The sequence below is a fragment of the Xanthomarina sp. F2636L genome (assembly GCF_026410195.1).
Lineage (GTDB): Bacteria > Bacteroidota > Bacteroidia > Flavobacteriales > Flavobacteriaceae > Xanthomarina.
Genome location: NZ_JAPMLM010000061.1, coordinates 115,344 through 209,399, shown reverse-complemented (window position 1 = coordinate 209,399; position 94,056 = coordinate 115,344). Strand labels below are relative to the sequence as shown.

The following is a 94,056-nucleotide window of genomic DNA, read 5'->3' as shown; positions in this document are numbered from 1 at the left end:
GCTCCAGCTGCTCCGGCTGATATAACAGTAGAATGTATCGATGATGTACCTGCTCCTATAGATTTAACAGCAACAGATAACTGTGCTGGTGATGTAGTTGCAACTCCTGTAGATTCAACTGATAGTTCTGATCCTTGTAACGTAGTCGTTACGCGTACTTGGACATTTACTGATAGCTGTAACAACTCTAGTTCGGTATCGCAAACTATTACAGTGAGAGATGAAGCTGCTCCTATAGTAACAAACGATCTATCTGATATAACTGTAAATTGTGATGTTATTCCAGATGTACCAACATTAGTATTTGATGATTGTTCAAGCGATGTTACTATAACTGATTTTAACGAAGACAATTCTTTTGATGGAACAAATAATGATTATGAAATTATTTGGACTTGGGAGTTTACAGATTCTTGTGGTAACATTGGTACTGCTTCTCAAATTGTTTATGTAACGATGACTGATACTGTTACATTAGAAAGTGATAGCAGATGTTCTGATGATGGTCTTATCGATTTATTCGATTATTACTATGGAGCAGATATGTCAGGTACTTGGATTGTAGTCTCAGGAAGTACAGTATTAGATGGCAGCTACTTTGATCCTTCAGATGTAGAACTAGGTGACTATATATTTAGCTATTCTGTTGCAGATAATGGTTGTTTAAGTACAACAGAGGTTACATTAAACATTAATGATGATTGTATTGTATTACCATGTGGTAGTGAAAATGTCAATATATCTAAAGCTGTAACACCAAACGGTGACCAGTGGAATGAATATTTTGAAGTTACAGGAATTGAAGATTGTGGATTTGTAATTGATGTTAAGATATTTAACCGTTGGGGAGCTATGATTTACGAATCTGGTAACTATCAAAACGATTGGAATGGTACAGCTTCTAAAGCATCAATTGGTGGTGCAGATAAAGTCCCTAATGGAACTTACTATTATATTCTAACATTAAAAAATAGTGGATTGAAACCTTTTACAGGATATATCTACTTAGGAACCAAATAAATACTATAACCTATGAAACTTATTAAACATTACATAGTTGCGTTGGCTCTATTGAGTTGTACGGTTGGAATTGCTCAACAATTACCACAGTTTACTCAATATATGTATAATACCATCTCAATAAACCCTGCTTATGCAGGAAGCCGAGAGACTTTAAGTGTAGTTGCCCTACACAGAAGTCAATGGGTTGGCTTTGATGGAGGTCCTATTACACAAACGCTTTCGGTTAATTCACCATTAAGAAATGAAAAAATTGGTATAGGATTATCTTTTATTAACGATAAATTAGGTGATGAACGCTTTTCTTATCTATATGGAGATTTTTCTTATACTATTCAGACTGGTGAAAAAACAAAACTAGCCTTTGGTATTAAAGGTGGGTTTACTAGTTATAGTTTAGACAGAAACGCCATTGATCCAGATGGGCAAGACCCAAATATTTATGGTGTTGAAGATAGATGGAGTCCAAATATTGGTGCTGGTGTTTATTGGCATTCACAAATGTGGTATTTGGGTCTTTCTGCTCCAAGAATTCTAAATACGGATTACACCAAAGGTGGAAACAATCAAGACATTGCTGCACTAGAACGTGTGAGCTACTATTTTACTGGAGGTTATGTTTTTACACTTAGCGAAAATACCAAGTTAAAACCAGCCTTTTTAGTTAAAGCTACTAATGGAGCTCCTATATCTTACGATGTCACGGCGAACTTTTTATTTTATGAAAAATTCTGGCTTGGAGCTGGATATAGAATTAACGAGAACACATCTGCTCTTGGCGGTTTAGCTGATTTTCAGGTTTCAAGACAATTTAGAATAGGATATGCTTACGAATACCCTCTTTCTGAACTCAATGATTATACAGGTGGAACACATGAAATTTTAATCATGTTCGAATTATTTAAACCGAAACGAATTAAATCCCCTAGATACTTCTAAAATATAACAGCATGAAAACAAAAGTCTTATACACAATTATAATTGCATTAAGTAGTACTTTTCTTTTTTCACAAGAAAAGGTGGCTGATAAATTTTTTGACAATTATGCTTATTTAAAAGCTGCTGAATTATATCAAGAAGCAGTAAATAATGGCGTTGATAGCGAGCATGTGCTTACTAGATTAGGAGATTGTTATTATTATAACTCAGACTCCAAACAGGCTGCCATTTGGTATGGTAAAGCTTTAGAAAAGTATTCTAAAGTGAGCCCAGAGTACATATACAAATACATACAAACACAACGTAGTATAAAAAATTACCAAGAAGCCGATAAATGGTTAGAAACGTTTAAAGAAAAACAAAATAATGACAGTCGTTCTAGAAAAGCAAAAGATCATAATTTAAATTTTTATGATAAACTTTCTTCAACTGAAGGGACTTATGTAAAAGTAAATAATCTTCCAATCAATTCTAATTATTCAGATTATGGTGCCTTTATTAATGGTAACACCATTTATTTTGCTTCATCTAGAGACACAAAAAATGATATCTACAAATGGAATAACGAGCCATTTTTAGACCTTTATCAAGGAACTATTTCTACTACAGATGGTAAAAAAGAAGTAACAGATATAAAAAAATTATCTTTTGAAGGTGTACGCAGAGACAACTTACACTCAGCAGATGCTGTGTTAACCAATGATGGTAACACCATGTATTTCTCAAGAATGAATGTTGGCAAAAGAAATAGAGCACGAACAGATAAAGAAGGTACGGTTCAATTAAAAATTTATAAAGCAACTTTAGTAGATAGTACGTGGTCTAATATTGTTGAACTGCCTATTAATAGCGACAATTTTTCCACCTACCACCCTGCTCTAAGTCCAGATAATAAAACTTTATATTTTACATCAGATCGCGATGGTGGTCTTGGACAAACAGATTTATATAGAGTAGAATTAAAAGGAAATGATAGCTATGGAGAGGTTTATAACCTTGGACCAAAAATTAATACAGAAGGTCGTGAAGGTTTTCCTTTTGTAGCAAAAGATAGTACTTTATATTTCTCTTCAGATGGCTTTTTAAATCTTGGACTATTAGATATTTATAAATCTGATATTATTAAAGATGAAAATGCTGAAGCTGTCAATTTAGGAGCACCTTACAATAGTGGTTACGACGATTTTGCTTTCTATATAGATTCTGAAACTAAAGAAGGATATTTCTCTTCTAACAGATTAGATGGAAAAGGAAGCGACGATATTTACGAATTTACCGTTTTTGATTGCAAGCAAGAAGTAAAAGGTATAGCAAGAAACAGTAAAACACTAGAACCATTACCATTAACAACGGTTCAACTTATCGATGAATCTGGTAAAATTGTTGGTGAAATCACTACAAATGAAATGGGTGAATATACCTACGATGTAGACTGTAATAAACAATACAAAATACTTGGTAGCAAACCAGATTATAAAGATGCTTTAGTTGCTTTAGAAACTACTGAAGAACATGAAAAAGTACATGAAGCCGATTTATTCTTAATACCACTTATTAACGATAACGAAATTGTAATCAACCCTATATTCTTCAATTTTGACAAATGGGATATTAGACCAGATGCAGCTTACGAGCTTGAAAACATTGTTTCTGTTATGAGAGAACATCCAAATATGATTATTAAAATTGAATCTCATACAGACAGTCGTGGATCAGATAGTTATAACATGAAACTTTCAGATAGAAGAGCAAAATCTACTAGAGATTATTTATTCTCCAGAAACATTGCTCAGGATAGAATTGAAAGTGCTATTGGATACGGAGAAACTAGATTGGTTAACGATTGTTCTAATGGAGTTAAATGTACAGAAGCTCAACACCAAGAAAATAGACGTTCAAAATTTATTATTCTATCAGATAATGAGCAATAATATACTTCTTTAAGCTATTTAATGCTTACAAAAAGTAAAGATTATAGTGTAATAAGATTTAGTATTTTTAATATTTATAGCTTACATATTAAACCTTCCTAACAATAGTCTTATTACCTTAAAGCCACTCACCTAGAGTGGCTTTTAAATTTCACAACCTTTAGTAATAGGAAAAAGTAATTTAGTTTTCAGAAAAGACAGTAAAGAAATCTAAAACTATGTTTTCGACTATATTATAATATGGTAAAAAAACATGCTAATTAAATCGGTTTAGAGCTAATTTAAGATGCAATCGTAGTTAGAAACTGAACATATTGGCTTATTTAAATAAACCGAAAGGAAATCTCTTAAATAAGATAAAGAATAAAATTCTTTTTAGTTGTTCAAACCAAATTATAAAAAAACCACTCTTCTATTTTAAATAGAAAAGTGGTTTTAAATTGCTATTAATCAGTTGTAGATTATAACTTAAAATAAATATAGCTTACATATTAATTTTAATTTTTCCTAAAAATTATTTTTTCACAAAGATATTTGTATAATACCATTTGCCATTGCTATTTTTCTCAGCTGAAATATCAAAGTTTGTAAAATCTCCTTCAATATTTTCTTTATGGCCAGGGCTATTTAACCATGCGTTTACAACAGACTCTGCCGATGTAAACCCGTAAGCAACATTCTCTGACACTTTATTGGCTCCAACATGATTTACCAAATAGGTTTTACGTTGGTAAAAATTATCATGAGATACGTTATCTTTTTCTATCATATAGTCAGTATGACTATAAGCTTGAGATTTAATAACCTCCATATTATCAAGCGGATTTAATCCAATGCTTAATCTGTAGTCATTAATCAATTCTACAATTTCAATTTCAATAACTTTAGTTTCAGGAACTACAAGGTTAGAATTTACATTGTTTGCTGTTTCATCTAGGTTATCCGTTGAGCAGGAAAATGACAGCAAGGCAAATAATACCATTACTGGTAGTAAAGTAGGCTTTTTCATTGTTAGGTAATTTAGATTTGGTACTGCTAATTTAAAATCCTAATTAGAAAAAACTGTTAAAGAGATGTTAAAATCGATAAACTACATGTATTTAATCGGTTTTATTTTCATTTAATCGATGAAATGCATTTTGATATAGCAAAAACATGTATTTCATCGTTAAAATTATGGAGATAAACGGTTTTTGGACCAATCGTAATCAGAAGTTAAAGAATAACGGATTCTGTCATGCAGTCTATTAGGTCTTCCCTGCCAAAATTCAATCTCCACAGGCTCTACTATAAACCCTCCCCAAAAAGATGGTCTTGGAATCTCTTTCCCTTCATACTTTTTTTCTAGAGCAACTAATTTTTGTTCTAATGCGTCCCTACTCTCTAAAATGTCACTTTGGTTTGAAACAATGGCACCTAATTGACTACCTCGAGGTCTGGATTCAAAATAACCATCACTTAAATTTTCAGCAATTTTTTTTGCTTTTCCTTTAATAATGATTTGTCTTTCTGCTCCATGCCAGAAAAACGATAAACATACATTTGGATTGTTTTTTATAGCTTTTCCTTTTTCACTATTATAATTGGTGTAAAAAATAAACCCTTCGTAAGTAAACTTTTTAAGTAGTACCACTCTGTTTTTTGGAAATCCATCTTGACCATAGGTAGATATTGTCATGGCATTTGTTTCTATTTCGGGAAAAAACTTATCCACTTCAAAAAACCATTTTTGAAATAATTCCATAGGATTTTCTGGAGCGTTTTCTAATAACAGTTCATTTTTCTCGTACGACTTCCTGTAATTACCTAAATCTGTATTCATTATAATATTATTTAGCTTTTAAAGTGAATTTACTTTTGTAAATAAACTATTTCTTATAAATTTAAGAAATTTTTCCCCCTAATGACATTTGAAAATAGTAAATATTTTAACCTACTTCCTAGCTCAAAAATAGAGTTTTCTTTTGGTACCTTCTTCTTTTTAGATAGAATAATTATCTCTGAATTACATGAAGGCATCCATTTTGATTGGGAAAAAATTGAACTTGTTATCTCTGCTATAGCTGAACATTATGGCGATGATTTTAAAGTTGCTTTTCTTTCTAATAAAGTGAATTCTTATTCTATAGAACCTCAATTATGGATTAATTTTTATCAAGAATATAATTTTATAGTTGCTAGTGCTCTTGTTACTTATAATGAGTTTGGTTTTAAAAACGCAACGCTTGAAAAACATTTTTCTAAAAATAGCGTGAAACGTTGTAAATCCTTAAGCGAGGGTATGGAGTGGATTTTAAACCTAGAAGAGTTTGTTTAAAATATAAACTTTTTACCATCTTGTGCTAATTCTACATTCTTAAAAACAGTTTGAGCCTCAATTTTAAAGTCGTTTAAATTATCGTAGCGAGTAGAAAAATGACCTAGGACTAACGTACCAACTTCGGCTTGTTTAGCAATACTTGCCGCTTGTTTAGCTGTACTGTGTTTAGTTGGTTTGGTTAACTTTTCATGTTTGTCTAGAAAGGTTGATTCATGATACAATACCGTTGTTCCTTTAATAACATCTATTACACTTTCATTATAGGCTGTATCGCTACAAAAGGCATAGCTTTTAGGTTTTACTGGATCTTTAGTAACTGTATCATTTTTAATTAATTCCCCTTTCTCATTAACAACATCAAAGCCTTGTTTCAGTTTATTAAAATAAGCCATATCAATATCTACATTTAAAGCAGCATTTATATCTAGTTTTCTTAAACCTGGTTTTTCTTTAAATAGAAATCCATTGGTATAAATTCTATGGTCTAAAGGAATGGTATGGACTTCCACTGTATCATCTTCAAAAATTAATTCAGATTCTTTAGAAGTCAGTTCATGAAAAATAAGCAAATAATTAGTCCAGGAGCTAGCTAATTTCATTTGAAGTGTAATAAGTTCCTTTAATCCTTTTGGAGCATAAATATGTAGTTCGGTTTCACGTGTTAATAATCTAAAAGTAGAAATTAATCCTATCAGTCCAAAATAATGATCCCCATGTAAATGCGAAATAAAAATATGCTTAATTCGGTTAAACTTCACTTTATTTCTACGCAATTCCACTTGAGTTCCTTCTCCACAATCTATTAAAAATATGTGATTATTTATTTCTAATACTTGAGAAGTTGGATTGGTATTAACACGAGGAGTTGCGCTATGGCAACCTAATATAGTGAGCTTCATTTTTGATATATGTTGTAGTTATTTATTATTTAGTTGTCGAAATAACAGCCGAACACTAAACAATTAAATCCCTAAATCGCGTTCCATTTCTTCCATTTCAATAATATCATGAGCTTCTTGAATGGTTGGTACTACAACAATTTCGTCTGGCATGTCATCCAAATTAACTTTATCTGATACAACAACAAAAGAATGTTTAGATTTTCTATGAGTGTTAGAAAGCTGTAAAAATTCAATAATTTCCTGTAAAGAAATAGGCTTTAAACTAGTTAACGAAACAATGATATTATCATTTTCATATCGTTTGTAAACCACATTTATTTTTTTTACCAATTCGATAACAGATGCTTTTTCCTGAGTAATAATTGTAATATTACCTTCTTTATCTATAATCATACGTTAATAGTTTTATTGTTTAATTTTTGAAGCTAATAAATAAATTACAGCCATCCTAACAGCTACGCCATTTTGAACTTGATCTAAAATTATGGCTTGTTTAGAATCGGCCACATCACTAGTTATTTCTACTCCTCGGTTTATAGGACCTGGATGCATGATGGTAATTTTCTTATCTAAAGAATCCAATAAGGTTTTATTAACACCAAATTGCTGTGTATATTCTCTGGTGGATGGAAAATAACTAATTTCCATACGTTCGTTTTGAACACGAAGCATATTTGCTACATCGCACCAATTCAATGCTTTACGTAAATTGGTTTCAACTTTTACTCCTAATTTATCTATGTGTTTTGGTAACAAGGTTTTAGGTCCACAAACCATAACGTTTGCGCCTTGAAGTTTAAGTGCATAAATGTTTGAAAGTGCTACACGACTATGTAAAATGTCTCCAACAATTACTACGTTCTTTCCTGAAACCTCTCCTAGGCGTTCTCTAATGGAATAAGAATCCAATAAAGCTTGCGTAGGATGCTCGTGAGCGCCATCTCCAGCATTTATAATACTAGCACTAACATGTTGCGACAAAAAAACACTAGCTCCAGGATTTGGATGACGCATAACAACCATATCCACTTTCATGGAAAGAATATTGTTTACGGTATCTATTAAAGTTTCTCCCTTTTTTACTGAAGATTGCGATGCAGAAAAATTAATAACATCTGCTGAAAGTCTTTTCTCAGCAAGTTCGAAAGAGAGTTTGGTTCTAGTAGAGTTTTCAAAAAATAAGTTGGCAATGGTAATATCTCTAAGTGAAGGCACTTTTTTAATAGGTCTGTTAATCACTTCTTTAAAATGATCGGCAGTTTCAAAAATAAGTTCGATATCTTTTTTATTAAGATATTTTATTCCTAATAAGTGGTTGACACTTAGTTCACTCATTTTTTATTCTTTGTTTAAGGTTTACAGTTTAAAAAGTGGTTTTAAACAAATACTATTAAACAGAAAACCATTATTATTCATTTATATTTCCAATTAAATAAACAGCATCTTCTCCGTCATTTTCTATCCAGTTTACCTGTACTCTTTCGTTATTTATAGCATCTACCTGTCTGCCTCTATAGTTTGGTTGAATGGGCAAATGCCTACTAAAACGTCTATCTATTAAAGTTAGAAGCTCTATTTCCTTAGGTCTTCCAAAAGATTGAATGGCAGTTAAGGCAGAACGAATACTTCTTCCAGTATATAATACGTCGTCTATAAAAACAATGTTTTTATCTTCAACTAAAAAATTAATTTCTGTAGTATTGGCTTCTAGGGTTTTTTCACCTCTTCGAAAATCGTCTCTAAAAAAAGTAATATCTAACAGTCCTAAATGTACATTTTTTATGTTGTAATCTTCTTTTAGCATTTTTGTTAGTCGTTCTGCTAGAAACTTACCTCTTGGCTGAATCCCGATTAACACCGTATTTGCAAAGTCTTTATGTTTTTCAATTAGTTGACAAGCCAATCTATGAAGAATGATGTTTACCTCTGTTGCATTAAGTAACACTTTTTGACTCATATATTCCCAACCTTATTGGTAAACAAAGGTAATGCAAATTATTAGAAATTGAAACACAAAAGAGCATTCAAACCCTATTCTCGATATTTATATGGAATTCTGCTATTATAGGAATGACAGCAGGGAATAAAAAAAGCCTTCAAAATAAATTGAAGGCTTTAGCTTTAATATTATGAATGAGAGAATTAACTCTTCCCGTCCATTTTATCTTTAAGAGCTTGTAAAGCGTCGTTAGCATCACCTAAAGTTGGTTTTGCTTCTGCAGCTTGAGATTCTTGCTTCTTAACAGCAGCTTTTACGTTTGCAGCTTCTTCTGCTCTAAAAATAGCAGTATGTGAAGCAACTACACGTTTAAACTCCTTATTAAATTCAATAATTTTGAATTCTGCAGAATCTCCTTTTTTAAGTTTCTTTCCATCTTCTTTTTCAAGGTGACGAGAAGGAACAAAAGCAACGATATCTTCGTTAAACTCAATAGTTGCACCTTTATCTACAACCTCAGCAATTTCTGCTGTATGAACTGTATTTAAAGCAAACTCAGTTTCGTATTTATCCCAAGGATTATCTGTAGTTTGTTTGTGACCTAAACTTAATTTACGTCCTTCTACATCTAATTCTAGAACTACTACATCTAATGTATCACCTACGTTACAGAACTCACTTGGATGCTTAATTTTCTTAGTCCAAGATAAGTCAGAGATATAAATTAATCCGTCAATACCTTCTTCTAATTCAACAAATACACCAAAGTTTGTAAAGTTACGTACAATCCCTGAATGATTAGAACCTACTGGATATTTAGAAGTAATGTCTGTCCATGGATCTTGAGTTAATTGCTTAATTCCAAGAGACATTTTTCTATCTTCTCTATCTAAAGTTAAGATTTGAGCTTCAATTTCATCTCCTACAGTTACGAAATCTTGTGCAGAACGTAAATGAGTAGACCAAGACATTTCTGATACGTGAATTAAACCTTCAACACCATCAGCAACTTCAATAAAAGCACCATAATCAGCAATGACTACAACTTTTCCTTTTACTCTGTCTCCAACTTTAACTTCTTCTCCTAAAGCATCCCAAGGATGTTTAGATAATTGTTTTAAACCTAATTGGATTCTTGATTTATCTTCATCAAAATCAAGGATAACTACGTTTAATTTTTGGTCTAATTCTACAATTTCGTTTGGATGATTAATTCTAGACCAAGAAAGATCTGTAATATGAACTAAACCATCAACGCCACCTAGATCGATAAAGACTCCGTAAGAAGTAATGTTTTTAACAACACCTTCTAATACTTGTCCTTTTTCTAATTGACCAATAATTTCTTTCTTTTGTTCTTCGATATCAGCTTCGATAAGCGCTTTATGAGAAACAACAACGTTTTTAAATTCATGGTTAATTTTAACCACTTTAAATTCCATTGTTTTGTTAACATACTGATCGTAATCTCTAATTGGTTTTACGTCAATCTGAGAACCTGGTAAGAAGGCTTCGATTCCGAAAACATCTACAATCATACCACCTTTCGTTCTACATTTAACGAAACCATTAACGATTTCACCATTATCATGTGCAGCGTTAACACGATCCCAAGCTTTAATTACACGAGCTTTTCTGTGAGATAAGATTAATTGTCCTGTTGCGTCTTCACGAACATCGATTAATACTTCTACTTTGTCTCCTTCTTTTAAGTTTGGATTGTAACGAAATTCGTTTAAAGAAATAACACCTTCAGATTTTGCGTTGATGTCAATAATAGCATCACGATCTGTAAGATGAATAACTGTTCCTTCAACAACTTCATCATCTAAAGTGTCTACGAAATTTTCAGCTACTAATTTTTCAAATTCTTTTAATTGAGAATCTTCAACCTCATCAATTCCTTCTTCGTAATTGTGCCAGTTAAAATCTTTTAAGAATTTTTCAGGATTTGCTTGAGCTTCAGATACTACTGGAGCTTCTACTGTTTGAGTTTCAGTTGTTTCAACTGCTTTTGCTTCAGTTGCTTCAACCTCTGCTTTTTTTGCTTTTTCAGCCATTTAATGTAAGTTAATAATGTTTTTACAAGGTTTTCATTTATTTGAAATTGTAAAAACACTATGTTTTGTATTCTGTAATGTTTCAGAAAATTTAAGCAAATAACACACAGAAGTGTTAATTTAAATTTGTTTTGTTCCCTTCTAATTTCTGACTCTTCGCTAAAAGGAGTGCAAAATTAATGATTTAAGATAAAATATCCTAATGTATTTTTCTAAAAATTAAAGGATTAGTTGTTTTCTTTCAGCTTAGTTTCAACAAGTTGAAGAATTTTGTTGAATTGTTCATCTAAAGACAAGTTAGAATTGTCTATTTCTATAGCATCATCAGCCTTCTTTAAAGGAGAATCTTTTCTGTTTGAATCTATAAAATCGCGCTCTTGAACATTGTGTAAGACGTCTTTAAAAGAAACATCCTCTCCTTTTGAGAGTAATTCCTGATATCGTCTGTTGGCTCTAGTTTCTGCAGAGGCTGTCATAAAAATTTTTAATTCAGCATCAGGAAAAACTACTGTTCCAATATCCCTACCATCCATAACTATGCCTTTGTTTTTACCTAGTTCATGTTGCTGCTTAACTAGCTGTTTTCTAACTTCAGACACTTTAGCTACCTGACTAACAAAACTGGATACTTCTAGAGTTCTAATGTCTTTTTCAACATTAATTCCGTTCAAATACACTTCAGAAAAACCTAATTCCGGATTAAATTTAAAACTTATAGCAATGGAACTAAGCTTAGATGTTAAAGCTTGGGTGTGAAAATGTGATTCGTCAATAAAGTTATTTTGCATAGCAAACCAAGTAACAGCACGATACATGGCACCGGAATCCACATAAATATATCCTAAATGTTTGGCTAATTGTTTAGCGACTGTACTTTTTCCTGTTGAGGAAAATCCGTCGATGGCTATGGTAATTTTATTCATTTATATAACTTAAAGAACCTTTATTTTTAGGCACTTATAAACTTTAGCGCACTTTAAGTGCATATTATCTTAAATCCAATTGTAGTCCAAAAAAGTTAGCATTTGCAGCACTTGTATATCTGGCATGTGTAAAGCTAAAACGCAGTTTATTTAGTTTTAAACCAAAACCTGCTGAGATTCCTGAAAAATTCCTCTGATCTACTATTTTTAGTTCCTGACCTCTTCTAAAGTTATAACCTAAACGAATATTAAAAGCTCCTTCTGGAAAAATTTCAGCTCCAATAATGGTATGATTTAAGACGTTATTAAAAAAACCAACCTCTTCTTGAGTTTGATTTCCTTCTAAGTCGGTTTCTGCTCTTGCAGGATTTGCTACAGAAATAGGCCACTTTTGTAAATTCTCAAAAGTTAAATGCCAACGAATAGGTACATGTTCTAAAGTTTGCGACATCCCAAAAGCAATTTCCAAAGGCAAAGGCTCGTTTAAACCTGCATAAGTAGTTATCTGTATTCCAGCATTTCTAACAACTAATGTGGCTTGAAATTCTAAATCTTCATTTATATAAATAAGTCCAGCGTCTAAAGCGGCTCCAAAAGAATTATATTGTTCTAGCTTAGATGTTATTAGCTTGACATTTCCTCCAACATAAAAATTAGAATAACCTAATTGTGTTGCATAACCAAAAGAAAGTGCTGCTTCATTTCCAGTAAACGATCCAGTAGAATTTCCATTTTCGTCATAACCATCAAAACTTCCGTAATTAATGTAATTTACTCCCATGTGGAAGGTTTGTGTTCTTCTGTCCCAAGTATAAGCATAAGCAGCTGTTCCATAACTAATACCTCCTAAATAACTAGTGTAATTTAAAGCGATTTGATTATCCATTTCCGGATTAATGGTAGCTGGATTGGTAAGACCTTGTGTCACATCGTAATCGACATTTGTAAACACCTTTCCTCCTAAGGCAGCTTGTCTAGGTGATGCTACTAAATTAAGAAATTGATACGTCGTTTCGCCACCAACTTGTGCAAAAGCAAAAGTGCTGAGAAGCATTAATAAAACTAGCGTAAATCTCTTAATCATAAAAGTGCAAAGTAAACAAATCTATCTTAAAACGGTTGCAAGTATAATTTATTTTTAAATGATAAAAAAAACCTCGAATATAATTTCGAGGTTTTGTTTCATTTTAAGGCTAACTGACTTAAAGTTTCTTCGCATTTACTACTTTCTGATTGGTAATGGCAATTTTTATTACATCGCTCATATCAGAAACATAATGGAAAGTCAAGCCTTTTAAATATTCGGGTTTAATTTCCTCTATATCTCTTCTATTGTCTTCACAAAGCAGAATTTCTTTAATTTTAGCACGTTTAGCAGCTAAGATTTTTTCTTTAATTCCACCTACAGGAAGCACTTTTCCTCTTAAGGTAATTTCACCAGTCATAGCAAGGCTTTTCTTTACTTTACGTTGGGTAAATAAAGACACCAAAGAAGTTAACATAGTAACTCCTGCACTTGGTCCATCTTTAGGTGTTGCACCTTCAGGCACGTGAATATGCACATTGTATTTTTCAAAAACATCTGGGTCTAAATCCAAATCTGTAGCATTGGCTTTAATATATTCCATAGCAATGGTTGCAGATTCCTTCATAACCGTTCCTAGATTTCCAGTAATGGTTAAGGTTCCTTTCCCTTTGGATAAAATAGATTCTATAAATAAAATATCTCCTCCTACTCTGGTCCAAGCTAATCCAGTAACAACTCCAGCTACATTATTATTTTCGTATTTATCGCGTTCCATTTTTGGACCTCCTAATACATCTATAATATCTTGATTAGAAATTTTAATATTATACTCTTCTTCCATCGCAATATTTTTAGCAGCATAACGCACCATTTTTGCTATTTGCTTCTCTAAACCACGCACTCCAGACTCTCTAGTATAACCTTCAACAATTTTTTCCAATTGTGGTTTGGCTATTTTTAAATGCTCGTCTTTTAAACCGTGTTCAGTTAATTGCTTTGGAAGTAAATGACGCTTAGCAATCTCTACTTTCTCTTCAATGGTATAACCCGTAACATTAATTATTTCCATTCTATCCAACAAAGCCGGTTGAATGGTGGATAAACTGTTACAGGTAGCAATAAACATGACTTTAGACAGGTCGTAACCCATTTCTAAGAAATTATCATGAAATTCGCTATTTTGCTCTGGATCTAAAACCTCCAACATAGCTGAAGATGGATCTCCTTGATGTGAATTTGATAATTTATCTATTTCATCTAAAACAAAAACCGGATTAGAGGTTCCTGCTTTTTTAAGATTTTGAATAATTCGCCCTGGCATTGCACCAATATAGGTTTTTCTATGACCCCTAATTTCGGCTTCATCTCTCAAACCTCCTAAGGACATACGTATATATTCTCTTCCTAAAGCTTCTGCTACCGATTTTCCTAAAGACGTTTTACCAACTCCCGGTGGTCCGTAAAGACAAATAATTGGAGATTTCATGTCGTTACGTAATTTAACAACTGCCAAATGCTCAATAATTCTTTTTTTAACATCGTCTAAACCATAATGATCACGATCTAAAATGCGCTTGGCACGTTTTAAGTCGAATTTATCCTTACTAAATTCATTCCATGGTAAATCTAGAAATAAATCTAAATAATTACGTTGAATGGAATATTCTGCAACCTGAGGATTCATACGTTGCATTTTCGCAATTTCTTTATTGAAATGCTCTGCAACTTTATCATCCCATTTTTTAGATTTAGCGCGAACCTTCATTTCATCCAATTCCTCATCATGACTTACTCCACCCAATTCTTCTTGAATGGTTTTCATTTGCTGATGAAGGAAATACTCACGTTGTTGCTGGTTCATATCGCTTTGAACCTTTAGCTGAATATCATTTTTTAGTTCCAGTTTTTGAAACTCGACATTCATATATTTTAAAGTCGCTAAAGCGCGTTCCTTCAAATCGTTTATCTCTAATAAAGACTGCTTTTCTTTAACTGAAAGATTCATATTAGAAGACACAAAATTTATTAAAAACGAATTGCTTTCAATATTTTTTATGGCAAAAGAAGCTTCACTTGGAATGTTTGGACTGTCTTTAATAATTTGAAGCGCTAAGTCTTTAATAGACTCGATAATAGCATCAAACTCCTTGTTATTTTTTGTTGGTCTTGCTTCTGGAACTTCACGAATGGTAGCATTCATATAAGGTTTTTCTGTAATTACTTCAGCTACTTTAAACCTTTTCTTACCTTGAATAATAACCGTTGTATTACCATCTGGCATTTTTAAAACACGTAATATTCTTGCAACCGTTCCAGTTTCGTGAATGTCTTGTGCTGACGGATCTTCAACTTCTTCGTCCTTTTGCGCTACAACTCCAATGACCTTACTTCCTTTATTAGCATCGTCTATCAATTTGATAGACTTGTCTCTTCCTGCTGTAATAGGAATAACCACACCTGGAAATAAAACCGTATTCCTTAAAGATAAAATGGGTAAGGTCTCAGGTAATTTTTCGTTTGATATCTTTTCTTCGTCTTCAGGTGTCATTAAAGGAATTAATTCTGAATTTTCATCAAATTCCTGAAATGACAAACTGTCAAGACTAAACAAATCTCTTTTCTTCATATTTATAATTAAGTCATTCTGTCATTAATATGCTTAAAAACAAAATGTATTCTTATTTTTTATTTTTACACTTTATGTTAAAATTCTGATTACTAATAAACTAGTCAGCAAAAAGAATATAAACCTCTTTTAAAAGTCCAATTAATATGCCATACTTCATAATTAGAACTAAAAGTTTTAACCTCTTTATTTAATATACAAAACCTAAGAGTTTTAAAAAAATTTAAAATATTTTTATACAAACTGTAACAGTTTCATATTAGCCACCTCTTTATACTAACAAACCATTTTATTTGTCACTAACCCATCAAAATATAGAGCAGCTCATCGCGCTTTGCAAATCTGGCAACCAACTTGCGCAGTTGGAAATTTACAATAGATATTATAAAGCCATGTTTAATGTAGCTTATAGAATTGTAAAAAATCGTTTTGAAGCTGAAGATGTAATGCAGGAAGCTTTCCTCCTAGCCTTTACAAAACTTGAGAGTCTTCAAGATGATGCCACTTTTGGAGCCTGGTTAAAACGAATTGTAATTAATAATAGTCTGCATCATTATAAAAAGAATAATAAATACGAAAATACCGCTTTTGATGATGTAAAATATAAAATTGAAAGCGAAGATCAGGGGGCTTCAAACGATTACGAGTTTACTAAATTGAAAGCAAAACAAGTGCTTGAAACTTTAAACAGTTTAAAGGAAAGTTATAGGGTTAGTCTCACCTTGCACTTAATTGAGGGATATGATTATGAGGAAATAGGAAGCATTTTAAACATGAGCTATGCCAATTGTAGAACCACAATCTCCAGAGCAAAAGAGAGCTTAAGAAAAAAATTAGAACCCTTTACATCTAATTAAAACAATAATTATGAACACAGACAACATAGACAAACTGTTTGGTAATTTAAAAGACAGTTTTGATATTGAAGAACCAAATTCTGGACACAACAAGCGCTTTTTAGATAAATTAAACAGTCAATCTAATCCAGTAGTAACTTCAAAAGTTTCAAAACAAGTACAACTTTGGAAACCCTTGGTTGGAATTGCAGCAACGCTACTTTTGGTAATGACTTTGGTGCTTGTTAAAAAACCTCAAAATGAAGTTAGAGATTTAGCTAATGTATCTCCAGAGATGGAAAAAACACAAAGTTTCTTTACGAGTACCATTTCAGTAGAGTTAAAAAAACTTGAAAGCGAATCCAATCCAGAAACAAAAATAATTATTAATGATGCGTTGATTCAAATTAAAAAACTGGAAGTTAGTTATGAAAATCTAAAAGTAGATTTAACAAAAAGCGGTGACGATAATCGTGTGATTTTTGCCATGATAAAAAACTTTCAAAACCGAATAGACATTTTACAAAACACCCTAAAACATATAGAAAACATTAAGCAACTTAATAATATAAGCAATGAAAATAATTCAAACATATAGATTTATCGCACTCTTTTTACTGATTCCTATCATCAGTTTAGCAGGAACTGATCCTAAAGCTGATACTAACAAAAAAGAGAAACATACAGAAGAAAAGGTTATCAGGAAATCTTTTAATGTCGCTTCCAATGCCACTTTAAAAATTGACAATAGCTATGGAAACTTAGATATTGTTTCTTGGAATGAAAATAGAATTGAAATTGTAGTAACTATTACTACAAAAGGAAATGACAAAGAAAAAGTGCAGCGAAAATTAGATGATATTTCTGTAGATTTTAGTGCTACAAACAGTTTAGTTTCTGCAAAAACCATTTTTAATAAAACTAAATCAAACTCTTGGTGGAGTTGGAATGGCAGCAGCAATGTAAACATGAGTATTAACTATGTTGTAAAAATTCCCATTACAAACTCCATAGATTTAAGTAACGATTACGGAAGCATTAATGTTGGAAAGCTTGAAGGTCGTGCCATTATAAGTTGCGATTATGGAAAAATAACGACCAAAGAACTTATGGCAGACAATAACAAAATTAGTTTTGATTATACCTCAAATTGCTATTTTGAATACATTAAAAGTGGAGAAATAAATGCAGATTATAGTGGGTTTACTATAGCCAAAGCAAAAAACATCAACCTAAATGCAGACTATACCTCGTCTATTATAGAAACTGTTGAAAACATTGATTATGTATGCGATTATGGATCTGTAAAAATAAATAGAGCCAATAATATTAATGGTAATGGCGATTATTTAACCGTTGTTATTGGAGATGTTTATAAAAATGTGAGTCTAGAAGCTGATTATGGTTCTATAAAAATTGAAAACATGACTGCAAATGCAGGGAATGTCAACATAGAATCAGATTATACAGGAATTAAAATTGGACATGCATCTGATTATCATTTTAATTTCAATATCGATTTAGAATATGCATCTTTAAATGATAGTGGAGGTTTTCAATTTATTAAAAAACGTGAAGAATCTGGTGAAAACTATTATTATGGATATTATGGATCTTCAAACTCTGGAAATTTAATTGAAATAGAATCAGATTACGGAAGTGTTACTTTCTATAAAAATTAATCAATTAATACTAATCTACAAATCATGAAAAACATCATTCTTATTGCAACAGTACTCCTATCAACTTATGGATACGCACAAAAAATTAAAGGAAACGGTAACATGAAAACCATTACCAGAACCACTGGAGATTACGATGGTATTAAATGCTCTGGTTCTTTCGATTACATTTTAGTAGCTGGAAATGAAGGAATTATCACGCTTGAAGGCGAAGAAAACCTTATAGAATATATTATTACTGAAGTAAGAGGAAATCAATTAATTGTTAAACAAAAAGACAAAACAAACCTTTATCCAAGCAAGAATAAAGCCATTAAAATTACCATTCCTTTTAAAGATATAAGTCAAGTATCTTTAGCAGGTTCAGGAGATTTATGGAACAACGATGTTATTTCTGCAACTATTTTTGAAGCGTCTTTAGCTGGTTCTGGAGATGTTACTTTACAAGTTGAAGCAACAACTATAAAAGGCAGTCTGTCTGGTTCAGGAGATTTAATAATAAAAGGACAAACAGATAGATTAGAAGCTAGTGTTTCAGGTTCTGGAGATTTTGATGCCTCTAAATTAGAATCTAATCATACAGATGTATCATTAACCGGATCAGGAGATGCTAATGTGGTTAGCTATAAAACTTTAAAAGCTAGAGTTACGGGTTCTGGTGACATTGAATACAAAGGGAATCCTGAAAAAGAAGACACGAAAGTAGTTGGTTCTGGAAGTATTAGTAAAGATGATTAATCAAATAGTAATTGTCTAAATAAAAAATCCGAAGCATGTGCTTCGGATTTTTTTATTAAGTTAATCAAAGTATACATCATCTAAGGAATAATCGAAAGTTCCATTCATACATTCAAAAGGCCCTGTTTCTTCATCTGTATCTACAAAATATCTGGTATATTGAAATTCAAAAGTACCACGTATAACACGAGTTGATAAATTAAATTCTGTAATGCTAATAGTCCCTCCTTCTACTTCGTAAGCTTGACTGCTTCCATCTCCATTATTATAAATAATATTGTAATGCGTGTTAATATCACCAGAACTAGCATAAGCAACAGATGTTTGCAAAGGGTATGTACCAACAGCCCAGTTAGATTGTGGGATATGCAAATTTATTTCCTTTGTAAAATCGGTAGGAGCGATTTCAGCATATGTGCTATTTCCTTGAATTTTTATATAATCCTCATCATTTGCATAACTATATGTTTCCATTGATATAGCCTTTTGAAATAAGTTATATCCATTAGGTTTTAAGTCATCAAATTGTTCGCCATCCAAATTTGCTGTCATTAATGCATGTCCATCTGCAGAACCTCCAGTTGTACAATTTAGCCCATCAATTATAGTTTGTAAAGTTCCATCTAAATCACCACAGGCAGCTATTTCATTCTCTAAAGCTGTTTTATAAGCATTACATAAAGTAGCATCTGTTGTATCTGCATTATACAATCCTTCAGCAGAAAGTCTTGCTAATTGCGCATCTTGACAAGCGGTATTGCTTGGTTCACAATCTAAAGCATCCATATTTGCCTGTAAAGCTCCATCTGCATCTCCACATGCTGCAATGACATTTTGTAAAGCATTTGCATAAGCAACACATAAGGCTCCGTAATTTGCATCTCCGGGCGACGCATTGTTGTAATTTGTTGCTGCCGTTACCAAAATTTGAGTTGTATCTTCACATGAGCCAATTCCACCTTCACCATCATTAATAATGCCTTCATCAATTGGTTCATTATCGCAAGCTGAAAACAAAACAAAGCATAAGGAAAGAGCTAAAAAGAGTGTTGATTTAAGATATTTATTCATCATAAAAAATTTAAATTAGTATGTATTTAATTTTGTTCTTGTTTTGGCACTCTAAATAATAAAACAATGCCTATTAAAAAGAATACAAATAGAAATAAAATGGCGTTTCGCATGCTTCCTGTTACCTGATCTATAGTAGCAAAAATAAACATTCCTATAACGATGCCTATTTTTTCGGCAACATCATAAAAACTAAAGAAAGATGTTGTATCCTGAGTTTCTGGCAAAAATTTTGAATAAGTCGATCTAGCTAAGGCTTGAATGCCTCCCATAACTAAACCTACAACTCCTGCTGTCATATAAAACTGTATAGGTGTAACCACAAAATATGCTGCAAAACACATAGACATCCAAACAATATTTACAGCAATTAGAGTTTTAATATTTCCAAATTTTTCAGATGCTCTAGAGGTTAAAATAGCTCCTAAAATGGCTACAAGTTGTATAACTAAAATACTCACTATTAAACCAGAAGTTTTCTCACCATCGTCTGCCCAAGCAATTTCTTCTTCTCCAAAATAAACAGCTATTAACATAATAGTCTGTACAGACATACTAAACACAAAAAAAGCTATCAAGTAACGCTTAAGCCTTAAATTTTCTTTTAGTTGAAGCCAGACTTGACGCAACTCTCTAAATCCGTTAAGAATCACGTTTCTAGTTACTTTTTCGCCATTTAAAACACCTTTAGGTAAAATGTAGAAGGTATATTGGCTGAATGAAATCCACCAAACACCAACCATAACAAAAGACCAACGCATCATTTCCATTTTAGCTGCTCCAGTTTCCTGGCTCATAACCATACTTAAATTGATGATGAGTAAAATAACGCTTCCTATATACCCTAATGAAAATCCCCTAGCGCTAATTCTGTCTTGCTGTTCTGGAAAAGCTATATCTGGCAAATACGAATTATAGAAAACCAAGCTTCCCCAATATCCTATTAATCCCATAAAATAGAACAATAGACTTATATAAATATGATCTAGGCTGAACCAATACAGACCTATACATCCTATACCTCCAACATAACAGAAAAATTTCATAAAACTTTTCTTATTTCCTACATAATCAGCAATCCCAGATAACAATGGAGACATGAAGGAAACTACTAAAAAAGTAAAAGCTGTTACAAAAGTAATTAAAGCAGTACTTTTAAAGTCAAAGCCAAAAGCATGGACATGCTTAATTTCACTTAAGAAAAGTGATGAATAGAATATCGGGAATATAGAAGACGCAATAGTTAGAGTATATACTGAGTTAGACCAATCGTAAAATGCCCAAGCATTCAGTAATTTTTTACTTCCTTTTTGAAGTTTTGTCATTTAGTGTTTTTAAATAAAAAAAGCTGTTCAGGGTCATAGAACAGCTTCGAAAATAAGTAAATAATTTAAATAATTCCTTTTTAAAATTTAGTAATTGGTCTAAAACTTGTTACACCAAACTTTTTAGCTTCTGCAACAGCCATTGGAACCAATGAGGTAATTTCCTGAATTCTAGTATCGTTAGATGGGTGCGTACTTAAAATTTCTGGTGGAGCACCTCCTCCACTATTAGCTTTCATACGTTTCCATAATTCGGCAGCTTCACTTGGATTATAACCAGCAATTCCCATTAAAACCAATCCAATTTTATCAGCTTCGGTTTCATGGCTTCTACTAAAAGGCAACATAACTCCTACTTGAGAGCCAATTCCGTAGTACTGATTAAAAGCTGCTCTATCATTATCATTTTGAATGGCAATATTGCCAGCCAAAGCAACTCCTTGCTGAATATAATCTGCACTCATACGTTGCTGACCATGATTTGCTAAAGCATGAGCAACTTCATGTCCCATAATTGCCGCAACCCCTGTTTCGCTTTGCGCTATAGGAAGAATCCCAGTATAAAAGACAATTTTGCCTCCTGGCATACACCAGGCGTTAACTGTCTTATCGTCTATTAGCTTATATTCCCATTGATAATCTTTTAAATAACCAGCGTAACCATTTGCATTTAACCAACGTTCAGCAGCAGTAGCTATGCGTTGCCCTACTCTGGTAATCATTTCAGATTGAGATGTTCCTGTTATCACCTTGCTCTCTTTAAGCACTTGATCATATTGCTGAAAAGCTGTTGGAAATAATTGCGAATTAGGTACCAAAGCCATCGTTTGTTTTCCTGTAAACGGATTTGTTGAACAAGCCGAAACTATCAATAGCAAAATCATTCCGCCTACTATACTTTTAATTTTCATTTGAAGTGTTTTTATCGTTATCTAAAAATACAAAAATCATTCCTTAATTAGGATATGGTTAATATTGTTTTAAAACAATTTTATCGTTTTGGTTGTAAAGTTAGGAATTGTTTTACGACTGAAAGTACATCAATCCATTTAAAATTTAATCCAAATGAAAATATTTATAAGTTTCCTATTTCTGATTAGTTTGCAAAGTTGCATGAGTCAAGAAAACAAAAAAACCACTTCTGAAAACACTTTTAAAGTGACTAAAACTAATGATGAATGGAAACGGGAATTAAGTCCAAAAGCCTATTACGTTTTAAGAGAATCCGGTACCGAAAGAGCTTTTTCCAGTCCGTTAAACAACAATAAAGAAGAAGGAATTTATGCTTGTGCTGCTTGTAAAACACCTTTATATAAAAGTGAAAATAAATTCGATTCTGGCACCGGATGGCCAAGTTTTGACAGAGTTATCGCTGGGAATGTTGCTTTTTCTAAAGGAGGAAATGGCTATATGGGTATTGAAGAACACTGCGCTACTTGTGGCGGACATTTAGGTCATGTGTTTGACGATGGCCCAAAAAACACTACAGGAAAAAGACACTGCATCAATGGTGTGGCACTTGAGTTTATTCCTAAGTCCTAGGTTTTTTTTGAAGTTGAAGTTACACATGAATACTTTTGTTATTTGGTGTTTTTTCTATAGCAAGAAAACAAGGAAAGACTCAACAACATGATTGTAGACCTAGATTAAAAGGCCATATTTTATCTTCATTTTTCTTTCAACTTAAAGCCTAACTGCTTTTTTTAATTTTTAGAAATCGGAATTTGTTATATAAACTTTACTTTTTGTACCTTCGTGACTTCAAAAAACGACTAAAAAATATACGATGAGTAAATACGATATAATTGTTCTTGGAAGTGGTCCTGGTGGCTACGTGACTGCTATTAGAGCGTCTCAGTTAGGTTTAAAAACTGCTGTAATTGAAAAAGAAAGCCTTGGTGGCGTGTGTTTAAATTGGGGTTGTATTCCAACAAAAGCCCTTTTAAAATCTGCTCAAGTTTTTGAATATTTAAAACATGCTAACGATTATGGCCTGTCTGTAAAAGAATTCGATAAAGATTTTGATGCCGTTGTAAAACGTAGTCGTGGTGTTGCTGAAGGCATGAGTAAAGGGGTTCAGTTTTTAATGAAAAAGAACAAAATTGACGTAATTGAAGGTTTTGGAAAATTAAAACCTGGAAAGAAAGTTGACGTTGACGGAAAAGAATATAGTGCAGATCATATTGTTATTGCCACAGGTGCTCGTTCTAGAGAATTGCCAAGTTTACCACAAGATGGTAAAAAAGTAATTGGTTATAGAGAAGCTATGACTTTAGCAGAACAACCTAAGAAAATGATTGTGGTAGGTTCTGGTGCCATTGGCGTAGAGTTTGCTTATTTCTACAATTCTATGGGAACAAATGTAACAATAGTTGAATTTCTTCCTAATGTTGTTCCTGTTGAAGATATCGACGTGTCTAAACAACTAGAAAAAAGCTTTAAGAAGAGTGGTATTAAAATCATGACGTCTTCTGAAGTCACTAAAGTAGATACTTCTGGTAATGGCGTAAAAGCTACGGTTAAAACTGCTAAAGGTGAAGAAGTTCTCGAAGCTGATATTATTTTATCTGCCGTTGGAATTAAATCAAATATTGAAAACATTGGCTTAGAAGATGTTGGAATTGCTGTAGACAGAGATAAAATCTTAGTGAATGATTACTACCAAACAAACATTCCTGGGTATTATGCCATTGGAGATGTAACTCCCGGACAAGCCTTGGCTCACGTAGCTTCTGCTGAAGGAATATTATGTGTTGAAAAAATAGCAGGACAACATGTGGAAGCATTAGACTACGGAAACATTCCTGGTTGTACCTATGCATCGCCAGAAATTGCTAGTGTTGGATTAACTGAAAAACAAGCCAAAGAAAAAGGATACGACATTAAAGTTGGGAAATTCCCTTTCTCTGCTTCTGGAAAAGCTAGTGCTTCTGGAGCAAAAGATGGATTCGTAAAAGTGATATTCGACGCTAAATATGGTGAATGGTTAGGTTGCCATATGATTGGTGCTGGAGTAACAGATATGATTGCTGAAGCTGTTTTAGGTAGAAAATTAGAAACTACCGGACACGAAGTTTTAAAAGCAGTGCATCCACATCCAACCATGAGTGAGGCGGTTATGGAAGCAGTTGCTGATGCTTATGGAGAGGTGATTCACTTATAGAATAAAGTATATAATATATAGAAAAAAGTCCCGAAATTTTCGGGACTTTTTTTATGGATAAAAATTAAAAAAATTAAACTGGACTTAAAAAACTCTGAATTGCCAATTCATAACTTTGTAAACCAAAACCAACCACCACCCCTTTCGCATAAGCTGCTACATAAGAATGATGTCTAAAGTCTTCACGCCCAAAGGTGTTTGAAATATGAACCTCCACAACAGCTGTTTCTATGGCTGCTACGGCATCTCCAATTCCAACCGAAGTATGTGTATAAGCAGCAGCATTTAATATAATGCCATAATAAGAAAAGCCAACCTCGTGAAGTTTATCAATAATCTCGCCTTCAATGTTAGATTGATAATGTTCCAAAATCACTTGAGGGTATTTGGCTTTTATAGTCTCAAAAAACTCATTAAACGTGAGACTCCCATAAATTTGAGGCTCGCGTTTCCCTAATAAATTTAAATTTGGCCCGTTAATAATGATGATTTTTTTCATCTAGTAAAATGGTATTATAGTTTAAAGTAAAGGTATCAAAAAATAAGGCATAAAAAAACCGAAACATCCTGTTTCGGTTATATTTAAAAAGAGGCTTGGTTTAAAAATAGTATCCTAAAGATACTTGCATGACCCCGTTTTTTATGACATTAGAATCTGCATCTACTTCATCGTTAATATTTGTTAATCCAAAATTATAACGGAACCCTAAACTAATATCATTTTTTAATCTGTACGCAAAACCTGCTACAAGACCAAAGTCAATGGGTTTCACACTCTCGTCTAAATCCACATTTCTACCAGCAGAACCTGATTGGTCTAAACCAGAATAATCAACTGTTACATAAGCTTTAGCAGACATTAAAATTCCTAACTGTGGTCCAGCCTCTAGGCTTAGCCCCTCTAATACGTAGTACTTAAAAACAACTGGAACATTTAAATAATTTATTTTGTATTTTGTAACTACATCATTCCATTGATAATAGCCTCTTTCTGTATATTTTTCTCTGGCTCCTTGTGTGGAAAAAGTTATCTCTGACTGAATACTCATGTTATTATTTAACATCGCTTCGGCCATGACACCTACATGAAAACCTGTTTTCATTCTGGCATCCTCAACATCACCAAAAAAATTGGCAAAATTAACACCAGCCTTGACACCTAACTTTGTACTCTTAGAAGTGTCTTGAGCTTGTACATTAAAAAAAACGGATAGTGTTATTACAACAACAAACAGACCTTTATGGCTCATAAAATTTGGGGATTTAAAAATTTCTGCAAACATAAGTTCTAACCAGATACTTTGCAATAATTAACACAAAAAAAAACCGAAGCATTTAACTTCGGTTTTATCTTGTCATATAGGTTTATACTAAAACATAAATCCAATTCCAAATTGCCAAACAGCATGTTTAGCATCCACATTTTCAAAAATGGTATTATCTTCAAAAATATTTGTTAGACCAAGATTATAACGTCCATTTACAAAAAAGCCATTATCGAACTTATAGGCAGCTCCAAGAACTATACCTGTATCAAAATCCTTTACATAAGAATCCTCTTCATTAATCTCTATGTCTCCTCCATCTGAATTAGGTTGAAAATCTAATTCTTCGTGTATTTTAAAACCAAATTGTGGTCCGGCTTCTATACTTAATCCCTTTACTAAATAAGCTTTAAGTAATAGTGGTACTTGAATATAATCTAATTGATATTCAATATTTTCATTCGTATCGAAAATATTGTCTTGATCTATCTCTTTAACATCAAAACCTTGACCTGAATACATAACCTCTGGTTGTAAAGAAAGTCTATCTGTGATAGGAATTTCTGCCAAAACACCTACATTAAAACTTGTTCTAGATTTTACATCATTAAAATCATCACCAGATATGGTTGTAGAATTTACACCACCCTTAACCCCAAATTGAATAGTTTTGGAGTCTGCTTGCGCAACCATGATATTTGTACTAAAAAGAAATATTCCTGTAATTAAAAATAAATTTTTCATTGTTAAATATTTTTATTGTTTAAGTTCAATACAAAGTTGTTTTAATTTTAAAGGGTTGTTTGACTTATACCAAAAAAATAATGACGTGATAAAAAAGTTGTATAAAAAGAAAACCGAAGCAAAATTGCTTCGGTTTTCTTATATATTATAATATAAATGTTTTTTTAGAACATGAATCCAGCAGAAAGTTGGATAACACCATTATTCCATTTATCATCTACTCCATCTACATCAAGTACATTAGTTAAGCCTAGGTTATAACGAGCGCTAAAATTTAAACCGTTATCTAACTTGTATCCAAGACCAAAGTTTAATCCGAAGTCAATTGAACTAATCATGTCTTTAACGTCTTCGTCACCAGATTCAGAGTAAGTCTCATCAAAACCTCCACCTTGAACTCGTTCTGTATATTCATAATCAGCTTTAGCAGAAGCTAAAATACCAACTTGAGGTCCAGCTTCAACACTAAAACCGTTAGTTACATAATATTTAAAAGATACAGGAATATTGATATAGCTTAAATTTAATTTAGTTTCTTCTTCTTCAGTATAAGTCACACCTCCAATAGTCTCTGTTGAAGAATATGAATCTTTGGTACCTTGTAAAGAATATAACAATTCAGCTTGAAGTCCCATTTTCTCAGTGAACATTAGTTCTAAAGCTCCACCAATATGGAACCCAACTTTTAAATCGTTATCTTCAACATCACCTGTTAGAGTAGCAAAGTTAACACCTGCTTTAGGCCCAAAACTAACTTCCTGTGCGTTTACATTCGATAATCCAAATACTGCTACAGCAGCGATAAGTAATACTTTTTTCATAATAAATTTAAGGTTTTAATTATTTTTAATTGTCGCCAAATATACATTTTTTCTTAATTCCGAACTATTAAAAAAGCAAGAAAGCTCCTAATTCTTTAAAATATGTACAACTAATTGATATTAACAGTAAACCCTAAATTAAATGCCGAGTAATAAAAGTAATTGTCACTAATTCCTATATAATTGAAATTTAATTGAAAGTTTTCGTTTAGATTAAATCCAAACATAGGTCTCCAGTAAAAACCTCCATCATAATACTTATTATTAAAGTTGTCTTTAGCACTTGTAACAGAAATGGCATAACCTATATCCGCTCCAAAAACCAAGCGTCTGTTTACATTAAAACGTGCTGCAGCAGCTACAGGAACGTATTGAAAGTCTGGAGTATCAAAATTTCCATAAATAGGTCCTACATAATAACTGTCTCCAAATGCCTGTCCATAACCCGTAGCCAATCCTAAGTTAAATTGTTGATTGACTTCGAATAAATAATTAGCATCTACTGAAAAGGCAAAGGAAAAATCGTAACCATCATAATTTTCATAAGGAAAACCAATACTTCCTCCAATATTAAAACCCGATTGCGCATAAGTAAAAGCACTAAACATACATGCTATTAAAAGTGATATAAGTTGTTTTTTCATGTTTTTTGGTTTTTTAGTTTGAATAAATATATTAAATAAATTTAAAACATTTTAAAGAATACTAATCTCATGTTAACAAAAAAACCGAAGCTGAACTTCGGTTTTTTTATTTATTATTTATAAAGTATGGATTAGAATCCAAATTCAACTCCAAAATTGAAAGAAGTGAAGCCACTACTAGACACATATGTGCTGCCATAATACTCGTCGTCATAATCTACACCACCAGAAATACTTTGGAAAGATGCTATTAAGGCAACAACTCCTAAATCGAATCCAAATTTAGGTCTGGCATAAAACCCAGATTTAGCGTCTCCGGATACATTAACTGCAACTCCTAAATCCAAGCCTCCAAAAAACTTATGGTCTGCAAAATAATATCTTGCAGAAGCGGCTATTGGAATAAAAGAGGCGTCTTTGTAATCTCTTGCAAAATAATATTCGTCATCCCAATTGTAATAGGTGTAGTTTCCATCTGCTAAAAAATGTGTATAACCAAGCAAGCCTCCTACTTCAAGGTTATCTATAACCTCAAATAAATAAGCGCCATCAAAGCCAAAATTAAAAGCAGCAATATCGCTTGCTGTACTTAAGGGTAATCCTATATTAGCTCCAACGTAAAAACCTCCATTTTTGGCCTTTTCTACAAAGTCATCCTGGGCTTTTGTTTGCGTAAATCCGAATACTGCTATGGCAGCACATAATAATATTTTTTTCATAATTACCTGATTAGTTAATGATTAATTTGATTAATTTAAATTAAATATAGTTATAATATTCTTTTAAATAAAAAAAAGACATAAAAAAAACCGAAGCAAATAACTTCGGTTTTAAGAATATTTTAGGATTTCGAAATCCTTGAATTTATTAATCTAAAGAGCATGTCTTAGAAAGAAAATTCAACTCCTAATCCAATAGTTGACCAATCTCCTCCATCTAAACTAATTCCAGTATATGAAAAATTAGCTCCTATCATGTCTGTAAAGTTGTAACCAACTCTTGGACGATAGTAAAATCCTCCATCGTTACCGTCGCTAATTCCAATGGCATATCCTAAATCAGCTCCAACATAAAATTTTTCAGTTGCTAAAAAACGTGCTGCAGCAGCCACAGGTAAAAATTGAACATCATCATAATCAACATCAAATGAGTAGCCAAATGCACTAAGGGTTTCTGTTTTACCAAAAGCATTTGTAAACCCAGTAGCTCCACCAACTAGAAATTGTTCTGAAACTTCTACAAAATAAGCTGCATCCAAACCAATACTGAATGAAGATACATCTCCTGCATCACCTACTGGCAGTGCAAAATTTGCTCCTACTTTGAAACCTCCTTGAGCATTCATAAATGAAAATCCAAAAATTGCTATAGCAGCCGTTAAAAATAATTTTTTCATAATTCTTTAAGTTTTAAAGTTTTTAAATTGATATCACAAACTAAATACTTTTTTTTCTATTTATGAACAAAAAATTATATTTTATTAACAATTTATTTAACAATAAATATTAAACAATTGTTTTATAACACTTTAAAAATTAAAGTTATTAACAAAAAGCATCAATGAAATTTGTTTTAATACTAAAACACCATCTTTAGAATGCTTTTTAATTTACATTTGTACTAATGAAATGGGAACATGCTTTAAAAGATTATAAGCTTTATTTAAAAATAGAACGAGGCTTATCTAGTAACTCGATTGCTAGTTATGGTTTAGATGTGGAGAAACTAATGCTGTTTTTGGAGACAAATCATATAAACGTTACACCCATTTCAATTTCAAAAGATACCATACAACAGTTTATTTATGATCTTGCTAAGTTGGTTAATGCTAGAACCCAAGCACGAATGATTTCTGGATTACGGAGTTTTTTTAACTACCTTATTTTTGAAGATTATAGAACAGACAATCCACTAGAGTTAATAGAATCTCCTAAAATTGGTAGAAAATTACCAGACACCCTTTCCATAGATGATATAAATAGCCTAATTGAGGCAATAGACTTAAGTAAACCTGAAGGTGAACGCAATCGGGCCATTTTAGAAACTTTATATAGTTGTGGTTTACGTGTAAGCGAATTGACAAGTCTTCAAATTTCTGATTTATTTTTTGATGAAGGTTTTATAAAGGTTACTGGAAAAGGAGATAAACAACGTTTTGTTCCTATTGTCAATTCGGCTCAAAAATATATCAATTGTTATAAAAACGAGGTACGGAATCATTTATCCATCCAAAAAGGTCATGAAGACACGTTGTTTTTAAATAGAAGAGGCAAACAGCTAACTAGAGCCATGATTTTTACTATAATCAAACAGTTAGCCGAAAAAATAAACTTAAACAAAACTATTTCTCCTCATACGTTTAGACACTCCTTTGCCACCCATTTATTAGAGAATGGAGCTGATTTAAGAACGATACAACTTATGTTAGGCCATGAAAGTATTACCACCACAGAAATTTATATGCACGTAGATAAAAGTCATTTAAAAAACGTGCTTCACGCCTTCCACCCAAGAAAATAAAAATATTTTTTTTTAAATTTCATTTTATAAATAGCTGATTATTAATTACCTTTAGTTGTATGACTCCTCGTTTTTATATTCTTATTGAGGAGGTTTTGTAAAACTAAAAAAAGAAGATGCTATGGATTTTACAAGTTTGAATTTCCCCAATAATAATAATAATAATAATAATAATTCCGACAGTTTTTCAGAAAAAAGAAAATGGCAAGTAGCGGTCGAAATAACAAACGTTGGAGTCTGGGAGTTTAATGCTTTACACAATAAAGTCTATTTTTCTGAAGCCTCTAAACGAATTATCGGCTATGAAAATGATAAGCATTTTGGAGATAATCTTAACGATTGGAATGACAAAGTACATCCTGAGGATAGAGCTAATTATTTTCAAGATTACCAAGACCACATCAATGGGTTAAAACCTATGTATGTTAACGAGCATCGTGTATTGTGCAAGGATGGCACATATAAATGGATTTTAGACAAAGGACAAATTATAGAAAGAGATGCTCATGGCATTCCAATTCGTTTTATTGGAACGCATGTAGATATTACCAAGCAAGTAGAAAGCAGAATAAAAATATCCAACACGCTTAACATTATATCCAAACAAAATAATCAGCTTAAAAATTTCGCTCATATTGTAACTCATAATCTCAAACAGCATGCTGCTAATTTTGAAAGTTTATTAGATTTTTATGACGAAGCTGAATCTAATTTTGAGAAAGAAGATACTGTAAAATACCTTAAAACTCTTTCAGAATCACTAACCAAAACTATTGCTAATTTAAATGAAATCGTTTCGGTGCAAAACAATAAAACAGCCAATATTGAAAAAGTTTACTTAGCAAAAGAAGTGGATAATATATTACATGTGCTTAAAATGGTAATTAGTGAAAACCATGCCGTTGTGAAAAATAATATCAACGAAAAATTATATATTTATTATAACCCTTGTTATATAGAAAGTATCATACAAAATCTTTTAACAAATGCTATAAAATATAAACATCCAGATAGACATCCTGAAATTTTTGTGGACAGCATGATTGATTCGGAAAATATAAAAATAGTAATATCTGATAATGGTATTGGAATTGATTTAGAAAAATTTGGAGACTCCATTTTTGGATTGTATAAAACGTTTCACAAGAACCAAAATGCAGAAGGTGTTGGTTTGTATTTAATAAAGAATCAAATTGAAGCTTATGGCGGATCTATAGAAGTTGAAAGTCAGGTAAATATTGGTACTACTTTTACCATAAACATACCCAACAAAAAAAGTTCTATCCCTTCCAAAGTAAATGCTTAATATAGATATATAGTCTAGAGTTTGAAACTTACTATTTACCTATAGATATAGACTAATTTCTAGAACAGACTCAAGACCTTTAATCCAAGAAATTAATTATTTTATCGTTTTTTTGTGCGTTTTATCGATTTATTTGTATTTTTATAAACCCAAATAGAAATTTACCCCAAGTCTATTTAACCTATGAAACGTAACATAAACTTAAAAAGCGCACCGTTAAAGGAACCGGAGAAACAAAACTCACTTTTGGAGTCCTTTAAATATCAATTTGTTTTAGATAATTCTAATATTGGTGTTTGGGAATGGGATGCCATTTCGGATAAAGTTTATTATTCTAAGTTGGCCAAGTACAATTTAGGTTACTCAGATTTTGAAGATTTATCTGAAGACCACTGGAATAATCGGGTTCATCCAGAAGATTTTCCTTCACTAAAAGAACGACTTACTAAGCATATTGATAAACAAACTCCCCTATATAAAAGTGAACATCGTTTATTATGTAAGGATGGCAGCTATAAATGGTTTTTAGATTGTGGCAAAATTATTGAACGTGATGCTTCTGGAAACCCCAAAAGAGGCATAGGCACTTTAACTGATATTACTGAAAGTAAGGAAAATGAGAAGGTTTTAATTAATAATTTAGATATTATTACTAATCAAAATCAAAAACTTACAAATTTTGCACATATAGTTACTCATAACCTAAAAGAATACGCTGGAAATTTTGAAAGTTTACTTCAATTTTATGATGAAGCTGAAAATGATTTGGAAAAAAATGAATTAATAGATCATTTAAAAACAGTATCCAAATCATTAAGCAAAACCATTTCGAGTTTAAATGAAATTGTATTAAAACAATCCATGAAAAAGATTGAACGAAGTCATTTAAACATATACAATCAAATTGAAGACACCATTAAAATTTTAGATCTAGAAATTCAGGAAAAGCAGGCTGTTATCAATAATAATATAAATAAAAACATTACCATTTATGCTAATTCTGCCTATTTAGAAAGCATAATACAAAATCTAGCAACCAATGCTTTAAAATATTCACATCCCCAAAGAACCCCAATAATATCTATAGATTCCCACATTTTTGATGATGGTCTATTAATGATAACCGTTACAGATAATGGAATAGGTATTGATTTAGAAAAACACGGGAAAGATATTTTTGGATTGTACAGAACGTTTCATGGTAATGAAAATGCAGAAGGTGTTGGACTATATCTTACAAAAACTCAAATAGAAACCTTAGGAGGGAATATTACAGTAAAGAGTATTGTTAACGTAGGCACCACATTTACCATAACTATGGATACAAAAAGAAAACCAGCATAAAAGCTGGTTTTTTTCATTATTTATTTTTTAAAATCCTACTACTTCGCAATATTAACGGCTCTTGTTTCTCTAATAACAGTTACCTTAACTTGTCCAGGATAAGTCATATCTGTTTGGATTTTTTGTGAGATACTGAACGATAAATCAGAGGCATTTTGATCGGAAACCTTTTCGCTTTCCACAATAACTCTTAATTCTCTACCCGCTTGAATTGCATACGCTTTTTTAACACCTCCAAATCCAAAGGCAATATCTTCAAGATCTTTTAATCTTTGTATATAACTATCTAAAACCTGACGTCTTGCTCCAGGTCTTGCTCCTGAAATAGCATCACATACTTGTACAATTGGAGATAAAAGAGAGGTCATTTCAATCTCGTCATGATGCGCTCCAATGGCATTACATACATCTTCTTTTTCACCATATTTTTCTGCCCATTGCATTCCAAGGATTGCGTGAGGAGTTTCCATATCAGCTTCGGCATCCGGCACTTTACCTATATCGTGTAACAATCCAGCACGTTTAGCCAATTTAGGGTTTAAGCCTAATTCTGCAGCCATAACACCACAAAGTTTTGCAACTTCTCTAGAGTGTTGTAATAAATTTTGTCCGTAAGAAGAACGATATTTCATTCTACCCACAACTTTAATAAGCTCTGGATGTAGATTATGGATTCCTAAATCGATAATGGTACGCTTTCCTACTTCAATGATTTCTTGCTCAATTTGTTTGGTTGTCTTTTTAACAACTTCTTCAATTCTAGCTGGATGGATTCGACCATCAGTAACTAATTTATGTAATGAAAGTCTTGCAATCTCACGTCTAACGGAATCGAAACAGGATAAAATAATAGCTTCAGGCGTATCGTCTACAATAATTTCAACCCCTGTTGCTGCTTCAATAGCGCGAATATTTCTACCTTCTCTACCAATAATACGACCTTTCACATCGTCTGATTCTATATTGAAGACAGACACACAGTTATCTACTGCTTCTTCCGTTCCAATACGTTGTATGGTATTAATAATAACTTTTTTCGCTTCTTGTTGCGCGGTCAGTTTAGCTTCTTCTAAAGTATTTTGAATGTATGACATAGCATCACTTTTAGCTTCACCTTTTAACGATTCTACTAATTGTGCTTTAGCTTCTTCGGCCGATAGACTAGAAATAACCTCTAATTGCTCTATCTGACTTTTATGCAATCTATCTATTTCTACTTGTTTTTTGTCTAGAACTTCGACTTTGTGATTGTAATCTTTTACTTTATCCTCAAGACTTTGATTAAGTTTAGCGTTTTTAGATAATTCGCTAGAAACCTGAGATTCTTTGTCTCTAATACGTTTTTCGGCATCTGCCATTTTTTTATCACGAGAGGTGATAACTTTTTCATGTTCAGATTTTAATTCAATAAATTTCTCTTTTGCCTGAAGTATTTTATCTTTTTTAAGGCTTTCACCTTCATTATTGGCTTCCTTAAGAATGGCTGCTGCCGATTTTTTAGCACCTTTTATAAGTTTTGAAGCATTATTTTTTTCTAAGGCTTTTGCTATAATGAAACCTATAATGATTCCTAGCAATACACCACCTATAGTTAATATAATTGAGTTGTCCATGTTAGTTTATTTGTATATATAAAAAAAGCCTACACTAGTTGTTGTTTTGATCTAAACTCCTTAAAACAAGTTTAGGGCTAACAGACTGATCAAAAATCTGCTCGAGATACTGAAATAAATCAGCACTAGCAGCTCGCTTTTACAGTCTAAACTCACCCTTTTTAAAGAAGTAATGTTGAGTTTTCCAAAAAATTAACTAATGTAGGCAGTAACCTTATTTATTTTAAAGAACGTTAAGAGTTTAAATGCAGTTGTAACATATTGTTTAAAGCTGTTAGTTTTTCTTCAACATGCTCACTTACATTTTCTGTATCTATTGATTTTTGTTCTACTTGAGATGCAAACTGTAAAGCGCACATGGCTAATACATCTTGCTTATCTCTCACAGAATAACTTTGCTCAAATTGATTAATCATAGCTTCAATGTTTTTAGCTGCTTTACGCAATCCTTCTTCCTGGCTGGGCAAAATGGTTAAAGGATATACCCTATTAGCTATGGATAGCTTTATTTTAAGCTTATCTGACATTGAATCTTGATGTTACATTAATCGGATAATTGCGCAATACAATGATCAATCTCCCTAATTAATGTGTTTATTTTAAGCTTTGTTTCTCTTTTATTTTCGTCACTACCAAGCATTGTATTTGCAATTTTGAGTGCTTCGTATTTTTCTTCCCAAGAAACTATTATTTGTTGTTGGTTAAGAAACTCTTGTTTAGAAATTTGCAACTCTTTTTCCAGCTTTAAGTTGGTTTGCTTTACAGTCTCTAATTCTTGTAAAACTTGACCTACTTTTACTTCAAGAGCGTCAACAATTTCTTCAATTTTACTCATTTACAATTTGCAATACTTATTAGACAAAGTTAAGATACCTTCGTATAAATTACAATTGTTTTTACATAAAATTTATAAAATGTTGTAATTGCTTGATATTATAGCAAAACAGCATGCAATATATCTTTTGTAGATACCGTTCAATTTGATAATTTAGCAGTAATTATAATTTATATGAAAATTAGCTTAAACATTTTACTTTTTTTTATTTGTGTTAGTAGTTTTGCACAAGATTATTATCCTAAAGATTACTTTGGTAATCCCCTAGATGTTACTTTAGTGCTATCTGGTTCTTTTGCCGAACTGCGTTCCAACCATTTCCACTCTGGATTGGATTTAAAAACCCAACAACGCGAAGGTTTAAAAGTTTATGCAGCAGCAAGTGGTTATGTAAGTCGTATAAAAATCTCTCATTTTGGCTATGGAAAAGCAATATATATTAAGCATCCAAACGGCTACACTACTGTGTATGCACATTTGCAAAGATTTTCACCAGAAATAGAAGCTTATATTAAAAAAATCCAGTACGAAAAAGAATCTTTTGAGGTTGAAGTATTTCCTAAAACAGAAGATATAATTTTAGAAAAAGGAGAGGTCATTGGCTTTAGTGGAAATACTGGTGGTTCTGGTGGACCACATCTTCATTTTGAAATAAGAGATAATAATGAAAGGCCTATCAATCCACTGCTTTTTGGATATGATATAAAAGATACTACGTTACCCGTAATTAAAGAGGTTTATGCCTATCCTATGGATAATAATTCCTATGTCAACAAATCTACTGAAAAACAAAAGTTACGATTAATTTCACTTCCAAATGGCGATTATACGGTTGAAAACATTCAAGCTTATGGAACCATTGGTTTTGCTATAGAATCTACAGACAGGCAGGATTTGGCATACAACAATAACGGGGTATACAACATTCAGTCATTTTTTAATGGCAATAAAAAAATAGACATCCATTTTAATCGTTTCTCGTTTGATGAAACTCGACACTTAAATCGGTTTATTGATTATGAACATTACAAAACCAAAAAAGAAAGACTTCAAAAGCTTTTTATAGAGCCTCATAATCCGCTAAGCTTATATAACGAATCAGACAATCAAGGCTTTATTAAAGTGGAAGATAGCACGGCTTCAGTATATAAAGTGGCTGTAAAAGATTTTAAAGACAATACCGCTTGGCTAACCATAAATATTGAAGGTAAAAAGGAACAAGATTTTAAATTAAAAGACTCTTTTGTTTCTTCATATTTTATTCATGCAGACAAAACTAACGAGCTCTTACACAAGAATATTTCGGTGGAATTTTACCCAGATACCTTTTATGATGATTTTTACATGGATTTTTCTGTATCAAACGATACCATCATACTGCATAAGGACATTATTCCTGTAAAAAAACATTTCAAAATTACTTACGACATTAGCAACTATAGCCCGCAAGATGCTGAAAAACTCTATATTGCAAGACTTGTTGGTTATAAAAAATATCCTTGGTATTCTAACACCATTAAAGAAAAAAACCTTATTTACACCATAACAGACGATTTAGGAACTTATGCATTGGTAACAGATACTGTGGAGCCAACCATACGCGCCATAAATTTTAAAGATGGGCAATGGTTAAGTAAATATCGTTTTTTAAAATTAAAAATTGAAGACAAAGGTTCTGGTATTTCAAACTATCGTGCAACTGTTAATGGAAAGTGGATTTTAATGGAGTACGATTATAAAACAAAAACCTTAGTTCACGATTTTAACGACAACATTATTACAGAAACAAAAAATAATTTAAAAGTGATTGTTACCGATAATGTTGGAAATAATTCTACTTTTGAAACGACATTTTACAGAAAATAAATAATTAAGCTTTTGAAAATAAAAAATTATCTCGTTTGTTTTTTCCTTTTTTCGATGTCCTTTTTAGGGTTTTCACAATCAGGAACACTTAAAGGTGTTATTTTAGACGACGCCAACAATCCCATTGCAAATGTTAATATTAAAGCTGGAGATAAAGGAACTGTCACTAATAACAACGGTTTTTTTATCTTAAAAATACCTTCAGATCAAGAAGTAACAGTCGTATTTTCACATATTACCTTTAAAAGTATTATTGCTACTTTTAATTTAAAAAATGGCGAAGAATTTGAATTTCATCCCATGATGAAAACTTCCGTTGAACAAATTTCAACGGTTGTAATTTCAGGTAAACAAAGAAAAGAGGTTGAAGGCATTATTACTTTAGAACCAGAAACTATTAGACAAATCCCTGGTGCCAATGCTGGAGTTGAAAATTTATTAAAAACACTTCCAGGAGTTAGCAGTAATAACGAATTAAGCACACAATATTCCGTAAGAGGTGGAAATTACGACGAAAATTTAGTTTATGTGAATGGCATAGAAATTTACAGACCATTTTTAGTTCGTTCTGGACAACAAGAGGGTTTGAGTTTTGTGAATACCGATTTGGTTCAAAATGTCGATTTTTCTGCTGGTGGTTTTCAAGCAAAATACGGCGATAAACTAGCTTCCGTTTTAGACATTACTTATAGAAAACCTTATGATTTTGGTGTTAGTGCCGATTTAAGTCTATTAGGTGGAAGTTTAGCTGTAGAAGCCATAAGTAAAGATTCTAAACTTTCTGGAATTATTGGAATTCGTTATAGAAATAATAGTTTACTTGTAAATGCACAAGAAACAGAAACCAATTACGACCCAACATTTGCCGATGTTCAAACCCAAATAAACTATAATTTTTCAGATAAATTTAGCTTAAGCTTTTTAGGAAACGCTTCTTTAAACAAGTACAATTACCAACCTAAAACCAGACAAACTAACTTTGGAACTTTAGAAAACCCCTTAGCCTTGCTCGTGTTTTATGAAGGTCAGGAAAAAGATCAATATCAAACTCTTTTTGGAGCTTTAAAAGCAACATATTTATTAAACGACAACGTCACTCTTAACTTTATTGCGTCTACATATCATACAACTGAAGAAGAGTATTTTGACATCTTAGCACAGTACCGATTAGGAGAAGTAAACACCAATATTGGTGATGAAGATTTAGGTGAAGTAGAATTTAGCGAAGGTATTGGAGGACAATTAAATCATGGGAGAAACGATTTAGATGCTTTAATTACAAATATTGAGCATAACGGAAAATACACTTTAGACGATAATGATTTTGAATGGTCTATAAAATACACCAACGAAGATATTAGAGACCGTTTGGTTGAATGGGAAGTCATAGATTCTGCTGGGTTTTCAATCAACCCACCAAATATAGATGCTTTTAACAACCAACCCTATACGCCATACGAAGGTCCTTTAACGGCATTCCAAAATGTAAGAGCTAAGAACCATACAACTATTCAAAGATTACAAGGATACTTGCAATGGAGCAAACGCACCTCTCTGGGAGATAACGATGTTTGGTTTAACGCTGGAGTAAGAACACATAGTTGGACCGTGAGTGGTGATGGTATTGAAAAAACATCGCAAATAGTTTTTAGTCCTAGAGCGCAATTTGCTATTAAACCTAATTGGGAAAAGGACATGCTTTTTAGAATTGGTGGTGGGATGTATTACCAACCTCCTTTTTACAGAGAATTACGAGATTATTCAGGAACTGTAAATCCAGATGTGAAGGCTCAAAAATCCTTTCAAGTGGTACTAGGAAATGATTACAGCTTTAAAATGTGGGAAAGACCTTTTAAATTAACAACTGAAGCTTATTATAAGAAGTTGACAGATGTTAATCCATATACTTTAGAGAACGTACGTATTCGTTATGCAGCTGCTAATAATGCCACAGCTTATGCTTATGGACTAGATTTAAGGTTAAATGGCGAATTTGTACCAGGAACAGAATCTTGGTTTAGTTTTGGATATTTAAAAACCCAAGAAAACATTGACGACAGAGGCTACATTGCTAGACCAACAGACCAACGTTTAAAATTTGCTGCGCTTTTTCAAGATTATGTGCCTAGCTTACCAAAAATGAAAATGTATTTAAATTTAGTTTATAATACAGGGCTTCCTGGGGGTTCTCCAAGTTATTCAGATCCTTATGAATATCAAAACCGTTTACCAGATTATAAACGTGCAGATATTGGTTTGCAATATGTTATTGTAGATTTAAACGAAACTCACATGGGTTGGAGAAAGCCATTTAAATATTTATCTATTGGTTTTGAAATTTTCAACATTTTCAACGCGCAAAACTCCATAACAAACACCTGGGTTAGAGATGTGTACAGCAAGAGACAATACGCCATTCCTAATTACTTAACGCCACGTGTGTTCAATGTAAGGACAACAATGAAGTTTTAATAATTTAACATTCTTTTTTAAAATTGAATTAATAACATGTATACATTTGTATGTACAAAACATCCTTGATTTATATTTAATATGAATTTTGATGTTTAAATAAAACATGAAACAAACAATTAGAAATATAATGGCTTTAAGCCTGCTTTTTGCTTATAGTTTAAGCATCAGTATTTCTATGCAACATTTCATAGTAGATACTGTTTTTAATCAAGAACAGCATCATGATGTAACTGTCAATCTTTCAGACTCTAAAACTCCAGAAATATCTATATTTCCTAATTTAGAACCTCTTGGAGAGGTAGTTAGCCAAAATGTTTCTAATGTTCAAGCAACCTATTTTAAAGCATATTTTCAGCTTTTTAAACATGCTGAAACTTATACCTTAACTAAGGATAACCAATATCTTTTCAAAAGTATTAACATCCAACCTAGTTTGGATATTGATGCACTACTCTATCCTTTTCATACCTTTTCATAAGAGCTTATTTCTTATTTATTCACACATCTAATTTTCTTGAAGATTATTAGCTGTCCTACGTCGTTTAATCTATGTATTACGGCAAAAACTCAATTTATAAAAAATAAAAAATAAACTCATGGAATCATATAGCACATTTATAGGAATTGCAATAGTACTTATTATATTAATCCCTCTTTTCTTAATTCAAAAATCGCAAAAAAATCAGAAAAAGAAATCAAAAAAAGGCTTTGTATTAGAAGCTAAAAACAATAATTTAAATATTAGCGAATTAGACTCTTGGGGTACTTATTATACCATAGCCATAGACGAAGCTGCAAACAAGCTTATTTATTCAAAAATAATTGATGCAGAACACAACATCACTATTGTAGATCTAAGTCAAGTGGAATCTTGCGAAATAGTTAAAGTACTTAGACCTGTTAAAAACAAAACCACATATAATACTGAAACAGACAAAATAGATTTGCTTATTACTTATAAAACAAAAGCAAAAGACGTTTTAGAATTTTATAACATAGATGTTAATTTTCAAATGAGCAACGAAATAGCGCTACTTGAAAAATGGAATTCAAAAATTAAAAGCAGACTTATTAAAAAAGCACATGCAGCATAAGTGTTAATTATATTGCAACAAAAAAAACCTTCAGATTAGTAAACTCTGAAGGTTTTTTATTTAAAAACTTTATTTTTTAGATGAGGTTATTTCTCAACAAATTCTTTTAAAACTTCAATAATATAATCTATTTCTTCTTTGTTATTATATTTGCAAAAAGAAAATCTTATAGAAGGTTTCTGTTGGTCTTCTTCACTTAAAATATGTTCTAATACATGAGACCCTTTTCCACTTCCACTTTGGCAAGCACTCCCTTTTGAACAAGCAATTCCTTTTAGATCCAATTGAAACTGAAGCGTTAAAGCTTTTTCAGCAGACATTGGTAAGCAAACATTCAACAACGTATAAGTACTTTTTGAATTATCAGAACAATTTCCATTAAATTTAATTTCTGGAATGGCTTTTTTAATTTCAGCTTTAAAATAATCTTTTAAACCCTCCACGTACGTTCGCTCTTCCTCTAAATGTTCATAAGCTAAAACAAAAGCAGTTTCCAAACCTTTAATATTATGAACCGATTCTGTTCCAGCCCTAAAGCCTCGCTCTTGAGAACCTCCAAAAATAAGTGGTTTTAAGGTGTTGTTTTTTCTAATATAAGCAAACCCAATTCCTTTTGGTCCATGAAACTTATGAGCTGCTGCTGTTAAAAAATCGATTGGTGTTTCTTTAACATCCCATTTATAATGACCAATAGACTGGACCGTATCGCTATGAAACAAAGCATTATTCGCTTTGCAAAGTGCAGATACCATATTAATATCTAATAAATTTCCTACCTCATTATTAACGTGCATTAAACTAACCAGTTTTCTTTCGTCGTTTGCCGTTAATAAGCGTTCTAAATCTTGGTAATCTGGTGTGCCACAATCCTGAAGCTTCACATATTCAACAGTAACATCATATTCGTTTCGTAATTCTTCAACCGTATGTAAAACGGCATGATGCTCAATGGTAGACGTAATAATGGTAGTAACATTGGCATCTCTAACAGCACAGCGTAAAATCATGTTATCTGCTTCTGTTCCACCCGAAGTAAAAATAATTTCCTGTGGAGATGCATTAAGTTCTTTTGCTATAAGTTTTCTAGTCGTTTCAATAATCGATTTTGAGGCTCTACCAAAAGCGTGTGTCGAAGAAGGATTTCCATATTGATGTTCTAAAACATCTTGCATGGTTTTTATTACTTCAGGTCTTACTTGTGTGGTTGCAGCACTATCAAAATAAACAGGTTTCATGTATATGTTTTTAATGTTTTTAATTTATCGTACTTTCTTTTGTTAGTATATTCATAGAATATATATAATGAGTATTCTAATACTAAAAAGTTAGTGTAAATGCTTTAAAAACGTATTTTTACATTAATTAAGTGGCAAAAATAAGGCAATTAAAATTATTTGCAAGAAGCCACGTTGTATATTTACCAAATCTTTTATTTTTGTTGTAAAATCTATGAATGCCATGCGAAAATTATTAACCTTTTTATCAATTATATTTTTAATATCTTCTTGCGATGATGGAGATGTTTTTTTAGTACAATTGGATTTCGACGACACTTTTGAAGCTTGTGGCGAATTAGTATTTTTTAATGTGAAAGACAGTCCTGCCGAAACTATTTCCTTGCAAATTAGTTCGCCTGCAATTACTTTAGATGATATTTTTGAAGTAGAACCAAATGAAACGAATCCTTTTCTGGTTGAACTTGTAAATTCAGAAATCCTAGGAACCATAGATGGATCTTCCAATTTATTTAACTATAGAAGTTATAACAGCCTTTCAGATAACTTATTTTGTAACGATGTGCCTCCTTCCAACCTAGAAATTATAGAAGATTTATCTAGTTCGGATGGTTCTTTTACCATTTATACAACTTTAATAGAAGATGACAATGATGGGATTCCTGCAGAAATGGAAGATTTAAATGGAAATGGCGATTATTATGATGATGATACAGATGGTGATGGCATTCCTAATTTTTTAGATCCAGATGACGATGGAGACAACGTACTAACAAGTACAGAGCTGATTGATTATGATAACGACGATGACGATGATAATCCATTAACAGATCCACAAGATACAGATGGAGATGGCATTCCAAATTACCTGGATACAGACGATGATGGCGATGGCGTTTTAACCATAGACGAAGAAAATGTTAATCAAGATCAAAACCCTGCAAACGATTTTACCAACCCAAATATAGCAGACTATTTAAATCCTGATGTTGCAACCACGGTTCCGGCAACGGCTTATAGAGTTCATACCATTATTCAAACGTTTGAAGTGTCTGTAATTGTTGAAAACATTTCATTTCCAACTTTAAATCAGAGTACGTTCGATTTTGGATTATTACAAAATGCTAGAACTACTGGATCAAGAGCTGTAACGCCTGAATTTTAATCTGTAGCAACATTTTGAAAAATATAAACTTCGGTAGCTCCCAAGCCATATTTTTGGTAGTTGGCATCATAGAATTTTACATTATTATATCTCCCAAATAGGTATTCCAATTCTATTCTTAGAACCCCTTCTCCTACGCCATGGATAAAAACCACTTTCTGAATACGATTTCTAATAGCAAATTCCAACTGCTTCCTAGCGGTATCAAGTTGCAAAGTTAACATATCGTGATTACTCATTCTTCCAGATTTATCTGTTAATTGATGAATATGTAAATCCACTTCCATTGTAGGCTCGAAACGCTCTTTAACTTTCTTTCTTACAGAAGGTTTTCGTTTTTGCTCCTCTTTTTCACTTAGAACCTCATTAAATGAAACATCTACAAAAGATTTTGATTTTAAATCGGACTTATTTTTAATAAGAACCAACTCCTTTTTATTAAAATCCATTTCAAAACCATGGACATCTTCCACTGTTATGGTATCTCCAACTATTTTCACAATAAACCCCGTTAAATCCTCATCTAAAACAGACACCTTATTCCCTACTTTAAACATCTTCCTCTTGTTTTATTTGTTGGTCTTGATCTGTATCTCTTTTACTGGGAATACCACTAGAAATACGAAACAATCCAAACATTAAGATGACGATTCCTAGAATTAAAATAACCACGTCTTGCTCTTCTCCGGCTTGCGCATAAATAGCAACAATACAGCCTATTATAATGAGTAAATAATTTAAATATTTCGAATAATTCATTTTATATCGATGATTCTTAACGGTTTAACGAATATAGCATTAGCATATAATTATTATCTAAAATTATAATTACTTTAACTAAACTCTATGACTAATTAAAAGTGAAAAATATGAAAAAAAATGACTTTTTTACCAAGTTCCAAATCTTATTTATAACCATTTTACTATTTTCTTTTAGTGCCACGGCTCAGGTCGGGATTGGAACGACTAGTCCAACCACAACTTTAGATGTGGACGGTGCTGTTTCTTATAGAGACGGAGGAACATTAACTTTAGTAAATGGAAATAACAATAATATTAACTTAGGATTAACTCCTTATTCTAATTATAGAATTGTAGGCCCAACTACTTCATTTAGTGTTAATAGTATAATACCGATTACAGCATCAGATGGACAGGTAATTACATTGCAAAACACTACAAATGCTTCAATGATATTAAGACACAATAATGGTGGCTTGGCAAATAACAGAATCCTTGTTCCAAGTGAAAGAAACCTAGAGTTAACTGGGAGGTATTCTTCTGTTACTTTAATGTATAGTAATGCTCAAAGCAGATGGATATTACAAAACAAACTTTCAGATGAAACAAGATATTACACTGCTCCAAGTGATTTTGAAGCAAGTACAATATACAACTTAACCTATAATATTCCTGCTTGTACTTCTACTTCCATCGTAAGTGTTAATTTATTAGGGGATTGGAGTGTAGGGACACAACCATGGGAAGACATAACAATTCATCACGTAGAAGCAAGAACGGGTCAGGTAAGATTTGTATTAGTGAATAGTGCTTGGTCTACAGACTACATTAATATGGATTTTGTTATAAGTGTTAGAAATTAATTCAATGAAATTATGATGAAATATTTTTGTATGTGCATTTTCTTATCCTGTTACTTATCTTATTCTCAAGAACAAAATAACAGAATTGAAATGAATAGAATAACTTTAGAAAACTTACAAACATTTTCTTATGATGAGTATGTTTTATTACCTAAGAAGGAAAAAAAGACAACTAAAGCAATCTATTCATTATATAATAAAGAGCACGATTCTAAAAAAATTATTTATTTAGAAAACCAAAAGATCTATGATGCTGAAGAATATTATACTAAACCAAAATTAGTAAAAAGCACAGTTAGCAATAACAACTTGCAATCTAAACAAAAAAACGTCAAAAAACTTAAAACTATTTTTTTAGAAAATCAAGATGTTTTTACAAAGGAAGAGTACTTGGCTAAACCAAAATCTAAAAAGTCTATTACTAATAAGTAAAATTAAAAAAATGAAATTAATAATTACATTAATATTCTTTGCTACTTGTAGTTTATTGTTTGCTCAAACAGATTTATATGTAAGCAACAACGCTAATATTTACGTTTACGTAGATGGCACTGCCTTTTCTAGTGGCACAAATGCTCCCTTATATGTAACCAATGGCATTGAGTTAGCTGGTACAAATAGTAATCTCTATTTACGTAATGAAGCACACCTTTTACAAGGAAACGATGTTGGTAATTCTGGAACCGGTAGATTGAGTGTACATCAAACCGGTAACTCTAACACCTATATGTACAATTACTGGGGATCTCCTGTTGGTCAAAACAATGGGGTAGCTGGTAATACTACTTTTATGCCTAGCAATAATTTTTATCGTGAAACTGCTGCTCCTATTACAAGTACACCTTTTGGTTTTATAGCTGGTTACAATGGAACAACATCTCTAATTGCTAGCTATTGGTTATACACCTATATTGGTTTACCTTCTACAACTAATCCTTATGAAGATTGGATAGGATTAGGTGGTGGTAGTTTACCTGTTGGAGGCGATCCTAATGGGACCTTAGATTCTGGTTATGGTTTTACTATGAAAGGAAACCCAAGTGGTGCACAAAAATATGACTTTAGAGGCAGACCTAATAATGGAACTATTACTGCAACAGTAAATATTAATCGAGAAACTTTGGTGGGAAATCCATATCCTTCTGCTTTGGATGCTCGTGATTTTATTCATGACCCACTGAATACAGGAATTTTAGCCGACTATAGTCTTGCCTTTACTACTGGTGTTTTAAAATATTGGGAGCAAGATGCTCTTAGTTCTACATCTCATGTACTCTCCAGTTATATAGGTGGATATGCTTTATACACAATTTCTGCGGGAGGGGTTGACTCTTTCACCCATGCTCCTTTTACAACATACTTATTAGATGGAACTCCAACAAATTTCCCTACTGGAACAGGCTCTAAAATTGCCTACAGATATATTCCGGTAGGACAAGGTTTTTTTATTGAAGGAGCTGCAACTGGTGTTGTAACATTTACCAATAACCAAAGAGAATTCTATAAACAATCTGGTACAAATAGTGAGTTTTTTAGAACAGTAGATTCAAGTGGTACAGAAGACACTATTGAGGAAACCGAATACACAGAAGATGGCTTAAACATTGTTCCTGCAGATTTTAAACGCTTTAGAATTAATGTGGACTTTTCACAAGGTGAATTTTACACCAGACAATTATTAATGAACTTCCATCATACAGCAACAGATGGATTTGATTATGGCCTGGAAGCTAAAACGAAATTTTCTGAAAATTCCGATGCCTATTGGATTTTAGACAATGTACCATATCTCATACAAGCCTTTAATTACGATATGGAATTACGAATTCCTTTAGTGGTTGAAGCAAAAAACAATCAACCCATAAGATTTAGAATTTTTGATGTGCAAAATTTTGATGAAAGTCAACCTGTTTTTATTCATGATATTGAAGCTGGATTATATGTTGATTTAAGACAACAAGACTATGAAATAAACTTACCTCAAGGTAACTACACAGACCGATTTGAAATAACCTTTACGTCTGAAGCATTAAACATAGACCAAGTTATTACTGCTGAAGATATAAATATGTATCAAAACAATCATTTAGCAGTATTAACCATCTCTAATCCAAAACTTTTAGAAATTAAACAAGTCAGATTGTATGATGTTTCTGGAAAACAAATTTTCGATGAAAGAAACTTAAATAAAGAAGCAACCTATAGTTTTTCAACAAAAAATTTAAGTCAAGGAGTTTATATTGCTAATGTTACTTTTGCCGACAATCAAGTGATCAGTAAAAAGATTATTGTTTCAAATAAATAAATCTGGATATTTTTATATCTTTAAAACATAGAATTTAAAGATATAGCCATGTCTTCCATTGAAGATTTTATGTTACCATGCCTAAACAAACAACTTTTTGGAGTTGATTGTTTAGGCTGTGGTTTTCAAAGAGCTTTCATGTTTCTTATTAAAGGTGATTTTACGGCTGCTCTTATAATGTATCCTGCCATTTACACGCTTATACTACTTGGAATATTTCTTATCTATAATTTTTATAAAAAATTTAAATACGATTATCAACTTAAAATGGGGCTTATTTTTTTAAATGTCCTTATTATTGTTGGTAGTTATATATTTAAAATAACACATTAATAGATTCAAATCTCATGGAAAAACATCCCTTACAAAACGCGACACTTATTTTAGTATTAGGTATCTTATCAATCGTAACCTGCTGTTGCTATGGTGTTTTAGGTTTACCTATTGGTATTGTTGCCTTGGTTTTAGCTAATAAATCGACTAAAATTTACGCTGAAAACCCAGAGCTATACACAGGTTACAACAATGTGAAAACGGGTAAAATACTTGCCATAATAGGGATTGTTTTAAATATAATCTTTTTGGCTTATGTTTTTTGGATTATTAGTATGATTGGCTGGGAAGCTTTACAAGACCCTGAAATGTTACAAGAAAAATTACAAGAATTTCAAAAAATGCAACAAGTTTAATTTTATATAATATGGATATCAAACCAACTAGACCTAATAGTTATTTAGCCTTAGCTATTATCAGTACTATTTTATGTTGTCTTCCTTTTGGAATTGTAAGTATTATTTATGCTACAAAAGTGAATAGTCTATTTGAAGATGGTAAATACGAACAAGCTATAAGTGCATCAAAAAACGCCAAAACCTGGGGTATAGTTTCCATAGCTGTAGCGCTTTTGGGTTGGCTAATATACATACTAATCTTTGGTCTTGCCATGTTTGGAGCTTTACTAAGTGAAGCTGGTTAGTAAGCATAAAAAGCTTCTTTTTTTTCTGGCATTACTAGCCGGAATTGGTGTTATAACGCTTTTCTATTTTTGGAACCCAGCGAATAACATCATTTTTCCTAAATGCTTATTTTATAGCGCTACAAATTTATATTGTCCAGGATGTGGCTCGCAAAGAGCCATACATCAAATACTACATGGACAGATAATGGCTGGTTTAAAATATAATTATTTAATAGGTTTTTTGGTTCTTGTTTTGGGCTATCAACTTTATGTTTATATCTCTCAGGAGCAGTTTAACAAAAACACTAAAAACATCCTTCATAAACCCATGGCAACAAAATTTATTTTAATACTTGTTATATTCTTTTGGATATTGAGAAATATTCCTTTTTATCCGTTTAATACTTTAGCTCCATAAATAAGAAAGCGACTATCCTTTACTAAAAGTAATCGAAATAGTCGCTTTTTAATACTTTCTAAAACCTTTTAGGTTTTATTATTTTTCAAACTGCTTTAATGTTTTAACTATAATTGAAACACAATCTAATAATTGTTCTTCATTCATCACCAAAGGTGGAGCAAAACGAATAATATTTCCATGAGTTGGTTTTGCTAATAGGCCGTTATCACGTAAAGCTAAACAAATATTCCAAGCTGTTTCACTTTCTTCATCGTCGTTAATTACAATCGCATTCAACAACCCTTTACCTCTAACTAATTCTACCAAGTCAGTTGTTTCAATATATTTGTTTAATTCAGATCTAAACAGCTTTCCAAGTTTTTCAGCATTTTCAGCAAGGTTTTCTTCTTTAACTACTTCTAATGCAGCAATAGCAACAGCAGCAGCTACTGGATTTCCTCCAAAAGTAGATCCGTGGTTTCCTGGTCTAATCACATCCATTATAGCATTATCTGCTAAAACAGCAGATACAGGATATGCTCCACCACTTAATGCTTTTCCAAGCACTAATAAATCTGGTTTTACATTTTCATGATCTACAGCTAACAACCTTCCGGTTCTAGCAATTCCAGTTTGTACTTCGTCTGCAATAAACAACACATTGTATTTTTCGCATAGAGCTTTTGCTTTTGCTAAATAGCCTTCTTGTGGAACAAAAACACCAGCTTCCCCTTGAATAGGTTCTGCTAAAAATCCAGCAATATTTGGATTGCTTTTTAATTCTGCTTCTAAAGCTTCTAAATTATCGTATGCAATTTTTATAAACCCTTTGGTATAAGGTCCAAAATTCTTTCTGGCAACAGGATCGTTAGAAAAAGAGATAATAGTTGTAGTTCTTCCGTGGAAATTGTTTTCGCAAACAACAATCTCGGCTTCATTTTCATCAATCCCTTTTACTTCGTAAGCCCATTTTCTACAAATTTTTAAAGCAGTTTCCACAGCTTCAGCACCTGTATTCATTGGTAATAACTTATCGAAACCAAAAAATTCGCAAGCAAATTTTTCATATTTCCCCAGCATATCGTTATGAAATGCTCTAGACGTTAATGTTAAGGTTTCTGCTTGTTTGGTCATAGCACCTACAATTCTTGGGTGACAGTGTCCTTGGTTTACTGCAGAGTAAGCAGACAGAAAGTCGTAATATTTTTTCCCTTCTACGTCCCATACATAAACACCTTCCCCTTTACTCAGCACTACTGGAAGTGGATGGTAATTGTGTGCGCCATACTTGTTTTCTAAATCTATCGCTTCTTGCGATGTTAATTGGTCTAAACTAGCCATTTTAATAAATTTATAGTTGATGAATAAATAACCATTCCTACTATACCTTTATCTTTTCGAAATCCCGATACGTATCGATACGAAAATTCAGCGTGGGAGAGAAATCATCCCTAGGATTTGCAAAATTACTAAATATCTCGGATTATGGAAAGTGTTTTCCTATTTGATTTTATCACCTTATTTAAACGAATAAAAAGTATTTTTATGGAAAGATATAATCTCCAGAAATTATCGTTTCATATAAAAAATTAAAATAATATTTTAGTGATTCATATCTTGTAAAAAATTCGTAAATCAGAACGCGTAAATAGCAAATCCTTTCCTTACTTTTGCAGCATGTCTAGAAGAAAAAATAAAAAACAAGTATTTACAAACGTAGAAGTTGTAGATGCTGGTGCTAAAGGAAAAACCATAGCAAAGGCAGCAGATGGGAAAGTGATTTTTTTGCCAAATGCAGTTCCTGGCGATATAGTTGATGTACAAACCTTTAAAAAACGAAAAGCATATTACGAAGGAAAAGCCATTGCCTTCCATAAACTTTCCGACAAACGTACTACTCCAGTTTGCGAGCATTTTGGAACCTGTGGTGGTTGTAAATGGCAAGATATGGGCTACGAACACCAGTTGTATTACAAACAAAAAGAGGTGGTAAATAACCTAACTCGCTTAGGACATTTAGAATTACCAGAAGTAACTCCTATTTTAGGATCTAAAAACGAATACTTCTATAGAAATAAAATGGAATTCTCCTTTAGTGACAGTCGTTGGCTAACTGTAGAAGAAGTACAATCCGATAAAGACTTAGGAGATAGAAATGCTTTAGGTTTTCATATTCCTGGCATGTGGGATAAGATTTTAGATATTAAAAAATGTCATTTACAAGCAGCCCCATCTAACGCTATTAGAAATGCAGTCAAAGAATTTGCTCTTAAAAACGATCTAGAGTTTTTTAATACAAGAAATCAAACAGGTTTATTACGTACCTTAATGCTTCGCACATCTTCAACAGGAGATATTATGGTGATGGTTCAGTTTTTTAAAGAAGATAAGAACAAGAGAGAATTACTATTAAATTATCTGACTGAAACTTTTCCTGAAATAACCTCCTTACAATATGTTATTAACGAGAAGGCTAATGATACTATTTACGATCAAGACGTTATTTGCTATAAGGGACAAGATCATATTTTTGAAGAAATGGAAGGTTTGAGATTTAAAATAAATGCCAAATCGTTCTACCAAACAAACTCAGACCAAGCCTATCAACTTTATAAAATTACCAGAGATTACGCTGATTTAACTGGAGACGAATTAGTTTACGATTTATATACTGGAACTGGAACTATTGCGCAATTTGTTGCTAAACAAGCAAAAAAAGTGATTGGTGTTGAAGCTGTTCCCGATGCTATTTTAGCAGCTAAAGAAAATGCACAATTAAACGGCATAGAAAACGTTGAATTCTACGTTGGAGATATGAAAAGTGTTTTCAACGAGGCTTTTATTAAAACTCATGGTCATCCAGATGTTATTATTACAGATCCTCCCAGAGATGGTATGCATAAAGATGTGGTTCAGCAAATACTAAATATTGCTCCTAAAAAGGTCGTATACGTAAGTTGTAACAGTGCCACACAGGCTAGAGATCTAGCTTTAATGAAGGACATGTATCAGATTACAAAAGTAAGACCTGTAGATATGTTCCCACAAACACATCATGTAGAAAATGTTGTACTTTTGGAAAGACGATAATCGTTAATTAACTATTTTGTGAATGAAACGCTTTAAAATTATTTTAATTCCTTTACTTGTTTTTTTTATAACTCTTTTTGGTTGTGAAAAAGACGATATCTGTTCTGAAACAACAGAAACTACTCCAAAAATGCATATCGCTTTTTACGATATTAATTTTCCAACTGAAAATACACCAAAGAATGTAAACAGACTTAGGGTTACTGGAATCGGTGATCCAGATCCTGGAGTTTTATCAACTTATGATGGCAGCAAAGCACAAAAAGAACTTTTTTTACCTTTAAAAACAACCGAAAACAGTACCCAATTTATCCTTCATAAAGGATATAAAATTGATGAAAATGATAATGTTTTGGGGAATCCAGATACCATTACTATAAACTATGTAAGAAAAGAAGTTTATGTCTCACGTGCTTGTGGCTACAAAACCATTTTTGAAAATGTAGTAATAACGGTTGAAGATGATGGAAACAAATGGATCCAATTAGCACAATCTGTAAACGATAATCAAACTGTAGAGCATGAAGATGACATTCACTATAAAATATATCATTAATTCTTTAGTTATTTTATTTGTCTTTTGTGCTACAACCCAAGCTCAAAACGACAGTATTATTAGCACTAAAACAGATTCTATTAAACACAAAGAAAGTTACGGACTCCGTTTAGGTGGAGATTTAGGCAAAATTATTAGGTCTTTTGTCGACGACGAATATAAAGGCTTTGAGATTAATGGGGATTACCGACTTACCAAAAAATGGTATCTAGCAGGAGAAATTGGAGTCGAAGAAAAACTAACAGCTAACGATTATATTAATGTAACCACTCAAGGGAGTTATTTTAAAGCTGGAGTAGATTATAATGCCTATGAAAACTGGTTCGGCATGGAAAACATGATTTATGGTGGTTTTCGAATTGGAGCAAGCACGTTTAGCCAAACCCTAAACAATTATGGCGTGTATTCACAAGATCAATATTGGGCGCCTCAATTTACATCTGAAGAAGGTGAAAAATTTAGCGGTCTTACAGCGCTTTGGGGAGAGTTTATTGTTGGTTTGAAAGTAGAAGTTATAAATAATTTATACTTAGGTTTAAATGCCCAATTTAAATACATGATCAATGATGACCAACCCGAAAATTTTGAAAACCTTTACATCCCTGGTTTTCAAAAAACTTATGATAGTGGTGGCTTTGGCTTTGGTTATGGCTATACAGTATCTTACCTCATTCCTTTTTATAAAAGAGATAAGTAGTTTTCTATATTGAAATTCAACTTAAATCGAAGTGGAACTTAAAAATAAGTACAAAATCTGAGTTCCTGCGCATTCCTGAAATTTAATTAAAAACCAATTGCAACAAACAAGGACAGTCTCTCACCTCTGTAAATTATCGTTTAATCATTATTCCTAAATTAACAGCTAACCATTAGCCCTTTAACCCCTATTATGCCATTATCTTTGCCTTTAGCTTATTGAACAATTACACTACAACCCAATAATCCATTACCAGACCTCCCTATAACCCCATTAAAAAAGAACCACATTATTCCACCCTAAAAGTGTTAAATTTCAATAGATATTTTTTATTGTTAGGATTCCTTACTATATTTGATTCATAAACAAGTATTAATTTAAAATTATAATTATGAAAAAACCCATTTTTTATCACGCAGGATGTTCCGTATGTGTTAGTGCAGAACACGATATTGTAGAATTAGTAGGAAAAGACAAGCTGGAAATTGTTAACATCAGTGAACACAGAAACCGTATTGAAGAAGCTGAAAAAGCCGGCGTAAAGTCTGTTCCTGCCATGGTAACAGCCACAGGAAATGTCTTACATATTAATCATGGAGCTTCTATGGCCGAAGTAAAAGCATAACAAGAATATATTATGAAAAACACGATACTCCTCACAATGGTTTTGCTTATAATCTCATACAGCAAAGCCCAAGAAGCAAATTACGAAGGCACTAATTTTGACATAGAAACTGTTGAAGTGTCACATAACGAAGAATGGGCCCTAAGTGTATGGACCATTGGCGTAAAAGGAAACGCTGGAGAAACAAAACCCATTAAAGCCGGACAATTGGATGGAGCTCCTGTTTTAGGCTATGTTTTTCCTACTAACTTAAAACCTACAGATGTAGGTTTTAGCGAAACAGATGGCATACTGGCCTTAGCTCTAACATCGCATCCTGATTTTGACGACACTCCTCTCTGGGATGAAAATGCAGATAAAAACTATCTAAACGATGGTATTATCTGGCACCCACATTGGGTGGTACTAGTTAAAAACGAACTTGTACCAGGTGGTCTGGCTGTAAAGCAATTTAAAAAAGGAGACACCTCAGTAACCTTGACTCCTACAAATCCAGGAATGCCCATGTTTATGGATTCGCCAGGCTTTCAGGTTATAACAAAAGACCATACAATTACTGTAATTGTACCGGATTACCGTATAAATCATCAAATTAATTTTAACTTTGATGGGGTTACAGCCTTTTTAAAAGTAAATACCAGCAATCCAGAGTTACCTATGCTTAGTGTTTATCAGGTATATAGTGTAGCCAGTGGCAATTTAAGTTTACCATATACAGTTAAAAAATGAAAGTATCCGTTTGGGACACCTATGTCCAAAGAGAAGATGGCAACATCATGCACTTCGATATTTTAGTGCCAAGTAGTTTATCTAAAGAAGAGACCATATTTAATTATGGGAAAACATATTTAGAATCTAAACCTTTTAAAACAGGAAAACTAACAGCCAGCGAATGTAAGTTTTGCCATATAGAACAAGCAACAGACAGCATGATCAAGGCTATAGAAAAAGTAGGTTTTTATATTATTGAAATGGAACATTGCAACTAATTTGATTAGGATGACTAACTTTGCCTATCTGATATATTGGATAGGCAATTTTATACACACGAGTTATGACAGATTCTATTTTTAATCCCGAGTATCAAAATCACAATACCTCAAGCAAAATTATAGTGGCCTTAGAGCGTATTTCTCAAGCGTTTAAGGTGCTGCTATGGGAAAAAGCGAAAACATTTGGTTTAAGCCCTATTCAAATACAAATATTACTATTTATTGCATACCACAAACAGGACTTTTGTAATGTAAGTTATATTGCAAACGAATTTAACGTGACAAAGCCAACGGTTAGCGATGCTGTAAAAGCACTAATTAAAAAAGGACATATAGAAAAGAAAGCTTCGCTTTCAGACAGCAGAAGTTTTTCAATGGTTTTAACGCCTTCGGGCAAGCATCTTATTACAGAAACAGAAGACTTTGCCAATCCTATTAACACACAGATAGAAACCTTAGAACCCTCAAAACGTGAAGATGTATTTAAATCCCTAAGTCAGGTTATATACAAGCTAAACCAGGCAGGAATTTTAACCGTACAAAGAACCTGTTATGGTTGTAAGTTTTACGACAACAAAAAAGGTGGACATTATTGCAACCTTTTGGATAAACCCCTTAAAGTTTCAGACATTCGAATAGATTGTCCAGAGTTTGATGCTAAAAACACAGAATAAAAAATATGTTCTATTAGTAAATGAAGTTAAAATTGGAGCAAACACCGCCTTTAAATATTGCCAAGTTTTAACGGATTTCTGATGTTGAACCTTCTTTAAAAAGAACTCAAACGATAACCGATAACCGATAACCGATAACCGATAACCGATAACCAATTCTAATCATTAAATTTTGCTTTTTTACTTCCTTCATACATAACATACTTAACCAAACGCGCTTCCAATTTGGCGTTTACCAAGTGAATTTTTCTTGAAGGACGCAAGCCAACATGTTTTAAGGCTTCTAAATTTGAAGTAATAAACCATGCATCTGTTCCAGGATATCCTTGCTTAAGCGTATCACCAATATTTTTATAGAACTCTTCCATATCAATATCTAAACGTTCGCCATAAGGCGGATTAAATACCATATGTAACTTGTGTTCTCCAGCCTTTTGAGTCTTGAAAAAATCTTCGTGTTGAATACTTATAAACTCTTCAAGGTGGGCGTTTTTAATATTATCCTTAGCTTTTTCAACAGCACTTGGAGATTTATCATAACCCATTATTTTATAGTGAAAATCTCTAGTTTTACTTAAAAGCGATTCTTCTATTTTTTCAAATAATTCTACATCCCAATCTGCCCAACGTTCAAATGCAAATTCTTTTCGCATTAAATTAGGTGGAATATTACAGGCAATCATAGCTGCTTCGGCTAAAATAGTGCCACTACCACACATAGGATCCATAAAATCAGATTGCCCGTCCCAGCCAGAAAGCATGACCATTCCAGCAGCAAGGACCTCGTTTATTGGAGCAATATTAGTTGCTGTTTTATAGCCTCGTTTATGTAGTGAATCTCCCGAAGAATCTAAAGAAATATTACAAACCTCTCTATCTATATGAACATTAATTTTTAAATCAGGAAACTTTAAATCTACATTAGGTCTTTGCCCTGAAGTTTCTCTAAATTTATCTACAATAGCATCTTTGGTTTTTTGAGCTATATAAAGAGAATGTGTAAAAACTGTCGAATTAATTGTTGCATCTACAGCCAAAGTTCCTGTTGGCTTTAAATAGTTCTCCCAGGACATTTTATAAATCTTATCGTACAAATCTTGTTCGTTGCGCACTTTAAATGTTTCAATAGGCTTTAAGATTTTAATAGCTGTACGCAACCCCAAGTTTGCCTTATACATAAAGCCTTTATCACCAGTAAAACTAACGTTTCTAACACCAATCTTAACATCTTGTGCTCCAAGTTGAGTAAGCTCTTTTGCAAGTAATTCTTCAAAGCCAAATAAAGTTTTGGCAACCATTTTAAAATTATTCTCCATTGTAGATATTAAATAGAATGCAAAAATACAGTATTTTTGTGGCAACTTAAATTAATTGGGTTAAGGATTGAGCAATTGTTGGAGCTCTTTTTATTTTATCGTTTTATAAAATAAAAAAGCGACTTGCGAAAGCCTGACTCTACGGAGTGACAACGTAGTGGAGTAACCCCCAAATAAAAATCCTCCCTGGTTTAGGGAAGTTTATATGACAAAAAATACAACACAATGGTATGCTTCGTGGTTTGACACACCATATTACCATATTTTATATAAAGACAGAGATCATGAGGAAGCGCAGATGTTTATGGATAATCTTACCAATTATTTAAACCTGCCAGAACATGGAAAAATTCTAGATTTGGCTTGTGGAAAAGGAAGACACTCTCTGTATTTAAGCTCTTTAGGGTATGATGTTACCGGAGTAGATTTATCTGAAAATAGCATTGCTTACGCGAAACAATTTGAGAAAGACAATTTACATTTTGAGGTACATGATATGTGCAAACCTTACGATAAAAAATTTGATGCTGTTTTTAATCTGTTTACAAGTTTTGGTTATTTTGAGGAAGAGATTGATAATTTACGAACCATTGAGGCCATACATGCCGATTTAAATGAGTACGGTTTTGGCGTTATCGATTTTATGAATATCGATTTTGTATTAAACAATTTAGTAACTGAAGATATTAAAACAGTTGAAAGCATTGACTTTCACCAAAAACGTTATGTTAAAGACGGCTATTTATATAAAGACATATCTTTTAAAGATAAAGGTAAAACCTTTAGTTTTCAAGAACGGGTAAAAGCCTTTACTCTAAATGATTTTGAACAGCTTTTTGAACAGGCTGGAGTTTATTTATTAGATATTTTTGGGGATTATAAATTGAATAAATTCCATAAAAACACATCTGAACGCTTGATTATGGTTTTTAAATAACCTGTATTTTGTAAGTGACTAATTAATATTAAGATTTCTCCCGAAAATTTCGGGATTCGTGAAAAACATATATGAAACAATACTTATTACCAGTATTTGCAGTCGTTCTTGGCGCTTTAATTGTTTTGGTTTTAAAGCAAAAACGAAGTCTGTTTACTAGACTCCTACTCTCTTTTAGTGGCGCTTTTTTATTGGCTTTAACATTATTCGACTTGCTACCGGAAGTTTACCATCATATGGAAGCTAAAAAGACCGGTTTGTTTATCATGTTTGGAATTCTGTTACAAATAATTTTAGAGTTTTTCTCTAAAGGTGCCGAACATGGACACATTCATATTCATAAGGACAATACCCAGTTTCCTTGGTTGTTGTTTATCAGTTTGTGTATTCATAGTTTTCTGGAAGGCTTTCCAATCCACCAACACAACGATATGGTTTATGGTGTTTTAATTCATAAAATTCCAATTGCTACATTAATAACCAGCTTTTTGGTACAATCTAATTACAGTAAAATGCAGATTGCTGGCTTTCTAATATTCTTTGCTGCCATGACGCCTCTTGGTACTTTTATATCGAATAGTTCTTCCATTCCCGAAAGCTATATTTATTTAATAAATGCTGTAGTAATTGGTATCTTTTTTCATATTTCAACGGTTATTTTGTTTGAAAGCAGCGAAGGACATAAGTTTAATTTATCGAAATTACTAGCCATATTTTTTGGAGTAGCTATAGCGTATATGATATAATAAATTAGACAGCTAATATTTACAGTTTATTTACTTTAGGAAAAGTGTGAATATTATTATATAAAAACCTCTTAATTAAGCAGTTGTATTTTAGTTATTGCTTTAATCTTTTTTTAATTATATTTAGTCTTTATCAACTTTCTATTCACTATCCGCTAACCACTTTTAATCATGTTCAGCAAAGAGGAATCTAGATTATTAAAACAAGAATTTTGGACCAGTTTTGGTAAGTCCTTTCCTAGAAAATGGATTTTATACGATACAAAAATAAAAGGCCTTAGTCTTAAATTTCATTTTGATACCAAAACAGCTTTAGTTGCTTTAGACCTCGAAGACGACTTAGAAGGTAGAATTAACCATTGGGGAAAGCTATTGGCCTTAAAATCCATTCTTAAAGATGATTTTTTACCTGAAGCTATTTTTGAAGAAGAATATTTTTTGGAAAATGGGAAAGAAATTTCTAGAGTATATGTGCTTTTAGACGCTCCAGTCTCTATTCATAATATAAAATCATGGCGTATAACCATGGAATTTTTTAATGAGACTATGAGCAAATTAGAAGCTTTCTTTATAGAGTATCAAGATATTATTAGGGCATAAACTTTACCGATTTACCAAATAAAAATAGGTATTGAGAAAGTTGGTTTAATTACGTTTAAATATGAAAAACTTACTCTTAAAAATATATGGTATTATTTTAATATTGTTTTCATCAACAACTTATGTTTTTGGGCAAGAAAGCTATCCAATACCTAACAAAACACCTACAAGACTTTTTTATATTCAACACAGTAATAATCACAATACGTTTGTGTATGATGCCCAACTAAAAAATGATTCAATAGACATAGAAAATCCTATAAAAGAATATAGAATAGTGTATACAGAAGGAGGTGTCATAAGGCCTTTAACCAGACTTCAAAAGCATATGGCTTATGGTTTATCCACCAATTACATCTCTAATAATCTTTTTGAAATGTATCTTGCCGCTAATAAAACAAGGCCTTTTTTCCTAACCCTAGATTCAAATTCAAAACCTATTGTTTATATAACCATAAATAATCAAAAATTAATATTAGACAGAATTTTTGTCAAGCTAAAAAATAATTTTTCTGTAATTCATGTAGAAGCAGATTATATTCTATTTGAAGGGAAAGATTTTCATTCACTAAAAGAAGTGAGTGAAAAATATTATTTAGACAAATAACCTATATCACATAAAAAAACACCAGTAAAAAGTGGCAAATTGCACCTCCAAGCACAAATAAATGCCAAATAACATGGTTATAAGGTATTTTATGAACGGCATAAAAAACAATACCTAAGGTATAAAACAAACCTCCCGCAAATAGAAGCAAAGTTCCATTAGTTCCTACGTAATCTGCCAGATTAGAAAAGTCTATAACAATTAGCCATCCCATAATGAGATAAAGTAATACTGAAAAAAGCTCAAATTTTCCAGTAAAAAACAATTTCAAGACCAAACCTAATAACGCAATTCCCCATACCACCCAGAATATTGGCCAACCTTTACTTTGTTCCAGAGCAATTAAAGCTACTGGCGTATAGGTTCCAGCAATTAACAGGTAAATACTAATATGATCAATAATACGGAAATAATGCTTTTGCTTCTCGGCTTGAACTGCATGATATAAGGTGGAAGAACTAAACAAAATAATAATTGAAAGTCCGTAAATTATAACACTAAACAAACTCCAGTCGGTTTTACCTGTATTAAAAACTATAAGCAAAACTAAGGCTGCAATTCCCATTACAGCACCTACTCCATGAGTTAAGGCATTGAGGCGCTCTTCAGCTAAGGTTTGTGTATGCGGATCTTTTATTTTAGCCATTTTTGGGTAAGTTCTAAAAAGTCAAATTTGATGGCAGCGTCTTGTCGTTCTAGCTTTCCACTTTGAAAATTACGTTGTAGAACATCTTCTATTAAATAATCTTCTTTAACATTCTCGGGATCGTAAACTTCCTTTAAAGATATGTTGAACAAGTTTGCTGTACTATTAAACCAAAAAGCACGCCAGCCACTTCGTAAACGTTTTATTAAATCGAAGGTGGTTTCTCCCGTTTGTCTGTATATAAGTTTTACTAAGATCTGACCTTCTGTTCTGGTTAACTTCTTGAGTTCTTCAGCAAATTCATCTTCGATATAAGTTTGAATAATCCGAGCATATTTTTTTTGATCGCTTTTCTTTTTAATAGAAGCCATACGCTCGTTTAAAGACTCCAAGCGTTCGGCCGCCAATTTAGCGTATGGATAGACTTTTATGGTTTTTCGTCTTAAAATTAAGTAGCGTTTTCTGTCCTGGTTGCTATCGAATTTAAGTTTATGCAGCAACAATACTTCATTTAAATTAATAGCAGTATGAGGAATGGTATCTCCCTCAAAAAAGATATATTCCACATCAGAGTTTTCCGTATCAAGAGAATCTATCTGAGCATGGGCAAATAAAGGCAAACATAAAAGTAGGTAAACTAGTTTTTTCATATTTATTTTACATGAATCCCGAATGTCAGGTCACCATGTTTATTTTTAAATAGTTGAATCCAAAATCGTTCCAAAACATTGGTAAAATTAATAATTTACCAAAGCATTAACCTTAAAATACTATTAATATTATTATTTTAGTGCAAAATAATTTAACATGGCAAAAAAGAGCATTTTAAACAAAAAATCATTGGATTTTTTAGAAACATATTTAAACAATGCCTCACCAACCGGATACGAGTGGGAAGGGCAAAAAATCTGGATGAATTATCTAGAACCTTATGTGGATGAATTTATTACAGACACCTATGGTACGGCTGTTGGCGTTATCAATCCGAAAGCAAAATACAAGGTGGTTATTGAAGGACATTCCGATGAAATTTCCTGGTACGTAAACTATATTACAGATAACGGTTTGATTTATGTAATTAGAAATGGAGGTAGTGACCACCAGATTGCGCCCAGTAAAATCGTGAATATTCATACAAAGAATGGTATTGTAAAAGGTGTTTTTGGCTGGCCAGCTATCCACACCAGAAATAAATCTAAAGAAGAAGCACCAAAACCAGACAATATTACCATAGACGTGGGAGCTAAAGACAAGGCTGAAGTGGAAAAAATGGGCATTCATGTAGGATGTGTTATAACATACCCAGATGAGTTCCATATACTAAACGGTGACAAATTTGTTTGTCGCGCTTTAGACAACAGAATGGGTGGTTTTATGATTGCTGAAGTCGCTCGGTTACTAAAAGAAAACAAGAAGGAACTTCCTTTTGGTTTATATATTACCAATTCGGTACAGGAAGAAATTGGTTTACGTGGTGCAGAAATGATTACTCAAACCATCAAACCAAATGTGGCTATTGTAACAGATGTCACACATGACACAACAACTCCTATGATCAAAAAGGAAAAAGAAGGTCATTTAGAGCTTGGTTTAGGTCCTGTAGTAGCATATGCTCCTGCTGTACAACAAAAACTAAGAGATTTAATTACAGATACTGCTGAAGAAAAGAAAATTCCTTTTCAACGTTCTGCCCTTTCGAGAGCTACAGGTACAGATACAGATGCTTTTGCTTATAGCAACGGTGGCGTAGCTTCGGCATTAATTTCTTTACCACTACGTTATATGCACACCACAGTAGAAATGGTTCATAGAGACGATGTGGAGAACGTGATTAAATTAATTTACGAAACGCTACTAAAAATAGAAGACGGAGAAACGTTTTCATATTTTAAATAGTCGCTAAGCGACATTTATAAACTTTTAATAAAAATAAAGCCTCTATAATAGGAGGCTTTTTTTAATATGACTGAAGAACTTATAGATATTGTAACAGAAACCGGAGAACCAACGGGAAAAACAGCATTAAAGTCTGAAATCCACAGAAAAGGACTTTACCACAATACGGCTCATATTTGGTTTTACACCCGTGATGGGCAAATTTTATTAGCGCAACGTGCTGCTACAAAATCTATTTGTCCTTTACTTTGGGATGTCTCTGTTGCCGGCCATGTAGATGCTGGCGAAACTATTGAAGAAGCTGCCATTAGAGAAACTCAAGAGGAAATTGGTTTGACTATTTCAGAAACTGATTTAAACAAAATTGGAGTCTTCCCTTGTTTTCAAAGTTATGACAATGGGATCATCGACAATGAATTTCATCATACGTTTATAACTGAATTGACAACAGATATCAGTGAGTTAAAACCTCAAAAAGATGAAGTTGAAAACTTAAAACTAATTAGTCGAATAAAGTTTGAAGAACTGCTACAATTCACTGAAGAAAACAATCATTTTGTGGCCTCAAATAAAACATATTATAAAATTGTTTTTAAGCATATTCTTCAACAGATATAATTTTATTATTTTAGCTTTATGAACCTACTCCTAGCTGCCATTGCACCTGTTCTCGCCATCATTCTATACATATATTGCAAAGATGAATACGAAAAAGAGCCTAGAAGATTATTGCTATATAACTTTTTGCTTGGCGCTATTGTAAGTATTTTAATTGCCACTATTTTATATTATGGTTCCGATGCTGTGATAACCCTTAATGATGAATTTAGCGTTATACAGCAATTCTTTAAAGCCTTTCTTGTAGTGGCTGTTATAGAAGAATTTAGCAAGTACATTATTGTCCGTTTTTTTGCCCAACCCAATAAAGAATTTAACGAACCCTATGATGGCATTATGTATGCCGTTATGGTTTCTATGGGATTTGCGGCCACAGAAAACATCATGTATGTTATTGAAGGTGGCTATCAAGTTGCTTTATTAAGAGCCTTTACAGCAGTTCCGGCTCATGCTACTTTTGGAGTCCTTATGGGCTATTTTATGGGAAAGGCAAAATTTACCAAACACCCTTCTAAATATAACTTATTAGGTCTTTTTCTGGCGGTATTATTTCATGGAGCTTACGATTTCTTCTTGTTTATAGATTTTATTCCGGGAATTTGGATTGGCGCTTTTGTATCCCTTGGTCTTGGCTTATATCTGTCTAAAAAAGCTATTAAAGCTCATCAGAAGAATTCATTTTTTAAGGTTTAAAGGTAGTACTTTCTCACAACCCTTCTCTTCAAAAAGATGAGACTGAGGCTGATAACCGCCCCTGAAAACTGAGACTAATTATTGGAATTTAGTTTTTAGGATTTAGAATTTAACACTCCTCATAAATCCTTATATTTACAACTTCAAATAAAACTATATGAATCAATCATACAAAGTGAATGTGAATAAAGCATTCGATTTTGACATCACTTCAGAAGAGGTTTCTAAACTTGATGCTATAACAGTTTCTTCATCAGAATATCATGTTCTACAAGAAAACAAATCTTATAAATGTGACATCATCTCATCCGATTTTAACACAAAAACATATCAAGTAAAGGTTAATAATAACACGTATAATATCGACGTATTTAACGACTTAGACCTGCTAATTAAAGATATGGGCTTTGAAGTTGGCGCTTCAAAAATGGTCAACGACATTAAAGCGCCTATGCCTGGATTGATTTTAGATATCCATGTAAAGGTTGGACAAGAAGTGAAAGAAGATGATGTGCTTTTAATTCTTGAAGCCATGAAAATGGAAAATGCACTTACAGCTCCTAGAGATGGGATTATTAAATCTATATCTGTTTCTAAAAGTGATACCGTAGATAAAAACCAATTATTAATAGAGTTTGAATAGCATGAAGAAGTTACTAGTAGCAAACAGAGGGGAAATAGCTATTCGTGTCATGCGAACTGCAAAAAAAATGGGCATTAAAACGGTTGCTGTTTATTCTACAGCAGACAGACATGCTCCTCATGTAAAATATGCAGATGAAGCTGTTTTAATTGGTGAAGCCCCTTCTAATCAGTCTTATTTATTAGGAGACAAAATTATTGAAGTCGCAAAAATTTTAGAAGTCGATGCCATTCATCCTGGTTATGGTTTTTTAAGTGAAAACGCACATTTCGCTGAATTATGCGAGCAAAACAACATCACTTTTATTGGTCCAAAATCCAAAGCCATAAAAATTATGGGGTCTAAATTAGCAGCTAAAGAAGCTGTTAAAACCTATAATATCCCTATGGTTCCTGGAACCGACGAAGCCATTACAGATATCCCTGTTGCTAAAAACATTGCTAAAGAGATTGGTTTTCCAATTCTTATTAAAGCCTCGGCTGGAGGTGGTGGAAAAGGGATGCGCGTCGTGGAAAAAGAAGCCGATTTCGAATCTCAAATGGATCGTGCCATCAGTGAAGCTGTCAATGCGTTTGGGGATGGTTCTGTATTTATTGAAAAATATGTCAGTTCTCCTAGACATATCGAAATTCAGGTCATGGCAGATGCCCATGGAAATATCATTCATTTATTCGAAAGAGAATGCAGCGTCCAACGTCGCCATCAAAAAGTAGTAGAGGAAGCTCCTTCTTCAGTTTTAACTCCTGAATTACGTCAGAAAATGGGAGAAGCTGCAGTTAAAGTGGCAAAATCTTGCGATTATCTTGGAGCTGGAACTGTAGAATTCCTTTTAGATGAAAAACTAAATTTCTATTTCTTAGAAATGAACACCCGTTTACAAGTAGAACATCCGGTTACAGAATTAATAACGGATACCGATTTGGTAGAATTACAAATTTTGGTGGCTCGAGGTGAAACCCTTCCTATTAAACAAGAAGATTTAAAAATAAATGGTCACGCCCTAGAACTACGTGTTTATGCCGAAGACCCTTTAAACGACTTCCTGCCTAGTGTTGGAAACTTAGAAGTTTATAAATTACCAGTGGGCAAAAATATTAGAGTGGATAATGGTTTTGAAGAAGGCATGGATATTCCTATTTATTACGACCCCATGCTTTCTAAATTAATTACTTATGGAAATACGCGAGCCGAAGCGATCCAATTGATGTTATCTGCCATAGAAAATTATCAAGTAGAAGGGATTCAAACCACCTTACCTTTTGGAACATTTGTCTGCGAACATGAAGCCTTTAAATCTGGGAATTTCGACACCCATTTTGTTAAGAAATATTATTCGCCAGAAGCCTTATTAGAAGAGCAAAAAGAGGAAGCAAAAATTGCAGCTACTTTGGCCTTAAAAAAATATTTAGCAGATCAGAAACTCTTGCGTATTCCTTTGAAGTAGTAGTCAGTAATCAGTAGTCAAAAATAATAAAATTCGAATACTAGTTTTCAAGTTTAAAATAGAACTTAAGAGTAACCACATACAGCTTTGCGCCTTTGCGTCTTTGCGAGAAAAAAAATGAACATGAAATCAAAAATAAATACCCTCAACGAAAAATTAAGTCAAGCCTATTTAGGTGGTGGACAAGTTCGTATAGATAAACAACACACAAACAAAAAATTAACCGCCAGAGAGCGCGTTAATTACTTATTAGACGATGGCTCTTTTGAAGAAATTGGTGCTTTAGTCACCCATAGAACTAAAGACTTTGGGATGGAAAAACAAAAGTTTTATGGCGATGGGGTGGTTACTGGATATGGTACTATAAATGGGAAATTAGTATATATTTTTGCACAGGATTTTACTGTTTTTGGAGGTTCTTTATCCGAAACGCATGCTGAAAAAATCTGTAAGGTTATGGATTTGGCTGTAAAAGTTGGCGCACCAATGATTGGTTTAAACGATTCCGGAGGAGCAAGAATTCAAGAAGGTGTACGCTCTCTTGGAGGATATGCAGACATTTTTTACAGAAATGTACAAGCGTCTGGAGTGATTCCCCAAATTTCGGCTATTATGGGACCATGTGCTGGAGGTGCTGTGTATTCACCTGCTATGACAGACTTTACCATGATGGTGGAAGGTACCAGCTATATGTTTGTAACGGGACCAAATGTAGTAAAAACAGTAACTAATGAAGAAGTGACCTCAGAAGAACTTGGAGGTGCCAGTACACATTCAACAAAGTCAGGAGTAGCACATATTACTTCTACGAATGATGTGGAATGCTTAGAAGATATTAAACGCTTATTAAGTTATTTACCTCAAAACAATACAGAAACTCCTACCCGCTTTCCTTTTGAATTAAAAGATGAAGTTAGAGAGAGTCTTTCTAGTATTATTCCAGATAATGCCAATAAGCCCTACGATATGCATGAGGTGATTTCTGGGATTATCGATGCAGATTCATTTTACGAGATTCATAAGGATTATGCAGAAAATATTATTGTTGGTTTTGCACGTTTAGGAGGAAGAAGTGTTGGTATTGTTGCCAATCAGCCTATGTATCTTGCAGGAGTTTTAGATGTAAACAGTGCCAAAAAAGCAGCGCGATTTGTACGTTTTTGTGATGCTTTTAATATTCCATTGTTGGTTTTAGAAGATGTTCCAGGGTTTTTACCAGGAACCGATCAAGAATGGGATGGAATTATTGTACATGGCGCAAAACTATTATATGCTTTTAGTGAAGCAACCATACCAAGAGTGACCGTAATTACCAGAAAAGCTTATGGAGGTGCTTATGATGTAATGAATTCTAAACATATTGGAGCCGACATGAATTTTGCCTGGCCAAGTGCAGAAATAGCTGTTATGGGAGCTAAAGGTGCTGCCGAAATAATCTTCAAAAAAGAAATAAACGCTGCAGAAGATAAGGAAGCTAAATGGAAAGAAAAAGAGGCCGAATATGCCGAGTTATTTGCCAATCCGTATAGTGCAGCGGAGCGTGGTTTTATCGATGAAGTGATTTTGCCAAAAGATACCAGACGGAAATTAATAAAAGCTTTTTCTATGCTTGAAAGCAAGGAAGTTGAAAAACCAAAACGAAAGCATGGGAATATTCCTTTATAACATACAAACCCATAATTACTATAAATTCTTTACTATAATTTAACTTTAATTAAGAAAACTAAAGAGCGCTTTCTCTAACAATAGTTTACTTTTGCTGCATGCAAGAGAATCAACCTGTAAAATTTGAGTTTATAGCTTTAATGGCATCTTTAATGTCAATTGTGGCTTTGGCTATAGATGCTATATTACCAGCAATGACTTCTATAGGAATCTCTGTAAACAACTTAGACAGCAACAATAATCAGCTACTAATTACCATGATTTTTTTAGGATTGGGAACCGGTCAATTACTTTTTGGCCCTTTATCAGACAGTCTTGGAAGAAAACCCATGGTATATATTGGGTTTGGCATTTTTACTATTGCAAGTATTATTTGCGTGCTTTCTCCAACTTTAGAATGGATGGTTTTTGGAAGAATTCTACAAGGCATTGGACTAGCGGCTCCAAGAACTATTGCTATTGCTATAATCAGAGATTTGTATAAAGGTGATTATATGGCAAAAATCATGTCTTTTATAACATCTTTCTTTATTCTGGTTCCTGTTATTGCTCCTATAATGGGAAAATTCATTTTAAACTTTTACCATTGGAAAGGGATTTTTTATGTGCAAGTTCTTATAGCTTTTTTGGTGTGTGTTTGGTTTTGGAAAAGACAGCCAGAAACCCTAAAACCAGAACATAAAATAAAATTTAACAAGCATTTGTTTATAGATGGTTTTAAGGAGTTATTAAAACATAAAGTTACATTAGGCTTTACAATTATATCCGGCTTTATTTCTGGAGCTTTTATTGTGTATTTGAGTGCTTCACAAATAATTTTTGAAAACCAATATAACTTAATAGATGAGTTTCCTTACATATTTGCCGGTTTAGCTACAGGTGTTGGGGTAGCTACTTTTTTAAATGGAACCATGGTCATGCGTTTAGGCATGTGGCGATTATCATTTATAGCCCTTGTTATATTTAGTGTAAATGCGTTATTATATGTTTTATTATTTTGGAATTCTGCAAACCCACCTGTAATAGTCTTGTTAGCATTTATGGCTATTCAGTTTTTTACCATTGGATTTATTTTTGGAAATATAAGAGCCATCGCCATGGAGCCTATTGGGCACATAGCAGGAATTGGAGCAGCAATAACTGGCTTTGTTTCTACCATAATGGCAGTGCCTATTGCTAATTTTATTGGTAGTTTTATTAATGCTACTGCTCTACCCTTATTTATTGGTTTCTCAGTATTTGGCACATTTTCAATTTTAATTTTTCTACGTATGCAGGTTATTAAAAACAAAGAGATGCAGGTTATTAGAGTAATCGAGTAATTTATATATGCTAAAGAAATAACACTTCTACAATAAACAAATGAGCTTGGAGATGTTATACTTATAATATTGTAGAAAGTATGGCAACTACAGAGCCTATTATGTACTCTACTCCAATAGCAATGACTATAAATCCAATGATTCTAGACAAGGCATTAATACCTGATGCTCCAAGAAATTTAACGATAAAATGACCACTTTTTAAAATAAAGTAAATGGACAGAGATGCTGTAAAAATAGCCCCTACAATAATTAAGATTTCCTGAGTTGAAGTATATTCTTGGTTATAAGCAATTAACAAAGAAATAGTTCCTGGACCAGCCAACATGGGAATAGCTAAGGGGCTTAAAGAAATAGGGTCTCTATTTTGAATAATTTCTTTTACACGTTCTCGTTTCATACCTTTATGTTCCCGAAACTTCCCTGTTAATAAAGCAAACCCAGAAGTTGCTATAATAAGTCCCCCGGCAATTTTTAAAGCATTTAAGCTAATTCCAAAAAATGAAAGTATAAACTTCCCTGCAAAAAAAGATAAAATTAAAATAGCTAAAACATCAACAGCTGTCCAAAATGCGGTAACTGCCCTGGCCTTTTTAGAATAATCGTCTGTTAATCCAACAAAAATTGGTAGCGTTCCTAAAGGGTTCATAATAGAAAAAAGCGCTCCAAAACTTAATAAAAATAACTCCATATTTTTTTAATGTAAAATCAATGATTTTTTTAAAATGAATAATAACAGGGGGATAATATAACTCAAACATTAGTTCAAATTAGAAAAGCCACGAAAACCGGAGTTTTCGTGGCTAAGTTAAATACAAACTAACAAACTAACAAACTATTGTATTTAATCTAAAATTTTTAAGTAAACTTTATCTTTAACTAGTCTATAATCATTTATATGCTTAACATACTTGGTGTAAACATCATCATGCTGATTAATATAAAACAAGTCACATTCTAAATCATTACATTCTTTAAACCTTTCTATTGAACCTTTATAGTTGAAAAATTCATTTAATAATGCTGAATTTAATTCAACTTCTGCTAAAAGTTCCTCTTTCAAATCTTTGTCGTTTAGCTTACTAGATGCAATTTTAACTAACATGTCGCATTCAGTAGAAACATAATTTAAATGAGCTATCCACGTATTTAAATCTTGCAGACGTTTAGTGTGGATAATCTGTTCATCTGTATCATGTGCAAAGAATGATTTTGGTTCCATTGTTATATAGTTTGATTACTTTCTGTTTTTATATTTTTTACTTCTTTAACTGTTAAAGATTTAGCACCCCCAGGAAATTCCCAATCTATAGTATCTCCTTGAGCATAACCCATAACAGCTAAACCCATAGCGGTTAATACTGATAATTTTTTATTAGAAAAATTACTTTCTGTTGGAGAAACCAATTGAAAAGAATTCTCCCACCCGTCATTAGAAACGATAGTTACCTCAGAGTTAAACCTAATAACATCCTCAGGCATTTCGTCTTCATCAGAAACTATGGCAGATTCTAATTCGTTTTGCAATCTGGCAACCGAATTTTTCCTTGCAGCTTCTTTATAATTACCCTGTAAGCTAAGAAGTCGTTTTAAAGTCACGAATTCTTTCTTTTCCAATATGATACTTCCGTATTTCATTGTAATAATTTTTAATTAAGGGAAAATACCTCTTTGAACATAAGCTTTCTCAATACGCTCGATTGCAAGCATATAAGCTGCTGAACGCATATCCAATTCTTTTTCTTGAGATGTTTTAGACACTCTTCTAAAAACCTCAGCCATTTTTTTGGTGATTTTAGCTAGAATTTCATCTAATTCCCAAAGCTCTCCATTTCTATTTTGAAGCCATTCAAAGTAACTTCCAATAACACCACCTGAATTACATAAAATATCAGGAATAATATCGATATTACGCTTTAATAATATTTGTTCAGCTTCAACAGTAGTAGGACCATTAGCTCCTTCTGCAACTAAAAATGCTTTAATTTTTTGTGCATTTTTTTCAGTAATTTGATTACCTAAAGCTGCTGGAATACAGATATCACAATCCAAACCAAAGAAATCTTCTTTCTCTATAGCTTTTCCATTAGAATAACCAATAAGACTTCCGTTGTTACCTTTAATATATTCAGATAAATTTTCAGCTCCTAAGCCATCAGGGTTTGCAATACTTCCAAAAGCATCTTGAACACCTACTAATTTGGCACCTTCTAATTCTAAAAAGTGAGCAGCCCAATAACCAACGTTTCCAAAACCTTGAACGATAAATGTTTTACCTTTTAATTCGATGTTTTTATTTTCTGCCCAAAATTTAATGGTTAAAAACACACCAAATCCGGTAGCTCTATCACGTCCTTCTAATCCACCAGAACCAACTGGTTTTCCTGTTACAACATGCTGATTTTTAGAACGCTCAGACGGCCCTTTTGTAGACATATAGGTATCTGCAATCCAAGCCATAGTTTGCGAATTAGTATTCACATCTGGCGCAGGAATATCGTGCTCTGGTCCAATATTCTCACCTAAAGCATAAGTGAAACGTCTTGTAATACGCTCTAACTCATTGTTAGAATATTTATTTGGGTCTATTTGAATCCCTCCTTTTGCGCCTCCATAAGGAAGACCTGCTAAAGATGTTTTCCAAGTCATCCACATAGCTAATGCTTTTACTGAATCAATATCAATCGTTGGATGATATCTTAATCCTCCTTTATAAGGTCCAAGTGCATTGTTATGCTGTACTCGGTAACCCTTAAAAACTTCCACATCACCATTATCCATTCTTACTGGAAAATGAATGATTAATTCGTTGTTGGTAACCTCAAGTATCTTTTTAATATTTGGGTTAAGATCAACCAAATCAGCAGCAGCATTAAACTGTTTCATAACATTTTCTAACATGCCTTGTTTTGGTTGCTGTTTTTTAACTTCTTTTGTTAATGTCATTATATTTAAATTAAATAAGTTCCACTGTTTTTATTTCTTTTGTTCTGCGAAACTCTCTTGTTAATGTTTGGGGTTTAATTTTTGTGTCTATGTCTTCAGTTACTCCTATTCGCTGCAAGACCTAATAAAACTTTTGCTTGATGTTAAGTTATAGAAGTCTAAATAAATAAACTTTTAACTATAGCATCCATAAAATAATTTTATAGACGAACCACTAAGGACAACTCTTATGCCAACTTTATAAAACAATTTCAAATATCGTTTTAAAAATCTGATTAATAGTGCTTTATGTGAATATATGCAAAACATATAAATTTATAAAATTGGGGATTTTTTACTCATGTGAGTAAAATTTACCCAGTAAATTAAATATCTACGGATTGAAAATAGAGACTAACCAGACAAAATTTCTAGTAGGAATTCTATAAGAAAATAACATACTTATTTATGATTTATTTAACTAATGGATTGCCAATAGATATACAATAATAACCTAATAAGTGAATATCCAAGATACTAAAGATGTTAAAATATGCGTAGAACCTAAACATTTTAAAGATGTATAATTAATCTCAAAATAAAACTATTTTATTTTTTCGCTTAGGGTTTTCCTATCTATCTGAAGAATTTTTGCTGCTTGACTTTTATTATTATTTGTAGCAGCCAAAACTTTAAGGATATGTTTTTTTTCAATTTCTTTTAAAGATTGAAATTCAACCTCATCTGGAAAATCTATTTGATACTTTAAATGTTCTGGTAGATCTTTTACTTCTACTTGTTTATCGCACATAATAACAGCTTGTTGAATGATATTCTCCAATTCGCGAATATTTCCAGGCCAGGAATAACGCTCTAATACATGTAGAACTTCAGGTGAAATTTTTATTAATCTGTCCTTATACTCTATCCCATATTTGAATAAAAATTTATCTGTTAACAGCTTGACATCTTCAATACGTTCTCTTAGTGGTGGCACAGCTATTTGAACAACTGTCAATCTATAATACAAGTCTGCTCTGAATTTTCCTTTATCAATAAGTTCTTTCAAATCGATATTGGTAGCTGCAATGACTCTAACATCTACTTTTTCTGCTTTTTGAGAACCAACTCTGGTAACTTCCTTTTCTTGAAGCACGCGAAGTAATCTCAATTGGGTAGCCATTGAAGCATTACCAATTTCATCTAAAAACAATGTCCCATGATTAGCAGCTTGAAAAAAACCATTCCTATTTTCATCAGCACCGGTAAAGGCTCCTTTGGTATAACCAAATAATTCTGCTTCCAAGAGGTTCTCTGGAATGGCTCCACAATTTACAGCAATAAATGGTGCTCTGGCATATTGTCCCATATAATGAATGGAACGAGCAACAAGCTCTTTACCTGTACCACTTTCGCCAGTGATACAAACTGTTGCCTTGTTGTTTTTTACACGCTCTATAACGTCTGTAACTTTATTTATAGCTTCAGAATTTCCTATTAATTCTCCATAAGAAACATCTGTTGTAGGCTTATCTGTTTCAGTAAACTTCGGTTTTTTAGATTTTAATGCCAAGGATTTTCTTACAGCCTCTTTTAGTTCTTCTTTCGTAAAAGGCTTCGTTAAATAATCCATAACTCCAGATTTCATAGCTTCTAAAGCGCCATCAATAGACGGATAACCTGTAACTACTAGTTTTGGCATATCTGGATCATGCTCTGAAACATATTTTACCAATTCGAGCCCATCTACACCAGGCATTTTTAGATCTGTAATTAATAAGTCGATGGATTTATCCTTTAAAATCTCAATGGCTTCTTTTACAGAGATAGCTTTATAGGTATGATAATTTAAAGACTGTAAATGACGTTGCAAAAGTTCTAAAATATGAACATCGTCGTCAACTATTAAGATATTTTCTTTATTTAAACCCATAGATTAGTTTTTTGGCAATACGATAGTAAAAATAGTTCCTTTTGGAATATTTGGTTCAAATTTTATACTGCCTTTATGACTTTTTACAATGCCATGCACCACACTTAAACCAAGACCAGAGCCATCGCCTACAGGTTTGGTAGTGAAAAACGGATTGAAAATATTTTCTGATTTATCTGTTTTAATACCTGGACCTTCATCAGAAATTTTTAATACCATTTGTTTATCTGTATCTGAAACCATCACTTTAATAACACCATTTTTAGGTGAAAAATAAATGGCATTAATAACCAAATTGAATACAACCTGTGTTAATTGTATAGCATCGACACGCAGCATAATCTCATCTTTAGATATTTCAAGCTGACAGGAGATATTCTTTTTAGTAAAATTAGGACTTAATAATCCAATAGCATCTTTAATAATAGGAACTGTATTTCTTAATTCCATTTGATGTGGCATGTCGCAAGAAAAGAACATAAGTTTCTTAACTACTTCTCTAGAGTAAATGGCACTATTAATTATTTTATCTAAATCGTTTATTACTTCAGGATTATTTTTAAATTGATCTTTTAATAGTTCGGTATAACCTAAAATATTAGCCAATGGCGTGTTTAATTCATGGGCTATTCCTGCTGTTATTTCACCTAAAATACCTAACCTATCCACACGTTCCATATGGCGTTTGGCTAATGCTTCACTTTCAATAATCTGTTTGCGTTCAAACAAGTTTCCAATTTCTAAAGCAATTCTATTTAAAAGCTGAATCTCTTCATCTAAAAAACTATTCTCTTTATATTTATATTTTGAATAACCCACTTTTATAGAGCCTATAGGCTTATTAAAAACTTTTATGGCTGAGAGGATACAAACATTATCCTTAGAATGCTCTCCTGCATAAATCAATTCATCTCCAATTTTTAATTCTACAGAAGCTTCCTTTGGATATCTAATGGCTTCTTGTAAACTATAAGCAATGGCCTGCCAAGTAGGTTCTAAATTATATAGATCTGAATTAGCTATAAAGGAACTTACATTATATAAACATGTAAGCTCTTTAATACGTTCTTTTAATTTGTCTTCTATGGACGTGCTTCCCGTCATGAGCAAGTTTTTATGCTTTTAATACTTTTCGAAATTTAGATTTTTCTATATCCAAATATTACATAGATTTATTTAATTACAACCATTTGAGAATTATACATAAATCGTTCCTGCCATCTGTCAAAACGTTCATCATACTTTTTTGAGAACACAATATATTGACACTTTTCTAAGCTTTCAGGTAGTCTAGATACATCGCTTAAATGCGATCCACGAAATAGAAATCCTGCATCGTCAACAACAAACATTTGAAGTTTTCTAATGTTAATATTGTTCATAAAAAACAACTTATTAAAACGCTTTGGTGTTGTAATTAAAATATCAATGCCGTTATAAATATCGTCTCGTTGAGCATCTAAATTATATTCTTCATAAACACAATACACACGCAAATCTGTTCTTGAAGTAAATTTTCTAAACTCGCGATACATCTCTAAAACAGCCTCTTTGTCTTTTGCAAAAACAATGGCTCTGGGTGCTTCTTCAAACGCTTCGCCTTTTAAATTCTGTACCACTCCCAATACCATGGCTGTAGTTTTTCCAGACCCTTTAGGGGCTATCCCAAATAGGTTAGCACCAGATTTTATTTTTGAAAGTGTCTTTTTTTGAAATGGTAATGGCGTTTCAAAACCTTGTACTTTTAATGCGTCTTGAAGAGGCTCTATGAGTTTTTTAAATGGCATGTATTATAAATTGAATGACAAATATAAGCATATTAAATCTTAGCTTGATAGGTATAAAGGTCGTAATAACGTCCTTCTTTAGCTATTAATTCATCATGTGTACCACGTTCGGCTATTTGCCCTGCTTCTATAACTAAAATCTGATCTGCTTTTTTTATAGTGCTCAATCTGTGTGCAATAACAATGGTCGTTCTATTTTTAGTCAACTCAGATAAACTTTTCTGAATTAAGCCTTCGCTTTCTGTATCTAAATTAGAAGTAGCTTCATCTAAAATAATGATTTTTGGATCTGCTAAAATAGCTCTTGCAATAGCCAATCGTTGTCGCTGTCCTCCAGAAAGTTTTACACCACGCTCGCCTATTAAAGTATTTAAACCATCATCAAATCTATCGGTAAACTCGTTGACATAAGCAGACTTTACGGCGTGTTGTAATTCGGCTTCACTAGCATCTGGTTTAGGGAAAAGTATATTTTCTCTAATGGTGCCTTCAAATAAAAATTCGTCTTGAAGCACAACACCTAAATGTTGTCTGTAACTGCTTAAATTGACTTTGGATAAATCTTGATTGTCTATTGTAACCACTCCTGACTTCGGATTTAAAAAGGTAGCAGCCAAGCCAGCAATGGTCGATTTCCCTGAGCCAGAACTCCCAACTAAAGCTGTAACAGAACCTGATGGCGCTTCAAAATCTATATTGTGTAAGACTTCTTTGCCTTCTTCATATTGAAAAGAGACATCCTTAAATGCTAGATGTCCTTCTATGTTATGTAATTGAACTGTACGGTTTTCACTGTCTTCTTCTGTTGTCATATTCATAAGCTCTTCGGTTCTGTCCAAACCTGCTAAGGCTTCTGTTAGCTGACTTCCTATATTGCTCATTTGTACAATTGGAGCAATCATAAATCCAAGCAATAAGGTAAAAGACAAGAAATCTCCAACGGTTAAGTCGCCTGTCATGATTTTATAACCTCCAATTCCCATAATTCCTGTGGAAGCTATTCCTAATAAAAAGGTTGAAGAACTTGTCATAAATGCGGTAGCTGTTAAACTTTTTTTTACATTTTGAAACAATCTTTCTACACCTGCTTCAAACGTTTTATTCTCTTGTTCTTCAGCATTAAAAGCTTTAATAACTCTGACGCCTGATAAAGTTTCAGTTAATCGTCCAGTAACCTGAGCATTAATAACTCCACGTGTTCTAAAAATAGGTCGGATATATCCAAAAGCCTTTAAGGCTATAATTCCGAAAATGGCCACTGGAACCAAAACAAAAAGTGTCATGGACAAACTAATATTTACTAATAAAATTAAAGAAATTACGGCTGTTATAGTCCCTCCTACCATTTGAACTAAACCAGTTCCTATGAGGTTTCTAACTCCTTCAACATCTGTCATGATTCGAGACACCAACTCTCCAGATTTGGTGTTATCAAAAAAACTAATGGGTAAAGACAATACTTTTTTCTGTACTTGTGCACGTAACTCACTTATTAAATATTGGGCTTGTACACTTAATATTTTTGTTAGTAAAAAGGACGTTACTGCCTGAACCAAAATAGCGATACCTACTATAAGCAATAAACTATAAAGCTGATCGTAATCCTTATTCGGTATAACATCATCTAACAAGGCCTTACTTTTCCATGGCAACACAAGACTAGATAATCTACTCAAAACAATCAATATCAATCCAATAAACACCAGTTTCCTTCTTGGCCAAATAATGGCTTTAAAAGCCTGAGCCATGGTCACTTTGTCCTTTTTGTTTTTATATGCTGCGGTTTTACTTTTAAGATGTTGCATGTAATTGTTTTATTGTGCTCTATTCAAGCTCAGGTTCAGGGGGATTTAAGTCAATTAATATGCCACATAATAGTGAAATGACATATTTTCCATACACACTATTTAGAATCATTCTAAAATAATTCGTAAAATTGGATTTTAAACCTCTAATATTTAGTATTTTTATACTATTCTTAAAAAAAAACAAATGGAATATATAACATTAGCTCGAGTTTTACATGTTCTTGCCGTGGTTTTATGGATTGGGGGTGTAGCCATGGTAACCACTGTATTAATTCCTGCTATAAAAAAAATCAAGTCCAAAGAAGATCGCATTAGCACTTTTGAACAAATAGAAGGACGGTTTGCTCTTCAAGCAAAAATAACAACGCTTATTACAGGTATTACCGGGTTTTACATGCTATATGAAATGGATGCTTGGAACAGGTATTTAGACTTACGGTTTTGGTGGATTCATGCCATGACTTTGGTTTGGGTAATCTTCACCTTAGTATTATACATTTTGGAGCCCTTAGTGTTGCACAAATTATTCAAAAAATATGCTCAAGAAAACCCAGAAAAAACCTTCCAATTTATGCACCGTGCACATTGGGTACTATTAAGTTTAAGTTTAATAACCATTGTTGGTGCTGTGGCAGGAAGTCATGGCTGGTTTTTTATAAAATAATCAAGTAAAAAGAAATTAAAAATATAATATCATGAAACAGAAAAGTTACGACACAGTCAGCGAAGCAACAAACGATTTATTACAACGAGGATACACAACAAATTTCTCTTTAATGAACGAAAAAGAATGTCTAGTTTGCCATAAAACTTCTGTTCATCTGTCGCCAGACGATTTTGAAATAGATGAAATCCATAGGTTTGAAGGCATGACAGATCCCGGAGACGAAATGATAGTTTACGCTATTTCTTCGGCCAAATACAATATGAAAGGCGTAGTAGTAAATGCTTATGGTATGTATGCTGATAATAATACATCTGCTATTGTTAAAAAACTTAACAGACGCTAAGCATTTAGATTTTCAAAAAAGTTAACAGCTATTTTTAAAAACCAGCGTCTATACGCTAAAGTTTTACATAAAGATATGTTCAAATTACTTTTAGAACATTTAGCATGATTTTTATATTTTTCTTAAAAAACTATCAATAGGTTTTGTATTTTCGTAAAATATTTTAAGATTTATTACACAAAACACAACCAAAACCTATGAAATCAAAATTACTCCTTCTATTCCCATTTCTTATATTTTCATTTTTTTTAGTATCGGCTCAAAACAAAAAACCCTTGCAAATAGCAGATCAATTTCCTCTTGAAATTTCATCTACTCAAGCGTATTTTAACAATTCTAAAACAGGAATTGTTTTTAAAAAATCTTTTAAAAATAAAGGTTCTGCTTATATAAAACTCCATGTAAATTCTTTCGATCTAAAAGCTGGTGATTTTGTAAAAGTATACAGTCCAGATTCCCAAGAAGAATATATTTATTCTGAACAAGGAAAAATTGTTGGGCAAGATAAAGAAATGATTAGTGAATTTTGGACGGGAACTATTTGGAGCGATCATATCGTTATTGAATTACACAGCACATCAATAAACAATACACATTACGGATTTAATATAGATCGCGTAGCTTATGGCCATACCCCAGCAAGAATAAATGCTGCTGTAGAATCTTTAGACAAAGGTATGAATCAAAGAGCCATTTGTACTTTAGATAATAAAGAACCAATTGTTTGTTATGATGGTACTGAAATGAGCAGAAAAGCAGAGGCCGTTTGTAGGTTATTAATTGGTGGAGGTGGTTTATGTACAGGTTGGCTGCTAGGTTGCGATGGAAGCGTGATGACAAACAACCATTGTATAGGAAGTGTTTCTGATGCTAATAATACAGATTTCCTGTTTAATTACAAATATGATGACTGTGCAGAAACTATTAATGCAACCTCCGATTTACAAGCTACTTCTTCTACCTTTGTAATTACTGATAGTAATTTAGATTTTACTTTAGTAACTCTACCTGTAAATCCAACATCCACCTACGGATATTTAAGCTTATCTTCTGCTGCTGTTGCAGTTGGGGAACGTATTTATATTCCACAACATCCAGGAGGAAGACGTAAAGAAATTGCAGTAACTACAGATTCTGGTGATTTTGCTGTTATTACACAGGCAGGAGGAACTTTGGGGTCTCGTGTTGAATATATGGCAGATACAGAAGGTGGAAGCTCTGGATCTCCAGTAATAAGATATGATGACCATTTAGTAGTGGCGATTCACAATACAGGAGGCTGCCCTAATGGATCTTACGGAAGAAGCGATCAATTAATTGCTGCTATAGGAACAAATATGCCAAACTGTGGTGTAGACGATAATAATCCATCTGCGCCAAATGTTTCAGCAGATAATAATATACAACCTATCGTTGAAGCTTCAGACTGTGCCTATCAAGACATAGATTTAACTGTTAGAATAGCTCAGCCAGCTAGCCAAAATGCAGATGTTTCTCTAAGTGTTTCCGGAGGTACTGCAACAAACAATATCGATTTTGAATTATTAACTACCAGTCTAACTTTTCCAGCTGGAGATGCCACAGATAAACTAGCTACCTTAAGAGTCTATAATGATGCATTTGTTGAAGGAGATGAAGATATTGTTATATCTTTAGCCTTAAATGCCAATGGTGGAGATGCACAATTAAGTGCGCTTAACACATTTAATATAACCATAGTAGATAATGATTACAGTCCTGATATTGGAAATAATCAAACCCTTTTCTTTGACGATTTTGAAACCGATTTAAGTAACTGGACCGTTACTGGATTAGGGACCACTAATTTTGCTATTGGTAATGAAGCAGCTGCAGCATCAACCTATTGGAATGCTAATGGAAATACAACAAACTTTGCATTTGTAAACGATGATGATTGCGATTGTAATATGAGTGCAGAACGAATGACTTACATAAACGCCTTCGATTTTACGAATGCTATGGCTGCATACGTTAATTTCGATTATTCTCGATCAAATGCATCTTATGATGAAGCTTTCATTCAAGTCTCTACAAATAATGGTGTCACATGGAACAATTTAGGAGTAGCACTACCAAGTACAACTGGATGGGTTAATTTAAACCTTGACTTGTCGGCTTATATAGGAGAACCTAGCGTGATGATATCTGTTTTTTATAACGATCTTGCTAGCTGGGCTTATGGTTTAGCTCTAGACAACTTTAGAGTTTCAAGCCTAAGCGATGCCTTGCCACAAACAGCTATCAACAACGCTGTAAATAACAGTTTATCTTCCTCTGGAACCATTTATTCTTATGATGAAACTACAGGAAACATCATGACTAGCATTAGCAATAACGATGGTTTTGACTATGGGTGTGTTGGTGTAGCCGTTACTAGAGAAGGTACTGGAGCACAAGCATTCCAAAGTTATCCATCACCTATTTTGGCTATGGATAAAACATATAATATAACAGCCAATTCCAATACTAGTGGAGATAATACCATAAGCTTTTACTTTACTGAAGAAGAAATTGCGGGTTGGGAAACAGCCATAGCTACTGCTGGAGGCAGCGATACAAGAAATAGTTTATACATCTATAGAGGAACAGAATCTGTTCCTGCTGTTGTTGGAGCCTTAGGAAATGCCGTTACCCTAACAGGAACATTTACAGGTCTTGAAGGAGAGTTTTTATTTGCACCAGACGTTAACAGTATTGGTATAGACGAAGAAAACATTCTAACTTTTTCTGTATATCCAAATCCGGTACAAGATATTTTAACTATCAAATTGGCAGAAGATAAGTTGCCTGAAACTTATACGATTTACAATATGTTGGGGCAGATTATTGCTGAAAAAGGCATCCAATCGACATCAGATTTGTCTATTAATGCAAATCCTCTAGCCTCTGGCCTATATTTTATAAAATTAGAGTTAGAATCTAAATCTCAGGTTATCCGATTTATTAAAGAGTAATTTTTTACTAATTACTTTACAATTAAAGACAGATAGAAATATAACTTTCTACCTGTCTTTTTATTTTTAAGATAGTCTTATGAAGCTTTAACGAAAGAATAAGAAAGCTTTATTAGTACATTATTTTATTATTTTTCTCTATTTTGCTAAGATGTAAAACTAAAATAAGACCTTGAAAAAAGATTATATTTTTAAATCCAAACGCCTTGGGTTTCGCAATTGGACACAAAACGATTTAGAGCAATTCTCTGAAATGAATGCCAATCCAAACGTTATGGAACATTTTCCTAAGCCACTTACAGAAAATGAAACCTCGGCATTTATTGAAAGACTCTTAAAGCATTACGAGACCTATGGATATTGTTATTTCGCCACTGAAATTTTAAACACGGGAGAGTTTATAGGATTTATCGGTTTAGCATATCAAGATTATAAAACGGACTTCACTCCTGCTACGGATATTGGCTGGAGACTAAAACAAAGCGCTTGGGGATATGGGTATGCCACAGAAGGAGCTTTAAGATGTTTGGACTTTGCTTTTAACCATCTCCATTTAGAGCAAGTGATTGCTACATGCACGCATAAAAATAACAAGTCGGAACATGTGATGAAGAAAGTTGGAATGAAAATGATTGGAAAATTTAATCATCCTAAATTAAAAGACTATCCAGAATACGAAACATGTCTCTGCTATCAAATAACAAAAGAAGACTATCAATTTAAATCTCAATAAGCAATAAAAATTATTTATTGAGATTTAAAAATTTATAAAGCCTCATCAATAATATTCTGAACGCATTCTGGATTTAATAGGGTGCTAGTATCTCCTAAATTTGAAGTATCTTTTTCTGCAATCTTTCTTAAAATTCGTCGCATAATTTTCCCAGATCTCGTTTTTGGCAGACCTTGAGTGAATTGTATTTTATCTAATTTGGCAATAGGTCCAATTCTATCTGTAATAAGTTGATTAATTTCTTTTCTCACATTGTCGTGAATCCTTCCTTCTCCTGTTTCTTTTAAAGTCACGTAGCCATATAAAGCAGTTCCTTTAATTTCGTGAGGAAAACCTACAATAGCACTTTCGGCCACTGCTGGATGTTCGTTAACAGCATCTTCAATTGGTGCCGTACCTAAATTATGTCCTGAAACAATAATTACATCGTCCACACGGCCAGTAATTCTATAATATCCCACTTCATCTCTCAACGCACCATCGCCTGTAAAGTACATATCTTTATAGGTTGAAAAATAGGTTTCTTTGTAGCGTTTATGATTTCTCCAAATAGTTCTTGCCATACTTGGCCAAGGAAATTTTATACATAATTTTCCCTCTACCTGATTTCCTTTTAGTTCCTCCCCAGCATCGTTAATTAAAGCTGGTTGTACTCCAATAAATGGTAAAGTTGCATAGGTTGGTTTGGTTGGTGTAACAAAAGGAATAGGCGTAATCATGATAGCACCTGTTTCAGTCTGCCACCAGGTATCAATAATAGGACTTTTGTTTTTTCCAACGATATCATTATACCAATGCCAGGCCTCTTCATTAATAGGTTCGCCTACAGAGCCCAACACTTTAATAGAAGATAAATCATATTTATCAACCAGTTCTGAACCCTGTTTAGCCAACGCACGAATGGCTGTTGGTGCTGTATAAAACTGATTGACTTGGTGCTTATCTATGATGTCCCAAAAGCGTCCAAAATCTGGATAATGTGGCACCCCTTCAAATAAAACAGAAGTAGCTCCATTTGCCAGAGGTCCGTAAATAATATAACTATGTCCGGTTATCCAACCAATATCTGCTGTACACCAATACACATCATTTTCCCGATACTGAAAGGCATTTTTAAAGGAGTATGCCGTATAAACCATATATCCTGCCGTAGTATGCACCATCCCTTTTGGTTGACCAGTAGACCCAGAAGTGTATAGTATAAACAAAGGATCTTCTGCATCCATAATTTCAGCTGGACATTCGGTTGAAGCCTTATCTAATAAAGGTTGTAACCATGTGTCACGACCTTCTTTCATATTAATATCGCTGTCAATTCGTTTAACAACTAGCACACTTTCTATTCCAGAACAAGATTCTAAAGCTTCATCTACAATTCCTTTTAAATCGATGGTTTTATTACCTCGAAAAGATCCATCAGCTGTAATTACCATTTTACAATCGGAATCGTTAATTCTGGTTGATAATGCTGTCGAAGAAAACCCAGCAAACACCACAGAATGAATGGCTCCAATTCTAGCACAAGCCAAAACAGCAATAGCCAATTCCGGAATCATAGGAACATAGATACAAACACGATCTCCTTTTTTAATACCTTGGTCTTTTAGCACATTAGCCATTTTGTTTACCCGTTCGTAAAGCTGCTTATACGTAATATGTTCAGCAGACTCCTCAGGGTTATTTGGTTCGAATAAAATAGCTGTTTTATCGCCACGAGTTGCTAAATGTCTATCTATACAGTTTTCGGTAATATTGAGTTTAGCACCTTCAAACCATTTTATTTCTGGCTTAGAAAAATCCCAACTTAATACCTTATCCCATTTTTTTCGCCATAAAAAGTGCTCTTCGGCTACTTCCTCCCAAAAATTTTCTGGTTCGCGAACAGATTTTCTATATACTTGATAATACTCTTCTAAATGTTTTATGTGATAATTACTCATAGTAGCAAACTCATTTTATTAAAATTCTTTTTAAAAATAAGCTTTCTAATTTAAATTGATATAAAATTTAATCTCAAATTAACATTATTTATTTAGCTCTTGATGTCTTTTCATATACGCTCTAAATTCTTTAACAACTCGTGGAGCCATAATTAAAGTGGCTGTCATAGTCGGTATAGCCATCAATGCAAAAAAGCCATCAATTAAATTAATCATCATGGCTAAAGAAGTGGTGGCACCCATAATAATACTGGCAATATATATGTAGTTATAATAATGCTTTTTGTCTTCACCAAATAAGAAGGACATACATTTAGAGCCATAGTAAGAAAAGGAAAATAAAGATGAAATACTAAATACGGCAATACAAATTAGTAGTAGATACTTCCCAATTCCTGGCATGGCATATGCAAAAGCCGAAGCTGTTAAGCTTACACCATTAGCATCTGAAGTTTCCCAAACACCCGTAACCAAAATCGCTAAAGCTGTTAAAGTACAAACCACTAGAGTATCGATAGCTGGACCTAACATAGCAACCAATCCTTCTCGAACAGGCTCGTTAGTTTTTGCTGCACCATGAGCCATGGGAGCTGTACCAATTCCTGCTTCGTTTGAAAAAGCCCCACGTCTAATACCTAAAAGAATCAGACCTCCAAGAACTCCTCCTAGAAACGAATCTCCTTTAAAATTGGTAGCTGCAAATGCATCTGTAAAAATCATAACGATGCATTTTGGAACCACATCATAATTGACAATCAAAATAAATAAAACCAAAATAAAATACAATAAGACCATACTTGGAACCATTTTGGATGCGACTTTACTAATTCTATTTAAACCTCCAAGAATTACAATAGAAGTAATTCCAACAAGAACAATTCCTATAATCAGATTAGAATTAAAACCAATTTCAACACCATTTGGCACAAGTAAAATATCGTTAATAGCTTGGGTTAATTGATTCACATTAAAAACTGGTAAAGCTCCAACCAAACCACATAAACTGAAGAAGATGGCCAAGGGTTTCCACTTTTTTCCTAGACCTTCCACAATAAAATACATGGGACCACCTTGAATGTTTCCATGGCTATCTTTTCCTCGATACATAATAGCCAAAGTAGAGGTGAAAAATTTGGTACTCATACCTACAACAGCACTCACCCACATCCAAAATACGGCTCCTGGCCCCCCAATGGAAATGGCAACAGCAACTCCTGCAATGTTTCCCATGCCAATAGTAGAAGACAAGGCTGTGGTTAATGCCTGGAAGTGACTTATTTCGCCTGAATCTTCTGGATTATCGTATTTCCCACGTAATACCTTCAAGGCATGACCGAGATACCTAAAGGGTAAAAATCTAGAAAGAAATAATAAATATAAGCCTCCACCAATTAGAAGGATTAATAAAGGTAACCCCCAAGCAAAGGAGGCGAAGTCTGAAATTAGTTGGTTGAGTTGTTCCATAGAATTATTTAACTTTTATAAATGTATTAAAAGCAATTGAACACTTGAAAGTTTAAAGCATAAAAAAAGACCTTGGATTATCAAGGTCTTTCTTTATCTGTTAAATTCCTGTCTTATTTATTTAAATATGCTAAAACATTCCTTTCAATACGCTCTTGGATATTTGACACATCGGCCTTTACAAAGGTTTCACCAGTAATATTTTCATAAAGTTCTATATAACGCTCGCTTACGGTTTGAATATAATCATCAGACATCTCGGGAACCGTTTGGCCTTCCAAACCTTGAAAATTATTGACAATAAGCCACTGACGGACAAACTCTTTGGACAATTGCTTTTGAGCTTCCCCTCTTTCCTGACGTTCTTGATAACCATCGGCATAAAAATAGCGTGAGGAATCTGGTGTGTGGATTTCATCAATCAACACAATTTTTCCTTCTTTAGTTTTTCCGAATTCGTACTTGGTATCTACTAAAATCAAACCTCTAGAAGCAGCAATTTCTGAACCTCTTTGGAATAATTTTCTGGTGTAATCTTCAAGCACCAAATAATCGGCTTCTGAAACAATGCCACGTTTAATAATATCTTCTCTAGAAATATCTTCGTCGTGATCTCCCATCTCTGCTTTAGTTGCAGGCGTAATTATTGGTTGAGGAAATTTATCATTTTCTTTCAAGCCTTCTGGCATTGAAACCCCACAAAGCATGCGCTTACCTGCTTTAAATTCTCTGGCTGCATGACCAGACATATACCCACGAATCACCATTTCTACTTTATAAGTTTCACAAAGATGTCCAATAGCTACATTGGGGTCAGGTGTTGCCATAAGCCAATTTGGAACAATATCTTCTGTGGCTTTCATCATTTTAGTGGCAATCTGATTCAGAATTTGTCCTTTATACGGAATCCCTTTTGGCATAACCACATCAAAAGCAGACAGTCTATCTGTGGCAACCATCACTAATTGCTCATTGTTAATACTATAGACTTCGCGAACTTTACCTTTATAAAGACTTTTCTGTCCCGGAAAATTGAAATTTGTATCAGTAATGGTATTCATTTGAAGTAGTCTGTTGGTTATTTTACAAAAGTAATTTGTTTCTTATCGCCAAACAAATCTAAATAAAAAAAGGAGGCATAATTATGTCTCCTTTTAAGTATCTATAAATTTTATAGTGATTTATTTAAATCGGATATTATAGGTTACACCTACTCCAACATTTTGTAATTCCAAATCGTTTTCTGCAAAAGTGTTTTGATAATAGGCGTAAAAGTTCCAATCTCTGTTATGATATCCAATTTGTGGGTTAACATATAATCCACCCTCGTTATTATCAACATTGGTTAAAAAACCATACCCAACATCCGTTCCTAAAAATAAGCCATCTGGCGTAAAATAATAACGGAAGAATCCTGCAACTGGTACAATTCCAAAATCGTCGAAATTATCTTTTCCAAAATAATTGGTATAACCAGAAGCAACACCAATGGCTATATTTGGATTGAACAAATATTGTCCTCTCACATCTGCACCTAAAGCAAATGAAGATACATCACTTGCATCCCCAACTGGAACACCTGCTGTTAACCCTACTTTTAACCAAGAATTATCTGGGGTGATATCCACTTCAGTTTCTTGAGCGAAAATGGGACTAAATCCTAATATGACTGCTACTAATAAAAAGTTTTTCATTTTGTTTTGTTTTATGATTACACTACAAACTTCTGAAACTTAAGACAAAAAAAGTTATACGATTTTGGGCAAAATTTATAGAACTATAAGAAAACTTAAAGCACCAAACACTTAATCAAGCTATTAGCCACAAGCAGGAAAATAAAAAAGCCAATTCAAAAAACTGGCTTTTTAGTATCTACTAATTTGTCTATTTATCAACGGAGTACAGATGTCGTTAAAAACCGAATTCTATTAGGCTTCAGATTCTATACTTCTATAGGCTTCAATAACTTTTTTAACTAATTTATGACGAATAACATCTTTATCATCTAAAAAAACCATACCTACACCTTCAACATTTTTCAAAATCAATAAGGCTTCCTTCAACCCAGAAATGGTTCTTCGTGGTAAATCTACCTGCCCTGGATCTCCAGTTAATAAAAACTTTGCATCTTTACCCATTCGGGTTAAAAACATTTTCATTTGTGCATGAGTCGTATTTTGTCCTTCATCTAAAATAACAAAGGCATGATCCAAGGTACGACCTCTCATAAATGCTAAAGGGGCTATTTGTATGGTACCATTTTCGATATATTGCGCTAATTTTTCAGCAGGAATCATATCTCTCAAGGCATCGTAAAGAGGTTGCATATAGGGATCTAATTTTTCTTTTAAATCACCAGGTAAAAATCCTAAATTTTCACCGGCTTCCACAGCAGGTCTGGTTAATATAATACGCTTAACTTCTTTATTTTTTAATGCTTGAACAGCCAAGGCAACCCCTGTATATGTTTTTCCGGTACCAGCAGGTCCAATGGCAAAAACCATATCATTTTTACGCATAAGTTCTACCATTTTACGCTGATTAGCTGTTTGAGCTTTGATTAAACGGCCATTTACGCCATGAACAATAGTTGCTCCACTAGCATCACTAGTAGCATAATCTTCTTTACTCTGACTTGTTAGAACACGCTCGATAACATTTTCATCAAGTTTGTTGTACTTTATATAATGCTCCATGAGCATGTTAAATCGTCTGTCAAACTCCTCTAGAAGATCTTCATCTCCATAGGCCTTTATTCTGGTACCTCTGGCAACAATTTTAAGTTTAGGAAAGTATTTTTTTAATAATTCAATATTGGCATTTTGTGCTCCAAAGAATTCTTTTGGAGAAACTTCTTCAAGTTCGATTATGATTTCGTTCAAAAGCTATGTGATTTAATTAAAATTATCGATTAAGATTTATTAGATTTGTGCTTAAACAAAGCTACATAATTTTCATGTGAGTTCGGTTAAAAAAATATCAACAATTAATCCATGCCTATCATAACCCTTACAACAGATTTTGGAGAGAAAGACCACTTTGCCGGTGCAGTTAAAGGAGCTATTTACAGTGAATTGTCCGATGTAAAAATTGTTGATATCTCACATTCTGTGTCTCCTTTTAACATTCCAGAAGCTGCTTATATAATCCAAAATGCTTATAGAAGTTTTCCTAAAGGAACCATTCATATTATTGGAATAGATTCCGAAATAAATGAAGAAAACAAGCATGTTGCTATTAAACTAGACGATCATTATTTTATATGCGCCAATAATGGAATTATGAGCATGATTTGCTCTGAAATTGCTCCAGAAAAAATTGTTGAAATTAACATTCACGACCGTATTGAAACCAGTTTCCCTGCGCTTGATGTATTTGTAAAAGTAGCCTGCCATATTGCCAGAGGTGGGACGCTGGATGTGATTGGCAAAGTAATTAACACCATAAAACCTATTAAAAATATTATTCCCTATATAAACGATGAACACACCCAAATTGTTGGTAGTGTTATTTACATTGATAATTATGGAAATGTTATTAGTAATATTAAAAAATCCTTTTTTGAAAAAGTTCAACAAGGAAGACCTTTTGAAATATCAGCTAGGAATTATACGTTTAAACAAATATATTCCAAATATAGCGATGTGGTAAATTTTGAAACTGCTGTTGAAAAAAGAAATGATGAAGGCAAAAAATTAGTTGTTTTTAACTCGTCTAATTATCTAGAAATTGCTGTTTATAAAAGCAACAGCCAGACTTCTGGGAGTGCCTCCACATTATTAGGTTTGGATATATTGGATGCTATAAGTGTTAAGTTTATAAACGATTAAAGCAGAAAAAACTATGTTTGTACGAATTGTAAAAATGAGTTTTAACGAAAATCATATAGATGAATTTCTTGAAAACTTCAATATAAACAAAGAACAAATTAGACATTTTAAAGGTTGTTGTTTTTTAGAACTCTATAGAGATAAAACACATACTAACATATTTTTTACCTATAGTTATTGGAATACGGAAGCCGATTTAGAAGCTTATAGACATTCCGATTTGTTTAGAAACGTGTGGAGTAAAACAAAACCACTTTTTAATGCCAAACCAGAAGCATGGAGTTTAGACAAAGTTGCTTCGCTTCAATGAATAATGAATAATGAATAATGAAAGTTCTAAAATTCAATATTTGAAGAGTTATAGTAACTAATACATATTTTAATATCAGCAACACCTAACACCTAACACCTAACACCTAACACCTAACACCTAACACCTAACACCTAAAATAAATGTTTGCCATCCTAAGAAAAGAAATTAACTCGTTTTTTGCCTCACCAATTGGCTATTTAGTTATTGCTCTTTTTCTGCTATTAAATGGTTTAATTTTATGGCTTTTTAAAGGTGAATTCAATATTTTAGATAATGGTTTTGCAGATTTATCCTCCTTTTTTCTTTTAGCACCTTGGGTATTAATTTTCTTAATTCCTGCTGTGACCATGCGAAGCTTTAGCGACGAAAAAAAGCAAGGAACTCTAGAGCTTTTGCTTACTAAGCCTATTTCCTTAATACATATTGTTTTCGGAAAATATTTAGGGGCATTCCTTTTAATTGGAATGGCTCTAGTTCCTACCCTTTTATATGTTTACACCGTTTCTCAACTAGGGAATCCAATTGGTAACCTAGACATGGGAAGTACTTTAGGCTCTTATTTTGGACTGCTTTTTTTAGTCGCTGCTTATACAGCCATAGGAGTCTTTACTTCTACACTTTCAGATAATCAAATAGTTGCTTTTATAGCTGCTGTGTTTATCTGCATTGTTTTTTATATTGGGTTTGAAGGCATTGCAGACATGCTTTCAAGTTCATTTATTGAGCAATTAGGCATGAATGCACATTATAAGAGTATGAGTCGTGGTATTTTAGATACGCGCGATATTCTCTATTTTTTAAGCATTACCTTATTTTTTATATTTCTTACTAGTAAACGCATTACAACTAAGGGCATCCATAAAAAAGAAGCAACTTTTATAATTGGACTTCTAATAGGTTTATTCGCAATAAACGCGATAAGCAGTAATTATTATGGACGTTTCGATTTAACATCAGATAAACGCTATACCATAAGCGAAGCTGCGTTAAGCATTATAGACAATGTAAACTCACCAATACTTGTTGATGTATTTTTAGAAGGAGATGGTTTTCCTTCAGAATTTAGACGCCTACAATTAGAAACCAAACAAATTCTCGAGGAGTTTTCTGCACACAATAAAAACATTGTTTTTCATTTTATAAATCCTATTGCAAACGAAACCAGCAGAGATGCAAACATCCAGAAACTAAACGAACGTGGCTTAACACCCATGCAATTAAGTGTAGAAGAAAACGGAAAAAGTAGTCAGGCAGTTATTATTCCATGGGCTTTAGCAAGTTTTAATAATGTTACGGTGAAAATTCCGTTGATAAAAAATAAAATTGGTGCCACACAACAAGAGTTGGTTAACCACTCTGTACAACATTTAGAATATGCGTTTGCCGATGGTTTTAGCAAACTTGTAAATCCAAGAAATAAAAAAATAGCCTTCTTAATAGGAAACGGAGAATTAAAAGGACGTTATATTGAAGATTTCCTAAAAACTGTTTCGGAATATTATAACCTGGCTCCATTTACTCTAGACAGCGTTGCTAGCAACCCTGAAAGAACTCTTGATCAATTAAAAGATTTCGATTTAATAGTATCCGCAAAACCAACGGAAGCTTTCACCGAAAACGAAAAGTTTGTTTTAGACCAATTTACTATGTCTGGAGGAAAAAGTCTATGGTTAATAGATGCAGTTGCTATGGAAAAAGACAGTTTGTACAATACCGGAAAAAGTGTGGCCATTGGAAGAGATTTAAATTTAACGGATTTCTTCTTTAAATATGGTGTAAGAATAAATCCGGTTTTGGTAAACGACCTCTACTCTGCTCCTATTACATTGGCTATTGGCGAAGGTAGCGAAGCGCGTTTTCAGCAATTTCCCTGGTTTTATTCACCCTTAGTTAATCCAGAGAGTCACCATCCTGTAGTTAATAATTTAAATCTGGTAAAGTTTGATTTTGCCAACCAGATAGACACTTTAAAAAACGATATTCAAAAAACTGTTTTGCTTAAAAGTTCTGTACTTTCAAAAATTGATGGAACACCAAGAGAAATCAGTTTAGAAATGACAGGAGAAGAACCAGACCCTCAATTATACAACAATCCGCATCAAAACTTAGCCGTTTTGTTGGAAGGCGAATTTACCTCAGTTTACAACAATCGTATAAAGCCTTTTTCGCTTTCAAAAGAAAGAAACAAAAGCAAACCCACAAAAATGATTGTTATCGCGGATGGGGATGTAATTAAAAACGAATTGGGCAAAAACGGTCCTATTGAGTTAGGTTTCGACCGAAGTTCCGGACAGCTTTATGGCAATAAAGAATTTTTATTGAATGCCGTAAATTACCTTTTAGACGATAATGGACTTATAAACATTCGTTCTAAAGAAATTGAGGTATCATTTTTAGATTACAAAAAAGTAGCTTCAGAAAAAACCAAATGGCAACTTATTAATATCCTGCTACCTTTAGTAATATTGGGCGTTTTCGGGTTTATTTTTAACTTTTACAGAAAGAAGAAATACGCTAATTAGGCTAGTGAAAATCCCTAAAAATTCTCTTTTTTAAGGGAAGTATTTGTTAATAAGTTTGTTTCCTATATTAATAGCTATACGATATATTTGTAATAGTAATTAAACGAACATTAAACGTATTTAATATACATGAAATTTATAGTATCAAGTACCTATTTACTGAAGCAGCTACAAGTTCTTGGAGGTGTTATAAACAACTCGAATACTTTACCAATTTTAGATAATTTCTTATTCGAATTAAACCAAACAGAACTTATTATTTCTGCTAGCGATTTGGAGACTACCATGTCTGCAAAATTAGAAGTGGAAAGTGACAACAGTGGAAGCATTGCTGTTCCAGCACGTTTGCTTTTAGAGACTCTAAAGACTTTTCCTGAACAACCTTTAACTTTTGTTGTTGAAGACAATAACACCATAGAAATCAGTTCTAATCATGGTAAATATGCTTTAGCTTATGCTGATGGAAACGAATTTCCAAAAGCTGTGTCTTTAGACGATGCCACCTCAACAACCATCACTGGAGATATTTTAGCTACCGCAATTAGTAAAACTATTTTTGCTGCTGGAAACGACGATTTACGTCCTGTAATGAGTGGTGTCTTTTTTCAGTTTTCTACCGAAGGTTTAACCTTTGTGGCAACAGATGCTCATAAATTGGTTAAATATTCTAGAGAAGATGTTAAAGCAGCTCAGACAACTGAATTTATTATGCCTAAAAAACCTTTAAATCTTTTAAAAGGAATTTTAGCCGCAAGTGATGATGATGTTACTATTGAATACAACGATTCTAATGCAAAATTCACTTTTGAAAATACGGTTTTAATCTGTCGTTTAATTGATGGAAAATATCCTAATTACGAAGCTGTAATTCCTAAGGAGAATCCGAATAAATTGGTTATAGACAGAACACAGTTTTTAAACTCTGTTCGTCGTGTGAGTATATTCTCAAATAAAACTACACATCAAATCCGATTGAAAATCGCTGGAGCTGAATTAAATATTTCAGCAGAAGATATCGATTATAGTAACAAAGCTGAAGAGCGTTTAACTTGTGATTATCAAGGAGACGACTTACAAATTGGGTTTAACTCACGTTTTTTAACTGAAATGTTGAACAACCTAACTTCAGATGAAGTGCAATTAGAAATGAGCTTACCAAACAGAGCGGGTATTTTAACTCCTATAGATGGTTTAGACGAAGGCGAACAAGTAACGATGTTGGTAATGCCTGTGATGCTAAATAGCTAAAAACAAACAAAAATTTTCTTATTAATAATAAAAAACGCAATCTATTAGGTTGCGTTTTTTATTATATAAAGTTATAAAATCATTTATTCTTCGTTATCTAAAATAATAAGTGCACCATTATAACTTCCTGAAATTTCTATACCATCGTTTCTTAAAAAGCTAAAAGTTAAAGTTAAATTATCTATAGAGTAATTAGTTATTGTAATACTCCCTTGAGACACTTCTAAATTTGTATTAGAACCACTTTTATAAAATTGACTAAAACCATTTTCGTATTCAGAATTTATAACATCTCCATCAACTATGAATTCTAAACTTGATATTTCAGACAAATCATACGTTACATTAGATGTCAAATCTGAATGATTTATTCTAGCAGAAAAGAAATCTACATTATTAAGTGTAGTACCATCAAAAGAGGCTTCAATTTGTGCTTTGGTGCTGTTAGTCAAGCTTAAAAATACTTGATTATTTAATGTAGGTTCAACAATAGCTGCATTCATTTCAAAATCTGAATCTCCTACAGTTATTTTATTTGTTATTGAATTGTATGTATTTGAATTATCATCATCAGACGAGCATGATACAACAAACGTTACAATTACAATTACGATTAAGTATAAGAACTTTAGTGATTTCATTTTTAACTAGTTTTTAATGACTTTTCTTGTTGTTTCACCGTTTACAGTATTAACTTTCACAAAGTATAATCCTGAAGGTAAACTGGCTACCTCTATACTTTTACCCATGATATTTACTTCTTTGATGAGTTGGCCATTCACATTGTAAATAGAAACTGCCTTTATTGTTTCCGGTGATTTTACAAATAATCTATCATTTACAGGGTTTGGGTATAGTTTTACTGAATTTGTATTTAAAGAAACAATATCAATTCCTAGTGTAGAATCGTATTCATAAGCTCCTAAATCTATCGTGCTGTTAAAAACTCTATTATTACCTGCTAAATCTAAATCACCAAATAAAGCTACATCATAGTAAGCGTTATCTCCTTGATCAACAATATAATTTGAAGCTGATGTTGGTTTGTATTCTGCATCTAAATTTAAATTATCTGTTGCTGGATCTAAAGTGGTTACATTTGTAG

Annotated in this window: 96 protein-coding genes and 1 other RNA gene (1 of these 97 cut by a window edge); 51 read left to right on the top strand and 46 right to left on the bottom strand. The window is 32.8% G+C overall.

Going from position 1 to position 94,056, the window contains the following annotated elements:
• From OS191_RS06370 to OS191_RS06360, 3 genes are all read left to right on the top strand, one after another.
• Nucleotides 1–1,020, top strand: a 1,020-nt coding sequence (locus OS191_RS06370) for a T9SS type B sorting domain-containing protein (RefSeq protein WP_267154891.1), incomplete at its 5' end; no start/stop codon positions are given.
• A gap of 12 nt (nucleotides 1,021–1,032) precedes the next feature.
• A complete protein-coding gene (locus tag OS191_RS06365; protein WP_267154890.1) occupies nucleotides 1,033–1,959 on the top strand; it encodes a PorP/SprF family type IX secretion system membrane protein in 927 nt (308 codons plus the stop codon).
• An 11-nt stretch (nucleotides 1,960–1,970) separates the two neighbouring features.
• Nucleotides 1,971–3,890: an OmpA family protein gene (locus OS191_RS06360; protein WP_267154889.1), complete on the top strand. Its 1,920-nt coding sequence runs from the start codon at nucleotides 1,971–1,973 to the stop codon at nucleotides 3,888–3,890.
• Nucleotides 3,891–4,404: 514 nt separating this feature from the next.
• Here OS191_RS06360 and OS191_RS06355 read toward each other — a convergent pair.
• Entirely contained in the window at nucleotides 4,405–4,899 is a 495-nt protein-coding gene (locus OS191_RS06355) for a CAP domain-containing protein (protein WP_267154888.1), read from the bottom strand.
• 165 nt (nucleotides 4,900–5,064) lie between these two features.
• Nucleotides 5,065–5,712, bottom strand: coding sequence for a pyridoxamine 5'-phosphate oxidase (gene pdxH / locus OS191_RS06350; RefSeq protein ID WP_267154887.1), 648 nt, complete (start codon nucleotides 5,710–5,712; stop codon nucleotides 5,065–5,067).
• An 81-nt stretch (nucleotides 5,713–5,793) separates the two neighbouring features.
• On the opposite strand from pdxH, the gene OS191_RS06345 reads away from it, so the two are divergent.
• Nucleotides 5,794–6,207 carry a hypothetical protein gene (locus OS191_RS06345; RefSeq protein WP_267154886.1) on the top strand — a complete coding sequence of 138 codons (414 nt, stop codon included), beginning with the start codon at nucleotides 5,794–5,796 and terminating at the stop codon, nucleotides 6,205–6,207.
• Here OS191_RS06345 and OS191_RS06340 read toward each other — a convergent pair.
• The 8 genes from OS191_RS06340 to lon all read right to left on the bottom strand — a co-directional run bounded on the left by OS191_RS06340 (nucleotide 6,204) and on the right by lon (nucleotide 15,687).
• Nucleotides 6,204–7,109, bottom strand: coding sequence for a ribonuclease Z (locus OS191_RS06340; protein WP_267154885.1), 906 nt, complete (start codon nucleotides 7,107–7,109; stop codon nucleotides 6,204–6,206). The genes OS191_RS06345 and OS191_RS06340 overlap by 4 nt on opposite strands.
• A 63-nt stretch (nucleotides 7,110–7,172) precedes the next feature.
• Nucleotides 7,173–7,505, bottom strand: a complete 333-nt coding sequence (locus tag OS191_RS06335) for a ribonuclease Z (protein ID WP_267154884.1) — start codon at nucleotides 7,503–7,505, stop codon at nucleotides 7,173–7,175.
• A gap of 12 nt (nucleotides 7,506–7,517) precedes the next feature.
• Entirely contained in the window at nucleotides 7,518–8,447 is a 930-nt protein-coding gene (locus tag OS191_RS06330) for an aspartate carbamoyltransferase catalytic subunit (RefSeq protein ID WP_267154883.1), read from the bottom strand.
• A gap of 73 nt (nucleotides 8,448–8,520) precedes the next feature.
• Nucleotides 8,521–9,069, bottom strand: coding sequence for a bifunctional pyr operon transcriptional regulator/uracil phosphoribosyltransferase PyrR (gene pyrR / locus OS191_RS06325; RefSeq protein ID WP_267154882.1), 549 nt, complete (start codon nucleotides 9,067–9,069; stop codon nucleotides 8,521–8,523).
• 185 nt (nucleotides 9,070–9,254) lie between these two features.
• Nucleotides 9,255–11,111 carry a 30S ribosomal protein S1 gene (rpsA, locus tag OS191_RS06320; protein ID WP_267154881.1) on the bottom strand — a complete coding sequence of 619 codons (1,857 nt, stop codon included), beginning with the start codon at nucleotides 11,109–11,111 and terminating at the stop codon, nucleotides 9,255–9,257.
• Between the two features lie 227 nt (nucleotides 11,112–11,338).
• Nucleotides 11,339–12,034, bottom strand: a complete 696-nt coding sequence (cmk, locus tag OS191_RS06315; protein ID WP_267154880.1) for a (d)CMP kinase — start codon at nucleotides 12,032–12,034, stop codon at nucleotides 11,339–11,341.
• 64 nt (nucleotides 12,035–12,098) lie between these two features.
• Complete coding sequence (gene porQ, locus OS191_RS06310) at nucleotides 12,099–13,118, bottom strand: type IX secretion system protein PorQ (protein ID WP_267154879.1); 1,020 nt, start codon at nucleotides 13,116–13,118, stop codon at nucleotides 12,099–12,101.
• A 118-nt stretch (nucleotides 13,119–13,236) separates the two neighbouring features.
• On the bottom strand, nucleotides 13,237–15,687 hold the full coding sequence (gene lon, locus OS191_RS06305; protein WP_267154878.1) for an endopeptidase La: 2,451 nt from the start codon (nucleotides 15,685–15,687) through the stop codon (nucleotides 13,237–13,239).
• Between the two features lie 293 nt (nucleotides 15,688–15,980).
• Here lon and OS191_RS06300 point away from each other — a divergent pair, with 293 nt between their 5' ends.
• The 4 genes from OS191_RS06300 to OS191_RS06285 are packed head-to-tail and all read left to right on the top strand — an operon-like array spanning nucleotide 15,981 to nucleotide 18,943.
• Nucleotides 15,981–16,544, top strand: a complete 564-nt coding sequence (locus tag OS191_RS06300) for an RNA polymerase sigma factor (protein ID WP_267154877.1) — start codon at nucleotides 15,981–15,983, stop codon at nucleotides 16,542–16,544.
• A 10-nt stretch (nucleotides 16,545–16,554) separates the two neighbouring features.
• Complete coding sequence (locus OS191_RS06295) at nucleotides 16,555–17,121, top strand: hypothetical protein (protein WP_267154876.1); 567 nt, start codon at nucleotides 16,555–16,557, stop codon at nucleotides 17,119–17,121.
• A complete protein-coding gene (locus OS191_RS06290; RefSeq protein WP_267154875.1) occupies nucleotides 17,099–18,205 on the top strand; it encodes a hypothetical protein in 1,107 nt (368 codons plus the stop codon). The genes OS191_RS06295 and OS191_RS06290 overlap by 23 nt, the downstream gene beginning before the upstream one ends.
• Nucleotides 18,206–18,229: 24 nt before the next feature.
• Nucleotides 18,230–18,943: a head GIN domain-containing protein gene (locus OS191_RS06285; protein WP_267154874.1), complete on the top strand. Its 714-nt coding sequence runs from the start codon at nucleotides 18,230–18,232 to the stop codon at nucleotides 18,941–18,943.
• A 60-nt stretch (nucleotides 18,944–19,003) separates the two neighbouring features.
• Here OS191_RS06285 and OS191_RS06280 read toward each other — a convergent pair whose 3' ends face one another.
• The 3 genes from OS191_RS06280 to OS191_RS06270 all read right to left on the bottom strand — a co-directional run bounded on the left by OS191_RS06280 (nucleotide 19,004) and on the right by OS191_RS06270 (nucleotide 22,250).
• Complete coding sequence (locus OS191_RS06280) at nucleotides 19,004–20,014, bottom strand: hypothetical protein (protein WP_267154873.1); 1,011 nt, start codon at nucleotides 20,012–20,014, stop codon at nucleotides 19,004–19,006.
• A gap of 26 nt (nucleotides 20,015–20,040) precedes the next feature.
• A complete protein-coding gene (locus OS191_RS06275; RefSeq protein ID WP_267154872.1) occupies nucleotides 20,041–21,339 on the bottom strand; it encodes an MFS transporter in 1,299 nt (432 codons plus the stop codon).
• An 80-nt stretch (nucleotides 21,340–21,419) separates the two neighbouring features.
• Nucleotides 21,420–22,250: a M48 family metallopeptidase gene (locus OS191_RS06270; protein ID WP_267154871.1), complete on the bottom strand. Its 831-nt coding sequence runs from the start codon at nucleotides 22,248–22,250 to the stop codon at nucleotides 21,420–21,422.
• 154 nt (nucleotides 22,251–22,404) lie between these two features.
• Between OS191_RS06270 and msrB the strand changes: the two genes are divergently transcribed.
• Nucleotides 22,405–22,881, top strand: coding sequence for a peptide-methionine (R)-S-oxide reductase MsrB (msrB, locus tag OS191_RS06265; RefSeq protein ID WP_267154870.1), 477 nt, complete (start codon nucleotides 22,405–22,407; stop codon nucleotides 22,879–22,881).
• Nucleotides 22,882–23,125: 244 nt separating this feature from the next.
• Entirely contained in the window at nucleotides 23,126–24,502 is a 1,377-nt protein-coding gene (gene lpdA / locus OS191_RS06260) for a dihydrolipoyl dehydrogenase (protein WP_267154869.1), read from the top strand.
• Nucleotides 24,503–24,575: 73 nt separating this feature from the next.
• Here the strand turns inward: lpdA and aroQ are convergent, their stop codons facing one another.
• The 7 genes from aroQ to OS191_RS06225 all read right to left on the bottom strand — a co-directional run bounded on the left by aroQ (nucleotide 24,576) and on the right by OS191_RS06225 (nucleotide 29,372).
• On the bottom strand, nucleotides 24,576–25,001 hold the full coding sequence (gene aroQ / locus OS191_RS06255; RefSeq protein WP_267154868.1) for a type II 3-dehydroquinate dehydratase: 426 nt from the start codon (nucleotides 24,999–25,001) through the stop codon (nucleotides 24,576–24,578).
• A 100-nt stretch (nucleotides 25,002–25,101) separates the two neighbouring features.
• The gene (locus tag OS191_RS06250) at nucleotides 25,102–25,752 is read right to left on the bottom strand and encodes a porin family protein (protein ID WP_267154867.1); all 651 of its coding nucleotides are present in this window, start codon (nucleotides 25,750–25,752) and stop codon (nucleotides 25,102–25,104) included.
• A 120-nt stretch (nucleotides 25,753–25,872) separates the two neighbouring features.
• Nucleotides 25,873–26,511 carry a porin family protein gene (locus OS191_RS06245; RefSeq protein WP_267154866.1) on the bottom strand — a complete coding sequence of 213 codons (639 nt, stop codon included), beginning with the start codon at nucleotides 26,509–26,511 and terminating at the stop codon, nucleotides 25,873–25,875.
• A 164-nt stretch (nucleotides 26,512–26,675) separates the two neighbouring features.
• Nucleotides 26,676–27,332, bottom strand: coding sequence for a porin family protein (locus tag OS191_RS06240; protein WP_267154865.1), 657 nt, complete (start codon nucleotides 27,330–27,332; stop codon nucleotides 26,676–26,678).
• A 110-nt stretch (nucleotides 27,333–27,442) separates the two neighbouring features.
• Nucleotides 27,443–27,976, bottom strand: coding sequence for an outer membrane beta-barrel protein (locus OS191_RS06235; protein WP_267154864.1), 534 nt, complete (start codon nucleotides 27,974–27,976; stop codon nucleotides 27,443–27,445).
• 131 nt (nucleotides 27,977–28,107) lie between these two features.
• A complete protein-coding gene (locus OS191_RS06230) occupies nucleotides 28,108–28,695 on the bottom strand; it encodes a hypothetical protein (RefSeq protein ID WP_267154863.1) in 588 nt (195 codons plus the stop codon).
• A gap of 167 nt (nucleotides 28,696–28,862) precedes the next feature.
• The gene (locus OS191_RS06225) at nucleotides 28,863–29,372 is read right to left on the bottom strand and encodes an outer membrane beta-barrel protein (protein WP_267154862.1); all 510 of its coding nucleotides are present in this window, start codon (nucleotides 29,370–29,372) and stop codon (nucleotides 28,863–28,865) included.
• Between the two features lie 227 nt (nucleotides 29,373–29,599).
• Between OS191_RS06225 and xerD the strand changes: the two genes are divergently transcribed.
• From xerD to OS191_RS06210, 3 genes are all read left to right on the top strand, one after another.
• Nucleotides 29,600–30,496 carry a site-specific tyrosine recombinase XerD gene (gene xerD / locus OS191_RS06220; protein ID WP_267154861.1) on the top strand — a complete coding sequence of 299 codons (897 nt, stop codon included), beginning with the start codon at nucleotides 29,600–29,602 and terminating at the stop codon, nucleotides 30,494–30,496.
• Nucleotides 30,497–30,617: 121 nt separating this feature from the next.
• The gene (locus OS191_RS06215; RefSeq protein WP_267154860.1) at nucleotides 30,618–31,802 is read left to right on the top strand and encodes a sensor histidine kinase; all 1,185 of its coding nucleotides are present in this window, start codon (nucleotides 30,618–30,620) and stop codon (nucleotides 31,800–31,802) included.
• Between the two features lie 183 nt (nucleotides 31,803–31,985).
• Nucleotides 31,986–33,146 (top strand): sensor histidine kinase, encoded by a 1,161-nt coding sequence (locus OS191_RS06210; RefSeq protein ID WP_267154859.1) that lies wholly within the window; start codon nucleotides 31,986–31,988, stop codon nucleotides 33,144–33,146.
• Nucleotides 33,147–33,184: 38 nt separating this feature from the next.
• On the opposite strand, the gene rny is transcribed toward OS191_RS06210, so the two are convergent.
• The 4 genes from rny to OS191_RS06190 all read right to left on the bottom strand — a co-directional run bounded on the left by rny (nucleotide 33,185) and on the right by OS191_RS06190 (nucleotide 35,594).
• On the bottom strand, nucleotides 33,185–34,759 hold the full coding sequence (gene rny / locus OS191_RS06205; protein WP_267154858.1) for a ribonuclease Y: 1,575 nt from the start codon (nucleotides 34,757–34,759) through the stop codon (nucleotides 33,185–33,187).
• Nucleotides 34,760–34,812: 53 nt separating this feature from the next.
• Nucleotides 34,813–34,940, bottom strand: a non-coding RNA gene (gene ssrS, locus OS191_RS06200) — 6S RNA.
• A gap of 52 nt (nucleotides 34,941–34,992) precedes the next feature.
• Nucleotides 34,993–35,286, bottom strand: coding sequence for a cell division protein ZapA (locus OS191_RS06195; RefSeq protein WP_267154857.1), 294 nt, complete (start codon nucleotides 35,284–35,286; stop codon nucleotides 34,993–34,995).
• A gap of 17 nt (nucleotides 35,287–35,303) precedes the next feature.
• Entirely contained in the window at nucleotides 35,304–35,594 is a 291-nt protein-coding gene (locus tag OS191_RS06190) for a coiled-coil domain-containing protein (protein ID WP_267154856.1), read from the bottom strand.
• Between the two features lie 174 nt (nucleotides 35,595–35,768).
• On the opposite strand from OS191_RS06190, the gene OS191_RS06185 reads away from it, so the two are divergent.
• The 4 genes from OS191_RS06185 (at nucleotide 35,769) to OS191_RS06170 (ending at nucleotide 41,029) form a co-directional block, all read left to right on the top strand.
• Entirely contained in the window at nucleotides 35,769–37,460 is a 1,692-nt protein-coding gene (locus OS191_RS06185) for a M23 family metallopeptidase (RefSeq protein WP_267154855.1), read from the top strand.
• A gap of 54 nt (nucleotides 37,461–37,514) precedes the next feature.
• On the top strand, nucleotides 37,515–39,932 hold the full coding sequence (locus OS191_RS06180) for a TonB-dependent receptor (RefSeq protein WP_267154854.1): 2,418 nt from the start codon (nucleotides 37,515–37,517) through the stop codon (nucleotides 39,930–39,932).
• A 106-nt stretch (nucleotides 39,933–40,038) separates the two neighbouring features.
• Nucleotides 40,039–40,413, top strand: a complete 375-nt coding sequence (locus OS191_RS06175; protein ID WP_267154853.1) for a hypothetical protein — start codon at nucleotides 40,039–40,041, stop codon at nucleotides 40,411–40,413.
• A 118-nt stretch (nucleotides 40,414–40,531) separates the two neighbouring features.
• Complete coding sequence (locus tag OS191_RS06170) at nucleotides 40,532–41,029, top strand: hypothetical protein (protein ID WP_267154852.1); 498 nt, start codon at nucleotides 40,532–40,534, stop codon at nucleotides 41,027–41,029.
• Between the two features lie 86 nt (nucleotides 41,030–41,115).
• Here OS191_RS06170 and OS191_RS06165 read toward each other — a convergent pair whose 3' ends face one another.
• Entirely contained in the window at nucleotides 41,116–42,264 is a 1,149-nt protein-coding gene (locus tag OS191_RS06165) for a cysteine desulfurase family protein (protein ID WP_267154851.1), read from the bottom strand.
• Between the two features lie 223 nt (nucleotides 42,265–42,487).
• Between OS191_RS06165 and OS191_RS06160 the strand changes: the two genes are divergently transcribed.
• On the top strand, nucleotides 42,488–43,429 hold the full coding sequence (locus tag OS191_RS06160) for a hypothetical protein (RefSeq protein WP_267154850.1): 942 nt from the start codon (nucleotides 42,488–42,490) through the stop codon (nucleotides 43,427–43,429).
• Here the strand turns inward: OS191_RS06160 and OS191_RS06155 are convergent.
• Nucleotides 43,426–43,986, bottom strand: a complete 561-nt coding sequence (locus OS191_RS06155) for a DUF8465 domain-containing protein (protein ID WP_267154849.1) — start codon at nucleotides 43,984–43,986, stop codon at nucleotides 43,426–43,428. The genes OS191_RS06160 and OS191_RS06155 overlap by 4 nt on opposite strands.
• The gene (locus OS191_RS06150; protein ID WP_267154848.1) at nucleotides 43,979–44,188 is read right to left on the bottom strand and encodes a hypothetical protein; all 210 of its coding nucleotides are present in this window, start codon (nucleotides 44,186–44,188) and stop codon (nucleotides 43,979–43,981) included. The genes OS191_RS06155 and OS191_RS06150 overlap by 8 nt, the downstream gene beginning before the upstream one ends.
• Nucleotides 44,189–44,298: 110 nt before the next feature.
• On the opposite strand from OS191_RS06150, the gene OS191_RS06145 reads away from it, so the two are divergent.
• The 7 genes from OS191_RS06145 to OS191_RS06115 all read left to right on the top strand — a co-directional run bounded on the left by OS191_RS06145 (nucleotide 44,299) and on the right by OS191_RS06115 (nucleotide 48,714).
• Entirely contained in the window at nucleotides 44,299–45,033 is a 735-nt protein-coding gene (locus OS191_RS06145) for a hypothetical protein (protein WP_267154847.1), read from the top strand.
• 90 nt (nucleotides 45,034–45,123) lie between these two features.
• Nucleotides 45,124–45,465 (top strand): hypothetical protein, encoded by a 342-nt coding sequence (locus OS191_RS06140; protein ID WP_267154846.1) that lies wholly within the window; start codon nucleotides 45,124–45,126, stop codon nucleotides 45,463–45,465.
• Nucleotides 45,466–45,475: 10 nt separating this feature from the next.
• Complete coding sequence (locus OS191_RS06135) at nucleotides 45,476–47,338, top strand: DUF8693 domain-containing protein (RefSeq protein ID WP_267154845.1); 1,863 nt, start codon at nucleotides 45,476–45,478, stop codon at nucleotides 47,336–47,338.
• Between the two features lie 48 nt (nucleotides 47,339–47,386).
• The gene (locus tag OS191_RS06130; protein WP_267154844.1) at nucleotides 47,387–47,671 is read left to right on the top strand and encodes a DUF2752 domain-containing protein; all 285 of its coding nucleotides are present in this window, start codon (nucleotides 47,387–47,389) and stop codon (nucleotides 47,669–47,671) included.
• A gap of 14 nt (nucleotides 47,672–47,685) precedes the next feature.
• Entirely contained in the window at nucleotides 47,686–48,027 is a 342-nt protein-coding gene (locus OS191_RS06125; protein ID WP_267154843.1) for a CCC motif membrane protein, read from the top strand.
• A gap of 11 nt (nucleotides 48,028–48,038) precedes the next feature.
• Nucleotides 48,039–48,314 (top strand): CD225/dispanin family protein, encoded by a 276-nt coding sequence (locus OS191_RS06120; protein ID WP_267154842.1) that lies wholly within the window; start codon nucleotides 48,039–48,041, stop codon nucleotides 48,312–48,314.
• A complete protein-coding gene (locus OS191_RS06115; protein WP_267154841.1) occupies nucleotides 48,301–48,714 on the top strand; it encodes a DUF2752 domain-containing protein in 414 nt (137 codons plus the stop codon). The genes OS191_RS06120 and OS191_RS06115 overlap by 14 nt, the downstream gene beginning before the upstream one ends.
• 78 nt (nucleotides 48,715–48,792) lie before the next feature.
• On the opposite strand, the gene rocD is transcribed toward OS191_RS06115, so the two are convergent.
• Nucleotides 48,793–50,037 carry an ornithine--oxo-acid transaminase gene (gene rocD, locus OS191_RS06110; protein WP_267154840.1) on the bottom strand — a complete coding sequence of 415 codons (1,245 nt, stop codon included), beginning with the start codon at nucleotides 50,035–50,037 and terminating at the stop codon, nucleotides 48,793–48,795.
• A 336-nt stretch (nucleotides 50,038–50,373) separates the two neighbouring features.
• Between rocD and rlmD the strand changes: the two genes are divergently transcribed.
• The 7 genes from rlmD to OS191_RS06075 all read left to right on the top strand — a co-directional run bounded on the left by rlmD (nucleotide 50,374) and on the right by OS191_RS06075 (nucleotide 55,330).
• Entirely contained in the window at nucleotides 50,374–51,786 is a 1,413-nt protein-coding gene (gene rlmD / locus OS191_RS06105; RefSeq protein WP_267154839.1) for a 23S rRNA (uracil(1939)-C(5))-methyltransferase RlmD, read from the top strand.
• Between the two features lie 22 nt (nucleotides 51,787–51,808).
• Entirely contained in the window at nucleotides 51,809–52,342 is a 534-nt protein-coding gene (locus OS191_RS06100; protein ID WP_267154838.1) for a DUF6452 family protein, read from the top strand.
• Entirely contained in the window at nucleotides 52,308–53,039 is a 732-nt protein-coding gene (locus OS191_RS06095; RefSeq protein ID WP_267154837.1) for a DUF6048 family protein, read from the top strand. The genes OS191_RS06100 and OS191_RS06095 overlap by 35 nt, the downstream gene beginning before the upstream one ends.
• Before the next feature lie 391 nt (nucleotides 53,040–53,430).
• Nucleotides 53,431–53,664, top strand: a complete 234-nt coding sequence (locus tag OS191_RS06090) for a thioredoxin family protein (protein WP_267154836.1) — start codon at nucleotides 53,431–53,433, stop codon at nucleotides 53,662–53,664.
• 12 nt (nucleotides 53,665–53,676) lie between these two features.
• Nucleotides 53,677–54,393 carry a hypothetical protein gene (locus OS191_RS06085; protein ID WP_267154835.1) on the top strand — a complete coding sequence of 239 codons (717 nt, stop codon included), beginning with the start codon at nucleotides 53,677–53,679 and terminating at the stop codon, nucleotides 54,391–54,393.
• On the top strand, nucleotides 54,390–54,653 hold the full coding sequence (locus tag OS191_RS06080; RefSeq protein WP_267154834.1) for a DUF2024 family protein: 264 nt from the start codon (nucleotides 54,390–54,392) through the stop codon (nucleotides 54,651–54,653). The genes OS191_RS06085 and OS191_RS06080 overlap by 4 nt, the downstream gene beginning before the upstream one ends.
• A gap of 65 nt (nucleotides 54,654–54,718) precedes the next feature.
• Nucleotides 54,719–55,330, top strand: coding sequence for a MarR family winged helix-turn-helix transcriptional regulator (locus OS191_RS06075; RefSeq protein WP_267154833.1), 612 nt, complete (start codon nucleotides 54,719–54,721; stop codon nucleotides 55,328–55,330).
• Between the two features lie 158 nt (nucleotides 55,331–55,488).
• Here OS191_RS06075 and OS191_RS06070 read toward each other — a convergent pair whose 3' ends face one another.
• Entirely contained in the window at nucleotides 55,489–56,646 is a 1,158-nt protein-coding gene (locus OS191_RS06070; protein WP_267154832.1) for a THUMP domain-containing class I SAM-dependent RNA methyltransferase, read from the bottom strand.
• A 205-nt stretch (nucleotides 56,647–56,851) separates the two neighbouring features.
• Between OS191_RS06070 and OS191_RS06065 the strand changes: the two genes are divergently transcribed.
• The 4 genes from OS191_RS06065 (at nucleotide 56,852) to OS191_RS06050 (ending at nucleotide 59,536) form a co-directional block, all read left to right on the top strand.
• Nucleotides 56,852–57,583 (top strand): class I SAM-dependent methyltransferase, encoded by a 732-nt coding sequence (locus tag OS191_RS06065; RefSeq protein WP_267154831.1) that lies wholly within the window; start codon nucleotides 56,852–56,854, stop codon nucleotides 57,581–57,583.
• A 71-nt stretch (nucleotides 57,584–57,654) separates the two neighbouring features.
• Entirely contained in the window at nucleotides 57,655–58,329 is a 675-nt protein-coding gene (locus OS191_RS06060) for a ZIP family metal transporter (protein WP_267154830.1), read from the top strand.
• Nucleotides 58,330–58,500: 171 nt separating this feature from the next.
• Nucleotides 58,501–58,929 (top strand): DUF4268 domain-containing protein, encoded by a 429-nt coding sequence (locus tag OS191_RS06055; RefSeq protein WP_267154829.1) that lies wholly within the window; start codon nucleotides 58,501–58,503, stop codon nucleotides 58,927–58,929.
• Between the two features lie 61 nt (nucleotides 58,930–58,990).
• The gene (locus tag OS191_RS06050) at nucleotides 58,991–59,536 is read left to right on the top strand and encodes a DUF4833 domain-containing protein (RefSeq protein ID WP_267154828.1); all 546 of its coding nucleotides are present in this window, start codon (nucleotides 58,991–58,993) and stop codon (nucleotides 59,534–59,536) included.
• Between the two features lies 1 nt (nucleotide 59,537).
• Here the strand turns inward: OS191_RS06050 and trhA are convergent, their stop codons facing one another.
• Complete coding sequence (gene trhA, locus OS191_RS06045) at nucleotides 59,538–60,182, bottom strand: PAQR family membrane homeostasis protein TrhA (protein WP_267154827.1); 645 nt, start codon at nucleotides 60,180–60,182, stop codon at nucleotides 59,538–59,540.
• Nucleotides 60,170–60,832: a DUF4294 domain-containing protein gene (locus OS191_RS06040; protein ID WP_267154826.1), complete on the bottom strand. Its 663-nt coding sequence runs from the start codon at nucleotides 60,830–60,832 to the stop codon at nucleotides 60,170–60,172. The genes trhA and OS191_RS06040 overlap by 13 nt, the downstream gene beginning before the upstream one ends.
• 157 nt (nucleotides 60,833–60,989) lie before the next feature.
• On the opposite strand from OS191_RS06040, the gene OS191_RS06035 reads away from it, so the two are divergent.
• The 7 genes from OS191_RS06035 to OS191_RS06005 all read left to right on the top strand — a co-directional run bounded on the left by OS191_RS06035 (nucleotide 60,990) and on the right by OS191_RS06005 (nucleotide 68,463).
• The gene (locus tag OS191_RS06035; protein ID WP_267154825.1) at nucleotides 60,990–62,078 is read left to right on the top strand and encodes a M42 family metallopeptidase; all 1,089 of its coding nucleotides are present in this window, start codon (nucleotides 60,990–60,992) and stop codon (nucleotides 62,076–62,078) included.
• Nucleotides 62,079–62,144: 66 nt separating this feature from the next.
• Nucleotides 62,145–62,696, top strand: a complete 552-nt coding sequence (locus OS191_RS06030; protein ID WP_267154824.1) for an NUDIX hydrolase — start codon at nucleotides 62,145–62,147, stop codon at nucleotides 62,694–62,696.
• Between the two features lie 18 nt (nucleotides 62,697–62,714).
• A complete protein-coding gene (locus OS191_RS06025) occupies nucleotides 62,715–63,389 on the top strand; it encodes a PrsW family intramembrane metalloprotease (protein ID WP_267154823.1) in 675 nt (224 codons plus the stop codon).
• A gap of 157 nt (nucleotides 63,390–63,546) precedes the next feature.
• Nucleotides 63,547–64,032, top strand: coding sequence for an acyl-CoA carboxylase biotin carboxyl carrier protein subunit (locus OS191_RS06020; protein WP_267154822.1), 486 nt, complete (start codon nucleotides 63,547–63,549; stop codon nucleotides 64,030–64,032).
• A 1-nt stretch (nucleotide 64,033) separates the two neighbouring features.
• Nucleotides 64,034–65,476 carry an acetyl-CoA carboxylase biotin carboxylase subunit gene (gene accC / locus OS191_RS06015; protein ID WP_267154821.1) on the top strand — a complete coding sequence of 481 codons (1,443 nt, stop codon included), beginning with the start codon at nucleotides 64,034–64,036 and terminating at the stop codon, nucleotides 65,474–65,476.
• A 123-nt stretch (nucleotides 65,477–65,599) separates the two neighbouring features.
• On the top strand, nucleotides 65,600–67,141 hold the full coding sequence (locus OS191_RS06010) for an acyl-CoA carboxylase subunit beta (protein ID WP_267154820.1): 1,542 nt from the start codon (nucleotides 65,600–65,602) through the stop codon (nucleotides 67,139–67,141).
• Between the two features lie 98 nt (nucleotides 67,142–67,239).
• Nucleotides 67,240–68,463 (top strand): multidrug effflux MFS transporter, encoded by a 1,224-nt coding sequence (locus tag OS191_RS06005; protein ID WP_267154819.1) that lies wholly within the window; start codon nucleotides 67,240–67,242, stop codon nucleotides 68,461–68,463.
• Between the two features lie 61 nt (nucleotides 68,464–68,524).
• On the opposite strand, the gene OS191_RS06000 is transcribed toward OS191_RS06005, so the two are convergent.
• From OS191_RS06000 to OS191_RS05965, 8 genes are all read right to left on the bottom strand, one after another.
• On the bottom strand, nucleotides 68,525–69,154 hold the full coding sequence (locus OS191_RS06000) for a MarC family protein (RefSeq protein WP_267154818.1): 630 nt from the start codon (nucleotides 69,152–69,154) through the stop codon (nucleotides 68,525–68,527).
• Nucleotides 69,155–69,307: 153 nt separating this feature from the next.
• Nucleotides 69,308–69,685, bottom strand: a complete 378-nt coding sequence (locus tag OS191_RS05995) for a hypothetical protein (RefSeq protein WP_267154817.1) — start codon at nucleotides 69,683–69,685, stop codon at nucleotides 69,308–69,310.
• Between the two features lie 2 nt (nucleotides 69,686–69,687).
• Entirely contained in the window at nucleotides 69,688–70,101 is a 414-nt protein-coding gene (locus OS191_RS05990; RefSeq protein ID WP_267154816.1) for a GreA/GreB family elongation factor, read from the bottom strand.
• 15 nt (nucleotides 70,102–70,116) lie between these two features.
• Nucleotides 70,117–71,409 (bottom strand): Glu/Leu/Phe/Val family dehydrogenase, encoded by a 1,293-nt coding sequence (locus OS191_RS05985; RefSeq protein WP_267154815.1) that lies wholly within the window; start codon nucleotides 71,407–71,409, stop codon nucleotides 70,117–70,119.
• A gap of 583 nt (nucleotides 71,410–71,992) precedes the next feature.
• A complete protein-coding gene (locus OS191_RS05980) occupies nucleotides 71,993–73,321 on the bottom strand; it encodes a sigma-54-dependent transcriptional regulator (protein WP_267154814.1) in 1,329 nt (442 codons plus the stop codon).
• A 3-nt stretch (nucleotides 73,322–73,324) separates the two neighbouring features.
• A complete protein-coding gene (locus OS191_RS05975) occupies nucleotides 73,325–74,425 on the bottom strand; it encodes a sensor histidine kinase (RefSeq protein WP_267154813.1) in 1,101 nt (366 codons plus the stop codon).
• 68 nt (nucleotides 74,426–74,493) lie between these two features.
• A complete protein-coding gene (locus OS191_RS05970; RefSeq protein ID WP_267154812.1) occupies nucleotides 74,494–75,108 on the bottom strand; it encodes a DEAD/DEAH box helicase in 615 nt (204 codons plus the stop codon).
• Nucleotides 75,109–75,140: 32 nt separating this feature from the next.
• Complete coding sequence (locus OS191_RS05965; RefSeq protein WP_267154811.1) at nucleotides 75,141–76,913, bottom strand: ABC transporter ATP-binding protein; 1,773 nt, start codon at nucleotides 76,911–76,913, stop codon at nucleotides 75,141–75,143.
• 187 nt (nucleotides 76,914–77,100) lie between these two features.
• Here OS191_RS05965 and OS191_RS05960 point away from each other — a divergent pair, with 187 nt between their 5' ends.
• From OS191_RS05960 to OS191_RS05945, 4 genes are all read left to right on the top strand, one after another.
• The gene (locus tag OS191_RS05960; protein ID WP_267154810.1) at nucleotides 77,101–77,580 is read left to right on the top strand and encodes a hypothetical protein; all 480 of its coding nucleotides are present in this window, start codon (nucleotides 77,101–77,103) and stop codon (nucleotides 77,578–77,580) included.
• 31 nt (nucleotides 77,581–77,611) lie between these two features.
• Nucleotides 77,612–77,926 (top strand): phosphoribosylpyrophosphate synthetase, encoded by a 315-nt coding sequence (locus OS191_RS05955; protein WP_267154809.1) that lies wholly within the window; start codon nucleotides 77,612–77,614, stop codon nucleotides 77,924–77,926.
• Nucleotides 77,927–78,123: 197 nt separating this feature from the next.
• The gene (locus tag OS191_RS05950; RefSeq protein ID WP_267154808.1) at nucleotides 78,124–80,901 is read left to right on the top strand and encodes a trypsin-like peptidase domain-containing protein; all 2,778 of its coding nucleotides are present in this window, start codon (nucleotides 78,124–78,126) and stop codon (nucleotides 80,899–80,901) included.
• Nucleotides 80,902–81,073: 172 nt separating this feature from the next.
• Nucleotides 81,074–81,634 (top strand): GNAT family N-acetyltransferase, encoded by a 561-nt coding sequence (locus OS191_RS05945; protein ID WP_267154807.1) that lies wholly within the window; start codon nucleotides 81,074–81,076, stop codon nucleotides 81,632–81,634.
• Nucleotides 81,635–81,666: 32 nt separating this feature from the next.
• Here the strand turns inward: OS191_RS05945 and acs are convergent, their stop codons facing one another.
• From acs to OS191_RS05920, 5 genes are all read right to left on the bottom strand, one after another.
• Entirely contained in the window at nucleotides 81,667–83,574 is a 1,908-nt protein-coding gene (acs, locus tag OS191_RS05940) for an acetate--CoA ligase (RefSeq protein ID WP_267154806.1), read from the bottom strand.
• 84 nt (nucleotides 83,575–83,658) lie between these two features.
• The gene (locus tag OS191_RS05935) at nucleotides 83,659–85,038 is read right to left on the bottom strand and encodes an alanine/glycine:cation symporter family protein (protein ID WP_267154805.1); all 1,380 of its coding nucleotides are present in this window, start codon (nucleotides 85,036–85,038) and stop codon (nucleotides 83,659–83,661) included.
• Between the two features lie 113 nt (nucleotides 85,039–85,151).
• Complete coding sequence (locus OS191_RS05930) at nucleotides 85,152–86,099, bottom strand: phosphoribosylaminoimidazolesuccinocarboxamide synthase (RefSeq protein WP_267154804.1); 948 nt, start codon at nucleotides 86,097–86,099, stop codon at nucleotides 85,152–85,154.
• Between the two features lie 120 nt (nucleotides 86,100–86,219).
• The gene (locus OS191_RS05925) at nucleotides 86,220–86,732 is read right to left on the bottom strand and encodes a hypothetical protein (RefSeq protein ID WP_267154803.1); all 513 of its coding nucleotides are present in this window, start codon (nucleotides 86,730–86,732) and stop codon (nucleotides 86,220–86,222) included.
• 234 nt (nucleotides 86,733–86,966) lie between these two features.
• Nucleotides 86,967–87,920 carry a PhoH family protein gene (locus OS191_RS05920; protein WP_267154802.1) on the bottom strand — a complete coding sequence of 318 codons (954 nt, stop codon included), beginning with the start codon at nucleotides 87,918–87,920 and terminating at the stop codon, nucleotides 86,967–86,969.
• Nucleotides 87,921–88,031: 111 nt separating this feature from the next.
• Here OS191_RS05920 and OS191_RS05915 point away from each other — a divergent pair, with 111 nt between their 5' ends.
• From OS191_RS05915 to dnaN, 4 genes are all read left to right on the top strand, one after another.
• Nucleotides 88,032–88,868 (top strand): SAM hydrolase/SAM-dependent halogenase family protein, encoded by an 837-nt coding sequence (locus tag OS191_RS05915; RefSeq protein ID WP_267154801.1) that lies wholly within the window; start codon nucleotides 88,032–88,034, stop codon nucleotides 88,866–88,868.
• 13 nt (nucleotides 88,869–88,881) lie between these two features.
• The gene (locus OS191_RS05910; protein WP_267154800.1) at nucleotides 88,882–89,178 is read left to right on the top strand and encodes a putative quinol monooxygenase; all 297 of its coding nucleotides are present in this window, start codon (nucleotides 88,882–88,884) and stop codon (nucleotides 89,176–89,178) included.
• Between the two features lie 143 nt (nucleotides 89,179–89,321).
• Entirely contained in the window at nucleotides 89,322–91,703 is a 2,382-nt protein-coding gene (gene gldG / locus OS191_RS05905; RefSeq protein WP_267154799.1) for a gliding motility-associated ABC transporter substrate-binding protein GldG, read from the top strand.
• Between the two features lie 129 nt (nucleotides 91,704–91,832).
• Entirely contained in the window at nucleotides 91,833–92,951 is a 1,119-nt protein-coding gene (dnaN, locus tag OS191_RS05900; RefSeq protein ID WP_267154798.1) for a DNA polymerase III subunit beta, read from the top strand.
• Nucleotides 92,952–93,034: 83 nt separating this feature from the next.
• Here the strand turns inward: dnaN and OS191_RS05895 are convergent, their stop codons facing one another.
• Both OS191_RS05895 and OS191_RS05890 read right to left on the bottom strand, forming a co-directional pair.
• A complete protein-coding gene (locus tag OS191_RS05895; RefSeq protein WP_267154797.1) occupies nucleotides 93,035–93,592 on the bottom strand; it encodes a hypothetical protein in 558 nt (185 codons plus the stop codon).
• Nucleotides 93,593–93,598: 6 nt separating this feature from the next.
• A protein-coding gene (locus OS191_RS05890; RefSeq protein ID WP_267154796.1) for a T9SS type A sorting domain-containing protein crosses the window boundary here: on the bottom strand, nucleotides 93,599–94,056 show its final stretch. The gene runs 2,080 nt beyond the window's last position; only the last 458 of its 2,538 coding nucleotides appear in the window; its start codon lies beyond the right edge, outside the window; its stop codon occupies nucleotides 93,599–93,601.

Coding starts and splice junctions, on each gene's coding strand:
- OS191_RS06365 (WP_267154890.1), top strand. CDS start 1,033: ATGAAACTTATTAAACATTACATAGTTGCGTTGGCTCTATTGAGTTGT.
- OS191_RS06360 (WP_267154889.1), top strand. CDS start 1,971: ATGAAAACAAAAGTCTTATACACAATTATAATTGCATTAAGTAGTACT.
- OS191_RS06355 (WP_267154888.1), bottom strand. CDS start 4,899: ATGAAAAAGCCTACTTTACTACCAGTAATGGTATTATTTGCCTTGCTG.
- pdxH (WP_267154887.1), bottom strand. CDS start 5,712: ATGAATACAGATTTAGGTAATTACAGGAAGTCGTACGAGAAAAATGAA.
- OS191_RS06345 (WP_267154886.1), top strand. CDS start 5,794: ATGACATTTGAAAATAGTAAATATTTTAACCTACTTCCTAGCTCAAAA.
- OS191_RS06340 (WP_267154885.1), bottom strand. CDS start 7,109: ATGAAGCTCACTATATTAGGTTGCCATAGCGCAACTCCTCGTGTTAAT.
- OS191_RS06335 (WP_267154884.1), bottom strand. CDS start 7,505: ATGATTATAGATAAAGAAGGTAATATTACAATTATTACTCAGGAAAAA.
- OS191_RS06330 (WP_267154883.1), bottom strand. CDS start 8,447: ATGAGTGAACTAAGTGTCAACCACTTATTAGGAATAAAATATCTTAAT.
- pyrR (WP_267154882.1), bottom strand. CDS start 9,069: ATGAGTCAAAAAGTGTTACTTAATGCAACAGAGGTAAACATCATTCTT.
- rpsA (WP_267154881.1), bottom strand. CDS start 11,111: ATGGCTGAAAAAGCAAAAAAAGCAGAGGTTGAAGCAACTGAAGCAAAA.
- cmk (WP_267154880.1), bottom strand. CDS start 12,034: ATGAATAAAATTACCATAGCCATCGACGGATTTTCCTCAACAGGAAAA.
- porQ (WP_267154879.1), bottom strand. CDS start 13,118: ATGATTAAGAGATTTACGCTAGTTTTATTAATGCTTCTCAGCACTTTT.
- lon (WP_267154878.1), bottom strand. CDS start 15,687: ATGAAGAAAAGAGATTTGTTTAGTCTTGACAGTTTGTCATTTCAGGAA.
- OS191_RS06295 (WP_267154876.1), top strand. CDS start 16,555: ATGAACACAGACAACATAGACAAACTGTTTGGTAATTTAAAAGACAGT.
- OS191_RS06290 (WP_267154875.1), top strand. CDS start 17,099: ATGAAAATAATTCAAACATATAGATTTATCGCACTCTTTTTACTGATT.
- OS191_RS06285 (WP_267154874.1), top strand. CDS start 18,230: ATGAAAAACATCATTCTTATTGCAACAGTACTCCTATCAACTTATGGA.
- OS191_RS06280 (WP_267154873.1), bottom strand. CDS start 20,014: ATGAATAAATATCTTAAATCAACACTCTTTTTAGCTCTTTCCTTATGC.
- OS191_RS06275 (WP_267154872.1), bottom strand. CDS start 21,339: ATGACAAAACTTCAAAAAGGAAGTAAAAAATTACTGAATGCTTGGGCA.
- OS191_RS06270 (WP_267154871.1), bottom strand. CDS start 22,250: ATGAAAATTAAAAGTATAGTAGGCGGAATGATTTTGCTATTGATAGTT.
- msrB (WP_267154870.1), top strand. CDS start 22,405: ATGAAAATATTTATAAGTTTCCTATTTCTGATTAGTTTGCAAAGTTGC.
- lpdA (WP_267154869.1), top strand. CDS start 23,126: ATGAGTAAATACGATATAATTGTTCTTGGAAGTGGTCCTGGTGGCTAC.
- aroQ (WP_267154868.1), bottom strand. CDS start 25,001: ATGAAAAAAATCATCATTATTAACGGGCCAAATTTAAATTTATTAGGG.
- OS191_RS06250 (WP_267154867.1), bottom strand. CDS start 25,752: ATGAGCCATAAAGGTCTGTTTGTTGTTGTAATAACACTATCCGTTTTT.
- OS191_RS06245 (WP_267154866.1), bottom strand. CDS start 26,511: ATGAAAAATTTATTTTTAATTACAGGAATATTTCTTTTTAGTACAAAT.
- OS191_RS06240 (WP_267154865.1), bottom strand. CDS start 27,332: ATGAAAAAAGTATTACTTATCGCTGCTGTAGCAGTATTTGGATTATCG.
- OS191_RS06235 (WP_267154864.1), bottom strand. CDS start 27,976: ATGAAAAAACAACTTATATCACTTTTAATAGCATGTATGTTTAGTGCT.
- OS191_RS06230 (WP_267154863.1), bottom strand. CDS start 28,695: ATGAAAAAAATATTATTATGTGCTGCCATAGCAGTATTCGGATTTACG.
- OS191_RS06225 (WP_267154862.1), bottom strand. CDS start 29,372: ATGAAAAAATTATTTTTAACGGCTGCTATAGCAATTTTTGGATTTTCA.
- xerD (WP_267154861.1), top strand. CDS start 29,600: ATGAAATGGGAACATGCTTTAAAAGATTATAAGCTTTATTTAAAAATA.
- OS191_RS06215 (WP_267154860.1), top strand. CDS start 30,618: ATGGATTTTACAAGTTTGAATTTCCCCAATAATAATAATAATAATAAT.
- OS191_RS06210 (WP_267154859.1), top strand. CDS start 31,986: ATGAAACGTAACATAAACTTAAAAAGCGCACCGTTAAAGGAACCGGAG.
- rny (WP_267154858.1), bottom strand. CDS start 34,759: ATGGACAACTCAATTATATTAACTATAGGTGGTGTATTGCTAGGAATC.
- OS191_RS06195 (WP_267154857.1), bottom strand. CDS start 35,286: ATGTCAGATAAGCTTAAAATAAAGCTATCCATAGCTAATAGGGTATAT.
- OS191_RS06190 (WP_267154856.1), bottom strand. CDS start 35,594: ATGAGTAAAATTGAAGAAATTGTTGACGCTCTTGAAGTAAAAGTAGGT.
- OS191_RS06185 (WP_267154855.1), top strand. CDS start 35,769: ATGAAAATTAGCTTAAACATTTTACTTTTTTTTATTTGTGTTAGTAGT.
- OS191_RS06180 (WP_267154854.1), top strand. CDS start 37,515: ATGTCCTTTTTAGGGTTTTCACAATCAGGAACACTTAAAGGTGTTATT.
- OS191_RS06175 (WP_267154853.1), top strand. CDS start 40,039: ATGAAACAAACAATTAGAAATATAATGGCTTTAAGCCTGCTTTTTGCT.
- OS191_RS06170 (WP_267154852.1), top strand. CDS start 40,532: ATGGAATCATATAGCACATTTATAGGAATTGCAATAGTACTTATTATA.
- OS191_RS06165 (WP_267154851.1), bottom strand. CDS start 42,264: ATGAAACCTGTTTATTTTGATAGTGCTGCAACCACACAAGTAAGACCT.
- OS191_RS06160 (WP_267154850.1), top strand. CDS start 42,488: ATGCGAAAATTATTAACCTTTTTATCAATTATATTTTTAATATCTTCT.
- OS191_RS06155 (WP_267154849.1), bottom strand. CDS start 43,986: ATGTTTAAAGTAGGGAATAAGGTGTCTGTTTTAGATGAGGATTTAACG.
- OS191_RS06150 (WP_267154848.1), bottom strand. CDS start 44,188: ATGAATTATTCGAAATATTTAAATTATTTACTCATTATAATAGGCTGT.
- OS191_RS06145 (WP_267154847.1), top strand. CDS start 44,299: ATGAAAAAAAATGACTTTTTTACCAAGTTCCAAATCTTATTTATAACC.
- OS191_RS06140 (WP_267154846.1), top strand. CDS start 45,124: ATGAATAGAATAACTTTAGAAAACTTACAAACATTTTCTTATGATGAG.
- OS191_RS06135 (WP_267154845.1), top strand. CDS start 45,476: ATGAAATTAATAATTACATTAATATTCTTTGCTACTTGTAGTTTATTG.
- OS191_RS06130 (WP_267154844.1), top strand. CDS start 47,387: ATGTCTTCCATTGAAGATTTTATGTTACCATGCCTAAACAAACAACTT.
- OS191_RS06125 (WP_267154843.1), top strand. CDS start 47,686: ATGGAAAAACATCCCTTACAAAACGCGACACTTATTTTAGTATTAGGT.
- OS191_RS06120 (WP_267154842.1), top strand. CDS start 48,039: ATGGATATCAAACCAACTAGACCTAATAGTTATTTAGCCTTAGCTATT.
- rocD (WP_267154840.1), bottom strand. CDS start 50,037: ATGGCTAGTTTAGACCAATTAACATCGCAAGAAGCGATAGATTTAGAA.
- rlmD (WP_267154839.1), top strand. CDS start 50,374: ATGTCTAGAAGAAAAAATAAAAAACAAGTATTTACAAACGTAGAAGTT.
- OS191_RS06100 (WP_267154838.1), top strand. CDS start 51,809: ATGAAACGCTTTAAAATTATTTTAATTCCTTTACTTGTTTTTTTTATA.
- OS191_RS06095 (WP_267154837.1), top strand. CDS start 52,308: ATGAAGATGACATTCACTATAAAATATATCATTAATTCTTTAGTTATT.
- OS191_RS06090 (WP_267154836.1), top strand. CDS start 53,431: ATGAAAAAACCCATTTTTTATCACGCAGGATGTTCCGTATGTGTTAGT.
- OS191_RS06085 (WP_267154835.1), top strand. CDS start 53,677: ATGAAAAACACGATACTCCTCACAATGGTTTTGCTTATAATCTCATAC.
- OS191_RS06080 (WP_267154834.1), top strand. CDS start 54,390: ATGAAAGTATCCGTTTGGGACACCTATGTCCAAAGAGAAGATGGCAAC.
- OS191_RS06075 (WP_267154833.1), top strand. CDS start 54,719: ATGACAGATTCTATTTTTAATCCCGAGTATCAAAATCACAATACCTCA.
- OS191_RS06070 (WP_267154832.1), bottom strand. CDS start 56,646: ATGGAGAATAATTTTAAAATGGTTGCCAAAACTTTATTTGGCTTTGAA.
- OS191_RS06065 (WP_267154831.1), top strand. CDS start 56,852: ATGACAAAAAATACAACACAATGGTATGCTTCGTGGTTTGACACACCA.
- OS191_RS06060 (WP_267154830.1), top strand. CDS start 57,655: ATGAAACAATACTTATTACCAGTATTTGCAGTCGTTCTTGGCGCTTTA.
- OS191_RS06055 (WP_267154829.1), top strand. CDS start 58,501: ATGTTCAGCAAAGAGGAATCTAGATTATTAAAACAAGAATTTTGGACC.
- OS191_RS06050 (WP_267154828.1), top strand. CDS start 58,991: ATGAAAAACTTACTCTTAAAAATATATGGTATTATTTTAATATTGTTT.
- trhA (WP_267154827.1), bottom strand. CDS start 60,182: ATGGCTAAAATAAAAGATCCGCATACACAAACCTTAGCTGAAGAGCGC.
- OS191_RS06040 (WP_267154826.1), bottom strand. CDS start 60,832: ATGAAAAAACTAGTTTACCTACTTTTATGTTTGCCTTTATTTGCCCAT.
- OS191_RS06035 (WP_267154825.1), top strand. CDS start 60,990: ATGGCAAAAAAGAGCATTTTAAACAAAAAATCATTGGATTTTTTAGAA.
- OS191_RS06030 (WP_267154824.1), top strand. CDS start 62,145: ATGACTGAAGAACTTATAGATATTGTAACAGAAACCGGAGAACCAACG.
- OS191_RS06025 (WP_267154823.1), top strand. CDS start 62,715: ATGAACCTACTCCTAGCTGCCATTGCACCTGTTCTCGCCATCATTCTA.
- OS191_RS06020 (WP_267154822.1), top strand. CDS start 63,547: ATGAATCAATCATACAAAGTGAATGTGAATAAAGCATTCGATTTTGAC.
- accC (WP_267154821.1), top strand. CDS start 64,034: ATGAAGAAGTTACTAGTAGCAAACAGAGGGGAAATAGCTATTCGTGTC.
- OS191_RS06010 (WP_267154820.1), top strand. CDS start 65,600: ATGAAATCAAAAATAAATACCCTCAACGAAAAATTAAGTCAAGCCTAT.
- OS191_RS06005 (WP_267154819.1), top strand. CDS start 67,240: ATGCAAGAGAATCAACCTGTAAAATTTGAGTTTATAGCTTTAATGGCA.
- OS191_RS06000 (WP_267154818.1), bottom strand. CDS start 69,154: ATGGAGTTATTTTTATTAAGTTTTGGAGCGCTTTTTTCTATTATGAAC.
- OS191_RS05995 (WP_267154817.1), bottom strand. CDS start 69,685: ATGGAACCAAAATCATTCTTTGCACATGATACAGATGAACAGATTATC.
- OS191_RS05990 (WP_267154816.1), bottom strand. CDS start 70,101: ATGAAATACGGAAGTATCATATTGGAAAAGAAAGAATTCGTGACTTTA.
- OS191_RS05985 (WP_267154815.1), bottom strand. CDS start 71,409: ATGACATTAACAAAAGAAGTTAAAAAACAGCAACCAAAACAAGGCATG.
- OS191_RS05980 (WP_267154814.1), bottom strand. CDS start 73,321: ATGGGTTTAAATAAAGAAAATATCTTAATAGTTGACGACGATGTTCAT.
- OS191_RS05975 (WP_267154813.1), bottom strand. CDS start 74,425: ATGACGGGAAGCACGTCCATAGAAGACAAATTAAAAGAACGTATTAAA.
- OS191_RS05970 (WP_267154812.1), bottom strand. CDS start 75,108: ATGCCATTTAAAAAACTCATAGAGCCTCTTCAAGACGCATTAAAAGTA.
- OS191_RS05965 (WP_267154811.1), bottom strand. CDS start 76,913: ATGCAACATCTTAAAAGTAAAACCGCAGCATATAAAAACAAAAAGGAC.
- OS191_RS05960 (WP_267154810.1), top strand. CDS start 77,101: ATGGAATATATAACATTAGCTCGAGTTTTACATGTTCTTGCCGTGGTT.
- OS191_RS05955 (WP_267154809.1), top strand. CDS start 77,612: ATGAAACAGAAAAGTTACGACACAGTCAGCGAAGCAACAAACGATTTA.
- OS191_RS05950 (WP_267154808.1), top strand. CDS start 78,124: ATGAAATCAAAATTACTCCTTCTATTCCCATTTCTTATATTTTCATTT.
- acs (WP_267154806.1), bottom strand. CDS start 83,574: ATGAGTAATTATCACATAAAACATTTAGAAGAGTATTATCAAGTATAT.
- OS191_RS05935 (WP_267154805.1), bottom strand. CDS start 85,038: ATGGAACAACTCAACCAACTAATTTCAGACTTCGCCTCCTTTGCTTGG.
- OS191_RS05930 (WP_267154804.1), bottom strand. CDS start 86,099: ATGAATACCATTACTGATACAAATTTCAATTTTCCGGGACAGAAAAGT.
- OS191_RS05925 (WP_267154803.1), bottom strand. CDS start 86,732: ATGAAAAACTTTTTATTAGTAGCAGTCATATTAGGATTTAGTCCCATT.
- OS191_RS05915 (WP_267154801.1), top strand. CDS start 88,032: ATGCCTATCATAACCCTTACAACAGATTTTGGAGAGAAAGACCACTTT.
- OS191_RS05910 (WP_267154800.1), top strand. CDS start 88,882: ATGTTTGTACGAATTGTAAAAATGAGTTTTAACGAAAATCATATAGAT.
- gldG (WP_267154799.1), top strand. CDS start 89,322: ATGTTTGCCATCCTAAGAAAAGAAATTAACTCGTTTTTTGCCTCACCA.
- dnaN (WP_267154798.1), top strand. CDS start 91,833: ATGAAATTTATAGTATCAAGTACCTATTTACTGAAGCAGCTACAAGTT.
- OS191_RS05895 (WP_267154797.1), bottom strand. CDS start 93,592: ATGAAATCACTAAAGTTCTTATACTTAATCGTAATTGTAATTGTAACG.